We start from the raw sequence: 115343 nt of genomic DNA, 5'->3' as shown, positions 1-115343 counted from the left end.
CAACAAGATGCTTGAAGAATCGGGTCACAAGTTCAAAGATCCTGAAGTAATGCTCTTCCTCATCATAGAGCTTGTAGGCTCAACCGGCTACAGCGCCATCATGTACAACGATCCTGTTTCGCTGGAAGAGCTTAAGCCGCACCTTGAGCAGACTGTAAGAGGGATAATACGGAATTATATTGTGGAATAAAAGGAAATGATTATTTGACGATAATGAACCGTGATGGTAATATATGAATTGAAAAAGGTGCTACCGATAGACGGTTAGCCCTGAAATATAAAATGGTTAAGAAATAACCGCTCTATGTTTGCGAGGCAGAGGGCGGTTATTTTTGTGTCTTGGAATCATGCTTTCCATTTTTAAACTTCAACACCTCTTGCAATCACCATCTTCACATCAAGTGTCTCCTTATCAAGAAGCACCAGATCTGCGTACTTGCCAGGAGTGATAGAGCCTGTAACATCATAGCAGCCTGCTGCCTTGGCGGGAGTTACGGTTGCCGAATATACGGCATCTTCGAGAGAAATCGCTGCCTGCTTAACTGCATATTTAAGGCATCCCATGAGATTCGTCACAGAACCTGCAATTGCGCCGTCGCTAAGGCGCGCTTCATTTCCTCTTACAGATACAGGCTGTCTTCCGAGTTCGTACTCTCCATTGCCAAGACCAGTTTGCCATCATAGAGTCGCTTATAAGCGCTATCCGCTCTCGTCCAAAAAGTTTGAATGCACTCCTTATCATTGGAGTCGCCACATGAACGCCATCACAGATAAGTTCTGCGATCACGTTTTCATTTTCCGCAGCAGCCGCGATTGGGCCGGGATTCCTGTGACCTAGCGGTGCCATTGCATTAAACAGATGTGTAAGATGGCAGGCTCCACTTTCAAAAGCTTGTTTTGCGGTATCGTAGTCACAATCGGTATGCGCAAGCGAAACCGTACATTTCTTAGAAACTTCTTTTATAAAAATCCATTGAAGGAGTATCTTCTTCGGGTGCAATATCACAGAATCTGATACACTCTTCCGATGCCTCATAGAGCCTGTTAAACATATCTATGTCGGGCTTTTTTAGATACTTCGTATTCTGCGCACCACACTTTTGGGCTGATACGAACGGGCCTTCCATATTTATTCCATGAAAATAAGAGAGCCCCACTTTCGTAGCCTCTCTTCTATACTCTTCATTATATAGGTTGCCGTCATCTCTTCCCTGTTCTCTCCTATACTCAGCAGCAGCCTTCATTATTTTCATAAGGTCATCTTCCGCAAGCGTCATTGTCGCAGGCACAACCGTAGTTATGCCATTCTTTGCCTCATATGCAAGAATCTTCTCAATCGACTCTATTGTCCCCATCGCAGAAGTCAACGCCATCACAGCCGTGCAGATGGATATCCACAAGTCCCGGAATCGCATAGCAGGAGCTCGCATCAATTATCTTGGCATTCTGACAGCCGCCGTTTTGGCAACTGTCAGAAAAGTATTCTCCATCCACAAATATATCTTTTTTAATAAATCTACCGTCTTCCGTAAATGCAGATGCATTCTTAATAATCATCTGTACCACTCCAATCCTTCACACCACGGCAACAAACCTCTTAAATTCACTCTCCGCATCTTCCACATATTCCAGCATTCCGCCATGAAGTTCCATGATCTTTTTAGCCACCGAAAGCCCCAAGCCGCTTCCGCCGTTTTTACCTTTTATATATGGCTCAAAAAATATGCGCCTTGAGTTCTTCATCCAAAAAACGGGCCGTTATCAGCAACAACAACCTCAACTCCACCGCCCGTTTCTGTCATAGTGACCTTTATGGTCGTATTCTCAGGATTATGTCTGACAGCATTGTTTATAAGGTTGGAAAAAAACTCGGTGCATCTGCGAGTGATCATATTTACAGATCACGGTGTCAGGTATCTCCAAATTAAGGACAAGTTTTTTCTCTTCGAATTTATAAAACATATCCGCAAGAATTCCTCTAAGAAGCGCCGCAATATTGCCCTCTTCGGGAATAATCTTATAACTTGCACTTCCAAATTTGGAGTACTCCAGCATATCCTCAAGCTGCACATTCGCAGCTTCTATCTGCTGTTCTATTACAGTCAGGCAGCGTTTTAGCTCCTCGTCAGATATATCTTCTTTCTTAAGTAATTTGGCATATCCCATTACCATCGTCATTGGAGTCTTGAGATCATGAGCTATTCCTGCGTAGAGCTGTCTGTTATGCTCATCATTTTTTTCCCTGAGTGTCTGAGCTTCTTTTAAGCCCGCTACCATGTTGTTGAAAGCTTCTTCCATCTCGCCGAACTCAAAACTATCCTTTGTTTCCAGTCTGACATCAAGATTGCCGCCACTTACCTTATTCATGCTGTCTGCGATTCTTCGTGCAGGTTCTGAAATATATTTCTTTGCGATATGAGAAATCACGCCGAATATAATCAGGATGAAAACCACACTTACAACAGTAATCTGTATATTACCCCCATCTCCAAGTCCTTCTTTACCGGACCATCCTTCAATAAATCCCTTTATAAAATCACTTATTCCGTCGAAAAGAAGCATCAACAGAATAACAATCGCAATCAAAAATCTAAGAAATGCTTGAAGTTTCCTCTTATATTCTTTTTTCATTTTTCTTCCATCCTATATCCCAGCCCTCTGATAGTGTGGATATACTCCGCGCCGTCATCCGATATCTTACTTCTAAGCTTACTTATCGCGACCATGATACTGTTGTCATCGGGGAATTTATCGCTATCCCAGGCCGCCTCGTATATTCGGTCTTTGGTAAGCACATGTCCGATATTACTCATGAAGCACTCAACCATGCGATATTCCAACGCTGTCAGTTCTATAGCTTCACCCTTTTTATAAAGCCTCTTAAGATCAACATCCAATCTAAGGCTTCCGCATACAAGTTCCGCAGTCTTTCCCTGCCCATCATATCCGTAGCATCTTCGAAGTGTGGACAATACTCTTGCCGCAACTTCCATCGGGTCAAAAGGTTTAACTATATAATCATCCGCTCCGATATTAAGCCCCTTTATCCTGTCAAGAACATCACCCTTGGCAGTAAGGAAAAGAACAGGAACATGGCTCTTTTGTCTTATCTTTTCAACAAGCTCATAACCGTCCATAACGGGCATCATCACATCGGTTATTATCAGATCAAAGCTTCCTTCACTAAACATCTCATAGGCGCTGTTTCCGTCATATGCTTCACTCACTTCCATGCCCTGCATCTCGAGGCACACCTTGAGAAGTCCCGCTATCTGAGGCTCATCGTCAACTACAAGTACTTTGTATTTTTCTTTTTCCAATTTCCATTCTTCCTTTTATCAGTATTATTGTAACCAGCAGAACTGCCGTAAGAAGCACAGGCAACGTATATATAATATATCCGTTCAGATTATAGCTTAGCTGCACGCCATGCCTTTCAAAAGCATTCATGATACTCGCAGATGCGTTATGCATCATATGCGCACATATACTATACATAATATTACCACTATGCTCATATATCAGTGCATATAATATTCCGCTGAAAAAGACTGAAAGAAATCCCTGAAGGTGGTAACCATGAAGTTCGGCAAATATCAACGACGTTAAGATTACTGCAATAGGGATATTTATTTTTTCTCTGACATAACCGTATAAGCCCTTCCTAAAAAAAATATTCCTCCGCCACCGGTGCTATCAGGATTGCAACTATATGATCAAATGCTGTTTCATCAAGTGCTACATCTTCTGTTACAGGAAAAAATCCCGTTAAGTAAAAAAACCGACAAAAGAGTTAAAAAGTATCATACCAATACAAACAGAAAAAACTGCTACCACGATCATCTTGATAAAGCTTCTGTCTTTCCTTAACTCCAAATCCTTGGATATTCCCTTTACATGCGAAAACCAAACAACAAACAAAACTGTTACAACTGTCCCAAAAGAGCCGCTGTAGTGATCAAGCTGTTCCTCAGTCAGCAGGAGCCTCCCTTCCGCAAAAACCTGAAATCCCAGTATTCCAATAAAAAACACCAAAAAATACAAAAAAAATCACTCCAACTACCGAAAGCACTCTTTTCACCATTAGTTTCATCTCCTTTGTTTTGATAAAACCATGATAAATAAAATACATTTCCATAGATTGAAGTGAATCTTAACGTAGCCTTAATTTGATAAATTTTTACAAGGCGCACTCATTCCGAGACAAGCCTTGCCACTCACACCTGCCCAATCTTCTTCATCAGCGCACAGTACTTCTTATCATATCCGTACCTGTCGCCGTAAAGCAGCGCCTTCATAAGAGTCGAATGCGCCTCCTTATCTTTTTTGCAGACCGCGGAAGCACTGTAATAATTCTTAAGATACTCGTGGATCTCCTTGTTGTCGCGGTCAACGTTTACGATATACAAGCCAAGTAGCGTTTCAAAGCCCATAAAGCGCTTATCCTCCGTAAAGCCGCCTTTTTTCATAATTCCCAGATCATCACTGCTTCCGATCATGGCGTTTGAACTAAGAACCGCTTCGTACGCAAGAATATTTTCAAAAGAACCGTCATCCTCGTACCACCTCGGAACGGGAACTTTCTTGTTCGCATTTCTTATGAGATTGATGTAATGACACTGCTCCCTGATATAAAGACTGTTGTACTTCTCAGAGTTTGAATACTTCGTATTCGGGAACGTGCTGTAGTATTTAAGCACGCTGTCAGTTTCCGCATGGCCATCCCATATCTTCATCAGGTCAGAAGTCCTTCCCATCTGGAATGAATCGGGGATTGCGCCGACAAGCTTACCGTCCGTATTCCTGCCGTCATACATTCGCTCGTTTATAAAAAGAACTCTCTCATCAAAGATCTTGTACTCAGGATTATACGAATCCATGATCTTCTTCCAGTAATTATAAAAATCAAGAAGCGTCGAGTTCTTGAAAACATGGCAGGATTCCATCTTTACACAGTACTTTGTCTTGACCATCTTAAGCGCCGTACTGTTGAGGCTCTGAACCATATTTATATCGTTTATTTCATCATCGTCCGAATCGCCCAGATGAATGCTGACTCTCGGAGACTTTTTCTTTTCCACAAAACAGATCTTATCGCACAGCTTCTTGATATGCGAAGGAACCGTCTCATCATCCCAGGTTCCGAGAATGATCGAAGCTCCGGGGAAAAATCTCTTAATGGAATACAGACATGCGATTGTGTTAAGCTCACCTGAAACTTCGATTCCGCCCGTAACCAAAAATGTCAGCTCTTCTGCCCTGACATCGTCCAAAACATCCGCAAACTCTTCCGTCACCGTATTCTTATAATTTCTTACAACACTGCTCCACTTAAGGATATTGAAATAATCAGGATTTACCTTATATTTCAATTTGTAATTCATTCCAAGATACGCAAGCTCTCTTTTTACCACAACATTATCAAGCGTCCTGTATTTTCTGCAGAGTTTAAGCCAGTCGCCGTAACTTGCATTATATTTGTAGGCCGCCGAATTGTTGATGTAGAGCGCTTTTGGAAGCACAACCTTGCTTATCGGAAACTCGACGCAAACGAAATTATTAGCAAGAAACTTCTCATACTCCCTTCGAAGCTGCGAAGAATCATCCGTCACATTCATAAGTCCCACGAAATCAGAAAAAAATCGGTGTAAAACTGTTCACATAGAAGTTATACGCGATATACTGCTCCGGCGTCAGATTGCATCTGTATTCGCTCTTGTAATCTCTTTTCCCCACATCCTTATAAAGATCTGCCGAAAAAAGCTTTAGCAGGTCGTTCCTAAGTCCCATATACCACCAGTCGGAAATGCCAAAGTTAAGCACTCCGCTCTTGGAAGTCGAAAGCGCCTCGACCATTATCCTTCTTGAGACAACCGACTCCGTGGTGACGTACCTCGAAACCCTGTTATATATATCAAGAAAATCAGAACCCGTAAGGATCATATCGCTTCGCATCTTAATGCAATACTTTCTCGTGCATGCCTCAATTCCCGCGCGGCTCGAAACAATTTCCCTGTTTACGTTGTTCCTCTGCTCATGCGGATATTTCCTGATAAAGCCGCATGTACCGGGGTCCTTACTCATTACTACGATATCCGCATCAATGCCATTTGCGCTCTCGCCCTCGAAGATTGACAGAATAACCTGTGCATGCGGAAGGTGCTTTCTTATGCTCTTAACCGTCTCACCGGTCGTATCTCTCGCCATTCCCTGAACGACAACGCCTATATCCCTGCTGTCTATGATTTCGTTGTAATAGTCGACAGCGTACATCTTATCGAATTTTCTTTTCCCAATCCTGTTAAGAAAGCCCTTAAATCTGTTGTAAGCAGGGTGCAAAAAGGATTTAAAGCCCTTCGGCATGACCTTTTTAATTCCATTAAAGAGCAGATTCTTAAAAAAATATCCCGGCAAAAATGAAAGATTTTTTACAAAAATAAGCAATAAGTACTTGATGTACTCCTTGGCATCGTTGCAGCAATAGAAAGCATAGAGTTTCTCCCAGTCCTCGTGAGTATAGCAGTTCTGCGGCACAGCCTCTTTCCTGTAGATACTGTTAGAAAGCGTCTTAAGTCCGATATCGTCGTTACTTAGGATTATAAGGTTTGCCGCAAAAGTCGCTTCGCTCCTGTCTATATCTTCCCTTGTGTATTTCTCGAGATCATCGGGCGCTTTGAAACTTATGCCTTTATTTACAAGATTCATCCACAGATATGACTCCGCATCGTACCTGAATGTTGATATGGAATTATTCGGATAATACTTCCACATCATGTATTCTTCGTCTTCTTTGGAAAACAACGGAACATCAAAAAGCCTCACCAGATCTTTCGTATATCCAAAAAAGAAAATATCCGAAGGATGGTAAGCTCTTTTCATATCTGAAAAAATGTACCGCGGATTTCTCGAATAGAGCTCGCAGCATATCACCTTGTGCTCAAAAATCTTGTATTCGGTACATTCTCTGTTATATATATTAAAATAATCTTTGAATCCATCGTCGCACAGATAGAAGTCTGTTCGTAACTTCAGCGCATAGACAGTCTTTGCTTTCAAAAGACCGTGATAAGTCGACACAATCTGTCTGTTGATGTTGTTCTTAGGCGAAAACGGCACATTGAACTCATCAAATCCGCCAGGATCTTCGCTAAAAACAACTTCATCATATTCAAGACCTTCTACATCGGTTCCTTCCCATGTAGATAATATAATAAATGCTCCCGGGAGCGCACGCCTTATGCTCTGCAGGCATATCGGCGTTTTTTCCCCATCTACGTCTCCCTGTACAATAACTGTAATCTCTTTATTATCAACTAATCCCATGTCCCCTACCAATCATTGGTTAACTCAAAAGAAATCTGTACACAGATCAAGCTGCATGCAGGCACTCATGCCTTCATTCCCCCCGAATCCATGCATATCTGCCCCAACGTTGCAGAAACTGATCCTCTTTCCGTCATTTATCATTTCGTTATATACAGGAGCAACGCCAAATTCATTGTTCTCTCTCACATCATTGACTATCATCCTGTATGCATATTTCACAAAGTCAGAACCCTTCTTAAAATTAAAGATTCCAACGATTGCTTCGTTTGACATATCCTCTTTTTCCCTGACGAGTGTCACCTGTCCGTTTTCATCATATTTGACATAGCTCCACTTGGGCTGATTAGCCGGCGTTGTCATGATAAGTCCGTCATAATCTCTCATTTCATCGAGATATGCATCTATATTCGTATCAATAACCTGCGCACAGCCTGCAATCATAAGTTCATCATCATTATCTATAAATTCCTCCGCAAGGAGCACCGTGCAGGCATCTCCTTCGGTAGTTGCATCGGTAGATATAATCTCGCAGTCGGGTGTTATTTCTCTTAGAATCTTGTCAAGCTCGAATCGTTCGATGTGATCTTCCTGGCAAACATAAATAAATCTATGCTCACACTTAGGTCTGATATTCTGAGTCACATATTCGATCATCGGATGACCGAATATATCGGTAAGTGGCTTGGGAGTTTCGTAAAAAGACTCCGCATATCTGTTACTGCCACCGACCATGGGTATTACTATATTAAGCATTGGTTCTTCCTTTGTAAGTTAAAATCGTTAGTTTCACATCTCCGTTGCTGCGTCACGATATATCTTTTTCATGCGTCTGCTGCTGTCCTCCCATGAACTTTCGGGAATCTCAGCTTCGATCGGATCGTCGACAAGTCTGCAAATACCCTCATAGATGTCTTCTTCATCATAAGGGTCAAAATAAATTGCTCTGTTGCCGAGTTCTTCATGCGCATGAGGCATATCAGCCACAGCTATCGGTCTTCCGCAATTAAGCGCCTCAATAGGCGATACCCCCGCTCCTTCCACAAATGCCGGACAAATATAACCTTCCGACTCGTTTATAAGAGCCGCAAGATCAAGTCTGTCTCTGCATCCTGCGAAAATAATCTCGTCTTCATACTCCTCAAATTCTTCGTACAGATCGTCATAAAGATCATTCTTTCCTACGATCACAAGGCGGATATTCGTATCCCACCTGTCTTTATACATAATGTAAGCGTCTATGAGTCTTAAGATGTTTTTTTCTGACCGGGTATCACCGACACACAACAAAAACGGTGAATATCCTATGTCATACTTTCCCCTTACATCAAGCTCATCGAGTTCATCGTCGTCCATAATCCTGAATTCGGATGAAACCGCATTGCCTACAACTTCAATCTTTTTCTGCGAAACATCATATGTGTTTGCAATGTCCCGTCTGCTGATATTCGATACGGTTACCACTTTATCCGCATGCTTTGCGCAAAACGGGATCATAAGCTTGTTCTTCAGATACTCAACCTTATTAACATTATTCTTATTCTTTTCATGTTCAAAAGAAATGTCATTTATGGTACACACCACAGGACACGGACTGTTAAAAGGCACGTAGTGCAGAGTGTGAAGAACATCCAGATCGTATTTATAACAAAAACTTGTTAATTCAAAAAAATTTCTTGTAAAAGCGTTATTGCTTCTAAAAGGTACAACTTTAAACTTCTTCATGTACCTTGATATATCGGCATCTTTTTCGACAAAAAGATAATACACGTCCCCCTTGTCAGGCTTGAGAGCATCCAATATTCCCCTATAAAAGCTCTCATCCTCGCTCGCGCATCCGAGCATATGTGCATCTATTCCAACTTTCATCTATATATCACCTTTTCAGATTGTTTTATATTTATCATCTTTCATCACGAAAAATGTTAAGTAAAATTATGACTTGGCAAGATCCGCACCGTAAGCTGTACATGTGGTATTGAGCTTATACAATTAGTTAGTTCTCAAATGTTTTTTGCTTTCACAGGCTTCATTGTTTTAATAACCATAAGGTTAATGGATCGTCCAAATAATTTCTTACGGTGCGAAACACTTCTGCTTGCCCAGTCGTGTCCGTCGAGGTATAAAAAAACTCGTTCCCCCCAAGTTTTTTCACTCTATATTTGAAATACCACATTACAAGTGCAAAAAATTTTTCTCTCTTTCCTTCTGTGAAGCACTCTGATACTCTTTCTTTTATAAGCTGTTAATCTTAATGTTTGTGTAACTTTTTACAAAATTCGTACACCTGTGAGCAAATATATGCAATTATTCAGTTTTACTGGATTGTTGGCTTTTTCTATAATTAAATTATATACAATTTGCTTCACATTTGCAACATTTGTTTTAACGTTTACGAACATTTCTTTGAGATTTTTTCCAAAAAAATTCCGAGGCAGCACATGCTTCCCCGGAATTCTATAAAAAACTAATTGTTAACGAACCTCTTTGAATTCAGAACCACCCTTGCTATTTCCGCCTGAAACCTTGATAGTACCGATCTTATTTGCACGGATACCGTCATTGAAGCAATCAGGGTTAGCAAAGCGAATACCTGTCTTTGCGGAAGCCTCTTGTGTATTTCTGTTATTTCTGATCCTAATGTAAACATCCCAATTTCCGGAAGCGATGTCTGAAGGAACAGAGAATGTCCACTTATAGTTCTTGGTAGCAAGAGATGTAAGGTCGTTTGCGTTAAATGAATCAACGCTTGCCACATATGTCTTGTCACCGTTCTTAAGGATTACTTCCGTATACTTCTTTGTAAGGAAGTTACCAAAGCCAAGGTTCTTCATTGAACCGCTCATTGTAAATGTGCCGTCCTTGCTTACCTCTGAAGAAAGCTTTGACTCTTTTACAAGAATTCTGTATCCCATGTGATCACGCATGAATTTTCTGTATGAATGATCGATGTATGGTGCAACATCTGATGCATCAAGTCCCTTAACAAGATCCGACTTGGATACATCAACATGGTTAAGTTCACTTATAAGCACCTCATCCTCACTGTTGATATTGTGGAGGTATGAAAGGTGTGTTCTGTAAAGCTCTGACATAAACTTGGAACCGTCATAGATAGGTGAGCCATGTGACTTTAATGTATCGCGGTCAACATATGCGCACTCACCGCCGTAAGGAACCTCTGTGAGCTTTTCAAGCATATCTATGCCCTTATCACGAGTGATATAAGGCCATTCGTTCTCTTCACCGAATGTTCCGTAATCGGTAGATGTTCCGAGATATCCGTCGTTATACATTCCAAGCCTTTGATTGAGCTTAAGGCTTCCGTTTGCAACTGCTGCGTTAAAGCCTGCTGCGTCATTTGCATATCCGTAATATCCCATAAGATGCTTGGGCGCTCTTACAAGTACCTTGATACTGGGATCAAGCTTATTGAGCCATCTGTCTATAATCGCATTTGAGAACTGAGGATCATAGTTGTTACATTTATCAATATCATACATTGATGAATGCATCTCACCCCAAGGTCCGAACATTCCGCACTCAACAGCAAGCACTACATCTTTGTTCCTGTTGATGACTTCGCTGAGCTGCTTAATGTGCTGACGGATAAGCTCTGTGTTGTGGTACACCGTTGAGTCACCGTCTTTTGTCAAACCGGGCTCATTTCCTACCGTCTTGTCACTTGCATAAGAGAATCTAAGTACAAGTGATGTTCCGTTCTTTCTTGCATTTGAAAGTGTATTCTCAAATGCTTTAAGGAAATTCGGATGCTCAGTCAGATTCTTGTTTCCGCCGCATCCGTTTGAACTGTTATATCCATCCTTTGAGAAACTGTTTCCACTTGAAAAGTATCTGAGATCATACATGATACTGTACATTCCACCCTTAGGATTAAGTACAGGACATGAAGAACTGTCAACCTTAACCCATGTATATGGGCATCTGCCTCTTTCGATGTTATCGGCAAGTTCTGCCCCCGTATCCTCGAGGCGGATTGTTGATCCAAGTGATTCAGCTTTAACGTCTAACGATCCTGCACCGATAGTACCGATTACCATACCGAATGTCAGAATCAAACTCATTAGTCTAGTTTTATTCTTAATCATAATCATCCCCTTTTTTGTTCTTTTCGCACAGTCATTCATCTAAAGAACCACAATTAATGTCTGTGTAACTTTCTTAATAAACCATGTTTATCTAAACAACCATGTGTGTTTTCCCAACATAACATATGTTTTAATGCTTCATACCAATGAATTATATAAGACTGCGCTCCTAAATGCAACAATCACTTTAACAAATATTTTCATATTTTTTTGTGTATTATTAATGTATGCTTTCCGCGCAGTTATCGCATTTTATTCACACCTGTATCGTTTAAGAAAAAAAAATTTATATTGTTTTTACTCAAATATGGTGCATTTTTTTGTCGTATCTGTTATGATGTACATATAATGTTACACATTTGTTACATTTATACTTCGATATAATTAAGAGAAAAACGCCATAAAAGGAGGGGTTGCAATGAAATCAGTATGTGAAGTATATAATAATAATTTTGGAATCCGTCTTTCAAAATTAAGAATGCAAAAGGGAGTTTCGGCTCGAGACATGAGCCTTTCTATAGGACAGAACGCCGGTTACATCAATTGTATAGAAAATGGCAGATCGCTTCCTTCAATGAAAAATTTCTTCTTGATCTGCGATTATCTTGGTATCACACCAAATGATTATTTTAATTACCAAACTTCTTTTCCCAAAAAGTTAAGCAGTGCGGTAGATAACCTGTGTCATCTGGATGACGACAAACTATCTCACATCTCGTCAGTCATTGAATATATGGTAGCTAATTAAGTCACTCCAAAAGTAGCGCTTTTTGGAGGATTATGGGGATTAAAAAGGTCTGCGAACATCTCGCAGGCCTTTTTGAATGCACTCACTTCCCCGCCCCCTGTTGGGTGTGGGGAGGTTGGGCGCTTGGTGCATCAGCATTTCCAGATGTCTCTGTTATACTCTTCTATCGTTCTGTCAGATGAGAAGAATCCCGCTTTTGCAATATTTACAAGCATCATCTGTCTCCATCTGTCTCTGTCTTCATATGCCTCAAAAATCTCGTCCTTCTTCTTGATATAGCTTTCAAGGTCGAGAAGAGTCATGAACCAGTCTTTATTTAAGAGCTCATTGTAGAGTCTCTCAAGGTTCTCTTTATGCCCTACTTTCAAACATTTCCTGCTGACAATAAAATCAACCGCCTCTTTTATCACGGGACTTTTCTTGTAATAATCCTTTGATACATAATCGGCTTTCTTGTAATGTTTGATAACCTCGTCAGCGCTCGCGCCAAAGATAAATATGTTATCATCTCCGACAAGCTCGTGAATCTCGACATTTGCTCCGTCATCCGTTCCAAGTGTCACGGCTCCGTTTAGCATAAACTTCATATTGCCGGTTCCCGAAGCTTCTTTTGAAGCAAGCGATATCTGCTCAGAAACGTCACAGGCGGGAATAAGCTTCTCGGCATATGATACGTTGTAGTTCTGAGCCATAACGACTTTCATGTACTTATTTACATCTTTGTCGTTATTTATTATTTCCTGAAGCACAAGAATGAGATGAATAATATCTTTTGCAATAACATAAGCGGGAGCTGCCTTTGCACCGAATATAAATGTGATCGGTCTCTTAGGCTTTTTTCCGCCCTTTATCTCAAGATACTTGTGAATTATATAAAGAGCATTCATCTGCTGCCTCTTGTACTCATGCAGCCTCTTTACCTGAATGTCAAAGATTGATTCGGGATCTATCTCGATGTTTTCATGCTCTTTGATAAATGCCGCAAGTTCTTTTTTCTTGAGCATCTTTATCTCATCAAGCTTTTCGAGAGTTATCTGATCGTCCTTATATTCAAGGAGCTTCTCAAGTTTTGTCGCATCCTTTTTAAAGCCGTCTCCCACAACATCCGAAATAAAATCGGTCAGCTGACTGTTACATGAAAAGAGCCATCTTCTGAACGTTATTCCGTTTGTCTTGTTATTAAATTTATCGGGATAGATTTTATAAAAATCTTTAAGCTCGCTGTTTTTAAGTATCTCGGTATGTATAGCCGCAACACCGTTTACCGAAAATCCGTAGTGGATATCGATAAATGCCATATGGACTTTCTTTTCTTTATCAATGATCTGAACTTTAGAACTCTTGTACTTAGCCCTTATCCTCTTATCCAGTTCTTTGATATAAGGAACAAGCTGCGGAACTACCTTTTCAAGATACTCAAGAGGCCATGTTTCAAGCGCTTCCGCAAGAATGGTATGATTTGTATATGCACAGGTCTTGCTCACCACGCTTATCGCCTCATCAATATTAAACGCCTTCTCCTCAACAAGTATCCTGATAAGCTCAGGAATTATCATTGTTGGATGCGTATCGTTGATCTGAATCACAGCATGGTTATGAAGCTCGTGCAGATCGTACTGACGCTCCTTCTGTTCTCTGAGAATCAGATGTGCAGCGTTCGATACGAGGAAATACTCCTGATATATCCTAAGGAGATTTCCGGCCACATCCGAGTCATCGGGATACAGGAAAAGAGTGAGATTATTCTTGGTCTTTGTTTTATCGAAGTTAATTCCCTCTTTTACAAGTTTTTCATCTATCGACTCTATATCAAACAGCCTGAGCTTGTTGACACCGGATCTGTATCCGACGATATTCATGTTGTAAAGGCGCGACACTACTTTCTTTCTGCCAAAATAAATATCAAAAGTCGTATCTGTCTTCTCAAGCCAACTGTTTTTCTCTATCCAGTCATTCTTCTCTTCAACTTGGAGATTATCCTTAAACACCTGCTTAAAAAGTCCAAAATGATAGTTGAGTCCGATTCCCTCCCCGGCAAGTCCGAGAGTTGCTATAGAATCAAGGAAGCATGCGGCAAGCCTTCCGAGACCACCGTTTCCCAGAGACGGCTCAGGCTCGTACTCTTCGATCTTGGCAAGATCTTTGCCGTTTTTTGCCAATATATCTTTTATCCTGTCATAGACACGAAGATTAATAAGATTATTGGAAAGAAGTTTTCCGATCAAAAACTCCATAGAGATGTAGTATATTTTTTTCTCACCGTTATTAAGTTCCGTAACATCCATCAAACGGCTCGTCATTTCCAAAAGCACATAATAAGCTTCACGATCTGTGCAGTCTTTTAACGCCTTTCCAAACTGATCTTTTGCAATCCCTTCAAGCTGCTCTTCAAGATTAAGAATCAGTACATCTCGTTGCATATTGGTATGCTTTGACATATTATTATCTCCTTATTCATCCGTATTACGACACCACTTTTTTATAAAACCTTACTTTTATATCTTAACTCTATAAATCCAAAAAGGCTACCGGCGCTAAAAGTACCGATAGCCTTCATATAAGTTTATATATTCATATTAATATCAGCGATCAATAGCCTTTGTTCCTTTGTGTCTCTTGATCTTGATACCGCTTCCACCCTTGATGGTCTCTTTTACAAAAGAGTTCACGATGGCGATATAGCCCGTTCTGTTGTCCCTTGTATAATTATCTTCGAATGAAGCAAACTCTTCATCTTCATAAACAAGAGCAACCGCTTTGCCCTGGACAGTCTTCATGATGATTGTTTCTTTTGTTCCGGACCATACATATGTGTAGTCATAATCTTCGCCATCAAGGAAATTCTGCATATCCTTTGTTATTCCGTCAATAGCATCGTCAAAACTCATAATGGCGGATGAATCCTCTTCATCTTCAGAAGATGTCGTAAGAGCATCAACCTCTGCGCCAAGAATAGAATCAAGCTTCTCTTCGGGAGCTTTCGCAACAGGAGCCTTTGCTACGGGAGTCTTAGCTACTGGAGCAATTACAGGCTCGGCTACGGGCTCGCTCTTTATGCTCTTCTCCTCTTTAAATACAGGAACATCGTCAAATGCAAGTCTGTCTTCTTCAGCAGCTGCTGAGATCATTGCATCCATATCCAATGTATCTGTCTTCTCAGGTGAAGCCTTATATGTATCGCTAAACTTTCTAACCTTATCTGCATCTCTGTCTACAGGCTCGCTGCTTACAGAAAGAGACTCAAACGCATCGCTGCGGTTCTCAGACTTAAATACATCATCACGCATATCAGAACTAAACTTATCTTCACGTCTGTCTGATCCGAATCTGTCTGAACTTAACTTGTCTTCATATCTGTCAGAACTGAACTTATCATCACGCCTGTCTGATCCAAATCCGTCCGATCTAAACTTGTCTTCACGTCTACCGGAACCAAATCTGTCTGATTCAAACTTATCTTCACGTCTGCCGGAACCAAATCTGTCTGATTCAAACTTATCTTCGCGTCTGTCGGAACCAAATCTGTCTGATTCAAACTTATCTTCGCGTCTGTCCGATCTGAATGCATCTCTTCTGTCTGCGTCGCTGCTTACAGAAAGAGACTCAAATGAATCGCTGCTCATCTCTGAACCCAATGTATCCATGCCAAGTGAATCTGTATGAGCAGCAGAAACCTTGATCGGATAATCAGAATCAAATCCGAGGTCTTCTCCCTCAGATCTCATTGCATCCATATTTGCTCTTGCACGTGTTGTATAAGCTCTGGGCTCACGATTTGAATCATCTACCTTTATCTCATCACTGAATCTTCTGCCGGCACCTGAATCTGCAGGCTTAACATCAAATCCAAAATCATCGTTCTTGAGAGAATCGCTGAATTTCTCAGTCTTCTTCTCAGCAAAAGGCTTAACAGTATAATCAGACTCTTCAGCTTTTATAGCATCCTCATATACTCTGTCGGGTCTTGCCGGTGAAGGCTTAACCGTATAATCAAATTCTTCAACCTGTATCCGGTCGTCAAATCTTCTGTCAATTCTTGTTGCGGAAGGATCTGTTGTCTTTCCAAACTCTTCCATCTTGATCTGATCGTCAAATCTTCTGTCGATTCTTACTCCGGAAGACTTCTCGGAAGATGTTCTGTCGAACTCTTCGACTCTTATCTCATCATCAAATCTTCTTCCGACTCTGGGCTCAGAAGGCTTCGCTGCAGATCTGTCGAACTCTTCGATCTTGATCTCATCATCATAGCTTGGATTCTCATCAAAATCGAAATCATCTTCATCTATTATATCTTCATCAAGCGCAGGCTCTTCCATACGCTGAACTGAAGGCTTAACAGGAATGTCAGCCCTCTCGCTCTTAACATTATCCCTTGCGGAATTATTTATTTCATCAGAGAACTTAACCGTATCCTTGGGCTTTTCTTCCTTTTGTGCATTCTGAGCAGCCATTTCTTTTTCCTTGGCAAGAAACTCACCTATATAATCAGGAATTTCTTCAGTTTTATTCTCTTCCTCTACTTCTACATCTTTGCTATCGATAGGAATATCAAATACATTTTCGGGCATCTCTGCTTTTATTGCTGCCATCATGGCATCAATATCGGATAAGTTGACATCCTCTACGGGTGTATCAAATGTTGTGTTCGATTTTTTCAAAGACGAATCTCTCATATAATCACCACCTGACATATTTGGCATTGCTTTACTTATATTTACAATTTCTGCCCCCTCCGAGCGGTTCTCTGCTCTGTCTGATTTCATTTGAGTCCCTCCTTTGGAAGCTTCTTTATTATTCTTTATTTCTGAATCCCTCTGTGATGATGAGAACGTCTCCGGTTCAAAATCATCGTCATCCTCCATGTTATTTGCAAGAAGGCCGTCAACAAAAACTGTTGACATATCCTGTTCATTCAAATAGTCCTTATTTCTCATGCCGTCCATGTCTCGTCTCCTTTCGAGCGTCATATATCAAACGATATTTTACCCCGTTTAAATATATTATCATTTATTTCTGTTAGATTTTACAGTAAATTTTCTATAAATTCTTGCTTATCGCGTATTCATTATTAGAAACATTTTGTGTAAAATCTTCCCCATACCAGCATATTACACGGATATTAATAGTACAACAACAAAACATTAACATTCTAACATGAACTGCCATAGAAATCAATGTTAAAACGTTAATGTCTTGTTTTATGGGCTTTTTCGGCCCTCGGTATTCAATTATTCATGTTTATAAAGCTTCTTTTATAACAAGATGTCTCGGAAGTCCTCCTGCCATAATAGGAGTTACTTCGCCAAAGATAAGCGGACGGGCATATTTCTCAAACTGTTCTGTAAGGCCGCATCCGTCGGGCGTGATCCACTCATCGGGAACCATCTTCTCGTAATTTGCTATTGAATGAATGTCGTATGTTCCGTAAGAGCACATATAAGGGCATTCACTGCTCCAGTTGTTATCGGTTCCGCCTGTCTGATACATCATTCTCTTCATGATGATCATCTTGCCGGTCTCGCCTGCGTTTGCAGCGTTAACAGCTTCAAAGCCGCACTGATATGCTTCTCTTACATCTGTAAGTGACGCAATATGTGAAGCCGCTCTCTGAAGTGTGCTAAGCTCAACGGTTCTCGTTCTGAGTCCCAGTTCTGAGGAAAGTTTATCAGAAAGAACTTTGCACGCAGCACTCATCTGCTTATGTCCGAATGCATCAGTTGCTACGTCTCCGCCAAGCTCACATACATAGGTTCCGTCGGCAAGCTTGATTCCTTCTGAAATCGCAATAAGAATGGGTTTCTTCTTATCAGAAAGTTCTTTCATATGTTTCATGAAAGCATCCATATCAAAAGGCTTTTCCGGAAGATATATCGCATCCGGTCCCGTACAGTCATCTGCTTTTGAAAGAGCTGCCGAAGCAGCAAGCCATCCGGCATTCCTTCCCATTATCTCAACGATCACGGTAGCCGGATTTCTTGTATCTGCTGCCTGGTTATCGCGAATAAGCTCTTTTACACTTGTCGCGATATACTTAGCTGCCGATCCGAATCCCGGACAATGATCGGTAACGGGAAGATCGTTGTCTATTGTCTTTGGGATACCTATAAAGCGCTGGGTTTTGCCGTGATCTTTGGCATAATCAGACAGCTGCATTATAGTGTCCATTGAATCATTTCCACCAACATAGAACAATTTATCAATATTGTTCTTTTCAAGAACATCAAAGATCTTCTTGTAATCAGTATCGTCTTTTGAAGCATCTGATAACTTGTATCTGCATGTGCCAAGTACAGAAGCAGGTGTTCTCTTAAGAAGTTCAACATTGGTCGGATCCGACAGATACTTGTCCAGATCGATAATGTTGCCATTTACGAGTCCCTCAATACCGTGTAACATTCCAAAAACTTTTTGTGCTCCAAGTTCTTTTGCCCTGACGTAAGCCCCTGCAACAGAAGCGTTGATTGCTGCCGTAGGCCCGCCGGATTGTCCGATTATGACGTTATTCATGGTTCCCTCCCAACATTAATATAGTTATCATTAATGATAGCCTCAAAACCACAAAAAGAACAAGTCTTGACTTTTTATCGCCTTTCTTTAGCTACCATTGCAAGCAATATAAAGAACATAGGTGTTGCACACACCATTGAAAAATTCGCGAATGAATATGCCATGTATGAAACAGCAGCTATGAAAGCTATTTCTCTATCTTTTTTACCAAGTCCGGTCTCTAAAAAGCGCTCTACTACGCGGAAGATCAGATATAAATATGCCAAAAGCCCGTGGAATCCCGTACAAACGAGATAGTCGAGATACTCACTATGTGCGGAAGTAAGTGCAAGGCCGTTAAAGCGCGAAGCAAACTCAGCTGCGGCTTCAGGCTTGGCAGCAAGATAATCGTTAAGCGCATACATATATCTGTTGGGACCGACACCTATAATCTTCTTATCCAAAGGAAGACTTCCGTACAGGTCAAAAGAAAGCTTCCATATATATCCTCTTCCGTTTGCAAGATCACCGTTTCTGCTGATAAACAGGACACACACCAAATAAACCAGCATTACACCTGCCACAATCCAAGGTGCAAGCTTTGCGTCAACAATCTTGCGATCCGGTAAAAATTTTCTTTTAAATGCAAACAAAACGGCAATAAGAGCTGATACCAACATCATAGTGGTTCCGCATGAAATAATCGCCAAAACAACAAGTGCGACATATGCTCCGTAGAGCACTCTTTCAATCTTGTCTTTTGTCGTAAAGAGCATGTATACAGCTATCGGAATGATAATCGCCATATACTCGCTGTACCAGCCGTAGTTTCCAAATGTCGAAACATACAAGCTGTTCTGCGCATCTGCACTGCTTGAAAACATAGAAAGCGGATCGAATCCCGTTCTGTTCAAGATTGCCAGAATTGTCGGAAGCACAGATGAAGCTACGATAACATGCACCACCCATGTGTTATAAAAATAGTATCTGGAAATAAAGAAAAACGACAAGATCATGAGGATTATGGTAAGTGCCCCCATGCCAAATCCGGGAACACCGTAGACTGATTCTTTTATAGAATCCGACAACAATGTTGATATCAGGACCACTCCTCCAAAGATAGCCATTGCAACATCAACCTTAGAAAATGTCCTCTTTCGCAGACTTTCGTCATTTATCTTTTGCAAGTCATCTATTACAGATGTAATGACATAAAGAACAAGAGTGATCCCACACAAAAATAAATAAGCATCTGTCTTGTGTACACTTATATTTTCGTAGGTACCCTTGTTATAGATCGGTATTACAAAAAACACCGAGAGCACGTAAAAAAGCGCGACGTAGTTCTTATATTTTTTCATAATCAACCCCAATTACTCATATTTTTCCCCATCATAAAAACGAAATATGCCGCTTCAGCGACCAAAATCCGGTACAACAAACAGCATCAGGCAAGTTCTGATTCCGTTCGCTATATGTTCAACAGCCCCTTCCAGTTGAACGTAAATAGGTCCCGCTTCATGTTATGAGGCGAGACCTAACATTTTAGCTAGTATATAATATTACACAACTATCCGTGGTTTACAACCATTTATTAACGTTCAACAGTATATAAACTACGAAAAATGAAAATTTGCGCATCTGTTACCATCCACATATCGCAAAATCTTTTCCCATGTGATATTCAGGAAAAAGACATCCCTCAAAGCCTTAATTTATCTTGAAGACTCTGTTGATGCACTGTCAGAAGCCTTCTCTGATGTCTTGGAAGTCTTATCAGATGCTCCTGTTGATGCGCTGTCTGATGCTGTATCGGAAGTCTTGTTTGATGTCTTATCTGATGCACCGGTTGATGCACTCTCAGATGCTTTCTCAGTTGTCTTATCTGAAGCACCTGTTGATGAACCTGCAGAAGCGCTCTCAGATTTCTTCTTATCCTTATCTGCGCTGTTATTTGCGGTTCTGTCTGTTTTATTGTTTGTTGTACTGTCAGTAGCATTGTTAGCAGCCTGTACAGGTGATGTTCCTGCAGGGCTCTTTACAACCGCATACATTACGTTTGAAGATGCAGCCTGCTCAACATTGGCAGTAACCACACTTGCAATAGTGCTGGTATTATTAAATACCTTGTATGCTCCGCCTGCATAAACGGCAACTATAGAATAATCCATGCCTGCTGTCTGGAAATCTGCAGGAATTCCGATACTGATAGTACCTGCTGTTCCTTCTGTACTGCTTGTAAACTTGCCACCGGCCATCTTTCCGTAATAAACATTTATACAAGGGCCAACCGTTCCGCTAAATGAAGCCGCAACATTGTTTGCAACCGCAACTGCTGCTGAACTCTTTGTTGCATCAGTATCTGCAACCTTTACAAATGATCCTGTTCCGGGAGTAGAAGGTGTAAGTGCCACACCCTGAACTTTCTTTGCAAAATAATAGCCGTCAACCGCTGACTTAACGCCTGCAACAGTTTTATTTACGGGAGCCGTTGCCTCCTTAATCATATTCTCAACTTCTTCCTGAACTTTCTTCTGTCTTGCCTCCTCAGCACGTTCTTCTTCAGTCGGTCCATCATCTTTCTCTTCTCCTGATACTGCAGCAACCGCCTCAGTAACCGGTGTCATAAAGATGGCACCCATCAATCCTGCAACTACAACGTACTTCATAAGCTTTCTAAATTCCATTTTACATTCCTCCTTATTTACGAAAATCAAAATAGAAATGCCTGTATTTTAGATGCTACTCTCATTAAAACTTTTTGCAATTCTTTGGATAGATTCTTTAGATAGATTTAAGATGGATGATTGAAAGTTTATGATTTGTTCAGAGAATGTTTATTATTTTTGGAGGTTTTATCTTGCTTGTTCTGCTTATATTGGAATTTGTTCAATAATAGGCAGTGCATTTTTCATGTCATCGTATCACTATCTCCGCCGTCATCTGCTCACATATAGTATATTTTTATTATAGGCAGTGCGTTTTTCCGGTTCGAATCTGCTCAGATATGTCTTATCTTAATTATGAGCAGAGCCATTTTCCTAGTCACATCTGCTCAATTTTCTACATCTCATAATATAGTCAGTTGAAAAAGCCTCAGTAGCTTTTATTTTTTCTAATCGCAATCCAATATTGTCTGCTCATATGCCCCTTCCCTAAATTATAAGCAGTCCATTCTTTCTTTCAGCAACTGCTCATATTTCCACATCCCTCTATATAATCAGTTAAAACCTCTTAATTTTGCCTGCTCATTCCATTGATTTCACAATAATGAGCAGAAAATCACGCAGAATCCACTCTATTCCGAAATATCCCCCTTATAGTAACCATCTGCATAAAAGTTGATGAACATATGCATGCCTCAAAAGAAAGCATCTGATTTTATTCATATGAAGCACCGTCTTAGCAAATTGCAAGTTTCCTTAGTGAATGGAAATGCACGACATAGATGTGCTAATCTAATACTTGAACAAAAAAACAACATATTTCTAAGTTTAGTTAGCATTCAATCTTTTATTCACTTATTCGTAAATGAATCAAAAGACAGCCGTCCGCTCTACATGTCAAGTACATTAGCACCACAACTTATACATCATAAGGAGAACACATTTTGGAACAGATTCTGATAGTCGAAGACGATTCTACGCTTAACAACGGCCTTTGCCAGGCATTGAAGGATGCGGGCAGGCAGCTTGTTTCGTGTGAATGCATCAGCGAAGCAAAAGAGCAACTGGCTCTTGGCATGGTTACTCTTGCAATTCTTGATATAAATCTTCCGGACGGGAACGGACTTGATCTGTTAAAAGAGATCAAGGACAGCACTCCAGATATTCCTGTAATCATGCTTACCGCAAATGATACGGACAAAGACATTGTGTCAGGCCTCGAACAAGGCGCAGACGATTACATAACAAAGCCATTCTCTCTTGCCGTACTTCGTGCAAGGGTTAATACACAGCTTCGCAAGGCTCATACAGGAAAAGACACTGAAAAATATGCAGAAACACCTTATGTTTTTGATTATAAAAACATGATTTTTTCAAATAACGGACAAACCGTGGAGCTTTCCAAAACAGAGCAGCGACTCCTGCGAATCCTCACCGACAACGCAGGCATGACCGTTAAAAGAGATACTCTGATAGACAGGCTCTGGACAAGCGATGCAGAATACGTCGATGAGAACGCTCTTTCCGTCACGGTAAAAAGACTCAGAGACAAGCTCTCTGCTCAGGATAAGATCAAAACAATATACGGAATCGGCTACAGTTGGGTGAAACAGAATGGATAATATAATTCTTATAATCGGTATCTTCTTGATTCTCGCAGCCTGCATTATCGCAGTCACCGAAAGGCTTCGCTCCAGGAGAATACTTGATTCTATAGAAAAAATGCTTCATATGGCAATGAACGGTGAATTCCCCGCTGAAACCTTCGATGAAGGAAGGCTCTCCAAGCTTGAATCGGAGCTTGCAGCTTTTTTAAGTTCCTCTTCTATCTCCGCAAAAAAACATAGAAAATGAGCGTGACAAGATAAAGTCACTAATCTCAGATATCTCTCATCAGACCAAGACTCCTATCTCAAATCTCATATTATACAGTGAGCTCTTGGAAAACGGCGAGCTTTCCGGCGTTGACCGTTCAAATGCAGAAGCGATCCATGCTCAGGCTGAGAAACTAAGATTCCTCATAGACAGTCTCGTCAAACTATCAAGACTCGAAAACGGAATACTTGCACTGGAACCGCAAGAAACACCTTTAATGTCACTACTTGAAGATATAGTCCGTCAGTTCGAGGAAAAAGCAGAAAAGAAAGGCCTTAAACTTGAGCTCAATAAAACGGATGCAAAAGCAGTCATCGACGCAAAGTGGACACATGAAGCCCTCGCCAATATTGTCGACAATGCCATAAAATACACAGATAACGGCAGCATCAAAATAAGCGTCACTCCCTACGAGATGTTCGTCCGCGTAGATATCAAAGACACCGGCATCGGCATTTCCGAAGAAGAACATCCCAAAATATTCAAGCGCTTCTACCGTGGAACTGAAGTTAAGCAAAAAGAAGGCGTCGGAATCGGACTCCACCTCGCCCGCGAGATTATTTCCGGCGAAGGCGGCTACATTAAGCTGTCCTCCACTCCGGGCGAAGGATCGACATTCTCAGTATTCCTGCCTCGGTAATAATCTAAATAAACAATCATCCGCTGCCCTGTGTCGCCGAAATACCGTCTGTTACTTCATCTGAAAACACAATATTTACCGGAGGAATTGTATAAAAATATTCTTCACTTCATGATAATATCCCTATCGAAAAACGCAATCCGCGAAATATAGACAGGGTAAAGACTGCTATTTTCCCTGTCTAAAAGTCCCATCTGCCGAAAACAGACAGGGTAAAGACTGCTATTTTCCCTGTCCAAAAATCTCATCTGCTGAAAACAGACAGGGATAAACCCGCTATTTTCCCTGTCCAAAAATCTCATCTGCTGAAAACAGACAGGGATAAACCCGCTATTTTCCCTGTCCAAAAATCTCATCTGCTGAAAACAGACAGGGATAAACCCGCTATTTTCCCTGTCCAAAAATCTCATCTGCTGAAAACAGACAGGGATAAACCCGCTATTTTCCCTGTCCAAAAATCTCATCTGCTGAAAACAGACAGGAAAGTCTTTATTGATTATGTCAAAACTGTAAGAATCTCCCCTCCATCAGAAAGATTCCGGAAAGATTTTTATGTAATAATCATTTATTATAAGTTACTGCTGTCACCGGTTTATTACTTGATAACAGCAGCACTACATTATAAAGGGAGGTCACATACAATGGGGAGAAAAAGTCAGTTTTGCACAATTCTTTTTTACGAGATAAAAAAAATCCTGACCGCTCGCACCACACTTATCTTATTTATTTTCATTGCGGCATATTCCGTTATTCAAGGAAAAATCCAGGCAAATCAACTTGATAAATTTGATATAGAAACCCGTGATCTGCAGCGCTCAATCGACGGACGCCCCATCGACGATGCGCTTATAGCAGAGACCGCGGAAGCTGCATATAAACTTGGAATGCCATTTGAATGCTGGGATTATTCAAATTGTATTTACATGAATCTTTCGCACTGGCTAAAGCAAATTGCCGATGACAATTCCAAGCTCACAGACTACAATTCCGAATCCATTTATCAAACAAGAGACAGCTCCATCAGCGAATCAATGAACTCGATGAAGCTTACAGAAAATGAAAAAGAATACTGGCAAACACAGGAAGAAAATTTAAGCAAGCCAATCATCTGGCATTACACCGAAGAAATAAACGGCATTATTTCCACTTTAATCTCTCTCCCACTTATAATGCTCTTTGCGACTACTCTGCTACTTAGTCAAATTTTTTCAGGAGAGATAAAAGATAAAACGGATCCGCTAATCAAATGCACTGTCGGCGGCTGGGGTGACACATACCTTGCTAAAGTCACAGCCGCCTTTATCTGCACTCTTTTCCTAAATATCGTTATAGAGGCTGTCACAGTACTTACAAGCTTTTTTCTATGGGGAAAAGATACATGGAACATCCCTATACAGCTCTTTATGCCCCTTACTGCGTACTCCATGACGATAGGACAATTTATCCGCGCGCAGCTTATTATGATCACGGCAACCTGTCTGCTCATGACCGCAGTCACATGTTTTTTATCGGAAATCCTAAAAAGCCCCGTAGCAGTAATGAGCGGCGTATTCGGAAGCTTTCTTATAGTTTACATAAGCTCGAATCGCATCCCTTACAGCAGTCGAATGCTCTCACAGCTTTTTTGCCTGCTATCGCCCATGTACATGACCTCAGGATCGGCGCTGCGCGAATACAGGCTGATTGGAGGAAGCGGTCATTACCTTACGGCGCTGCAATTTGCTCCAGTCCTGTACATAGCGATATCAATCACTCTTATCACAAGCGGATATTTTATCTACACAAACAAAAAAATAACCCACAATGAGCATTAAAATATTTTGCTCCAAAATCACATATAAGGAGAAAAAAATGGAAATCCTACGCGTTACAGACTTAAAAAAGACCTACGGAACCGGCGATACGGCGGTTGAAGCCTTAAAGGGTGTAAACCTCTCCGTCGAGAAAGGAGAATTTATCGCAATCGTCGGAACATCGGGAAGCGGCAAATCTACTCTTTTGCACATGTTAGGAGGTCTGGACCGCCCGACTTCGGGAACGGTCTCGATTGACGGAAAAGATATTTTTACATTAAAAGACGAAGAACTCACAATTTTCAGAAGAAGAAAAATCGGCTTTGTCTTCCAGTCTTTTAACCTCGTCCCTGTTCTCTCAGTCTATGAGAACATCGTGCTCCCCATAGAACTTGACGGAAACACACCAGATAAAGAGTTTGTGGACACTATCATCGACACTCTCGGACTTTCGGACAAAAGAGATTCCTATCCAAATCAGCTTTCCGGCGGCCAGCAGCAACGTGTTGCAATCGCAAGGGCACTCTCATCCGCGCCGCAAGTGATCTTGGCAGATGAGCCCACAGGTAACCTCGACTCCAAGACAAGTCAGGACGTTATGGGGCTTCTAAAGGTTATGGGCGAGCGCTTTGCACAGACTATCATCGTCATCACACACAACGAAGAGATTGCTCAGACAGCGGACAGAATCATCAGGATTGAAGACGGACTTATCGCAAACAAAGAGGTGCTGACATGGCAAAAGAAAAACGCATAAACGGACCTATGGTCAATAACAAAAAAGTGATTCGCAGTATCGCCGCCAAAACCGTAATGGCAAATCCCGGAAAGAGCCTTGTGGTAGTTCTTTCCATCGCGCTGTGTACATTTATGTTTTCAGCTCTTTTCACCATAAGCGGAAGCCTTATCGCCAAATTCCAAGATGATACCAACAGACAGATTGGCACGTCATGTAACGCAGGCGTAAAGTATCTCAACGAAGAAGAATACAACCGCATCGCTTCCGACAAGAACCTCAAAAGCGTGACCAAATCTATATTTGTGGCAACCGCAGTAAATGACGAGCTTAGTAAAATATTTGCACAAGTGGATTACCACGACGAAGCAAGTGCGAAAAAAGACTTCTGCTACCCTGAGGTAGGAAGACTGCCTGAAAAGGAAACCGAAATATCCGTAAGCAGCCTGATCTTGCAGGCATTTGGCATGAAAGCCGATTCCAAAGAAGACTATGAGAGCCTCTTGGGAAAGAATCTTTCTCTCAAGCTCTCAGGCAAAGACAAAGAACAGACCATAGACTTCGTCATAGTCGGAATACACACGGGAGATCAAGTTTCCGCAGCACAAATGATCCTGGTATCAAAAGAGTTTCAGGAGAAGTTTTCTCCGACTCCCACATCATCCTACTATGATAACGCCGCATCCATGAGTTTTAATGATTGCTTCGGAAGAATCGATGCAGAAGTGGATTTCTTCATCCCTCTCTTTTTCAAATACCAGATTGAAAAAGCAATCAAAAGAAACGGGCTGCCCGAAGATACACAGTATGGTATTAACTGGGGAAGTGTCGGTTCATCTGCGGATTTCGGCACCATCGCATTTGTAGTACTGATGCTGTTTACCATATTCCTGTCCGGATACCTTATCATAAACAACATCTACCGCATCAATGTTTACACGGATATCCGCTCCTACGGACTACTAAAAACAGTCGGAACAAGCAGTAAGCAGCTTAAAAAAATCGTAAACCGGCAGGCATTATATCATTCAGTTCCCGGAATCATCATAGGGATCACAGGCGGAATAGTGGCCGGAAGTCTCCTGCTTCCGATGTTAATGGATGGAATGGCCATTTCCGAATCCATAGATTCCAAAGCCGTTATAAATATATGGATTCTTTTATTCTCCGCACTTTTTTCCTATGTGACCGTTCGTATCTCTGTCAGAAAAGCAACAAAGCTGGCTTCGGGAGTATCTCCCATAGAAGCGCTTCACTACACGGAAAATAACAGTTTCCGAGGGAGACATCGCAATCATTCGGCCACCTTCACAGCTACAAACTTTGCATTCAGAAATGTATTTAAAGAAAAGAAAAAATGCTTTTTCGTGGTGCTATCTCTGGCTCTTTCAATGACTGTGCTCAGCACTGTGTTCACCCTGCTGATAGGATTTGATGAGAATAAATATATCTCCAATTTTTTGATGACTGACTTTTCCGTTGCCGACGCCACCACTGATAACCTTGCTGTTTCAAATCACGTCTATGACGGAATTACACCATCTTTCCTTGATGAGGTAAAAAAGCTTGCAGGTATTTCGAAGCTCGGAAACGTTTATGCCGAACCTTCCATTCAGAACTTAAATAGCCGTGATTATTCACGTTTCAAAGAAAGACTGCTTGATAATAAAAAAGCATATGAAAATTCTGCACGGCATCTTTCCGCTATATATTATGATGAATCCGGAGAGCAAACAAACGATGATACTTATACTATAGCCAACATATATGGAATGGATGATTATGCATTAAGCACTCTTAAGATACTTCACGGAAATTTTGATGACGAGAAATTTAAGACAGGCAAATATATTTTGGTAAACGAATATGATTACGATGGTAATGAGAGTAATTTCGTAAGCTATTTTCTCCCGGGTGAAACAATTGCCGTAAACAATGCAAACGGCGGCATCAGAGAATATGAGGTAATGGCGACAATAGACATTCCTTTCGCCGTAAGAATTCAAGCTTATACCGATATGGACGTAAATTACGTTCTACCTACGGATGAATTCCATGATTTCTTTGGAGAAAGAGCTCCCATGAGAACTTTGATAGACGCAACAGACGAAGCAGAGCCTGCAATAGAGAGTTGGCTTGCGGATTATACCAAGAAAGTAGAGCCATCGCTCACCTATACCTCAAGATCGGTATTTAGAAAAGAGTTTTCATCCATGACAGAAATGTTCAAGATGGTCGGCGGACTTCTCACAACAATCCTTGCGCTTATAGGAATCCTTAACTTCATCAACACCATCGTCACTTCCGTGATCTCCAGAAGGCTTGAACTTGCCATGCTTGAAGCAGTCGGAATGACCAAGAACATCCAGAAAAAGAGTTTATGCATTGAAGGCGTAATCTACGGCACTCTATCACTACTCTTTGGCGCAATACTAAGCAGCATCATCTCAATACTGATGATAAAGCCCCTGGAGAGTGGCCTGTTTTTCTTTTCCTATAAGTTCACGCTCCTTCCGATTGTTGTTGTCCTTCCGTTCCTGATACTTGTCATGGTCCTCATTCCTTATATCGTGTACAAGCGTGCAATGAAGGAAACGATAATTGAAAGACTGCGACTGGCAGATGCGTAAAGTAATTGAGAAAAAATAAAAGGGCTAAAAAGGCCCTTTTATTTCCAACTCAGATTTAGTTTTTTCTTTTCATTCACACAGTCTACCAAATACAGATTAATTAAAGTCTGATAAGGTATACCCGTTTCAGAAGACTCATTTTTAAAATACTCTATAACAGTAGGTGCGATTTTTATAGTAATTTGCTTTTTTAGTTCTTTTGCATACGGATTAGGTCTGGGATTTAAATTATCAATATCATATTCCTCTAGCATATCTTTCACTCTCCTTTCTTGTTGCTTTTCTTGCAGAAATCAGTCGAATCACCGTATCTGATTCTCTATAGCAGTGACATACAATGCACACTCATCGAAAAATACTGTACTTGCTTCATCAAAACTTATCCCATGTTTTGTAATATTTATTTTGTTTTTGTTCTCGTCCCAATCAAAATAATACATTCTTTTAACCATCTATCATATTTTCACTATAATTATAATATATTTACTTTGTAATTTCAATTATATCAATACAAAAGCTCACCTGAAGAATGAATAAAAAGCGCTATAGAATCCTATAATTTTGAACTCCATAGCGATCTTATCATTTTTTTAATTTGCCATCCTTTTTAGAGCATCCCTAAATCTCGAACAAAACTCTGCATACAATATACATGTAATCAATCGCATATTCATTGCCCCTAAAGTAATCATCAATACCTCAACAAGAATCAGGCAAAGAATATCTTTTTTGCTCAAAAATTCTTTTTTCCACAAACGAAATATACCTATTCCAAAAAACGTAACACAGATCGATCCTGATATGATCAATTCCGCTATAGTCTCATGAAAAGACAATAAAAATGCTATTGTGAAGAAATCCCCGATAATAAACGGATAATGCGGTTCCATGTATGATGAATCTATCTTTTTCATTCCATTAATCGCATCAAGGACATTTATATTTAACGATCTTACTTCATTGCATATTTTCACTTTGCACAATATAGAAAAAGAGAGACAGATGACATTAATGATCACTGTAAGCAGAAAGAAATTGTATGCAAAATACAGCGTCTGCGCCCACATAATAAACTTAAGTATCATCTCAAAATCTATATATTTTACTGTACTTTTTATTATCCCTGCTTCCCTTAGTAAACTCGGAATAAAGGAAATACCAATTCCCACAACCAGTACTATAAATATCATAGTCACTCGGTAATCTGAAATATTTGCATGTGCAGCTATTTCCATCGCCAAAATGGACAGATCAAATAAAAACTCCCCCACAACAAGTAGTTCAAACATCGTTTTTCCTCAATATTTTTTGTAACTTCTAAGCATATATAGTAAAGTTTTCTTTCGAAGTCTTTTTTAATTGATTATAACTCTCCTTATCAACCTTAAGATATTCACTATAATCTTTTAGCTCATCTAAATCAGGATAACTAAGATGAATATATATAATCCTATTACTTTCCTCATCAAGCAGCGCATATTCATATCCACTGCAATATCCGTCACTTGCTATATACGCAGGATAATTATACATGGTATCATCATATTTAATATTTTGTACTTTGTGCTCCTCTTTGCCCCAATTAACGTTCTTCAGATCATAACTAATATCAGAAATACGCTTCACTTCTGACAAATAATCATTCTCTTCATAAAGAGCCTCAAGTATTATATATCCGTAAGAGCTGATCATATCCGATTTAACATCCGAATTAAAATTTCCTTCTTTTATTTTTGTCGTATCATCAGGAAAGATTAAGAATAGAGAATCCATATCATCCCAATTATTTTCAACAATCTTCGCTTTATCATAATTGGATATATCTGAAGCTTCTTCATGATTTCCCCCAAAAAAAACCAATAGCCAAAATCAGAAATGCAACCGTCATCCTTATAGCACAAATCACAACAAGTATCGCCACTACCAAAATCAAAGTTTTAGTTCTCTTATTACTCGTTTTATTCTCAGGCATACACAATCATCCTCCCTACATTAAAGTTCAGAATCAAATATGGCAAAAGAAATTTATTTTTTAAAGTGTTTTATTTTGCGCCATTTTACCGGCCATCCATGCAAGAAAACATATTATCCCAGGAAACAACAAACTAAATACAATTCCCTCCAATATTCTTATAGGAGTATCCATGAGTCCAAAATTATAAAAGATAAAAAGAATAATTAAACACTGTAACAAACAACAGACAAAAGCAATAATCTTTTTTGATTTTTTCACTATATTCCCCCTCCCTATTCCGCCAACTATAATATTTATGATAATTGCATATTTATCCAATCACAACACATTTTGAGTAAACGTAGGATATCTTGTGTGAAGAATAAAAAACCGCAATAGGATACAATTGTGAATCCCATGCGGTTTTTATTGATGATAGCCAATCTTTTTCCTCAATTTATATGAGCTTTACGATACTCATTATCCTCAGAAACATCCAATCCTTCTAAAAGATACTTCTTTGGAATATAATCTTCCACATTCAAATCAAGAAAATATGGCGCAAATATTATTTCAACATATGTAACCGTATTATCTTGATTTTCAGGAATCAAAGCATAAACAAATCCACCAAAAGAATCAGCTTCCAAAGCAAGTAAATCATAATTTTTCGGCTCATCCTCCGCACAATAAAATCCTTTATATTCATCAATTCCCTGTTCCTTAAGCCTTCTCTTCTCCAATCTGTACATATCATCAGAATATTGAACTGTCAAATATGATAGAAACTGCTCTTCCCAAGGATTGTAATACGTCATCTGATATTCAAGTGTCTTCATATCGGAAGTTATAGTTTTCGGAAAAATCACCTCATCTACACTATGCTTATTGATAAATCTATCTTTTGCATTTTGCCCGATATAGTCTTCATATTTCGTAATATTAGTATTAACTTCAGGCTTAGCAAATTTATACTGTACCCAAAAAATAAAAATAGGTATCAGAGGGAGAATCACAAAATATAATAGCACTCCGACAAATAAAGCAACCAAAGTAATTTTAAATGCTCTTTTCCTTGAAAAGTCTATTTTTCCGCATTGTACATCTTTTTTTACTTTATTCTCGGACATATTTATTCATCCCCCTCATTCCTATCACTATAACTATTCAGCTACAATATTATTTGGTTCCCAAAATTCCTAGATTTCCCAATGCCCAGCATGCCTCAAATGCCATAACCCTTGAAGCTGTATCTTTATGATCTTCTAAATCAATACCATTCATAGCATGTGCACTCAACGCATCAATTTCCGCACATACAGCCCCAGCATTAGCCCCTATCAATGCCGCGCTTGCTGCTACTGCCACTTTTGCTGCACCTGCATAATATGCTGCACAGGCATGCCCAAATATTTCCTTCGCAACATCTAATACATCCATATTATTACAGAAACCATATGTAAGTAGCCATTCTGCTTTTGAAATACAATAACTTCTACTAAGATACGCTGTACTAATTGGTAAATTAGTAGGTTTCCCACCTTCCAAATACTCCATTTCACTTTTAGAAATGCATAAATAATTTAGAGGCTTCTGGCATAAAGGTGGGTACTATGCCTAACCTCTGATGTACTTTTACAATTGAAAAACCATCTGTGTTTCTGTAATGTATTAGCGACTAAACTACAACATTCAGAGATACCGGAGGTACCCACAGATGGTTTCTGCTAATACACTATGTAAAAAACTGCTCAATGTCAACCATGCTGTCATAAAAGATGCAAATTTCTATGATGACCAGGATGGTGTATGCCACCTCAGGATACAGGCTAGGACTGATAAATGGCATCAGGATGATTGCCCGTTCTGCCATAGGCGGTGCTATCGTTATGATCAGAAGACCGAGCATCCTCGCACTTGGAGGAGTCTCGACTTCGGAGCCATCCTCGTAGAGATCGAGGGATGGACTCATCGCATTGAATGCCCTGAACATGGTGTTGTAACTGCTTATGTTCCATGGGCTTATCCGGGAAGCGGATTTACCCGTGACTTTGACCTGACGGTCGGTTGGCTTGCCGTATATCTTCCACGAAGTGTCGTGTCAGAGTACATGCGCATTGACTGGGAAACAGTCGGTCGTTGCGTAAACAGAACACTAAACGACATCGAGCCTGAGCGTTCCAAAAGGCTTGATAACCTCGTAAATATCGGCATTGACGAGACAAGTTACAAGAAAGGTCACAAGTACATTACGGTCATCGTCAACCACGACACCAACACTGTTGTTTGGGCGGCACAGGGACACGGCAAGAGTGTATTAACACAGTTTTATAAACAACTTACTACGGAGCAGCTCTCATCAATAAAAGTCGTTACCGGAGATGGAGCAAAGTGGATCACGGAATGCGTGAATGAGTTTACTCCGGATTGTGAGCGCTGCGTTGATCCGTTTCATGTAGTCCAGTGGGCTATGGAAGCCCTCGACGAGGTTCGTCGTGAAGTATGGCGTGAAGCCTATGCTGAGTTCACTCGCTTATCCAAGGAGCATCCTCGTAAGAAGGGGCGTCCAAAGGATGGAGACCCAGAATCAGCAATACTGAATGCCGCCAAAGCAAAGGCTGATGAGATTAAAAACTCTGCTTATGCTCTTGGCAAGGCTCCGGAAAACCTGACAGAGAATCAGCAAAATCGGGTAGCCATGATTGCTGAAAACAATAACCGCCTGTACCGTGCTTATCGGATGAAGGAAATGCTTCGCCTTCTCCTAAAGATCAAGGATACGGATGAGGCAGAGGACGCCCTCAATCGTTGGCTCTGGTGGGCCAGTCACAGCAGGATTGGTGCTTTCAAAGAACTTTACCTCAAGATCAAACGTCACAGGGAGCACATACTGAATGCAATAAGGCTAGGCATGAGTAACGCTCGAATTGAAGCTACTAATAACAAAATCAAGCTGATTATCCGCAAGGCATATGGTTTTCGCAACATCCAAAACATGCTCGATATGGTCTATCTGGTATGCTCGGATTTGAGGGTTCCACTTCCTAACAGAAAACCAAAATGCGCATGATCAGCATAAACACTGGGGTTGATGGCATTTTTTACCCACCATTACCCCTGAAGAGCCATAATTTATAGGCATTTCTAGTCTTTCGCTACAAATCATACATTCAATCCTCCTTATAATATTTTTGAAAAATCTATTCGCGACTAGATTTCTCTCCAACCTATAATCACCATATCGACAGCAATGATATGTGTGCGTTTCAGTATCTACCAAAACCAATATTGCTTCTTCACACCAACATAAATTCCCAATAAGACAAAAATGAAGCTTGTTCCGCCAAATCCCATGGCCAAATAATTATTCTTTGTTCGTTTCTTTCCATCCGAAAACATGTATTTACCGGCTTTTGTAATAGAAATACTATCTAAACTGTCAAAATAGATTTTCTCATATTTATTCTTTGCTTCATTATAAAGAAAAAGTTTCTTTCCATTTAAGCTATACTTATCAACCATTTCAGAATCAAATGAGATAACTATTTCTCCGCAAAGATTATTTCCATCGTTTACTGAAAACTCACAGTCACCGTATTTATTGGAATTCATTACAATGCTTGTCGACAGCTCATTTTCATAATTAAGAATCTTATCTCCATCGATTCTGATAGTATATCCGTTTCCCAATACACATATGTTTTTTTTCATTTTCATATATATATCTGAGAAGTTCACCGGTAATTTTAGAACACTCAGACTGTTTTATGATTTTACTGTATCTTATATCCGCAAACGCATTGCTCTCTGCGCAATCGGAATCAATTATGTTTTCCTCCGAAGCCTGTTTCCCTGATGTGTTGACAATTACAGTTGCAGAAATAGAGACATCTCCATTAGATACTATCACTGATGTATTTCCTATCTTTTTTGCCTTAATATCTCCATCATCAGAGACACTTACAATTGATGAATCCGAGGCCTTAAAAGTTAGTTCTTGCGCTGCATCAGCCGGAAAAACTGTAGCTTTTATTTTTCCACTCTGTCCCGGTTTTAATATATAATAATCGTTTTCCAGCTCAATCTTTTTTGTTGCAACAACAACGTCCAGCTTTACATTTTCAGTAACTCCGCATGCAGACACCTTTATAGTTACTTGTCCTTTAGAAATTCCTTTCACTTCTCCGGATGAATTAACAGTCGCAATCGCCTCATCAGAAGATTCATATTCAATCTCCGCTCCAACGGTATCAATCGGATAGACTTTTGCAGATATCCTCATCACATTGCCAACCTTTAGCTTTTCTTCATAATCCGAAATTTCAATAGTAACAGATTTTTTCTTCTTTACTGTCAATTGAAAAGAATTCTCTTTTTCTCCGCATTTTACTGTAATAGTTGCAATGCCTTCCGATAAAGCATGAATCCTACCAAATCCGTTTACTGAAGCAACCGCCTGGTCACTTGAACTGTAAGAAATTTTTCTTCCCATTGCACCTGCAGGCAAAATGCTAACCGATAATAATTGCTTTTCGCCTTCAGTCATTTCTGTTTTATATTCACCAAGATCAATTTCCCTTACCTCAGCTTCAGCAACCTCTTCTTTTTCAACATTCTTTACCATCAACCGGAATGAACTGCTTATATCTCCACAAGTCGCAGTAATTGTTGCTGTTCCCTCCGAGACAGCAGTTATCCTACCAAATCCATTTACAGAAGCTACTGACTGATTATCGGAGCAATACGTAACCGGTTGATTCGATGCACTTAAGGGCAATATTCCTACCATCAGAAGTTGTTTCTCTCCAACAGACATCTGTGTATTATAATTTCCCAAATCAATCTCTGTTACTTTTATCTGAGTTTGGAGCTCATCTTTCTTAGCTACTTTTTCCGGTCGCTCTTCCGCTTCCTTTTCCTCGTTCTGATTTTCTTTCACCTGTTCTATTACTGTTTCTTGCTTATTTTTCTCTGTAAGAACATCTTTTTGCTCAGGATATTGATTCGCTGGCTCTGTCACTTTTTCAACAGTATCTGTTGATTCTTCTATTTCATCCTCCACTCTATTTTCTTGTGAATTGTTCTCATCCTCTTTTATCAACTCCGTCTCTTCTACTGCATATACTAACGGTGTACAAACATTAAACATAATACTAAGAAAAATACCTGTAACTACAATAGTCATACAATGCTTACAAAGTTGTCTTTTCATCTTATTTTCTGATTTTCACCCCTAGTTTTTCTAATGCATAATTAAAATATGTCACCTTGTCGTAAGTCACTCTGCATATTCCTGTCATTCCGTTTACAACATCCACCTTATCACCGCTTCTGCTGACCACATAATCACAATCCATTTCAACAAGAATCTTAAACACCTGATTTACACTTCCTTCTTTCCCCTCCCTACTGGAAACGTTACTATCAATCTGTTTAACCACTCCGCTTATTGTTCCATATACATTCTGTGCAAGACCATCAATTACGATCTGTACCTCATCTCCCACATGCATTCTTGCCATATCTGATGTAGATACAAATGCTTCCAAAATACTGGCCGTATTTGCAGGAGTAATGCTTGCAACTGTTTGAGTTGTTTGTACTACCATTCCATCCTTATAATCTGCAAGAAGATGAATTCTTCCTGTAGCATTTGCCTTAACAGTGTACTCACTTTGTCCGGAACCTATTGCAGAAATCTGCGCATCTATTGCTTCTATCTGTTGTTTTGCTTCAGAAATTGTTTTCTCAGCAGATGAAATCGTATCATAATAAATCTGAGAGATCTTACCTTCATTCTTTTCAAGCTCAGCTTCTATCTGTTCATCTGAATAATCATATTTTTCATAAACACTTGTATCCATTGTGTTTTGCTTTACTTGTGACTTATACGACTCAAAAGCGCTGTAAAAAAGCACATCATCAGGATCACTGTCGCTAAAATAATTCGTATCATCCTTTATAGATTTTACGAGCAATTGATTTTTCTCTATCTTATCTTGATAAGATTCTTTACTTAGTTCCAGTTGCTGCGCCTGAATATTATAATCGGTGCTTTTTACCTTAAAAAGCTCATCGCCATCCTTTACAAGCATACCTTCCGATAAATTACAATCCGTTATCTCTCCGGTATATGTGCACATGACATAATTTGACTTTTCACTTGTCACCGTGCCTGAAGCCTGTATCACATATGTCTTTGGGGTTCGAATACTCCACACCAGCGCAGCTAAGCAGATAAAAGCAACTAAAATAACAATTGCATATCCAAAGGCCGGTGGCTCTTTATCATACATTATCCGCGAATCTCTGAGTTCATCTATTGATTTTATCTTCTTTTCCATATGCAATATCAAGCCTTATTCTTCTATTTTTATTGGCATAAAAATATCTGCACTGATCACTTCATCGTCTCTATTTACAAACACAGTGTAACTAGCGCCTTCCAGTTCAATTTCATTTTCAAAAGCATACACTCCGAGCTTATCATAGGCAAACTTAATCGTATTCTCTTTACCTGTATATCTGGCAAAAAGACAATTCTTTACTCGAAGCATTAAATCCATCCTATAAGGCGACTGTACATTATTTATAAAATTGTCACTCTGAAGCATAAACTGCAAGTTAATATCAGCCTCTCCATTCTGATTCATTTCTACATTTGAATACTGTATTAAAGGACCAATCTGCTTTGCACCATGTGTAGAGATAAAAACATTCATCTTGTTGATCTCATTATCAAAAGTTCCTGTATTTATCTTTGAAAGATCCATTTTACAAGAAAGGACATTTTGTAATCTTAGCGTTTTGTTTTCTTCTACTCTTATAGATCTCATACTTGCTTAATTCCTACTTTCTCCTACTATTTATACATCAACCTCTATAAACTAAACCATATTAGTGTTTACTCCTCAGTCCTGCAATTATATTACTGATAACAGATAAATATCATAACTATCATCTTTTTCTTTTCTTGAATTTATCCCAAATAAACTCAAATATACAACTCATTGGCGGAAGAATAGCAACCAATATTGCAAATATTCCATGTTTAGTATTAAATATTCCAAACATATAAAAAATGCATAATAATGGTACACTGCTAAAAAGCGTTGTCAATATAGTTTTAGTAACTGTCTTGTTGTTTTTCATATTTTAATCTCCGTTCCTATTATCACAAAGAAAATACATTATCATGTATTTTCTTTGTGATTTTTTTTACTAATCAAAGTGCATCATTACGTATTTACCGCCTTAACAGACATACCAGTACAAATCCAAAGAACACTATAGTCCAATGTCAATTGCACCAGTTGTCTTTTACCTTTGTCTCTAATTATTTTCTCGACATCTGAATAAATATCATTTGCGCCTTTTACGTAAGAAGTTGCTATAACCCCAACACCTACCATAATTGCTTGTTGAAGAGGAATAAAACCCAAAGCTTTGCCAAAAGTCGCAATAAGATCAGCAGTAGCTGCCAATCCAATCATTCCATCTAATCTGCCTCTAATAGCTTCTGCGGTGTCAGTAAATTGAGTGCTTCCGCCGCCTTCAACATAAGTCATCTCTTCTTCATCCATCAAAGAATAGCTAAGCGGCATATCAATTGCTGCACATAAACAGTTTCCCATTCTTTTTATCCTCCATTTTTCTCTCTTTTGTTTTGGCTCATTCATTCGCGACTGAATTCACCTGTCATATATCAAAACACACACTCAGCATAACTTAGGCCTATTTACTTCACTGTGAAGATGATACTAAATGCATGTTGATATCCCCCACTATTTAAAATCACGTATAAACAAGTTCATCCAAATTCTCATCCACATCTGCTTCGTCAATAACGTTTTCTTCGCTGTTTACACTAAAGTTGCCCTGTTGCATCTCCCAAAGCTTCCAGTATTTCCCCCTTAGTTTTAATAATTCTTCATGGCTTCCCTGTTCGATTATCTGCCCTTTATCCATAACAATTATCTTGTCGCAATTCTTAACTGTAGCCAGTCTATGGGCAATAATAAGCATCGTCTTTTTCCTAAACTTGTTGTAGATCATATCGAAAATAATGTTTTCTGTAGCGAAATCCAGATTACTTGTAGATTCATCCATGATATAGAACTTATTATCTTTAAGAAATGCCCTTGCTAATGCTATTCTCTGTTTTTCACCTCCGCTTAGTCCATTTCCGGCTTCCTCAAGATAGGTATGATATTGCATCGGAAGCCTTTTTATAAAGTCATGAGCATCAGCCTTTTTTGCAGCTTCTTTTACCTCATCAAGCGTTGCATTCATCCTGCTGACACGAATATTGTCATATATACTTTTCGAGAACAGCTCTATATTCTGCGGAACATACGATATTGCTCTTCTTAAAGATGAATGTGAAAACTCTTTGATATCAGCACCATCAACTGTTATTTCTCCGTTTTCAGGTTCATAATACCTTAGGAGCAACTTTGCTATCGTGGATTTCCCACTCCCGCTTGCTCCAACCAGCGCAACCTTCTGTCCTTTTGAAATAGTAAAGCTGATATTATCAAGCGCAGGCTTTCTGTTTCCATACCTGAATGTAAGATTTTTTATTTCTATATCTCCATCTATATTTGTTATTTCTTGCTGATCTTCCTCATTTTCTTCCCTCTCATAATCCAGAATTTCCGACAATCTCTTCATGGAAATATTTGCTTCTTGAATCTGTAACTGGAGCCCCACAAGATTGCTTATCGGATTCATAAAATACCCCGAAAGCGTCATAAATGCCATATAGCTTCCAAGTGTAAGTTCGTTATTGATTACCGAGCTAATTCCTACATACAACAGAACAATATTTCCCATTCCCGATATAATGCTTGAAATAGTTCCCTGTACATTTGAAAGCATGGATTCTTTGTAGCCAATCCTAAGTGACTTTATGTACTCTTTTTCTATGCTCTCAAGCTCGGTATCTTCATTTGCATTTCCCTTTATTGTCTCTACTGCACGAAGTCCTTCAATAATTTCTGAATTGAGAACCGATGCCTGCTGCATTTGCTCTTCATTAATCTTCTTGTACGGTTGCTTAAAAATAAAAACCAATATAATACTGACAACTGTCATAAATAAAATGATGGAAAAAAAGCTGTGAATTCATCCGGAACAGGATGACACCGGACATAAGTGCCATTGATATATCCATGATCAGCGATAATGCTATTCCGGTAAAAATATTTTTTATAGTAAACGCATCAGAAAATCGCGTCGTTATATCTCCCGTCTTTCTTGTAGAAAAGAATTTCATCGGAAGCTTATATATATGTTCGAAATATCCCAGCATAAGAGGGATATCTATCTTAATTGATAGATGTAGCAGGATCCACTGTCTTATAAAACCAAGAATAGTTGACGTAAACGATATTCCAAGAAAAACAACCAGCATGATCTTTAGCGCATCTTTCTGCTGATAGGTTAGAATCTCATCATATATAACATTATTAAACAATGATGATACTATACCTAAAAGTGTTGTAAGCGCCGATGCCAGGAAAGCATATATAAACAGTTTCTTTTGTGGAAGCATGAGCTTAACATATCGCTCAAATATATTGATTCCTTTTACTTTACCTGTTTCAAATTCGCTGTTAGGTTTTAGTAATAGTATTGCGCCGGTAAACTTCTCATAGAAAGTATTTATTTCAATTCGTTCCAAATCTCTAGCCGGATCACCAACAACTACATGCTTTTTATCTTTTTTAAAGATAACCACAAAATGTGATAGTCCTTCTTTGGTGACAATATTTGCAATACACGGGAGAGAAAAATCGCTAAAGAAACCTTCTTTGTCAACTTTTACAGCCTGTGTCATGAATCCCAGCCTTTCGGCACATTTTGACAAGCCTATGAGATTCGTCCCTTTTAGATCTGTCCCCATCATATCGCGAAGCCTTGTAATGGTTGTCTCTTTTTTGTAATGTAAGCAAACCATTGCCATGCAAGCTGCAGCACAATCAGTATAATCATGCTGATTTACAAATGTATATCTCATTCCACAATTTTATCCTTCAAATTTTTTATTTATAATTTGTTTTATAGTTTCTTTTTCATTTAGACTTCCACAACAATTAATGATAATTGTATAATTCCTCTCACTCAATACATCTTGAGTGAACGCAGGGTATCTTGAGTAAACAAAAAACTCCGGTAGATTTACTACCGAAGCTTTCACAAAATCATTCATAAAGCTATAAAAGCTATGAATTTTCCTTTTTCAATTTTGTTACTATAAAATCCATTGTACTTATTAACTACAGTTCTTACACTCTTAATGCCAAAGCCGTGATTCTTAATGTCTTTCTTTGTGGTAAGCACATCACCATCAATGACTTTATCTTTCATTATCGTATCATTTTCCACCTTAATCAGAAGTTGCTCTCCATTATTTACGACCTTGACATCTATACTTTTTTCATCACATCCTACCTTTTCGCAACCTTCTACAGCATTTTTGAGAAGATTGTAAAAAATTGTGCAGAGATCATAATCGCTTATTTCCTCTCTAATTTTTGGGCAGCCCTCGTATTGGAACTTTATGTTTTTGTCCTGCATTACTTTTGTTTGATCATTAATCACAGCATCAGCAGCCATATTGCACGTATACTTTTTAGTTTGGTCGATGTCAACTTGTTTTTGCATACAAGCTAGATACTCCTGCATTTTTTCAGTATTGCCTTCGTCAAGATATTTTTGTAGTGCTGTAATATGTGCACGAACATCATGCCTAAATCTTCGCACTTTTTCTTGATCATTCTTTAAACCGTCAAAATAATCTGATTGAGCTTTAAGCATATATTGATACTTGATTTCGTCTTGCTTCATCTTATTATTTCTATTTACAACAAAGCTTTGCCATACCATAACAGCAATAAATAGAAACAATAGTCCCAGCATAGCAAAAGATATAATAACGTAAGCCTTTGGATCATACTCATTTCTTCTCACCATTTTCCCCAATGCAGGAATTATAAAAAGCCCTCCAATAAAGCTCGAAAAAATCACTCCTAGTTGTGAAGTAGAAAGATAATAGTCTACCTTCCTTTTTATAATAATATTCATTAAAAAATGATATATCATAGGAGCAATTAAAACCAATACCTTATCCCAAAGAGGTCTTCCGACAAGTGCTCCGTATAAATAACAATCATCTTCAAACATGGCATAAAAGAGCATTTTAGATAATGTTGATAGTAAATCCATAATTATCCAAGATACTGCCATGTATATAAGCCCCTTAACCCTTTTTCCTTTCTCTATTAACACAACAAAAAGAATGGAGCAAAGATTCGGAATTCCACTAAGCCATCTATCTCCTCCACGGATTTCAAAATATAAAAGGCAACATAACATCGAAAAAACAAAATAAATTGGAACAGATATTTTCTTCTTGTAAATTGGAAAATTAAATGCAATAAGAAAAAAAGAAAAGTATTTCAATAAATCCAACAAACTATATTCTGCGGCCCATAAAAGATCCTTCATACACTCATCCCCTCATACAAATATTGTCTATAACTTCTTAAAGCAGTGTCTTTATAACTTTTCCCAATCGGTATACTTTCTTTTGTTATCAAGTTAATATAAGCGCCGGATAAATTAGATATTTTATTTACATTAATAAGATATGATCTATGCACGCGAAGAAACGGCATCCCTCCGAGAATATTTTCGCACTTTTTTAATGTATAAGAAGTAACTATTGTCTTTTGTATAGTATGTATATCACAATAATTCGAATCCGCTTTAAGATATATAATATCCGATTTGCGAATATGATAGTCGCCACAATTGTCCGAAAAAAACTACCAATGCATCAGATATCACTCTCTTATAAACCTTTTGAATCCTTGCATTAAAATCAGTTTCCTTTATCGGCTTTTGGATAAACCCTAATGTCTTATATCCATATGCATCTCCGGCAAATTCATGATGACTGGATACAAATACTATATTTAAAACATTAGGCATCTTTTCAAGTCTTTCCATTACAGACAATCCGTCGATTCCGCCCATCTCTATATCCAAAAAAACGAGATCAATATGCCTGTCAGTCTCCTTTATAATCTCTTCTCCCGAATAATATGAGTAAACCTTATAATTTACTTTTTTATCAATAAAAAATGAGTTGCATAACCCGATTATTTCGTTGTGCAACTCTCTATCATCATCACATATTGCAATATTGAATGTACCTATATCCATTACATATGCCCCCTATAATCAAGTAAATAGCTACATTTTTAAAAGATTATATCATAAAAATTCCTATATAACACTTTTGCTTTATTATGGTTTTAAAATCATTTATCTATAATCGCATTTCCATACACTCAAGATAGCCGCAGTTTACTCAATGATATACTCTCTGCTAATCGAATTGTAATATAATGCAATCTGTCATCTCAAAACAAAAGGAGGAATGTATTCATGTATCAATATGATATACTTGAACTTATTTTCGGAAGCGGCAATCCTTAATAGTCATTTCCCATCTATAAGTCGCCAAAAGCGGTCAAAATAATAAGACTTTGGCGATTTATACGCTTAAAAATGCTTATAAATCGCCAAAGTCTGTTTTTCAAGTGACATCCCTCAAACGAATGACCACTACATTGATTATTTATTCAATCTACTCAAACTGCATTCTGTAATACTTCTCGTACAATCCGCCTGTCCTTAAAAGTTCCTTGTGAGTTCCACGTTCTTCTATGCCGTTGCTTCCAAGGACGATGATTTCGTCTGCGCCAAGGATTGTAGAAAGTCTGTGTGCGATCGTGATGGTTGTTCTTCCAACCGAGAGTTTTTCAAGGCTGTCCTGAACATATCTCTCGCTCTCGTTATCGAGTGCACTCGTTGCCTCGTCGAGGATAAGTATCGGAGGATTCTTAAGAAACACTCTTGCGATGGCAATTCGCTGTTTCTGGCCACCTGACAGTCTTGCTCCTCTTTCACCGACAAGTGTGTCAAATCCATCTGACAGGGTGTTTATAAAGCCCGTCAGGTCTGCTTTTTCAGCTGCCTCTCGTATCTCATCCATCGTGGCATCAGGCTTTCCGTAGGCAATATTCTCGCGAACCGTACCGTTAAAGAGATACACGTCCTGTTGCACAATTCCGATAAATGATCTAAGAGATCTCTGAGTTACGTCACGAATGTCAACTCCGTCTATTTTAACACTTCCGCCCGTAACATCATAGAATCTTGGAAGAAGTGAACAAAGCGTTGTCTTTCCGCCGCCTGACGGACCTACAATAGCTATATTCTTGCCTTTTTCAACATGTAGACTGATGTGGTCAAGGACGCTTTCTTCCTCGCCGTAAGCAAAAGAAACGTCCTCATAATCGATAACACCCTCAACGTGTGTAAGCTCTTTTGCCCCATCCTTATCAACAATCTCCGGTTCCGTCTCCATGACCTCGCAGAATCTTCCAAAGCCCGCAAGACCTTTCTGAAGCTGTTCCGTAAATTCAACAAGTACATTGACCGGATTGATAAATATGTTGATGTAGAGCGCATAAATAGCCATATCTTCAACCGTCATCTGTCCTTTGGCAATAAACACACCTCCGGCCACAATAACAGTCACAAACAATAGTCCCTCGAAGAAGTTGTTTCCCGAATGAAAAAGCGCCATCTGCTTGTAATTGTCCTTCTTTGACTCAAGGAAAGCGAGGTTACTTTTATCAAATTTCTTTTCCTCAATCTCCTCTCCCGTAAAGGACTTCACGACCTTGATACCGCCGAGCGTATCCTGAAGGGATGAGTTAATTCCCGCAACCTTCTTCCTGTTATCGGAAAACGTCGCTCTCATCTTCCTGTTACGGCTTACAGAGAATACCGCCATGACAAGCACAACAGACACAAGGCACAGCGTCATTGGCACGTTTATACGCATCAGAAGTATGAAGGAACCGACTATTTTCACAAAAGAGATAAATATATTCTCGGGGCCGTGGTGCGCAAGCTCGGATATATCAAAGAGGTCCGATACCAGCTTACTCATCATCTCGCCCGTATTGTGTGTGTCATAATATGAAAAAGAGAATGCTTCAAACCTTTCAAAGAGCTCTTTTCGCATGCCGGACTCCATCTTGGCGCCCATCATATGTCCCCAGTAGGTCACGTACCACCTGCACAGGAATCTGATGAAATACAGAACAAGCAAAAAAAGTCCTATGATCCAAATTCTTTTCATTATGATCTCAGGTTCTTCAAGAAACAGTGTCTCTCTGAGTATCCTTATGAACTGCGGGAAAACGAGGTCTATCACAGACAGCACCGTTGCGCAGAGCAGGTCGAACAAGAACACTCCGATATAGGGTTTGTAATAAGGTATAAATTTCTTGATAAGATCCATTGTGTATATTTCCTTTTATGTAATTTACTCAGCATGACCTATTGCAAGGTTGTTGAGCCAGTTCTCTTTCTTTAACCAGAAATGGAAAATAGTGATTTTGATAAAATCAACAAGTTTTACGCATATAAAGAGCTCTATAGGGCCAATATCGGTGTATTTACCAAGGATAAGTATCATAGGAAGAAGTACGACCAAAGTTATTACCGCATCTCCGTACGCGCCCATCTTGGTATCGCCTCCGGATCTTGCAACCGCCTGCTGAGCATTGATATATACCCATATAGGCATAAATATCGACAGAACAATAACCATTCTTCTGCATATGTCTATAGCGCCGCCGCTCAATCTTCCGTATACAACCGGCACGATAAGTGTAGTCACGAAACCAACAATCGTCATTACACATCCAAAAGCGAATGCTCCCGACAAAAGCCAATTCTTTTGCTTGCGCGCTTCTTCAAGCTTACCTTCTCCAAGTGTCTTGCCCATAATGACACTTGTAGCAGAATAAATTCCGCCAAATGCCACAAAGAAGAGATTTGCGATAGCAAAGCCCGCTGCCATTCCGGATACTACTTCCGCTCCGCCTCTGCTGTTAAAAATAGCGGTATTTACAGTCTCAGAAAGCACCCATGTCATCTCACAGAAGAGCATAAGCGCTCCTTTTCTCAATATCTCGCCAAAGAGACGGAAATCAACTTTAATACCGCTCTTTAATGCGATAGCAAAATCAGGTTTCACCTTAATATATATGCCTGTGAAGATAACAAATTCCAGTGTTCTTGCTATAACGGTCGCAACAGCCGCTCCTCTTACGCCAAGTGCCGGGAAACCAAAGTTTCCGTAGATAAGAAGGTAGTTAAACGTAGTATTGGTCAGCGTAGCGATTATAGTTACAATAAGCGGTGCCTTTACTCTTCCCATGTCTCTCAAAGATGTCGCTATACAGACAGAAAAAGTCATCGGAAGTCCCATCCAGAACATGATATGGATGTACTTTACCGCCTCATCAAGAATAAAAGGCGCCTGCGTATTTCCTAAGAGCATGAGCGACAGGAACTGCCTGGGGAAGACTCTGCACACCAGAAAATAAGGTATAAACGCAGAAAGTCCCATAAACACTTTAAAGATGAATGCCTGCTGCATTCCTGCCTTGTCTTTTGCCCCGAAGAACTGTGTGAGGAATATTCCTCCCGACATGCAGATGGTATTAAGAAACACCATAAAAATAAACAGTATCTGGCCTGCGACGTTAACTCCGGACATGGACACGTCTCCAAGTCCCGATACCATGAAATTGTCGATAAGCGATACCATGTTCTGGATAAGCTGCTGGAGCATGATGGGTACCGCAATCTTTAATGCATTTCTATAAAAAGAAGCTTCTCCGAATAAGCTTCTTTTCTCCTGTATTATTCCATTCATAATAATTCAACCTCGTCCACTCAATAAGAACAAAAAACAAAACAAAGAGTTTTGGCAATTATAATACAAGTTTGTGTATAAATCGCCAAAACTCTCTAGATTCAAAAAACATGGTATATATCAATTACTCAACCGTAACAACCTTAGCAAGGTTCCTTGGCTTATCAACATCAAATCCCTTTGTATATGATGTGTAATAAGCTATGAGCTGCATAACAACGGCTGCAGGGAACGGCATGAACATATCATCCATCTCAGGAAGTATAAATGTATCATCCTCAGGGATATTCATGTCCTTATAAAGAGATTCTCTGGTAATAAGGATCATGCTGGCTCCACGAGACTGAACCTCTCTGATATTGGAGTATTCCTTGGATGCAATCGCACTCTGTGTAACAAGCGCAACTACAGGTATTCCGTCCGTAATAAGAGCAATTGTTCCGTGTTTAAGCTCACCGGATGCGTATGCTTCCGAATGAACATATGATATTTCTTTAAGTTTCAGCGAACCTTCAAGAAGAAGTGAGTAATCAAGTCCTCTTCCAATCATGAATGCGTTCTCTGAAAGGAGGAACTTACTTGTCATCTTCTTTACGAATTCTTTTTTCTCCAAAATCTGACCGATAACTTCAGGTACTCTCTGAAGTTCCTTCAAAAACTTGCTGCTCTCTTCCTCTGAAACAAGTCCGTTAAGTCTTGCCGCATGGATTGCAAGAAGATAGAAAACAGTAAGCTGGCTGGTGAAAGCCTTGGTACTTGCAACAGCGATCTCAGGGCCTGCATGTGTATAGATGCAGTAATCACTGATATCTGAAATCGTTGAACCTTTTACGTTTACAATTGACAGTACCTTTGCACCTTTCTTTCTTGCATACTTAATAGCCTCGATAGTATCAACCGTCTCACCTGACTGTGAAACCGCGATAACAAGAGTTCCGGGCTTGATAACGGGATTAGTGTATGTAAACTCAGAAGCCACCGCTACATCAGTGTGGATATTGGCAAGTGTATGGAAGAGCTGCTGGCCTATAAGTCCCGCATGCATAGCTGTTCCGCAGGCAATAACCACAATGTTCTGATTATCTCTGAAAAGAGAATTCGGAATGCCTTCTGCTTCAAATGAAGTGCTACCGTTTACAATATGAGGTGTGTAAGTATCTTTTACGGCGTCGGGCTGTTCATGGATCTCTTTTTCCATATAGAAAGCATAGCCGCCCTTACCGCCGCGACTTGTATCCCAGTCAATAGTCATGAGCTGAAGAGGAATCTCATGTCTCTTCTCGTCATGAACCACAATTCCCTTAGTTGAAAGGCACGCAACCTGATACTCGGGAAGGAATGCATATTCCTTTGCATGTACGCCAAGAGCCGCAACATCAGAAGCAAGCATTGCGCCATGCTCAGTCATTGCAACAACGATGGGACTTACGTTTCTGATCGCATATATTTTACCCGGCTGATCAGCAAAAATAACCGCAAAAGCAAATGTTCCCTTAAGCTGAGAAACAAGATCTCTTAAAGCTTTTTCAGGATCTCCGTCATACAGGCAATTCAAAACTGCGGCAGCAACCTCAGTATCTGTCTCTGAAATAAGCTTCCCCTTAAGATCGTACTCTTTTACAAGCTCCTTATAATTCTCAATAATTCCATTATGTACAAGTGTTACTCTGCCATTCTGATGGGGATGGGCATTCTCATCGCTGACGCCACCGTGTGTAGCCCAACGTGTATGTCCTATTCCTGCACACGCCTCATCTGTAAGGCCGACACATACTTCTCTTAATTTGGAAACTCGTCCGGCAACCTTATTTACAGTAGGTCCCTTCGCTCCATCAGGGAAAAGGGCTATTCCCGCACTGTCATATCCTCTATATTCCAAAAGTTCAAGTGAGTCCAATAAAATGTCTTTTGTGCTCTTTTTTCCGATATATCCAATAATTCCGCACATAACCTCTCCAATCAACTATATATATAAATTTTCCTATATAATATAGTATGTTTATATCATACCAAAAGCGCCTGTTTCAAGCGCAAAACCAACTAATGCTTTATTATAAAAGTTTGTTGCTTTTTAGTCAAATTTGACATCTTGTTAAACCTCATGTAAAATTTCATAGAATTATGAGTGGTGAAGATATGAAATTAAAAAATCTAAAAAAACAAAAACTTAATACTGGTATCCGGTGCACTTATGGTCGCATCATTAGCCGTATGCGGCGCAGCATTTGCAACGGACGAGATCAAGGTTTCGGCAACGGAAGCGATTATCGCTTCAACAGAAGGCGTTTCGGTTCAGCCTGAAATAGCTTCTATCGAAGGAAGCTCAGCTATAGCAGATGAAAGTTCGGCTGCAGCATCTTCCTCAGTAGAACCTATCGACCCTAACGTGGTTGTACACTATGAAGTTCCTGCGAACATGTTCGCATCAGCTACCGTTAATGTAAGAAACGGAGCGGGAATTCAGTGTGATAAGATCGGTAAACTCTCATGGGGCGCACAGATCACAGTAACAGGCGAAACAGGCAGCGGTTGGTATGAGATAGCATACAAAGACGGAATAGGATATGTCAGCAAGGATTATGTATCTACCGGAATCCCCGGCGTGCCTTTTCTTTTTGTAGGAGACTCAAGAACAGTTCAGCTTAAAACTGCCGTAGGTTCAACCGATAAGGCATATGTTGCCAAGGTCGGTGAAGGTTACAGCTGGTTCAAGAACACTGCTCTTCCCCAGATTCCCAATTACGCCGGAAACGGAACCGTAATGGTAATCAACTTTGGCGTAAACGATCTTGCAAACGCATCGAAGTACATCAGACTTGTAAACAGCAACATCGATTCATGGGAAGCTGCCGGAATCAAGGTTTACTACGCAGCAGTAACTCCCGTAAAGAACTGCAAGACAGTTTCTAACGAGCAGATAGAAAAATTCAACGCAAAGCTCAAGTCACAGCTTGATCCTAGAGTCACTTGGATAGACGGTTACTCTTACTTAAAGCAGAACGGTTTCTCAACCGGTGACGGGCTTCATTACAACAACTCAACATACAAGAGTCTTTACTCCTACTATATGTCAGTAATTGACGCTTAATTTTAAGGCTGTCGCACTTTTGTGTGGCAGCCCTTTTTGTCCCCAATTAACGCCAGCCCCAATGGCATCAGGTCTGAAATTGTAGCTGTTTGTTTTCACAGTAAGGGTATAAGGCGAATTTTCTTGTTGTTACATATGTTGATATTCAAGGCATAAAAAGACTTAAGCTTTCATTCTTCGCTCCAAAACTCGCCCATAAATGGGCTCAAACAATTGGAGCGAGAACAGAATGAAATCTTAAGTCTTTTTATTGCTCTTGAATATTGCAACATCTGTAAATACAGCAAAAATCCGCCTTATACCCTTACTGTGAAGCCAAAAGTTATCGACTTTCAGACCTAATTCCCTTGGGGGCCGGGCTGTCTATGAATGAATCTACTCAAACAAAAAAGCCGCCAAAAGCGACTTTCTCTAAGCTGCTGACGGGAATCGAACCCGTGACCTCCGCACTACCAATGCGACGCACTACCGACTGTGCTACAACAGCGCATGCCCTAAAGCACGATGTTTATTATAACAATCCTAAATAACGGTGTCAATCAGAATATAGTGAAAGAGCATATCTCCTGCTCATGCATGAAATATCTCGAAGATAGGCAGTACATTTATCTTGCACACATCTGCTCTTTTCTTTATTCCCGAAGATATGAGCAGAAAAAACAGCGATTCGCATTTTTCAATCGCAGCAACAATGGCCTGAGAATACTGCCTGTTTCACCATATGGTGCTACCTGCAGTATTCACATCATCAGTTCTTCGATGAGGTAGTGGTAGATCTCTTCGTTCTTTTTTTGCCACTTATCGCAGATTGACTGTGCAATCTCTTCGGTGGGAACGGGAATTGATATGTTAAGGATACACTTTCCGTTCTCCATAGCTACAAGCTGAGCAGTGTACTCCTTGTCGCCTGTTTTTCTGTAGTCACTAAGTATGGAGGCTTCATTTCTGAGTTTCAGGCTGTTCGCTGTGAGGAATTCATCAGCCTGCTGCCTGATGGACGGATTAATTCTGTTGCCAAAAAACTTGAGCGTCTCTTCGCCTTCGGCAGTTATCTCCAGAAATGTCCTGTTTGCCATAGTTTTTTCTACGATAAGCTCCGATGAAACAAGCTCCGCAAATACTTCCTGAAGCGTCAGGAACGTCGTATATTCTTTTTCCAATATAAAGTCATAGATCTGCGACTTGCTAAGAGGTACCTCGCAGCGCTTTAGCATGTACAGAACGATCATTTTGTATAAAGTAAGATACCGTGAGCTCACAGTGATGCCTCCATCTTAAGTACTATAGTAAACGAGCCGGCGTGCCTCTCCGGCAGTTGCCGGCAAAGCACTACACTACTCAAATGTGAGCTTTTACAGCTGCCGAAATAACATCTGCTACTCTCTCATCAAAAGCTGCAGGAAGGATATTCTCATCATTAAGCTCATCATCAGGGATAAGTCCTGCAAGTGCAGTTGCAGCCGCAAGTTTCATCTCCTCTGTGATCTGCTTTGCTCTTCCTTCAAGCGCACCGCGGAAGATTCCGGGGAAAACTAGAACGTTGTTTACCTGGTTGGGGAAATCACTTCTTCCCGTTCCGATAACCCTTACTCCTGCTTCCTTTGCAACATCGGGCATGATCTCGGGAACAGGATTTGCCATAGCGAACATGATCGCATCTTTGTTCATTCCCTGAGCCATCTCTTTTGTAACGATTCCGGGAGCCGAAACACCGACAAATACGTCTGCACCCTTAAGAGCATCGGCAAGTGTTCCGTTCTCCTGATCGGGGTTGGTCACATCCATCATCTTCTCCTGCATCCAGTTAAGATCGGGTGATGTCTTGCTGAGGATTCCGGACTTATCGCACATGATAACCTTCTTAAATCCATAACGGAGAAGAAGCTTTGTGATAGCTATTCCGGCACTTCCCGCACCGTTTACAACTACCTTGCAGTCTTCCTTTTTCTTTCCGACAACCTTAAGTCCGTTGATAACACCTGCAAGAACAACGATGGCTGTTCCGTGCTGATCGTCATGGAATACGGGGATATCAAGTGTCTCTTTTAATCTCTCTTCTATCTCAAAGCATCTGGGAGCAGAAATGTCCTCAAGGTTGATTCCGCCAAATCCCGGTGCAAGATATGTAACAGCTTTGATTATCTCTTCTGTATCCTGAGTATCAAGGCAGATAGGCACTGCGTTCACGCCTCCAAACTCCTTGAAAAGAACTGCTTTTCCCTCCATAACCGGCATTGCTGCGTAGGGTCCGATGTTTCCAAGTCCAAGAACCGCGCTACCGTCAGAAACTACGGCGATGGTATTGGACTTGATAGTATACTTATAAGCAAGCTCTTTATCTTCAGCTATAAGCTTACATGGTTCTGCAACTCCGGGTGTATATGCAATAGCAAGGTCCTCTTTTGATTTCACCTCAGCTTTTGAAAGTGTCTCAAGCTTTCCCTGCCATTCCTCGTGCATTTTAAGTGCCTTCTCAGCGTTAGTCATAATAGTACTACTCCTCTCTTGTCAAAACTCTTTTCCAACTATACTGTAAGCAAACGACACGACTTCGTTTCGTTTGTCCGTATCAATGTATTTGAAGACATCATATAGCTTCTTGTGTCCTCCGCCCGTGTTTTCAAGGCCGAGCGCAAGCCCCAGTGCCGATATCTCCTCCTGCGCATCAACCTGCCTGGACAGCATGAGCGCGTCGATATGGCCATTTTTTTCCATTTTGGTATAAGCATAGGCAAATGCCGCTGCCTGAACATCTTCTCCGGATGTAGATGAATATCCCAGCTCACTCAGAATTATTGAGCGAACATTTCCCGAAGTATCCCTCATGGAATCTTTTTGCATATAATTAGTAAGCACCTCGATGTTATCCATTGTTATCGTAGGTGTTGTTTCCGTGTGATTTACGTACCTGGATGCATTCCAGAACGCCGTATTTCCGTTGGGGAAAGAATACGGATGAGCCGCAAGTCCCCAGTCTATATTTCCGTAATTTGATATGGACGACGCAAATATATCTATAACGTCTTTTGCGTCATAATCACCTGTCTTTTCCGTATTATATGTCCAGCGCTGGTCAATGGGAATGTATACCTTAGCGCTTGAATTCTCGCTCATTATAGCATTGTAAAAGACTCTGAATGCTCTTGTAAATGCCGCTGTATAAGTATTTACATCGGTCTTTGCCATATAATTATATTCTTTTCTGGCGTTGACCTCATTGGCAATAATCCACATACTTACATTGCCATGGCCGGTTCCCGAATATCTTCCCGCCAAAAAGCTTCCGATAGCGGCAAGTGCTTTTACACCGCCTTCATCTGCAGCGTTAAACATGTAATACGGTGCAGTTGAGCCGCTTCGGGCATCCGGATGAGTAATCTCGGGATATGTTGAAGGGCTGGCATCATTTAATATGATAGCAGCTATGTCTATCCCCATTCCATTTAGCTTCTGGAACAGATTATCATAATCATTCATTATCTGCGAGTTAAAATGATAAACCTTACCGCCATAATCATACTCAATTCCGCCGGAAGTCGTAAGTATATGCGAAAGAGGAATATTGTAAGAACAATAATTCACTCCGAGATCCGGAAGTTCGGAAAGCTTCAGCGGATGCGGAAGAATTCCCTTTATCGACTTGTGCTCCATCCCGCCATAGCTGTGCCTTGCGCACGCTTCGGGATTTGTAATGTACTTGGGGTGGCTTATGCCGACAAAACCTCCGTCTTTTCTGACAGCAAGTGTAAACTTGGAAAAAAGCCTTGAATCCGCAGAATCTTTTTTCAGATTAAGCTTAAACTGTGCCTCTTCACCCTTATATATCCTGTCAAGAGGCTCTGCACCTTCTGCAAGACCGTCCTCATATGTTGCCTGTTCAAAAATATAATAGTATTTGTCATCACTTGCCGGTATTCCCGCAGAAGTCGCTTCTATCTGGATTTTGTCATCATCCACGATAGCGCAGTTGTTGATGCTGGCAAATTCGGCAGTGTTCTCGGGCGTAAGTTCAATTGTTTCCGGTCTCTGCATAAGGGCTTCCGTAACCGTCATCCCCGATCCCGTTATGAAATTTATAATATCCTGATTTAAATACTCATGCTTTCCGTTATTGGTAGTATCATGTGCTACTTCAATAGTCTCAAGAAAAGATTCCGGCTCAGAATCGTCTCCGTTATATACATTTTTTAGCAAAGTTACAACTAATACAGTAACAAAAACAAGCGCAAAGGCTGTAACTATTCCTGTTAAGGCAAGCAGTCTTCTGTTTCGCCGGATTCTTTGATTTCTTGTACTTCCTTTACCGGTTCGCATCCTGCGCTTTCTTTTTTTCATCAGTCTCCCTTTTTATTTCTGTTTTTTAGTTTCTTCATATGATCCTTTATCTTAAGTTCGTAGCCATTTCCCGTCGGGTTGTAAAATTCCTTTCCATTAAGCTCATACGGCAGATACTGCTGTTCAACATAATGGTCCGGATAATCGTGGGCATATTTGTATCCAAGGCCGTGCCCAAGCTTTGCGGCCGATTTGTAGTGTGCATCCTGAAGATGCGGCGGAATCGGAAGATTTCCCGTTTCCCTGATCGCATGCTGTGCATTCTCAATAGCAAGATATGCCGCATTGCTCTTAGGCGCCGTAGCGATGTAGCTTGCCGCCTGAGCCAGCGTTATACGCGCTTCCGGCATGCCGAGTCTCTCAACTGCAAGTGAAGCTGCAACCGCCACCTGTAAAGCTTGCGGATCGGCGTTTCCTACATCTTCGGAAGCACATACCATCATTCGCCTTACTATGAATTTAGGGTCTTCTCCGGCATCCAGCATTCTTGCAAGATAGTAGACCGCAGCGTCCGGATCCGAACCTCGCATACTCTTTATAAAAGCAGATATAGTGTCGTAGTGATTGTCGCCGTCCTTGTCATATCTGGCAACTTTACGCTGAATGCACTCCTCTGCCACTTCTTTGGTTATATGTATCAGGCCGTCGCTGCTGCGCTCTGTTGTCATAACGCCAAGTTCAATGGCATTTAACGCATGCCTTGCATCTCCATCAGAAAGATCTGCAAGAAAATCTGCAGCATCATCTTCAAGAACAGCGTTATAACCGCCCATTCCTCTCTCTTTATCGGTAACGGCGCGGTTTAGAAGCACTTTTATATCTTCTGCCGTAAGCGGTTTAAGTTCGAAAACAACCGATCTTGATATAAGAGCTCCGTTCACCTCAAAATAAGGATTTTCCGTCGTCGCTCCGATAAGTATCACCGTTCCGTCCTCAACAAACGGAAGAAGGTAGTCCTGCTGCCCCTTATTAAACCTGTGGATCTCATCTATAAAAAGAATGGTCTTCTTGCCGTACATTCCAAGGTTATCCTTAGCCTTGTTAACGACCTCTTCCATATCTTTTTTGCCCGCTATGGTAGCATTTATCTGAGTAAACTCAGCCTTCGTAGTACCCGCTATAACCTTAGCAAGCGTGGTCTTTCCTGTTCCGGGTGGTCCGTACAGTATTATGGAACTTAGCTTATCTGCCTGAATTGCACGATAAAGAAGCTTGTCTTTTGCAATGATATGCTGCTGTCCCACCACCTCATCCAAGGTTCTCGGGCGCATTCTTGCGGCAAGCGGAGATTCTTTATCCATATTGTTTTCACGCATATAGTCAAACAAATCCATAACATTTTAGATTTTACTATTTTTGATAAAAAAAATAAAGGTACGCTTTCGCTGCATTGTATAATAGATTTTATAAAAAATCACAAAAAGTATTGACCTTCCACCTTATGGAAGGTGTATTTTCCTTATATCAGCAGAGAATTCAATGCGATTGGAGAAACATCAATGAAGATTAGTCAGGTAGAAGAACTTGTTGGTATCACCAAAAAGAATATCCGTTTTTATGAAGACCAAGGTCTTCTTTCTCCGGAGAGGGATCCCGAAAACGGATACAGAGAATATTCTCTTAAGGATGTTGATGAGCTTATGAAGATCAAATTCCTAAGAAAGCTTTCCGTTCCTCTGGAGGACATTCGCAGAGTTCAGGAAAAAGAACTATCACTTAGCATGTGTCTTGAAAAACAGAGCAGTAACTTAAAAAGCGAGATTACATCCTTGGAAAGTGCGATTGAACTGTGTGATTCCGTAAAAGACAAGAATCCTGATTATTCTGATTTCAAAGCAGAAGAATATCTCGAAGAAATGCATAAGATCGAAGAAAGGGGTGGAAAGTTCATGAACGTTTCCAAAACAGATGTCAAGAAAAAGAAAATAGGAGCTTTATTGGCAGCTGCAGTATTCTTAGCTATGATGGTTGCTTACATAATATTCTTCCTTACAGTAAGCGTAAGTGACGGAACCCCGATGCCTCTGTTCATTGTGATCATGTTTGTAGGCATTGCTGTAATAGTTGGTTGTATTCTTGCTTTAAGGCAAAGACTTAAGGAAATCGAAGGAGGAGAAGAAGATGAAGCTAGTAAGTATTGATACCATTCCCGGAGCAGAGATTGAGGCTCTCGGCCTTGTAAAAGGAACTGTTGTGCAGTCCAAGAATTTGGGAAGAGATTTTATGGCCGGCATGAAGACACTTGTCGGAGGTGAGATCAAGGGATACACTGAGATGCTCACGGAAGCAAGGCAAATTGCCACAAAGCGTATGGTTGATGAGGCTATGAGTCTTGGCGCCGATGCAATCGTAGGTGTTCGCTACGGCTCATCCGCAGTCATGCAGGGTGCAGCAGAGATCGTTGCATACGGAACTGCCGTGAAAATAAAGTAAATCCGGGCCTTATATAGCGCTTGGGGCGTGCGGGCATAGGCTCTGTAATGTTTGTGTTCGGCTGCGCAGTGATTATCATGAATTTATAAAAACAGGAACCGTTTCCTTTCATGTTGTTCAGAAAAGTTAGCGGTTCCTGTTTTTATAAATAGTGATAATCATCTTGCTCGTCCGAGAACTACGCACTACAGAGCCTATGCCCGCACGCCCCAAGCGCTATATAAGGCCCTCACTTACTGCTCTGCTCTATCGTTACGCCGTTGGCGTTCATCTTAATGGTTATATCTCCGCCTCTGGTGATATAGGTTTCCACACCTTCAGCTTCCAAAACATTAATCGTCTCCGCATCCTCATGTTCCTTCTTACTTGCTGTGATGATTGCGTACTTAGGAGTGACGCGCTTTATAAATTCATCAAGATTCTTTTTAAAGCGACCGTGATGCGGCATTTTTAGAACATCACATTCAAGGCCGTCAATTGAGATGAGTTCGTTGATACGCTCCTCTTCCGCATCTCCGGTGAACAGCATAGTCTTATCGGCGCACTGCACCTTGATTGCAAGGGATGAATTATTGCTGACGCTGCTCTTATAATTCATTGATTCAGGCGGATAGATAGTGTACACAACTCCGTCTTCTTTAAAAGAAATAACATCTTTTACAATAAGATCTTTGTACCCTTTTTCCTTGAGTGCCTTGTAATATTCGGTTATATCATCGGAATCCTTTGAAAGATATGTTGTGTAAATTTTTCCTATATTCTTGGCTTTTATTATCTGATCGGCTCCGCCGACATGATCTTGATCAAAGTGAGTGATTATCATCTCATCTATGGTATCTATCCCCTGCTCATCGATAAGTTCAAGGAAATTGTCGCCCTTTTTATCTGTCGCCGTGTCTATTACAACAGTGTGATTCGCCGTTCTTAAAAGAAAAGCATCGGCCTTTCCGCACTTAAACGCAGTGATAGTGATCTCTGAATCGGGATCGGGTGTAAGATTTTTGCTCGCTTCGTCCGCATAAACTTCCTCAGCCGTATCATCACCGGGCTGAAAAACCTTGGAATTATTATTGCAGGAAGAAGTTGCAAAAATTGTTGCCATCAAAGTTAAAGCCGCTACCAGTCTCTTTTTCATATGTCCCCCTTTAACCTTTCACATTTATATTGTCCACAAAAAAAGCCATTTTAAAGTTTATATCCCGTACCTTAAATAAACCTAAATTTCATCATGCTTAAGAAATAATCTCATTACACTTTTTGTTCAGCATATTGAGAACTCTCTTTTTATCAAGGCTCCACAACGGTGCCTCAAGAAGGCGCCTCGGCCCGTCTCCCGTCATCCTGTGTACTACGGTTTCTTTGGGCAAAAGAGCTATACAATCACGCACAAGATCCGTATACTCCTCCATTGACATCACAGGAAACGGCTCGCGCATATAATCATCATACACCGAAGTCCCCTTCAATATCTGAAGATTCTGAATCTTGATGCCGTCAAGTACGGGGTCAAGCTCCGCAAGATACTTAACCGACGAAAGCATATCGTCTTTTGTTTCACCCGGAAGTCCCAGAATAACATGCACTATGACCGTTATGCCGGCTTCTTTAAGCCTATTGTACGCATCTTCAAAGACTTTAAGTTCATAACCCCTGTCAACCTTTCGGGCGGTCTCTTCATGTATCGTCTGAAGTCCAAGTTCCACCCACACAGGCTTCTTGCGGTTAAGAGCTGCAAGCATCTCCATTACGTCATCTCCCAGGCAGTCGGGTCTTGTTCCCAGGGAAAGAATCTTAATATCATCCCTGTCAACAGTCTCGTTATAGAGCTTGGAAAGACGCCCGACATCTCCGTAGGTATTCGTATAAGACTGAAAATACGCGATAAAGCTCTTTGCATCAGTCTTTTGCCTTATCCTTGCCTTTGCATCTTCTATCTGGACAGCGATCGGTGCGATCTTTGCCGCAAACTCACCAGAGCCCTGCTCAGAACAAAAAGTACATCCCTTTGTCAGCTTTTTTCCGTCCGGAGTGATTATTGAGCCATCCCTGTTAGGGCACGTACAACCTGATGAAAGAGAAAGTCTGTATATCTTTTCACCGTATGTTTCTTTTAAATATGTTGAAAGCTTTCGAGGCATGGCTCAGCACATCTGCTCCTTTGTTTCCTCTATGCACTCAACCGCGTGTCTTACACAATCATCGCAGTCGCACAGCACCTTTCCGGTCTCCACTCCCTTGAGTTCCTTGCAGATAGTGGCTCCGGACTTTTCCTTAAAGCTTGCAAGCATCTTTTTTGCCGTCATTACAGTCGGGGTAGTCGTATCGTTTTTTAGCCCCGCAACCATTGTTGCCGCACAAAGAGCACCGCATGTGGCTTCAAGGCATCCCATTCCCGTTCCGAATCCCGAGCCCATCTTCATAAGAAGTTCCTCCGGAACCTTAAGCTCATCCTTATACGCTTTCAGAACAGCCTGACAACAATTGCATCCACTGTGTTTGTACTGAACTGCCAATTCTCTTTTATCCATTTTTTCTCCTACCACTACGAGCAGGTGCCTTATCAAAAAACACCTGCTCGCCTGATTTTTTACCGTTTCAAATTATGCAAGGAAACCTATATCGGAAACTATCGGAAGTTCTATAGCTTTTCCTTTGAGCGCTCTCACAAATGCTACGATCCTTACTATAAAAAGTACGATCAGCATGATGGGTGATGCAATCCATCCGATAAACGGAACGATGAAGACAACTGCTGCAATAATATTTGCAACTTCGATCATAGCTGCGTTTCTTGCATGGAATCTTGCAAACGGTGAATTATTTACCAAAAGAGCTATGATCATGCCCATAAATCCTATATATGCAAGGGTTGCAAATATCTTATTATCTGCAATATCCCTTTTATCATAGTCAGAAGTGTGATCCTTTGGATCAAATGCTGTATACTGAGGAGCAAACTGGTTAAAGCTCTGCCCGTTCGGATTAAATCCGGGCTGCATCTGTGGTGCAACACCATCCTGAAAAGCATTCGGATCGACTCCCTGATTCTGGTTATATGGCTCTAAAGAGCAGCCACATTTCTCGCAGAATTTTACGTCATCTGCTAACTCTTTCCCACAATTTGGACAAATTTTCATTGCAATTACCTCCTACCCCAAAACTGCTATTTACTTTCAAATTATTGTACATTCTGTGAAAAACATTTGCAAGTTGCACACAATTTAATAATGTAATCCATTGCTTATTTTGAACAAAAAATAGTAACATTACTATATGAAACAATTAAGGATGTGATATATGAAAAGAAATGTGACCCTTGGCATACTTGCCCATGTTGACGCGGGTAAGACTACCCTTTCTGAGAGTCTCTTGTATCTTGCCGGCCGTATTAAAAAGCCGGGAAGAGTCGATCATAAAGATACTTTTCTTGATACATACGAACTCGAAAGATCACGCGGAATTACAATCTTTTCCAAACAAGCCATTTTTGATTACAACGACATACGCTTTAATCTGCTTGACACTCCGGGACACGCAGATTTTTCTCCGGAAATGGAAAGAACTCTTCAGGTTCTTGACATTGCTACGCTCATAATAAGCGCACCGGACGGCGTAACTTCACAGGCCAGGATGCTTTTTAAGCTCCTTGAGCATTACCGTGTCCCGACTGTGATCTTCGTAAACAAAATGGACCAACCCGGAACCGATGTAGGTGCGGTGACATCTGAGATCAGGGAAACACTTTCATCCTCATGCATCTCTTTTGATGAGAGTGTGCCTGAAGATGAATTCTTTGAAGAACTCGCCATGTGTGACGAAGAGCTTTTATCAAGTTTCCTTGATGGTAAAAAGATAACTCAGGAAAACATTAGCAATCTCATTCATAAAAGGAAGTGCTTCCCGATTCTCTTTGGCTCAGCCCTTAAAGCGGACGGCGTACAACAGCTCCTTGACCTTATCTGCAAGGCAGCTCCGAGTATGACCTGCGAAGCTGAAAACCCTGACGGTACGCCAAAAGAATTCGGAGCCAGGATATATAAGATAAGCAGAGATAATTCAGGAAACCGTTTGACTCACATCAAGATCACAAGCGGCGTCCTGAACGTCAGAGACAGTATTCGCGGCGAAAAAGTCGATCAGATACGACTTTATTCGGGCGAAAAGTTCGAGCCTGCAAGAAGTGCCTATGCCGGAATGATATGCGTCGTAACAGGCCTTACAGGGACAAGAGCCGGCGAAGGACTCGGCATTTTGGAAGGCAGTAATGTCTCAGAAATCCTGCAACCCATTTTATCCTGCACTCTCCTTCTTCCCGAAGATGTGAATCCCGTTCCCGTCTTTAAGCAGCTTAAAGTTCTCGAAGAGGAAGAACCTATGCTTCAGGTGACTTCTCTTGAAGAAACCGGCCAGATTGAGATTCAGATAATGGGTGAAGTGCAAAAAGAGATCCTTCGTCACATGCTAAAGACCCGATTTAACATCGACGCGGAGTTTGGCCCCGGACACACCGTATATAAGGAAACGATAGCAAATACCGTTGAAGGCGTCGGTCATTTTGAACCGCTCCGCCACTACGCCGAAGTGCATCTTCTCCTTGAACCCGGAGAACCGGGAAGCGGTCTTGTCTTTTCGTCAGACTGTCCGACCGATGACCTTGCACTTAACTGGCAGAGGCTGGTCCTTACGCACCTTGGTGAAAAGAAGCATCGCGGAGTCCTTACAGGCTCTGAGATAACCGACATGAAAATCACGCTCATAGCAGGAAAGGCTCACGAAAAGCACACAGAGGGCGGTGATTTCAGGCAGGCCACCTATCGCGCAATAAGGCAGGGACTGATGCAGGCAGATTCAGTTCTTTTAGAACCGATACTCGATTACAGAATGGAACTTCCGCAAGAAACTGTAGGAAGGGCTCTCACGGACATACAAATGATGAACGGAACCGTGGGACTGCCCGATATTGAAGGCGGCAAATCAATTCTTACGGGAACTGTCCCCGCAGCATGTCTCGGTAATTACGCGCAGGAACTATCCGCATATACCAAAGGCGAAGGCCATATCTACACCACGCTCAGCGGCTACGGCCCTTGCCACAACGCAGAAGAAGTTATTGCTTCATCAGGTTACGATCCCGACCTTGATCCGGACAATCCCTCTTCTTCCGTATTTTGTATGCACGGTGCGGCAACCTTGATCTCATGGGATGAAGTTCCGGATCATATGCATCTGGACGCAAGAAAGCCCGATTTAGCAAAAAGCGATGCAGTAACAGATCTTACAAACGGCCTCGACCTCGAAGCCCTAAAGAAGATAAATACGCGCAGAAGCGCTGAAGATACACGCTCTTTTGCAGAAAAACAAAAAGACTATTTCGCCGCCGAAGACGAACTAAAGTCCATATTTGAAAGAACCTACGGAACCATAAAGCCTCGCTACACTGAGGACCGATCCGTACTTGCTTCAGCAGACAGCATTGCGGCCGAAAAAAACAGAGACCTTGATATCGAACAAGAAAAACGCGATAAGCACAGAAACGCCACCGCAGCAGAAAAAGCAGCAATCGAAGCATCAAAGCACTATCTTCTGGTCGATGGCTACAACGTGATCCACGCATCAAAGGAATTAAAAGATCTTGCCAAACACGATCTCAAGGCCGCGAGAGACTCACTCATAGATACGCTGTCCAACTTCCAAGGATACAGGCGTGAAGAAGTCCTGCTTATATTTGACGCCTATAAGGTACCCGGCGGAAAAGAGCACATTGAAAAACTAAATAACCTTACAGTGATATACACAAAAGAAGCTGAGACAGCCGATCAGTACATTGAAAAGGCTGCTCACGAATTCAGTAAGAAATACAGGGTGACTGTTGCCACTTCAGACGCAATCGAGCAAGTCATAGTATTCAGTGCCGGTGCGATAAGGATGTCTGCATCGGAATTCTGGGAAGAAATTGAGGTGACACGGCGATCTATACTGGATAAGATTTTGGAAAAAAAAGCATAAAGATTAGGAAAAAAGTATAAACTTTTTTAACGAAATTGCCGATATATTTGTATAATAGACTGACACGGAGGTAATTGTTTCTATGAAGGAAAAACGAACACCTAAGTTCCACGCCAGCATGGCTGCTGTGCTGTTAATGGTCACTATCCCGCTTATAATAGCGTTGATCGGTAGCATCATTTTCAGTAATGTGCAGATGAAGAACATTGAGAAGACCGACGAGAAGATTTATTATGACATGCTATATACAATAAATTTTGAGCTTGTAAATGCAGACAAAGACTTGAACGAGGCAATGCTTTCAATCAGTCGCTACCTTTCAGAATTTAAGTATGCAAATATGAGTGTCCTTACAGGATATATGGAAAACACTCAGAATTGCATCGACCAGACATCAAGCAGAGTTGAAAACGCAAACGGGCTCGCCCAGACCAATTCATATTTGTATAACACTATAACTTCAGATTCCGGAGCAACTTTTACAGCAACTCATGATTCATTTGTTGCCGCTCTCGCAGAATGGCAGGAAGATTACAAACAGACAATCGGATCCGGCTCAGATGAGTACAATGCAGGATCCGGCGAGATCAAGAAGCTCACGGATGACTACGCGATTGCCAGAGGTTATCTCTCAGAGATGACTCAGATTGCCGAGAAATGGGCCAATGATGAGAAAGAGATGAACAACGCTTCAATAAACAGAAGTATCATCGTAAGCTCAACAATATTCGGCGCGATCGCAGCTGCACTCTTTATCTTTACTATCATCATGCTCCTTAACATCGTACACAACCTTAAGAGTATCTCTCTTGCGGTTAAGAACGTTGCTACGGGAGACTTTGTTACCAAGATAAGACCCAACAGCATTATAAAAGACTTTAATAATATCGCTGCTTCTCTTGAGGGAATGAGACACGAACTCAGACACGCACTCCTTAAAGTCATTACTCATGCCGATAGCGTAAACAGCAAAGCTGAGATTGCAAAAGATTCAATCACAAGCTCGCAGAAAACCACAACCGATATCAGCTCCGCAGTAAACGATCTTGCATCGGGAGCAACAGCTATGGCTGAAGATGTTCAGAGCACTTCTACCATCACGATCAACATCGGCTCTTCTGTTGACAGCGTGCTTGATTCAGCAAACTCCAACCTTGAAAAAGGCCGCCTTGTTTACAATGAATCTGTCAAAGTAAAAGAACAGCTTGAGCAGATCAAGATTCAGGACCAGAAGACAGACGAAATGGCCGGACGTGTTGCAGAGTCAGTTAACGAGACCGCAAATGTAGTTGAACAGATCTCGACAGCCGCAGAATCCATCATTTCAATCGCAAGCCAGACAAACCTCCTTGCGCTCAATGCTTCAATTGAGGCCGCAAGAGCCGGCGAAGCAGGAAAAGGATTTGCAGTCGTTGCCGATAACATCAAGAACCTTGCAGGCGATACAAACGCTCTTGCAGGCGAGATCACCAACATGCTCTCAACAATCACCGACTACTCAAACACTAACAAAGAACTTACAGAGAGCATCAAGGCCGCTACAACAAATGAAGCTACAGCCCTTGAAGAGATGAGTATTTCCTTCGATGAAATGCTAAGACTCCTTCAGGAAACCGAGGAAGGAAACAAGCAGATTGCTACTCTCGTAGAGACAATGAACTCCGATAAGGAGAACATCCTTAACTCCATCGAGTCCCTTTCAAGTATCTCCGAAGAGAACGCCGCTTCCACTCAGGAAACAAGCGCATCTCTCATGGAACTTGATACCAATATGGAATCTGTTGTAAATCAGGCAAAAGACCTCCAGCAGATTGCCGAAGAGCTTACAGCCAATGTTAAGTACTTCAAGATTCAGGTTCCTGCCAAAAAAGAAAACTAAGAAAAATAAAAGGATAAAAACTTATCGGTGATACGCCGAAAGTTTTTATCCTTATTTTTTTACATATTCTGCTCACACGGACGTTACGCTGATATCTTATGCGTTATGCTCAATAAGATAGTCGTTAAGCGCATCTACAATCTCTTCACCGTCAATACCATGTACTGCACAAGCCTCAGCAAGTGTCTCCATCTGTGAAGCGGGACAATAGATACATCCCATTCCGCACTCCATCAAAAACTGTGACGCGAGCGGATGCTTAACCAAAAGGTCTCCGACAAGCATATCTGCTGTAACAAGTGCCTCTGCACCTGACTCGTTCTTTACTTCTTCGTTTGCCAATTTAATCTCCTCACTTTCACTATTGCTACGTTCTTCATCGCTACCAAAGAACAGATCTTTTAACTTACTCATATATTCTCCGTTCCAAACACAATATCTCGTTAAACGCTCTACTCAATAAAGCTGATTATAATTCAATAAATTGTGCAAAATCATTTTAGCGCACACATTCATTTATAGCAAGTATCATTTTGAACTCTTTATACTTATATAAGAATTCCGGCCATTATAACGTCTATCGATGTTTCCATGATCTCGCTGAAGCTAAGTCCCACCTTAAGCATCTCCCTGGATGCAATAAGCTGTTTAATAGATCCTATAAATATAAGTCTGACGAAAGTAAGGGGCATATCCTTGATCAATTTCTTTTCCATAGCCTTGATAAGAAGCCTGTCGACGTTATCCCAGCTATTCTCTATCCTATAGATCAAATACTCGTAAACGTCAGGATATTTGGTCTTAAGCTGATAAACTTTTCTGAAATCGATATCTTTGTACTTATCAGGAAGACATACTATAGCAAGCTTTATCTTTTGCACAAGATCGATGGAATCATCATCGATTATCTCAATCTCTTTTTCCCTGATTCCTTCAAACACGTAATCGATAACAGCCTTTAAAAGATCGGCCTTTTTGCCAAACTGCTTATAAACCGTCTTCTTGCTTATATGCATTCCGTCTACAAGTTCATCCAGCGTAAACTTAAGTCCTTCTCTGCTAAAGCGCATTATAGTCTCGTCAATGATTCTTTCCTTTATATCATCCATGCGACAGTCCCCCGAGTTTTTCACATTATATGGCAAACATGCGATAGCTCTGCATCTTACTTGATCATGCGAGTACAGCCTTTAAGTACTCCCATACATTCTTTGCAGACTTAACAGACAGTTTTTCCTTTGTGGAATGAATATCTGCCATATCGGGTCCGATTGATATGCAATCAAGATCTTTTATCTTATTGCTGATGATACCACACTCAAGTCCTGCGTGAATTGCATGAAGAACAGGCTCTTTTCCATACAGTTTCTTATAAACGTCAACCATATGGTCTCTGAGCTGAGAATCACATCTGTACTTCCATCCGGGATAGATGCCTTCCATAGTTGTCTTGCCGCCAAAAGACTCCGCTACAACTTCAAGTTTCTTTACAAGAACTGCCTTGGATGATTCAACACTGCTTCTAAGTGACTGAACAGTCTTTGCCTTGTCACTGCTTGTTTCCACAATACCAAGGTTAACAGAAGTCTCAACAAGTCCTTCTACAGCGGCACTCATCGCAAGAGGGCCGTTTGGCATTGCAATGATCATCTTAAGAAATCTCTCAGCATCCTTTTTATCAATACATTCTGCTGTTGTCTTACCAATCTCGTTAAATGTTATCTCAACGTTTGGATCCTTAAGATCAAGCTCGCCTTTGACATCTGTAAGCGTCTTTTCAACACTTTCTTTTATCTTGGCAACATCACCTTCAGGAACAACAATATTTGCAGCTGACGCAAATGGAATCGCATTATCGGCCATTCCGCCGCCAAAGTTCTTTACATGAAGCTCCGCAACATCCATTGCCTCAAGCATAGTCCTAGCACATATGATATTGGCATTTCCTCTCTCATACTTGATCATCTCTCCCGAGTGTCCGCCCTTAAGACCAAGTACTTCTATCTTACATTCAACACCGGAAATGCTCTCTCTCTTTACCGTAAGTTCAGAAATAAATGTTGCCCCCCCTGCGCAACTTGTAATAAATTCGCCTTCAATCTCGTTGTCTATATTGATCATCTTCTTGCCTTTGAGTGAAGACAGATCAAGCGCCGATGCACCGATCATTCCAATCTCCTCGTTGGTAGTGATGATAACTTCAAGCGGAGGATGCGGTATATCCTTAGAATCAAGGAGTGCAAGAATATACGCAACCGCTATTCCGTCGTCTCCTCCAAGGCTTGTACCGTCTGCCCAGATATATTCTCCGTCAGTCTTCACCCTAAGGCTGTCTTTTGCCATATCTATATCACAGTCATCTTCTTTTACTGCAACCATATCCATGTGGCCCTGAAGAATAATAGGTTCCCTATCTTCATATCCCTTAGAAGCAGGTGCCTTGATGATGACATTAAGCTCATCGTCAGATATTACTTCCAGATTCCTCTCCTTTGCAAAATTAACAAGAAAAGCACTTATCTGCTCCAAATTTCTGGAGCCGTGCGGAATCTTACATATCTCCTCAAAAAAATGAAAAACCTCTTTGGGTTCTAAGTTCTCTAATACTGACATTTGTGTTACCTCCAAAAAAATAAAGAAGCCTCTTTCGAGACTTCTTTATTCTATCGCAACAATATCGTTTTATCAACGCATGTTTTAATTTATGCAATCTTTGTCTTTGCAAGCTCTGCAAGTGTCTTGAATCCTTCAGGATCGTTAACTGCGAGGTCTGCAAGCATCTTTCTGTTGATGTCAACGCCTGCAAGCTTAAGACCGTGCATCATGTTGCTGTATGAAAGACCGTTGATTCTAGCTGCAGCATTGATACGTGTAATCCAAAGAGATCTCATATCTCTCTTCTTCTGCTTACGTCCGGCGAATGCAGAAGTAAGTGCTCTCATAACTGACTGCTTTGCAACTCTATACTGCTTTGATCTTGCTCCTCTGTATCCTTTTGCAAGTTTTAATACTCTATTGTGCTTTTTCTTGGCATTCAATGCGCCTTTAACTCTTGCCATTTAAAATATCCTCCTAAAATTTTTCAAAAACATTTTAAAACTGTTAGTGCTCTTACACTAAACCCGATAAAACCTTGCTAAGTGCTCTGCTTATGGGATATATACTAAATTCGACAAAACCTCATGTAAGTATATCCCCATAGCTCGCACTAAGCTCGATAAAACCTCGCTAAGTGCTCTGCTTAAGCGTAAGGAAGAATGCTCTTCATTGCCTTTACATTTGTAGCATCAACAAGTCCTGCATGTCTCAAGTTTCTCTTTCTCTTTGTGGACTTCTTTGTCAAGATGTGGCGCTTATACGCTTTGTTTCTCATAAGCTTGCCTGTGCCAGTTACCTTAAATCTCTTGGCAGCAGCTCTCTTTGTTTTCATCTTTTGCTGCATAACTAAATCCTCCTGTGAATCTTAAGTTTATTCTATAGTGTTCAACCAAAAATAATGGTAAAAACCTTAGTTTTTCTTCTCTGTAAGGAACATTGCCATGCTACGTCCCTCAACCTTAGGCTGCTTCTCGATAACAGCAATATCGCTGAGCGCCTCGGCAAAATCTGTAAGAATGTGTACGCTTGCGCCCATATGAGCCATCTCACGACCACGGAAACGAAGTGTTACCTTTACACGATTTCCTTTTTCAAGGAATTTCTTAGCCGCATTGACCTTTGTGTTAAGATCGTTCTTGTCGATATTGGGAGAAAGTCTGATCTCCTTGATCTCAACTGTCTTCTGCTTCTTTCTTGCCTCTTTTTCTTTGCGAAGCTGTTCATACTTAAACTTACCATAATCAACAACTCTGCAAACAGGTGGTTTGGCGTTTGGAGCGATCATAACAAGATCAACACCTGCATCATCGGCTGTCTTTCTGGCATCCTGGATTGACATAACACCGAGCTGTTCGCCCTCAACTCCGATTACACGAACTTCCTTAGCTCTAATCTGTTCATTGATAAATAACTCGCTAATGGCTTTATCCTCCGCAAAATAAAAAAAGTGAATACGCAACGTATCCACTTTTCTATTCATAATAAAAAACCTGACGGTATTATTCTTGAAAAGATATTAACGCCTGCTGGCTGTGCCGCAGGGTGAGAGTGGATACTCTGCTTTGTTATCAAATACTGAAATAATATATCACAGTAAAAAGTCTCTGTCAACTTTTTTTGTTTTAAATTATTATTTAGTCTTTACAGGGATAAGCAACAGATCGTTTGTTCCAAAGAACAAGCTGTTTCTTATCATACCAATCCTATAAAGATTTAATATGTAGAACATCGCACAAAATACCGTTATCAGACCAAAAGTAGCTATAAGGTCTTCAACTGTAGGCGGATAACCACGACGCCTCGTGTAATTTCCGACATATTCTGCGATCTCTGCTTCAAATCCACGCATGATTCCTATACCTCCCCTCTGTATTTTTTAGTAGATATATTTAATGTTACAGAAGGAATGTTTCTAATTTGTGGAATAAAAATAAAAACAATATAAACAATTATTGTCGCTGCTCACAAATAGTATAATGTATTTATGAAAAAGGGAACTGTAAGGACAACTGTTACTTTATTCCTAATAGCGATATTCATGCTGCTTTTATATGTATTCGTCGGCAGACCCATGATTGGTTTTGTCAAAGATCCCGAGGCTCTGGATGCTTTTGTGCAAAGCAAAGGAACCGCAGGTCTGTTAGTTTTTGGCTTTTTTGTCCTGATACAGACAATGTCAAGTTGCATTCCCGGACTGCCTTTTTATCTGGCTTCAGGCTATCTTCTCGGCGGCTTTAAAGGAGCTCTTCTGTGCGATACGTTTGCAACGCTCGGAAACACAGCCGCTTTTCTTATCGGTAAGAAATTCGGAAGAAATTTTTTACTATATCTTTTCCCTGAAGATAAGCTTGTGCATGTTGAAAACATAATAAAAAAAGGAAAGCCAAAGATCATTCATATTTTATTCATGCTGCTGCCCCTTCCCAAGGATACATATGCCTGGCTTGGCTATTACTCGGAAGAACCGCTTATTATGTGGATTCCGCTCACATTTATTGCAAGATTCCCGCATATTTTCCTGTATACTTACGGCGGCGAGCAGCTTATGTCCAATAAGTATATGGTGCTTATCTTGGGTGGAGCCTTCGCAACACTTGTATACGCCGTTGTTTTGATGTTACTTAAGAAAAAGAATTAGTTTCATATATCATGGAATTCCCTAATCAATAAAAAAGCATTTCGCTCGCGAAATGCTAGCGCGAGAGCGGATTGCGTAAGCAATATATTCCTTACCGCGAGCTGCGCATCCCTGCGGAGCTTTTTTGTTGAATAGGGAATTTCAGAGAAATTTCCTATTCAACAAAAAAAACGCTTAACTCAATGAGTTAAGCGCTTTTAGCAACAGGGGAAGAGGGATTCGAACCCCCATGAGCGGTTTTGGAGACCGGCATACTAGCCATTGTATGATTCCCCTATTTATACGGTTTGTCGGCACATGTCGCACCAACGAATGAAATTATATCATAGCAATTTAGGCTTGTAAAGAATAAAAATAAAAGAGTTTATCTCCGTTTTTTGCCGCGATCTTCATCTTTATGATTGGACAATGGTTTGAAAATAGTCATTCTTCCCGTCCATCCTACAATTCTTGTAAGTATTATTCCCGTAATCGCTCCGCTGGAGTCTATCATTACATCTTTTGGCGAAGGCCCTCTACCGTGGACAAAAGACTGATGGAATTCATCAAGACTTGCGTATCCGACACAGAATAGTCCTGCAAAAAAGATCAACTTCATTCCTCTTACGCCATATACATACAGCGGAAAAGCTACAGATACTCCCAAAAGGAAGTATTCCGTAAAGTGTGCTGTCTTTCTTACATAATACTGATATTTTGTGGAAAGCTGATCGATACGTTCTTCGCTCCAGCCTTTATCGAGCACCTTGTTTGTAACAGTAAAGATCTTTACCCCCACTTTGTAACTTAACTGGCTGCTGGTCGTACCTTCCTGCGATGAAAGCATAAAGATAATGCACATCATCATTATTGCAGGCAGAAAGGACATTGGTTTTAATACGAATCTAAGTGTTTCTTTTATGTATAATAAAAAATATTTCATTTTTTCCTTTTCGATGTCTTCTTTTTCACTACGCTGTATCCGAATTTTCCGATCTTTTCACCAAGAGTAAAATACTCTCCGTGTGAATAAGAGATCAGATCTGCGGCGCGCAGGTCAAATTTTCCTTTGTTGTCTAATAGTTTCTCATCAACGGTAACGCCCATCACTTCAGCCACAAACATATCATGGCTTCCAAGTTCCAGAACGTTTCTTACCTTACATTCAATATTTACGGGGCTCTCTGCGATTCCGGGAGCTGACACGAATCTTGATTCTAACGGCGTCAGATGCATTTCTTTGAACTTGTCATAGTTTTTTCCCGATCTTACTCCGCACCAATCGGTTGCGTAAGCAAGCTTTCTGTTCGTGAGATTAACCACAAACTCGCCCGTCTCCTTCAAGATATCATAGGAGTAGCGCTCCTTACGAACAGATATGGATAACATCGCAGGTGAACTGCAAACATTCCCTGCCCAGGCTACGGTAATGATATTTGGCTTCTCGCCTTCTCTTTGGCAACTTACCATAACTGCAGGTATGGGATACAGCATGTTCCCCGGTTTCCATAATTCTTTTCCGTTTTTATTTTCCAATGAATCTACCTCATTATCTTAAATATATTTTAAAAGTATACCACATCAGCGGCATTAAGTGACAAATGTATGAGGAATCATGCCAATATATCTGAAAAAGGTGAAAGAAGACAGAAAAATATCTTTTGTTAACAATATATTTAGCAACTATTGCCATTGAAACGCCAATACATGCTGGTATAATGAAAAGGGCATTTGGAATGCTAAATAAAAATAAACAAATAACAGGGTGAAAATGAATGGAAGGAGAAAGAATATGAAAAGATTTCATACAATCATGGCTGCATCTATTATGGCAGCTTCAATTATGGCATGCGGACAGGAGGCTGAACAGCCGGAGCAGCCTGAGACAGAAACGGTAGAGGAAGTGGAAAGTGCCGAAAATACCGATCCGGTAGATGATACGGATACAGCTGCCGATACAGCGGAAGAGTCAACAAAGGATGAGGCAAAAGATTCAGCTCTTGCCGCACCTACAGTAAAAGATGGTGTAAAGAAGCAGGGACCTGAAGGACAGGATGTATACTTTGAGTGGAATTCCGTTGACGGAGCCGATGGATATGAAATCTCTGTAAAGTCAAAGTACTGTGAAGAACAGGAATATACTGAGGATGCTTCAACCTATGAGACCACAGATAACTTCTATACTGTGGGAGCACAGGATGATTTCGATTTCCTTATTAAGGTAAGAGCTTATAAGGGCGAAGGAGCAAACAGAACTTTCAGTGAGTGGAGCAACGAAGCTAAAGGCGCTACTTACTGATAAAAAACGGATTGCAAATAAATCTTTGAATAGTTAAAATGGCAATAAAGCAGTTATCAATGATGACAATGTCATTAAGTTAACATTGGGATAATGCTTTGGATGAGAGAAACGGGAATGAAGATGATAACCTTCATTCCCGTTTCTTCCTTTTTAGGCATAACAAACAGGCGGATCTAAAATCCACCTACTAATCATGTTTTATTTTGATTATTTATGCTACTCTATATAAGAAACTATGAAATACTTTTCCTGTCAGTATTCGTTTACGATGCCTATTAGGTCTAACTGGAATTATATTTCTAGCTATTATAGTTTCTAAATTAGGTGATGTCGTTTTTTCACGCAAGAATAGTCTGCAGACATGAGCAGCAACGGTAAAGTTCGCTTTGTATGTATATTTTCTTTGCTTTTTTTCAATGACTACGTGCGAGGTAATCATTTCCGCAAAGTTATACATTATCAGATGTGCGTATATTTCTTGCTGAATACACATCACCTTTTTTGAATGAAAATCTAGCATTCCAATAGTATATTTTAAATCTCTAAATGAAGTTTCTATCCCCCATCTGGCTGCATATAACTTTTTTAAATTTGTTGGCGTATATTCCTTAGCGTCCAAGTTAGTAATTACGGTTTCATATGTGTCTTCAGTAATCTTGAATCGTACGATTCTAAATTTAAGCTCATAAAAGGCTACTGAATCCTTTTTCCTTAGCTTTGTTGGGAGATAATCAAACGGATGTGAATGTGCAATCAATTTGTAGTGATTCTTGTCCTTCAAAAATAATTCCTTCATTTCCTTTGTTTGTTTACGCGTAAGTTTTAAATCAATATTTACATCAAATTCTTCTTCATCAGGTAGGTCTAATCCATTCTTAATTCCTCGTGTACCATCCTTAATCCTTATGAGATAATACCAACCTTTTTCTTGGATATGTGCCATACTGTGATAAGATTCGTATCCTCTATCAGCAATTACTAATGCTTTGGGAATAGGCGATCTATCTACCATCTCTTGCAATGCAGAGTGCTCATTTGCATCATGCTTTCCTTGAAGTACTACATCAGTATATAAATGATTTTCTAGATTATAGAGTGCATTTAAATGCAACAAATTGTAGGGCTTTTGTCCATTAACACTGGGATAATAAGATTTTTTATCTTCAGAATTAGTTGGAATTTGAATATCAGAACCATCAACTGCAAGAATAGTTAAATCAGAATGCGAATGATTTTGTAGTTTATTTGTAAACCCTTTAAAGATGTCTCTAAAAAATTCGGGCTTAATCTTTTGTCTTTGCTGAACAAAAGCCGAGGCAGATGGCAATGAACTGACATCATGGAAGATATCAATCATCTCATTGGTTATACTCTTGCTTTCCATCTCGATGATAGCTCTGACTATTTTTTCGAATGGAAGCTTACGATTCCTAGTGAAATCTACTTTGGGATTAACAACATAATCCAACATGTTTTGAGTAGTGGTAGTGATTTCAGATAATAAAAGCTTTTTAATGTGTTTTGGTTTCATATGTGACCTCCTTGCAATCAAGTTTTCCTTAATTACAAGGGCCGCTTTCGCTACCTTTAAAACATCAGTAGCGAAAGCGGCCACACATTTACGATAATCTGTCAATACCTTTTAAGAAAAAAAGACCCCTATGTCATTTCTGACATAGAGATCTTTTGGGCTGTCATCTTAACTTAATGACATTGTCAATGATGATAGCTGCTTTTCTTATTGAAAATCTGAAACGGATAAAATTTTTACAGAAAGAAGGGATTATTACGAAGAAGTACATCAAATGGTTTGGCTTAAGTTTATTAGTTTTCTTGGTAAGTATTTTCCTGCATGAATGCGGTCATGGAATTGCTAACAGTATAGCAGGAATACCTTGTAGTACAGGTTTCAATAAGGTGGGCGATATATACAAATATCCGTCGGATAGTGATTTCAGAGCATACTATTCCACTACACAGGCAGTCTTGTTAGATTTCGGTGTTCCGTGTACGTTGCTTTTATGTGTTCTTGGTACATTGCTTTTTAAAAAGAATAAGAACAAGCTCATTCAATACATAGGAGCAGCACTTGCGACAGTAAACAGCCTATTACGATTTGTCCCTTGCACATGTGTATTACTCACACCTGTCTTTACAGGCAAAACTCATGTAGAAGATGAATATGAAACAGGACAGTTTCTTTGCCAAATGACCGGTAATAACTTTTTATTATATATTCCGGCGTTGGTATCTGAGGCAATCACACTACTCTGCATGATCGTCATACTTAGGGATGCGAAGAAAAAGAATGTCCAGCATGTTGCATTATACACATTTGTTTCACTCTCGGTTTTTTGCATTGGAATGGTAATAGCATTTATCATGGATGAACATTTTAGAATCAACTGGAACGCTATGTAAGTATATATATTGACTTAATCAATATGCTATTATAAGATGTTATTGCGGAAACGCATTAAAAAGCAATTATATATTCAACGGCAAAAACAACCCCCTAGGTGCTGCAACACCTAGGGGGTTTTGCTCGTCAAAGTGAGCTATTCTTAGGTTAGTACCGTGTTATTACTCTCTGTCTAACCATTTGCAAATATAGTAGGCAACTACACTCGCCAACACAGAGATGCTAAAAGCAATTATATATTCCAACGGCGCCTCACCTCCTTTCTGCTGGAGGGACACGGCTTATTTACATTATCACAATTCGAATCACAATACAAACACTTGTACTAAAATCTAAGTATTCATTTCTTCGTTATTTTACATATGATAAATAGATATACAAACAAACGGTTATATCCTTTATTAACCGTTTATTTCATTACAAAAAACAACGTACGGAGGTCCACAATGGCAAAAGTCATCATAATTATCGTTTTGTTACTCTTAATCACTTACGCTCCTATAGTATTCCCTATAGCAGCTTATCATGCCACTAAAAATCCGATTAACTCATTGAGTTAATCGGGTTTTATTTTTCTAACTTCAGAAATTGCTTCACTAATATCGCTTTCCGTCATTCCGACTTTTTCAGCCCATTCCTGAGTTTTCTCCATAAGATTATTATATTCATCCATATCTGGTTTATTTATAGTTTCAAACAATATACTTCCTCCTTTCACACCGGAATAATAATTTCCACCGTAGTTCCTCTTCCCGGATACGACTTAACATGCATCTCTGCGTTTTCCATTATACGAAGTCGCTCCTCAACGTTCTTTAAGCCATGCATTTCTGCTTCATAATCGGGATTATCTGTGATCTCATCTGTATCAAAACCTATTCCGTTGTCTTTTACCTCAATCTTGATATATCCGTTTCCGCGATGAGTGCTTATCTTTATGATGCCCTTGGTTCCCGGCGCAAGTTTTCTTATGCCGTGCCTTACTGCATTTTCAACGACAGGCTGCAGGGTAAGTGCAGGAAGCTCAAAGTCTTTTTCCCGTATGTCATACTCTACTTCAAAAGCATCCTCAAGCACAGCCTTTTCAATCTCAAGAAAAGTCATTGTATGATCGAGCTCGTCCGAAAACAAGATCATCTCATCTTTTTCAGAAAAACCCTTATTACCTTTAATATATTCAGACAGCCATGAGACAAGATCTTTTGCCCTCTTGGGATCACGCTCACACAGCTCCTTTGCGTAATCAAGTGTTGTATAAATGAACTGCGGCCTGATCTGAGACAGCGCTATCTTATTTCTCAAATTGGACAGTTCACTTTCTTTTGTACTTATCATCACCCGCTGATTCAATAAATTCTTGGAATTATCTTCTATTGCCTGAGCAAGCATAAGTAGCGCGCTCATAAGGCAGGCGAGATTATAAAGAGAATAGCCGTAAACAAATACCTGCAGCCCCGCCGCAAGAATCGGAACAAAGATAAAGCAGAACACCGCAATAAACCTGCGTTTTGTCACTTTCTTGCGCATATACGTAAGATACGAGATGCAGATTATAGCTTCAGACATATTGACCAGAGTCCACAAAGGAAATCCGGGACCTCTCTCATATAGATTCGTATCGGGATTAATTCTATAGATATATCCGCTCCCCTGCGAAAACATAAGTATGATCTCAGCACATATCGCGATAGCGGCTACTGCGTAGAAAATCGTGAAATCACTTTTTTCTTCATAAACAGAAAAGATCACATAGATTGAAACAAAAACAGGGATCACGGGATTTATCAAGAACGTCACAAAATTAGACGCAGTGACCATTCCATACGCAAATTCCCCCGGAACGCCTCTGTAGCACCAGGCCAGACCGTCAAACACCAGAACCAGTCCTACAGTCAGTTCCAGTATTGCAAGCGCCCTATACTCTTTCTTTATGATCGTGCGGCCCAAAAACAAATATACAGATGCCAGTATACAGAACAATGCGCCCCACAATTCCGCATCGGTAATCAAATATTTAAGTTCCACTCACTCATCTCCTTTTGACGGATTATAATATAATTATAGACATAAATTCACTAAATTTCATCTGTATTCTCTATGCATTTTCACTTTTCTTCCCTTTATGTTATACTTGCAGAAGTGTTTAATTCTAACACAATAACATTTTTCAGGAGGAAAAAAATGGCACAGAATCCTATTGTTACAATCACAATGGAAAACGGTGATGTCATAAAGGCTGAGCTCTATCCGGAGATTGCCCCCAACACAGTAAATAACTTTATTTCACTTATCAAAAAGAATTTCTACGACGGACTTATTTTCCACCGCGTAATAAAAGGCTTCATGCTTCAGGGCGGAGACCCGGAAGGAAGCGGAATGGGCGGCCCCGGATACGGAATCAAGGGTGAGTTTTCATCAAACGGATTTAAAAATGACTTAAAGCATACAGAGGGTGTTTTATCAATGGCAAGATCTATGATGCCCAACTCAGCAGGCTCACAGTTCTTTATCATGCACAAGACATCTCCTCACCTTGACGGAGACTACGCTGCATTCGGTAAGGTTACGGAAGGCCTCGAGGTTGTAAACAAGATTGCCGAGACTGAGACAGACTGGAACGACCGTCCCACAACACCTCAGGTTATGAAGACAGTTACAGTAGAGACTTTCGGAGTAGATTATCCCGAACCAGAAAAAGCATAACATCTTAAATGAAAAAGCCTTGACTATGTGAAGAATCTTCCATAATCAAGGCTTTTATTATTCCATTTTTTTAAATATCTGTATTTCTGATATCTTACCACTCAGGTGATATGGACACCGCGTGGTTATATCCGTCAGAACCGGTTGCAAGGGTAACAACTATTCTCTTATCTTCCATAAGGAACAGACAGTTGTTATATACCGTGTTTGCGTCAAGTCTTATCTCCATTGTTCCGTCTTTTGTCTGAAGGAAAAGAGTGCTCTCATTGGTCTTACTCTTGATCTTACCGTTTACGGTAGCTTTTGATCTTTCATCAACAGAAACTGTAGGTGATGACGTATCGCTCTCATTTACAATCTTTGAAGCATGGTTCCAGGAATCATTACCTCTGTAGAAATATACCGTATACTTCTGTCCGGGGAAAACAACTCTTCCTTCCGAAGCATCTGTATTACTGTCGATCACAAACTCCATCCTGCCTTCGGAAGTCTTGAGTACAAGCTTACTTGAAGTAGTCTGCCCCGATATTGTTCCTCTGACTCCTGTTCCATACTTTTCAACATTTGCAGTGGATAAAGCGCTTGTCTGCTTATCCTTTACAGACAAAGCATGCATATATGCATCAGATCCTCTTGCGCAGTTTACCTCGATTTCTCTACCGACCAAAATGCACTTAACTCCGCTTAAATCGGTTTCGTTATCAAGCTTGATCTCCATTGTTCCGTCACCGGTCTTAAGTAATATCTTCTCTCTTGTTGTTCCCTTTGCTATCTTACCCTTTACAGTAGTGGATTTGGCAGAATCTACTTCAGCTTTTCCGGGCTTTACCTCGCTTTTGATCGAAGTTGCGTGCCAGTACCCGTCGCTTCCCGTAGAACAAGTAACCGTAACCTTTGTTCCGGGGAAGAAAAACTTTGCCTCACTGTTATCTGTCGAATCATCGATCTTAATCTCTACTGTTCCGCCGGAGGTAGAAAGATACATCTTCTCAGCCGTCGTTCTGTCGTCAATCTTACCTGTAAAAGTCATCTCAGATGCCTTTGAATCCACAGGAAAAACAAGCGCTCCGGCCACTATGACAACAATCGTCAACGCAACACCCAAGATAGCCGATATGCTTTTTTTCATATTTTCTTATCCCCTTTCGCAATACTTTTTCACACAAAATATACCAAATTACAGATACATTATACATCATCTTGTACACATATGTGTGTTTCTTTTATTAAAAAAAATGTTTTTTCAACTAAAATATGCAAGATTTTCTAATTAATTAAACTAAGGAAACGCTTTAATCCGCGTTTCCCTACAAAAAGTCCATATAAATTCAGAATCACCACTGTTTTACGGGCTGCGGTGCTCCTTCTCCGCCCTGACCGCCTGTTGCACCTTCCTGTCCTTCTTTCTCTTGGGCTTTCTTCTCACCGTCGGCGCTTTGCTGGGCTTCCTGTCGCTCTTTCATAGCACCTTCTTTACTCTTTTGGAGCTCATCCTGCTGCCGCTTCTCTTTTGAACTGCTCTTGTTATCGTCGTTTGAAGAATCTTCATTTTCCTGTTCGGAAGACTCTTCGTTATCCTGCTGATCGTCGTCTGAATTCTCAGGATCCTTGAGCTTCTCAAGCATTTTATCAATGTCCTCTTTGAGTTGCTGGGCATCGGCATCCCTAAAGTTATCGCCTTCTTCAACCGCCCATCCGTTCTCAAGAAGAACATCCCTTGCCTTATAAAGAACGTAAATAGCCGTATCAATCTTATCCTGGCTTGAAAGGTCCGAAAAATCTATCGTATAGCAAAGCGAAAGAGCAAGATTTATCCTTATAGAACACTCTTTTTCTTCGGGAGGATACATTTTGAGCGCTTCAGTAAAGTAGCTTGCAGCCTCCGAGTAGCATTCCTGCTTGTAATATGCATCTCCGAGATTGTAGAAAGGAGTGTAACTCTCAGGGAAATTCAGAAGCAAAAGTTTTTCCTCAAACTTAGTATCATAGTTCCCTGCGTTAAATCTTTTTACAAAAACCTTGTTAACCAAAACCCTTGTAACTATCGAAGCACCTGCGATGCAGATAATAAGTGAAAATACCAACAAAAAGATATATCTAAGAGGTGTTTTTTTCATACTCATAACCTCCCTTTTATGCTAAATATGCACAGTTCCGCAATAAGTGCCAAAACGAGCGGTATGGCAAACCAGAAGTAAAGATCGACATACTTCTCCATTCCGTCCTCTTTCTCGGTTATGGTCTTTGAGGTCTCTTTTATCACATTTATCGTATTGTTGAGCCCTTTGCTTCCGCTGTTCATATTGTGATATTCAACCCCGAGATTGCCCGCAATGCTCTTAAGATTTTCCTCGTTGAGGTAAGATACGGCTTCTTTCCCCTCGGCATCGTCGTAGATGTACGTATTGTCAATCTTCATCTTTCCACCGTTTACAGAGCCGTATCCGAGAACCGCACCAGAATCCACATATTGCTTCAAAGCCTCATAAGACGTAAGCTCATTGCCGTTTGTGATCTCACCGTCGCTCATGAACAGAACTATGCTTTTCCTGTTTTCCTTTCTTGAAGAAGAAAGAAGCAGCGACTCAAGATCCTTGTAGGGTAAAGACATATCGCTTCCGCCCGCGTATTCATATCCGGGAGGAGCAAGCGTATCCAAAAGAGTCTTGACATGCTCCATATCCTGTGTGCACGGTGAAATAACGTGAGACTGATCGTCAAACGTCACAAGTGCAAAGTTACTACCCGCAAGTTCATCTATGATCTGCTTTGCATCCTTCTTTACACCGTCTATCCTGTTGCCGGCGTAATAATCTTCCGCCCACATACTTATCGTTGTATCCACAACAAAGATAACATCGAGATTCCTTGTAGAAAACTCGTATTCCTCATCCGCAGTCATGGGTCTCAACCCGATAATAAGCACCAGGATGTATATAATTCCGAGCCTAAGCACGGTAAATATTTTGTCTTTTCTTTCGACACTCGTTCTAACAACTCCCCAGACCGTAATTGCGATCAATACCGCAAAGATTATGAGGAGGAACGCTATCGGTAAAATAGGTCTTATAATCATTTTTGCAACACCCATCCTGCTCCGCAGAACACGACAATTCCCAAAAGAAGCATTATAAACGCAGCTTCCGGTATATCAACATTTTCTCTTGATGAAACGACTTTTACCATCATTGCTTCCTGCTTCTGGATATCCTGAACAATCTCTGAAACAGGATGCTCGTCCGTTCTTACATAGAACTTTCCGCCGGTATTCTCAACGGCGCTCTGAAATTCCGAAGAGCATGTCCTGTAGCTGTATTCCTCAGGCAGATAGAACTTATCCTCCGAAGGGAAAATTCCAAATACTGTAGTCTTATTATTCTTACACGCCTCTGATGCGTCCTTAAGATTCATTATCTCAGGATAGTACGAATTAAGCTCGTTATCGGTACACATGATGATAACGCGGGTTCTGTCCGATTCTCCTAAATAAGGAAAAGAATAAAGTGCAGAGCCAAGTCCTTCTCCTATGAGCGACGATCCCTTTGTGTCTGAGCGGTACAAAGTTCCCGCCTCGTAATAAGAAAGCTTCTCATCCAGCTCATAGAACCTCTCTTTTTCCTCTTCTGTCATATCCGTAAGATACTGGTACTTGTTGTAAAAATTGTCGTACATATCCTTCTGAAGTTTGAAATACTCATCAAGCTCATCGAGCTTTTGCACAACATAATCATAATCATCCGTAAGAGGAACATATGTAACAGATGAAGTATTAAAAATGCTCACTCCTATCCTGTCGCCTTCAAGTCCCTTTACCACGCCTTTTATATATTCAGTAATTTCTGAGTTGAGGTCATAGAGCGAATATGATACGTCAAGGCAGATTATGATATCTCTTTTCTTCACACCGTTGACAACTTCTTTTGACTTAAACGGTCTTGAAATAAGAATAAAAGACGAAAGCAAACATATTATAAGTCCCACTATCAGAACTGTCCTGATTATGCGGTACTGTTTAAACAACTCAATATATAACTCGCTGGATCTGATTCTCTGGGTATTGGCGGCTCGTAGCCCACCGTTAAATTCATTCGTTATCTTCTTGCTGTATTTATAAAGCCAAAAACATATTCCGGCGATTACCAAGACTCCCAAAACGATGACCCATTTATGCATTATGTCCATGTTCTGATCACTCCCATTGCCGTTTCACAGGATTCCGAAAGTTCCTTGGATATCGGTCTTCCGTCCTCCGCAAATTCCGGAACGTAATATTCTTCCATAAGCTTATCCAAATGCTTGATACCAAGTTTTTTTACATCACGGATAGTCGCTGTTTCAACATTGATTCCCGTAACATCGTGTATAAACCCTCTGATCAAAAGACTGAGCCTCTGAAATCCTTCTCTCTGGCTCACCTTGCCGTTTTTGTAATCATTCTTAAGCATCTGGATCTGCGCGATATACTTTTGTTTCATTATGTACTGATAACCGCTACTGATGCTGAAACGATTTTCTTTTTTAGCAGAAGGATCGCTCTGGTTTCTCTCGATTCCAAGTATTCTTAAAAGCACCCAAACAAACATAAAAAGAAAGGCCGCAAAAATAACGATTCCGACCAGCAAAACCCAAATACTATATTCAAATGGTGGTCTTAATGTAACCGTAGTTTCCATGTCTGTGCCTTTCAAATAAAACTATTGTCTTATCGATTATCTCATCCGAACCCGAAAGCGAGATAACCGATGTTCTGCTCTGCTTACTGCTGCTTGCTATGCTGTTTGCCGCAGCCTCCCTGTACTCAAGCTCCTGCTTTCTGAGTTTTTCATTATGAGAAAGAAACCATTTCTCATAGTGCCCAAGTTCATTGTCAAACACGTTATCCCCTGTCAGCATGGCGTCTTCAATGCACATAGCCATAAGGTCGTTGTTGCAGGCAACCGCCTTGAGCGTACTCTCACTGACTGATGTGAGCCCCTCAATATCGGTAATAAGAATAACGATCATCCTCTTGTGTACGCAGTTAAGGACGTTTTTTATGCACTGTTCAAAAGAAATATCGCTGTCCTTATCAATATACTTCTCATACTCGTAAATGAGTCTCTCGATATGCTCGGTTCCCGCCTTGAACATACTGATCTCCGACGTATCTCCTTTTGGAAATGCCACCGAAAAATCAGCTCCATTCTTATCTGTAAGATATGCGACCGTTCCGAAAGTAAGAAGCGCAACTTCTTTCTTGGACTCACCTCGCGGAGTATCGCCCGTCATTTTTTTTGCCGCAGTCGCACACAAACATTACATTGTGCCTTCTGTCGGTCATATACCTTCTTACCAGCGTCTTTCCCATTCTTGAGGAAGACTTCCAGTCGATATCGTGAACCTCATCGCCAAGTGCATACTCTTTAAGATCTTCAAACTCCATACTTCTTCCCTTATGAATGGAGTGAAAATCACCGTCCAGAATATTTGAAGTTTTTTTGTTTGTATAAAGAGCTACCGCTCTCCTTATCTTAGATAAATATTCGTAATCAATATTCATAGCCGCACTCTATCACGGAGTCTTAACAGAATTTACGATTCCGTCAATTACCGTCTCAACAGAAATATTGTCTGCAACAGCCGAATAGTTAAGACCGATCCTGTGTCTTAATACCTGATGTCTTACTACCTTTACATCCTCAGGTGTTACGTAAGTTCTTCCCATCATAAGAGCCGCAGCCTTAGCCATCTTAAGGAACGCAATAGATGCACGCGGGCTTACACCGATTCTCACGTATTTGCCAAGTTCAAATCCAGGTATCTGGTTTGCTCTTCTGCTGGCAACAACAATACTTGAAATGTACCACTTCACTGCTTCGTCAACATATACCTGATCAGCAATGTCCTGAACTTTATTTATATCCTGAATTGTAAGTACCGGATCTGTTTTCTCCGATATTACTCCGGATTCTATTCTCTTCAAAATCTCTACTTCCTCAGCGGCTGTAGGATATGTAATAACCTCTTTTATCAAAAATCTGTCCGTCTGCGCCTCAGAAAGAGGATATGTTCCCTCCTGCTCAATAGGGTTCTGAGTTGCAATGACAATAAAAATGTCCTCCGGCATGTTGTAAGTCTTTCCGCCGATAGTAACATGTTTCTCCTGCATGGCTTCGAGCATTGCAGACTGAGTCTTTGCACTTGAACGGTTGACCTCATCAAGGAGGACAAAATTGGCAAATACAGGTCCAAGCATAGTCTCGAACTTGCAAGTTGCCTGATTATAGATTTGTGTTCCGATGATATCTGCCGGAAGAAGATCCGGAGTACACTGAATTCTCGCAAACTTTCCGTCTACGGCATCAGAAATAGCCTTAGCCGCAGTAGTCTTCGCAAGACCGGGAACGGACTCTATAAGAATATGTCCGTCCGCCAGAATAGATGCGATAAGAGAAAATTTAAGCTGTTTCTGTCCGACTACTTTCTCATCAAAGTAATCGGACATTTTTCTGATAACTTCCTGTGAATAAGCAAAGTCAATTTCATTTATATTATTCTTTGAAGGAGTCTTTCTTGAAAGCTCCTCAGTAGTGTTGTTATGTACATTTTCGTCCATCACTATACTCCCCTTTTATTATTTTATGATTGTCGCAAGATTACGCATTATACCTGCCGCAATATCAGGCTTGTTCATTGAATAAACATGTATGTGGCTAACCCCGTTAGAAATGAGATCTATTATCTGATCGCAAGCATAGATTATACCTGCCTCTTTCATCTTCTCAGGGTCATCAGCGAACCTATCAACCATTATCTTCATCTTCTGCGGAATGGTTGAACCTGAAAGAGCTACACTTCTTGCCACCTGTCTTGCATTGGTTATCGGCATGATGCCCGGAAGGACCGGAACTTCAATGCCTTTTTCCCTGATCCTGTAAAGGAACTGGTACAACGTAGAGTTGTCAAAAAACATCTGGGTTGTAAGGAAATCACATCCCGCATCCACTTTTTCTTTCAGATGGATGATATCCTCAGATTGTCTTGCACACTCTACATGTCCTTCGGGATAGCACGCTCCGCCGATACATATATTTTCATCAAGCGACTTAATATCACTTATAAGCTGTGTCGCATGATCGTAATCATAGCAAACTCGTCCTTCTTTCGGAATGTCCCCCCTAAGTGCCATGATATTCTCGATTCCTTTTTCCTTGTAAACGGAAATCATGGACTTAACATCCTCTTTTGTAGACGATACACATGTAAGATGTGACAGCACGGTAACTCCGTACTTGTCCTGAAGATCGGCCGAAATATTGGCCGTATTCTTACTTGTTCCGCCGCCTGCTCCGTAAGTAACGCTCATAAAGTCAGGCTTAAGTGCAGCAATCTCTGCCGAAGCCTTCTCGACATCAGCGTACTTATCATCTGTCTTTGGCGGAAAAACTTCAAAAGACAAAGTCACATCTTTACTGTTTAATATGTCTTTTATTTTCATATTGTCTCCGATCGGTATCAAACATTGATCTCAGCTGTAAGTCCGAGGTCTTCCTTGTTTGCTTCCAATATAGGTTTAACAACTTCAGCAAGGAACTTATCTACCTGATGCGCACTGCATCCAACGTACTTTGTAGGATCCATTGATGCTTTGAGTTCCTCGATTGTAAGAGGGAATGCGGGATCTTCAGCAATAAGTTCAAGAAGATTGTTGTCTTTTCCCTCAACCTTGACAGTCTTACCTGCTTCCATAGAGAGCTCACGGATCTTCTCATGAAGTTCCTGTCTGTCTCCGCCTGCCTTAACAGCATCCATCATGATGTTCTCTGTAGCCATGAAAGGAAGCTCAGACATAAGGCGCTTCTCAATAACCTTAGGGTAAACAACAAGACCGTCAACTACATTTATACATAAATCAAGTATACCATCTGTTGCAAGGAATCCCTCAGGAATTGAAATTCTTTTATTTGCAGAATCGTCGAGAGTTCTCTCAAACCACTGTGAAACCTCAGTGATAGCGGGATTGAGAGTATCGATGATCACGTATCTTGCAAGTGAGCAGATTCTTTCGCTTCTCATAGGATTTCTCTTGTATGCCATTGCAGATGAACCGATCTGGCTCTTCTCAAAAGGCTCTTCAACTTCCTTAAGGTGCTGAAGAAGTCTGATATCCTGTGCCATCTTTGTTGCAGAAGAAGCGATTCCTGCAAGAACATTGAGTACCTTCATGTCAATCTTACGGCTGTATGTCTGACCTGAAACTGCCATGCAGCCCTTGAATCCAAGCTTTTCTGCAAGCATGGGATCAAGCTTATCAACCTTTGAAAGGTCTCCGTCAAAGAGTTCAAGGAAAGAAGCCTGTGTTCCTGTTGTTCCCTTTGAACCTAAAAGTTTCATATTATCAAGAACATAATCGAGGTCCTCAAGATCGATCGTGAAATCCTGAAGCCAGAGTGTTGCTCTTTTTCCTACTGTTGTAGGCTGTGCAGGCTGGAAATGAGTAAAGCCGAGTGTAGGCTGTGCCTTATATTCCTCCGCAAACTTTGAAAGCTCTGCGATAACGTTAACGAGCTTCTTTCTTACAAGCTTAAGTCCCTCAGTCATTACGATGATATCTGTGTTATCACCAACGTAGCAGCTTGTTGCGCCAAGGTGAATAATTCCCTTAGCCTTAGGGCACTGCTGGCCGTATGCGTAAACATGGCTCATTACATCGTGACGAACTTCTTTTTCTCTTGCCTTTGCAACATCATAGTTTATGTCATCCTTGTGAGCCTTAAGCTCATCGATCTGCTCCTGAGTGATGTTAAGACCAAGGTCTTTCTCAATCTCAGCAAGTGCGATCCAAAGCTTTCTCCATGTCTTGAACTTCATATCCTGTGAAAAGATATATTGCATTTCTTTACTTGCATAACGCTCCGATAAGGGGCTTGTATAACGATCTGTACTCATTTCATTCCTCCTGAAACTATATCTGTATTACTGACACTATAATATGTCGAGTTTTTTACTTTTCAAATTCTCCTCTTATATCCTCAGTAGGTGGTGTAACGGGATAATTACCTGTAAAGCATCCCTTACAGATGCCGAGGTTTCCGCCAACCATCTCTTCAAGTCTCTCTATTCCGAGATAAGCAAGTGAATCGGCACCGATTATCTTACAGATATCGTCGACATTTCTATTATAAGCTATAAGCTGATCTCTTGCAGGAACATCGGTTCCAAAATAGCATGGCCACAGGAACGGAGGTGAACTAACTCTCATATGCACTTCTTTTGCACCCGCATCGCGAAGCATTCTTACAATTCGGTCTGAGGTTGTTCCTCTTACGATCGAGTCGTCGATCATAATGATTCTTTTGCCCTCAACCGCGCTTCCAAGTGCATTTAACTTAACCTGAACGCTTGATTCTCTGTTCTTTTGCTTGGGTTTAATGAAAGTTCTTCCTATATAAGAGTTTTTTACAAAAGCCTGACCATAAGGTATTCCCGACTGCATTGCATATCCAAGTGCCGCAACGTTTCCGGACTCTGGAACGCCTACTACAAGATCCGCATCTATGGGTGAATCCATAGCAAGGAATCTTCCCGCAGCTATTCTGGCATCATATACGCTGATGTTGTCGATAGTACTGTCAGGACGCGCAAAATAAATATATTCAAAAATACATCTCGCATGCTTTTCCTTAGGGATACACATGCTCTTGTCGGACTGAATTCCGAATTCCGGAGAAATAGTAACTATCTCACCGGGTTCAACATCACGGATAAAAGTAGCTCCAACCGTATCAAGCGCACATGTCTCGGAAGCAAGTATGTAGCAGTTCTCTCTTCTTCCTATAACAAGTGGCTTAAATCCGTAAGGATCTCTTGCACCGATAAGTTTTCTCGGTGACATAATAACAAGGCTATACGCTCCCTTTATCTTGAGCATAGCCTTTCCAACTGCCTCTTCTACAGACTTTGTCGCAAGTCTCTCTCTGGCGATATGATATGCAATTACTTCCGAATCGATTGTCGTCTGAAAGATTGCACCGGTATATTCAAGCTCATGACGAAGCTCAGGTGCATTGACAAGGTTACCGTTATGTGCAAGTGCCAAGGTTCCTTTTACGTAGTTTAGAACAAGCGGCTGCGCATTCTCACGCGTACTGCTGCCTGCTGTTGAGTATCTTACGTGGCCTACTCCGATGTCTCCCTTTAAAGTGTCCAATATCTCCGGGGTAAAAGCTTCATTTACAAGTCCCATATCCTTATGGCTTGTCACTTTTCCCTTCGGTCCGTTCGTGTCGCTAACGGCAATACCGCAGCTTTCCTGTCCTCTGTGCTGAAGTGAAACGAGTCCGTAGTATATAGATCCGGCTACATCACCACCGTCAAAATCATACATACCAAAGACACCGCATTCTTCACCAAGACGCTTGTAATTCTCAGTCCTACCTTCGTAATTCATTTGTTCTCCTTGTTTTTAAAGAAAAAAAATAACCTCAAACACCGAACATTTTAACATTATATCAAGCCCGATTCAATCAGAACTTATTGGCTTTATATTGGTGCGATAGCAACAGAAGAATATTGGCTGATTATCGGCTCGATGGCATCAGGGAATATTTGCTAAATTTGTGCTATGATTTGTGTCTTCAACATCGTGGCTATATACAAATATATATCGGATTACTTCCTCAATCTCTGCACAGTGCGTAAATTGTAAAATGCACCGTACATTTCACTCGCTTCTCATCTGTACGGTGCCTAAATTGAAATACGCACCGTACACTTCACTCGCTTCTCATCTGTACGGTGCCTAAATTGAAATACGCACCGTACACTTTACTCACTTCTCATCTGTACGGTGCCTAAATTGAAATACGCACCGTACACTTTACTCGCTTCTCATCTGTACGGTGCCTAAATTGAAATACGCACCGTACACTCTACTCGCTTCTCATCTGTACGGTGCCTAAATTGAAATACGCACCGTACACTTTACTCGCTTCTCATCTGTACGGTGCACTATAATACTCGGCCTCATTGCCAACGTTTTTCCCCATATTCACATGACTTTTTTCAGATTTCCCACTAAAAAGTCATCTTCACTTTACTACTGGCCTTGCTTTTCGAAATGGTTGTAGAGTGCGCTGATTGCAAAGCACAGTATTCCACTGATGAGGAAACTTATTGCACGTCCTATAGTGTTTTCGTAAGTAATATCAATCATGATAAACTTAACAACGCATATCATAGACAGAACAAGCCCATATATTCGGAGTTCTTTTGCCCCAAAAATCTTGTTGAATCCAATAAATATGCACAGTATCGCAAAGGCCAGAGTTGCAACGCTGATGATATAACCTGCCGCATCATAGGTGATAAGCGAAACCAGCAGAATGATTCCAAACTTGATTCCCGCGTAAAGTTTTTCGCCACTGCTTCCTGCAAAATGTCTGCGAATATTAATGCAGGCCAATGCTGTCGTAAAGGCAATATTTATTCCCTGTGGAAGAGCCCCGTCAATCTCAATAATGTTATAAAGTCCTACCAGTATTCCTATCGCATTTATAACATCGAGCCCCAGCAGAACCGACTTATTGCTTATTCCTTTGTCATCCCTGTCAAACTTAAGCACTCGCATAAGCGCGTTAAACATTCCCATTGGAATTATTGTAAACATAAGCCTGAATTCACTGTCATAATGCGTGTATTTGTCTGAAACAGCGCAAAAGAGAAACGCGATACATACCTGAACATAGATAAAATAAATGATTTTGTAATAAACAGACTTATTGACAATAAATCCTTCCATTACCACAACAATGATCGCATAAACCAGTGCTACCGAGCAGAAAACAATATTCAGTTTATCCGCAACTTCCAACGCCGTCATCAGCGCTGCCAATATAAGCGCCTGATTTCTGAACAGATTATGCTCCTTCTTTGCGCCGTAAACAGCCATCGGAAGAAGTGCAACAAAAAGAGCTCCGGTGTTGAAAAAATCATTATATAAAATAAAAGTAGCAAACTCGGCAACGGCGAACCAAGCGATTATCCAAATGTTTTTCAAAAGTAAGACCGTATCGTCCTCGGCTTTGCTCTGCTGCATAAAAGCTACAACTTCCGCAATAACCGCAACCGCAAAGAACACCGTAAGGCTGATCCATTTTGGCAAATCTAAGCAATCCGCAAGTAGAAGGTATGAAACATAGAATACAACCGCACTTACAGGAGCAAAAATGAATCTATTCTTATCTTTTATCAGCTTTTCTCCATAAATTGAACATGCAAAATATACAGCACTTATAACCACAATAAGAATTGCAGAAACAGTAAGCGGAACACATTTTTCAACATTATTTCCGATCCTTGTTGCAAAATAAAGTATAATTCCCATATTTATGCAACTTTGCACTATTCGCTGTCCGTAACTCTTCCTGAAATTATACTGGAAAGCAGCCCCCATAACGATAAGGTAAATCAAAATAGGTAGAACCATGGCCTTATCTTCCATATTCCATGCAAGAAGCGCAGAAATAATGTAGCCCGAATTGCCAATAGCCTGAAAGAGTCTGCTCTCTTTTTTGCCCATGTAGAGAATAACTCCTCCCCAGACAAGCAAGAGAACGTACATGATAACGTCACTGATAGCTTTGAAGTAAATTCTGGTCACAAGTATCGACAGATAGCTGCAACCAAGTCCACATGCGAGCAAGGCCGTAAAAAAGGTATTATCCGGCCGCTTTTTGTGCTCATAAAATGCAAAGCTAGTAAGCGCAATACTAACCGTGAACATCATTCCAATTTTGACAGTATCGTTAAGATAAGGAATTATGAGGCTTGCAAACAAAATAAGTGCTATGAAAACCAATACACTTGCAAGAACTCCCATCAAATGCTTACCAATCCATGACTCTGTAGAATTTCTCTTTCCGGCCGTATAATTCTGAAATGGATGTTGAGGCTGCATAGATTGATTCGAGAATTGTGCCTGCGGATGATTCTGCATAGCTTGATTCGCAAATTGTGCCTGTGGCTGATTCTGCATAGCTTGATTTACGAATTGCGCCTGCGGATGATTCTGCATAGGTTGATTTGCGAATTGCGCCTGCTGATTCTGCATTGGCTGAGGTGTAATCTGACTCTGCACCCGCTGATATTGATACTGCACTCCCTGTGACTGCATATTCGTTTGCGCCTGTTGCAGTTGCATATTCACTTGCATCTGCGGTTGTGGCTGCACATTTCCTTGCACCTGCTGCTGTGGCTGCACATTTGCTTGCACCTGCTGCTGATGTTGCATAGACCCTATTTGCATATTCGCCTGCTGCAACTGCTGATGCAATCCGTTCTGTTCCGCTTTTACATCAGCAACAACATGCGATACCCGGGATAAAGCAAGTTGAATCTGCCCAACCTGATACTTGATCGACTCAAGTTCTCTCTCCAATTCTTCTATTTGTCCCATAAAATAATCTCCTTTTATTCTGCAAAGCATATCCGAAAAAAGCTGATTAAAGTTGGCAGTGGGCTATCGCACCAATTAGTGCGGCAGCCTTTCCTTACGCTTTCAATCAATGTTTTCTTAAATAAAACACCGCCTGAAACGATTCTTCGATCCGGACGGTGCAATAGTACTTCTGTCATTTATGTTTCTTGTTTTTCTTGATATAGGCAGATGCCCCTCGATAATCCTATCTGCTTATTTCCACATTTCCTCGATATAAGCAGTTGCCTCTCGCTAATTCTCTCTGCCTTTTTCCACATTTCCTCGATGTAGGCAGTCGTTTCTCACCGACTCTCTCTGCTCATTTTCTTATTTTATCAATACAAGCAGTTGTCTACAATAATTCCTATCTGCTCATTTCCACATTTCCTCGATATAGGCAATCGTTTCCCACCGACTCTCTCTGCTCATTTTTCATATTTTCTCAATATAAGCAGTTGCCCCTCGATAATCTTCTCTGCCTTTTTCCACATTTCCTCGATGTAGGCAGTCGTTTCTCACCGACTCTCTCTGCTCATTTTTCATATTTCCTCGATATAAGCAGTTGCCTCTCGATAATCCTATCTGCTTATTTCCATATTTCCTCGACATAGGCAATATTCTCCGCAATATCACCTCTGCTCCCTGTACATTTTTATCAATATAAGCAGTCTATAAGCAATTAAATCTCTCACAACCTCGTACATTCCTATTATTGTGGTCTAATCATATTTATATATGAAGCCACCTCAGATGCGCTTGAATTCACAGTCTTCCTAGACCAAGCCACCGCTCCGCACTTGGCACAGCCGTAGTGCCGATAGTTTCTTGTAAACTTGCTGTCACGCTTGCGGTAGATTGTGGCGCCACAGCCGCCACAGGTAAATACGTACTTTACAGCCATTTCGGAGACCTTGTGATTCTCGATACCTTTTTCACAACCTTCGGTCACTCGTTTGATATTGTAGCCGTAAGCACGATTCATCAGCTCGGCGTACTGCTTCCACTTGCCCGTATGTCTCATGCAGCCTTTACACGTATGCAGAAGCTCATGGATAATAGTCTCCTTACAGGCTTTTTCAGAAATTCTGTCATCTGCAAGAAGGCTCTCAGCAATCTCAATCTCATAACTTCCGTCACGTTTTAATCTGCACAAGCCCCAACGAGTCTTGGCTCTTCTGTTCAAAGACCACGAGGCAATCTTGCCAAGCTCTATTCCAAGACAAGTAATCTCACTAATACACTGCTCTCTCAAAAAAATAAAATCCTTCATACCAAACCATAAAACTCCAAATAACCTATATAAAAAAACAGCTATATGACTTTTTCGTGCATTTTACTCCAAATAAGTCATGGCATTTCCTTTCACAACGAGGTTTCTTACTGCATTCGTATGACTTTTTATTGCACTTTCTTTAAAAAAGGTCATGCCATCTCCCTTCTAAGCGATGGTTTTCACTGCTTTCTCATGACTTTTTTTGCACTTTCTTTAAAAAAAGGTCATACCATCTTCCTTCTAAGCGATGGTCAACGAGGATTTTCGCCACATTCGCATGACTTTATCAGCATATAATCATCAAAAAAGTCATATCCCCGCAAAAAACAGACCTCCGTCACATACAAAAGACGCCACCAAAGCCCCGCTTCAAAAGCCTTTCAAAAAGCCCCCGCCAAAAGCCACGTCAGAAGCCCATTCAGGCCCCAGCTCCCAGGCTTCACTCCCTTTCCTCGTACTTCGAAACCATATCGAGGATTTCCTGGGCGTACTCGGGGTACTGCCTTGCCATATCTTCGACTTCGTTCTTGGCGTTGCCGGCGACGATGTCCCTGTTGTACTCCATGCGCTTTCTTAGTGACTGGCGGCGCACGTTGAGGCTGTGCCTTATCTCGACCTCTTCATTATGGCTAAGAAGCGCCTCGGCCTGATGAATCCAGATTTCGGGGTCACGCACCCTGAAGTGCCTCAGCATGTAGATAAGGTCCTTCTGATTGGAATCAAGAAGCCTTCTCGCATCATCAATCTTCTCGCGTTCCTTGCGCTCCCTAAGGTACTTGTTGTAGAGCTCCGTAAGTTCCGTTGAACTCATAACCCTGTATTTCATGCGCAGATAATCAAGAAGATTTGTGTTGTTCACGTATCTGACTTTAACCTGATTCTGCAGCATGATAAGCCTTGATATAGACTTCTTCACATTCTTTAGCTCAACCTGTGCATTGGTACTCTGCACATAGAGCACAGTTATCGCTATCGCCGCAAGAAGAATAAGCATCATATAGCCGTAGATAACATTAAGCTTTAACGCAAATTGGAGTATCAAAAGAAAAACTATCATGACCACGAGAACAACTCCCACAGTCACAGTCAGTTTCTTAGAATTTTCAATTGTTTCATTCAGATCGTCTTCTCTGAAAACATATGCTTCATGCTCGGAATCAAGACGCTTAAGATCGTTCTTTATCTTCTTCTGGAAAGTCTCGGCTTCGAGAAGTTTCTCGGATGCTTCCTTTGCATTGTCTTTGAGTCTGTCCATACGTTCAAACTCTTCATCAGTCATCCTGCTCTTTCTCTTGTCAAACTTCTCCTGAAATTCTCTTGCTTCAACAATCTTTCTGGCGCAGTCGTCAATCTCTTTTCTCTGCTCGGGCGGAAGCGCATTGATTTCCTCCATATCACGCAGATGACTCGTGACATCGTTGTACTCAAATTCAAGAGCATCGAGCTCTCTCGCCGCTTCCTCCATCTGCTGAAGGCAGCTTCCTATATATTCTCTTCTCTGAACCGGATCGTTCATATCGAGATCTTTTCTCGTATAAACTATATCACTCCAGTTCTCAAGCTCAGCCTGCTGTTTTTTCCACTCATCGGCTGCGGACTTATGAAAAATCTTGTCCCAAAACCCCATATCCTATCTCCTCGAGCCTACGGTCTTCTCCTTAACCGTCTCTCTGTACTTCGCCTTTATGCTCTCAGTGAGCTCGCCTATCTTCTCATAATACTCGTGCATCTTCCCCTCTGCCTTATATACGCCGAGCGTTCCGATCACGTGGTTGTCATCACTTGCGGCATAAAGATCCGAATATTCATCCATCTTCTTCTCAAGTTCCAAAGAAGTTTCGTAAGCCTGCTTATCCTCAGCAACAAACTTCACGTACTCTTCATCCGACATTTTCATGCGAAGCGCCGCAAGGTACTGCATATAAGACTCTTCATTCTTACCGTCTTCATACGCCTTCATAAACAGCTCCGCTGCTCTGTCAAAAAGAAAAAGTCTCGCATACATCACTCCTTCGTTGTGCTCGATCCTCGCTCTGATGCTAAGATCGATATCCGGCGTATTCTCAAGCAAAAACTCATATTCCTTAAACGCCATGCTGTATTTCTCGCTCCGCATAAGGAAATCCGCTCTCGCAAGCTTCTTGCTGTAAATATCCATCCCCGCGTTTTCGCGAAGTATGCTCTCCGTCCGCTCAATCTCCTTGCGCGTGTTATATCCGACATAATCAAGGATTGTTCCCGCAAGAGCCGCAACAGAACACTTTTTTGAAGCCATACCTTTGAGCTCATCAGCAAGTTTCACCAGCGAGCACTCTTTTTCAATCCATTCAAAAAGATCGTCTCCAAAGCTCTCTTCATCGAGCAAAAAGGCGTTCTGAACGATGCAATAGCACAGCTCTTCTATACAGAAGACATTTCTGCCTATCTTTTCCATATGAAACGGCGTTTGCGCGTATGTTCCTATACACAATATCGGTTTATTCATATCTGCTGCCCACTTTCATTAAAGTTCTATGATCTGTTCCCATGATTTACCGGATGAAGGGAAAAGCTCTCCAAATCCCATATCAAGCACTCTCACGTTCACTTCGCTGACAGAATTCATATTCATAAGAATCTTCAGCCTCGTGGTTCCGGGCGGTCTCTTCTCAAGCCCGTCAAGATACAACTGCACCATCTTGGGCTTTTTGCCCGTAAGCGGCGTCACCTGGATATTTAGAATTCCGCTCTGATCCATGATAATATCCATTCCCGTCTCAGCTTCGTACCAGTTTATTCCCGCATCAAGAAGTGCGCAATACACTTCTGTTCCGCACTTTAAAAGATTTATTCCAAGATTCGACTTAAGCTTATCTTCGCCAAGAAACACGAACTTTAAGGGCTTTGTGGGTTTGATCCTCTCTCTTGCCGCTATGCTCGCTCCCTTGCTGAACATGTTGTTTCCCTGAAAGACCCTTCTGGTCCTGCACAAAAACTCCAAAGATCTCTTTTGCCACTTCTCCCTGAATCCGTCACCCAAAAGAAATACCGTAGAAATGATCTTCTCACTGCAAACCTTCTGCATAACAGTCAGGAACTCATCGTCAAGCCTCTCGCACATCTTGTGATAAGCCGCGCCCTCCTTAGGGAAGCCCTCCGCAGAAAACTTAAGGTCGTCATACGTACTCTCATCAATCGTCGCTACAACAGGTGTCGTATTATGATTGAGATTCATCTCATACACACGCAAAGTCTCCATATCAAAATCACAGGCAACAACCGTATGATTCATGAGCTCTTCGGGCTGATACAACATATAATTGTAGAAACTTTCCTCGTGGCTCTGGTAAAAAATATTCTCAGTCTTAAACTCAAGTGCCGACGTCACCGCATTGAGAACCTGAATCATCCTGTTATCAAGCGATCTCGTGGTAAACATTATTGCCTCGACATTATCAAGAGAAAGTTCCATTGATAAAAGCGATAAACTTCTTTTTATGAACAGGGTCAAAAGAGCTATCGGATCGTATTCTCCGTCTCCGACAGCCACAGGCTTTCCTTCTCTTGCGGCACTAACAAGGCCGTAAACAGGAATGCCGTCCTGTTCCTCTATGTGACGAACAGCCTCTTTTCCATAGAACCACTGGTTGACGTCATTTTTTTTGCAAAGAACGGTAGGAATGTTATAAAGTTCGGATCCTGCAAGCACCGATAAGGTTTCCGGCATATCCGCATCGGATGCAAGAAAGCTTATCTGTGAGACCTTCTCTCCCAGATCATATCCAAGTACAAAACGTCTTTCCTCAGAATTTCCAAAAAGCATTTTATATCTTCCTCTTACTCTTTACTGTAACTGTTTTCCTGTATCGGTCTAAAAATACCGTTGCAGACAAAGTTCTTGTTCTGATATTCCGCAAGGAGCTTGTCCACCGTATCATAATCCTGCAGTGTCTCTCCTATCATGATATCGTTAATGAGACTGTATCTGCTGTTACTGTCACGCTGATTCTTTGTAATATCACTCTTTTGAATGGTTCCGCTCTCTGTAAGAGCATCCTCATCAGCTTCTTTATCCTCGGTGATATAGTACTGAAGCTGTTCCCCGAAAAAGAGAACAAAGGCGCAGACATATATACCCTCGTACATCTCCTGAAGTTCGATGCTGTGGTACTCATTGTCCTCTTCGCCCGCAAGCCTGTAATGAATATAACAGTGCGTTCCGGGTTCCGTCCTGTACTCAAGCATCGTCTTGTCCGCAAAGTGCGAAAGCTCGGGAACTATCTCCGAATACTCAAGATAGAACGGGAAATATATATTGTTTGCCATAAGACTCTTTATGAAAGTCTTGGCTACATCTTTGTTTACCGATTCTTCGGAGCTCTTTTCCGTAGCATAATATCTAAGATACGCCAGTTTGCACACATCCTGGATTGGAAGCTCCTGAAGTGCCAAAGCCTCTATCCTCTCGAATACATACCTGTCGGTAACGCTTCCGTGTACAAAATAGTCATATGCTCCGAGTGACAAAAACGCCATCTCGATGTCCGCGTTTGCTCCGCTTCGTACATAAGACTTGAAAATATCAATCTTTTCACCGATGTACGATCCGCTGAAAAGCATCTGAACAAGCATCCTCTCGGAAAGAGAATAAGTATCTATTCCGAAAGCCTCCGAAGCCTTCCAGATATCCCTCATCTCTTTGACCGTTCCGGTAAAGTTCTTCTCAAGATACTTAAGAAGCTGCTCGTCATACTTGCCGTTTACAAAAGCGTAGTACGCAATCTCGATTTCTTTTGCCGAGACTCCGAGATCATCCATATCGATAAGCCTGTTGCACATCCTAAGGATTACTTTGGCGTCTATCCCGTACGTTCCGTAAGTACCCATCCACTCAAGCGCGTTATTGCACAAACCTCCGAGGACCATAAGCTCTATGATCTCGTTTCGCTCATGCCCCGTCATGTCTATGGGATTAATCCCCACAAGATACTCCGTAAGCTGTCTCGTAAAATCATTGTCATAATAGAATCTCACAAGACTGCTCTGTATCTCGTTTCTGTATTCCTTCTTTACAAATTCGGATTCCGCAAGGTCTCTGTACCTTCCGACATTCTCCATATCTATGGTATACGCGTTTTTACCGAGGTCGCACAGGAACAGATCAAGATTCTCCCTGCCCTTCTGGATATAAGGAATCGCATAGCCCGAAAGCTTGCCCGGAATCATCATCTTGATGTTTGAATAAGGCACGCTCACCGCATATCTGTTTTCGTCATGATCGACCAAAAGGACCGTATAATCGCTTCCGTAAAGAGGCACAAACGCACGTCCGCCGCTCATCGGATAGCGCATCTCTTTGGCACACTTATCGTAAATGACACAAACTCCGCACATCTGCTGATTGTCGGTCTTGATCTCAGATGTATAAAGAACCGAAAGCACCTTGGACGCATTCGATGCATCAACCATCTGCTTGGTCAAAAGATTCTTATACAGATAGCCAAGGTCTTTGCCCACACGTCCTTTATCAAGCTGAGCCATCAGATATTTCTCGATCTGAGGCACATATGTATCGTAAAGTTCAGGATATTCCTGCCTTCTTTCATGAATATATCTGTATAGGATCGCATTTTTGTCATACTCAAGAGTGCTCTGATATGAGAAATACATGAGAACCATCTTGCTGATCTCGCAAGGAAGCTTTCCATCCTCTTTTACATAAATGGACATCATGTAGTACTCGTAGAGCCTTGTAATCCTAAGTTCTCTCTCAACGCCCTTTTCATACCACTCAAATGCAAACCTTCCGGTTTCACCGCCCTTTATCAAAAGAGATACGATAGCTTCAAGCACATCGTCGCTCTCCTTGATCTTGTAACAGGCCTTAAGTATTCTAAAGAGTCTCTTGTCGAAGTTCCTTACTCTTGCCGACAAATACACAATCTGATCTATAAGATTGAGGCTTAAGATTTCTTTTTTTGCCCCATATTCAAGAACGCTCAGTTCCTGACTGTCAAGTCTTGCAAGGATGGAAGGCGCCTCATTCAAGATATTCATTCCTTCGAGGTACAGTATCGGACTCATGCAACCGTGTGAAAGCTGCTCTCCGATCATCATCCACTTTCTCTGACCGCTCATCACATGCTCTTCGCTCACATACTGAAGAAGCCACGCTATACGCCAGTTGTCGGGATTTCTCCTAAATATTCCCTCAAGCCTCTCGGAGACGTCATTTATTATCCTGTCCTCTTTGCTGCAAAGAGAAGTCAGATACAGATGATAGCTGTACAGCACATCACCCGGTGCATTCTCAACATCCATGGCAACCTGATCGAGTATCCACTTTCCTTCATTGACTCTGCCCGCAGTAATGTAGTACTGAGCCGTATAAAGTCTGAACTCAATATCTTTGTCATCAAGAGCGTTCATCTTGGAAATAATCTTGCCCGTTTCCGAAACCCACACTCTTGAAGTTATTTTTTTGCATCTGAAGCTCTCGTATGTCTTAACGAGCTGAACTACCAGTTTCTTCTTCTCCTGATAAGCGGCGGAAGGATGCTTTCCGGTAAGATTTACCGACACCGTCACAGGAAGCTCCGCCTTGAAGAAGGCATTGTAAAAAAACAATCTTTCCGAAATTATTGCCGTTGTGAAGCTTCTCGGTACGAAGACGAAGCTTAAGATGGCAGCTGCTTCCGGTAAAATCATCCTCAGTGATCTCGTATTTATCAAGCATGATGAAGTCGCCTTCAATCTGTGCTTTTAGTTTGCTGTATCCCCAGCCGTTTCTTGTTATTAAAATGCCGTTGTCATGCGGAAGCCCCGTATAATCAATGACAAGTTCTTTTTGATCAAGCAAAAAATTCATCGGGCGTTTCTTACTGATCGCAATAAGAAATTCCTCGACGTTCTGCTCATTGCCGGGCACGTAGGAAAGTCCTCTGTAAAGACTCTCGTACTGCTCATCATTTCCCTTGAATATGGAAATAAAGTCACTTGAATAAAAGAGGTCAATCGCCTCTTCCCAGTCAGTCTTTGCAAGGTTTGCAAAATGAAACAGATTCTTGATGTCACCGAGACTTGACGCTATCTGCTCATGTCTCACAGTGACTACGAAAGGAAGAACATACTCTCCCTGATTTGATACTATTCTAAAATTCCCCTGGAGCACATCACCCTGCGATAGTCCAACGGAATTAAATCTATAAGATACTTCATAAGGAGAACCGGAAAAATTCTCTGTGAGCACCTCCATCCTTATCTCGGTGGAGCTAACTTTGCCGGTCACTAATCTTTCTTCAGGTCCAAATATGGTAAAAGAACCTTCGGAAGTCTCACCGGGACTAACCAAAAGTTCAATACGCGGAGTTGAAAAATCTAATTTCTTCTCCGCATACTCATATTTTCCCTGTAAAATTCTCTCAACTATCTCTCTCACGCCGCACCCCATAATACTTTCATCCATTTTAGTATACCACGATAATGCGACGCATTCATTAAAAGATTATCCTGTTTTTATAGTGTTCAATGAAACACCCCTATCAATTACTCACTCCTGAGTGCATCGATAGGATTGAGCTTGGCGGCACGCCTTGCGGGGTAGATACCAAAAAACAGGCCTATTCCGGTTGAGATTGCAACGACACCTGCTATAAGAAAAGGATTGACTACAAAGCCGAATCCGGCCACCATGCAGGCAAGTTTGGCAAATAAAAGACCTAAGATTATGCCGATGATTCCACCGATGGATGTAAGGATTGATGCCTCGGCAAGGAACTGCGTGAGGATTGAAGATGTCCTTGCACCAAGGGATTTCCTTATTCCGATCTCTCTCGTTCTCTCGGTAACAGATACCGTCATGATATTCATAACACCGATACCTCCGACCAAAAGAGAGATACTCGCTATAAGACTTACTACTGATGTTATTACATCAAGGATAGTCTCCGATACGGTGTCCATTCCTTCCGTCGATTTAACTTTAATCGCACTTTCGCCTCTAAGCCCCATGACATTCTCTACAACACTCTTTATCTTGGCTTGGGCTTCATCTTTATTGTCTTTGTGCACATATGCAGATGCCGAAGTAAACATGTTATTTACGTCCTTGTCGCACATATCAGGGACAACAGTATATGGTATATCAGGCATAAATATCGGATCGTTTCCATACTGACCTGCATACGCCTTATCCATCGAAGTATCCTCTCTGATACCGACTACGGTGAATTCCTTCGTTTTTTCACCGACAGTGGCTTCAAACGTTTCTCCGACAGCCTCTTCATACCCAAACAATGCAACTGCAGCCCCTTGGCTTATAACGCACACATAATTACATTCATCAACATCATCGCGGGTAAAATAGCGCCCGTGCACAATCTTATTTCCAGTGGTAAAACGCTTCACATCACTTACTCCGGTAAAATACAGACTGTAAGAATCTTTTTTCCCGTCAGACGTTCCAAACATATTTACACTCGGTCCAAATCCGTATATATTACCCATACTGCGCTCTACGGCAGCCATATTTTCAGGCGTAAAGCACTTATCGGTCTTGCTCTCATCAATAGATACATCTATCGTCAAAACATCCATGTCTTCAAACTGCCCGTTGGCGGTAGCCTTAAGACCGTCTCCGATAACGAGGATCGTAAGTACCGACGCTATACCTATTATGATTCCAAGCATCGTAAGAAGCGATCTTCCCTTATTATTTCGTATGCTTGCAATCGCACTTTTTAAATATTCTCCTGCTTTTCCCATATTTTCACACTCTCAATGCATCAATCGGTTTCATTTTTGCAGCCTTTCTTGCAGGATAAAGACCGAAGACAAGGCCTACCATTATTGAAAATAATGCTGCTCCCACTATCGCTGTAGGTGGAATGAAAAGCGGCATATTGATCATCTTGCACATCACTCTTGCAAGAACTATTCCAAGTATAATTCCAAGTACTCCGCCCGAAAGCGTAAGGATTGCCGCCTCAGACAAAAACTGCATGGTTATCGCTCCCGTTCTTGCACCGATGGATTTTCTTATTCCTATTTCCCTTGTTCTCTCCGTTACAGACACGAGCATGATATTCATAATGCCAATTCCACCAACGAGAAGCGATATAAATGCAACAAGGATAAGGAATGTACTTGCTTTGCTCATAATCGTATCAATTGAATCCGACATGTCCGCCATGCTGTAAGAAGAAATTGCATTTGCTCCTCTAAGCCCATGCGCATTTGTAAGTATGACCTGTGCCTCATCGCATCTTTGCTGTAAGACATCCTGATCTGTGAAAAGATACAGCTGAGACCATTTACCTATATCGTACCCGTAATCTGAAGCAAACGATGTATACGGAACCTCAATCGTAGCTGAATAGTCCATATCCTGTGTAAAGAAATCATACATCTCATTTGTATTATCTCTGATGCCAACAACGGTATAATTAGCTGATTTTCCGTCTATTAATAGTTCTATCTCTTTTCCCAGACATTCATCGGTTCCAAAGAGCTTTTTTGCATCATTTTGCAGCATAACGCATACTCTCTGAGCTGATTCCACCTGCTGCTGAGTGAAATAACTTCCCTTGATAATTTTATTTGAATATTGATATTCAATCACTTCCGTTCCGCTCTCTACAGAAGCAAGGAACGTTCCTCTGGGTCCCTTAACCTTTCCTCCAACGTAATAATCCGGCGATGCACCTTTTATATCAGGTAACTCTTCCTTTAGCAGAGAAATATCATCCTGGGTAAAAAAGTCGGTAGTCTTCGACGTATCGATGCTGATCACACCGTAATTACCGTATATTCCGTTGATCTGGTCTTTAACGTACTGCTTCATTCCGTTACCGAGAGCAACCACCGCAATAACAGCCGCTATACCTATGACAATACCAAGCATTGTCATAAGCGTCCTGTAGCCGTTATGCTTCATCTGCTTTATAGCACTTTTTATATACTCACCTAATTTACTCATTCTTCGCTTCCATAACCGCTACCGGCATTCCGTCAGTAAGCGTATCAAGATTAGTAGTTATCACTTTGTCATTTTCTGAAAGACCTTCTACGATCTGAGCATCTGTACTTGTTGAGATACCGATCTTAACTGCTTTTCTTACAGCTGTGCCGTTCTCAAGTACGAATACATAGTCACCTTCTGCATCTGTAAGTACATATTCATAAGGAAGAACAATAGTATTATCAGCCTTCTCAGCATGAATCTTGTTGTTAGCCTCTACTCCGAGGATTATCTCTTTATCAGGGTTTGTAACCTTGATCTTAGTATCTACAACAGCTACACCGTTGGCATTCTTTGTTGCAGATCCGGAAATCTGAGCGATCTCACCTGTATAAGACTTACCGTTGATAGTTATATCAACCTTCTGACCAACTGCGATCTTGGGAAGGTCTGTCTTTGATACCTGCACGCTTACCTGAACATCATCAAGGTTTGCAAGTGTTACCATCTTTGTTCCTGCTGCCACTGTAGCGCCTTCTACTACTTCTACTTCGGTAACTACACCGTTAAAGTCAGCCTTTACGCCTTCCTTTGCAGCCTGGATCTTTGAGATTGTATCTCCGTTTGTAAGCTGAGCTGTATCAAGCGAAGCTTTGCTCGCCTGGATCTGTCCGCCATTAAGCTGCGCAGCCTTTGCTGATGCAAGGTGAGACTGCTCTTCTTTAAGAGATGTTATCTGATCGTTCCATCCCTTTATCTCAGCGTCATGAGCGATAGCATAATTTACATCCGCGATTGCTTCGTTCAAAGCAAGTGCCACCTGCTCATCATTTTCTCTTCTCTCATTGTAATCGAGATCGTCTTCTGTTCCGTCCAACACGCCGTCCTGGTCAAGATCAAGTTTTGTCTTGTTAAGATCTGAAAGTGTCTTCTCCATACGATTTGTCTTCTCTGTGATCTTATCGTTAAGAGCATTGATCTCAGCTGTGATAGCATCAACTCTGTCGTTGATCTGCTGTGCGTTCATTCCCTCAGCATACTTTCTGTCAGCTGCTCCGGTCTCTGAGAAGGATGAATTGTATGTGCCCTTAGCCTGCTTGATTGCAAGCTGTGCCTGTTTCTCTGCAAGAGTAAGTTCCTTCTCGTTGAAAGTATAGAGCACATCGCCGTTTGAAACCTTATCACCAACCTTGACATTAAGCTTTTCAACGGGTGCTGCAACATCTGCGAAATAACTCTTTGTCTCTGCACTTTCAACAGTTCCGGATACAGAAAGAATGTTTTCAATGCTTCCCTTTGCAACATCAACGGTTTCAACCATTGTTACGGCATTCTTTGATGCTGTCACTCCTCTTACGACAAGGAAGATAACAAGAAGTGCCACTATGCCGAGTACTATCCATTTTTTCTTAATCTTTTTCTTGGGCTTCTTTGTTACTTCCAATTCTTCTTCATCATACTCATCGTAAATTTCAACGCTGCTTCCCGTTGTTTCTTTAATCTCGTTATTGCTCTCTGCAGCGGAAACCTTTTTTTCCTCTTTTGTTTCCACTTCTTTGTTTAACGCTTTATTGTCTGCCATTTTTCCAGCTCCTTAATCTTCTTTATAATCAGGATTTATAATATCACTCTGAATCTTTCCGTCAGAGATTGTTATGATTCGCTTTGCCTGAGCGGCAATACCGGGATCGTGGGTAATTATGATTACCGTTCTTCCCTCAGAATATAGTCTCTTTATTATTTTCATGATTTCCTTGCTCGAAGCCGAATCCAGGTTACCTGTAGGCTCATCGGCAAGAAGTATCGGCGGAGCCTGCGCTATCGCTCTTGCAATCGCAACTCTCTGCTGCTGTCCACCCGACATCTCATTAGGTCTGTGTGTCTTTCTCTTTTCAAGTCCAACGCTGTTAAGAGCGGCATCCGCAAGACGTTCTCTTTCTCTTTTTCCCACTCCTCTGTAGATAAGCGGCAGCTCAACATTCTCCATAGCCGTAAGCGACTGGATAAGGTTAAACCCCTGGAAGATGAATCCTATCTCCCTGTTTCTGATGTCCGACTGCTCATCATCCGTCATATGTGATACATCATGTCCGTGAAGGAAGTATTTGCCGCTTGTGGGAGTATCTAGGCAACCAAGCATATTCATAAGCGTTGATTTACCCGATCCCGACTGTCCGATTATTGCAACAAGCTCGCCTTCACCGATGGTCAGATTTATGTGATTCAGCGCTCTGACCTCATTTTCTCCGGGATTGTATATCTTGCACACATCCTTGATCTCAACAAGTTTTTTCATAAAAGATCTATCCTTTTTTATTGTTATATAATTACTACGTCCGTCATACTTTGTCTGTCGTAGTACAAAATACTACGTCTGCTAAAGTATGTCAAGTGCCTTTACGAAAAAAAGAATTTTCGCAACTTATTTTATATTATAGGAAAATGTCTTTTTATGATATAGAAAAATGCTTATCTTACTAAATTGTAAGATAAGCATCCCAACATCTATTTGCGTTACAACTCATCCTTTAACCGCACCTGACGTCATTCCCGAGATAAAGTACCTGTTAAACATTATATATATTGTTATCATGGGTATCAACGATATTGCAGTTCCCGCAAGCATGAAATTCCATGAAGACGCCGCGTCACCGGATGATTTTAAGTGCATAATTCCGACAACAAGCGGCATGCGCCGCGGATCTGTCATCGTAAACACCATAGGAAGCATGTAATCATTCCATGCACTTCGAAACGATAGTATTCCAACCGTCGCTATAAGCGGCTTACAAAGCGGAAAGATGATCCTGTAATATATCCCTGCAAACGAACAGCCGTCTAGCTTCGCGGCTTCATCAATCTCTTTTGGTACAGAATTTATGAATCCCCTTGCAATAAACAGGTTCGTGACATTCATCCCAAAGACACGTATGATGACAACTCCCCACAGCGACTTATTCAGATGAAATACCTTCATGATCATCAAAAGCGGATAAAGTGTCAGTGTTCCAAGCGATACAAACATCGACGAGATCATGAAATAAAAGACAATCTCTTTTCCCTTAAAAGCCGCCCTTGAAAAAACATAGCCGCATACCGTGCTTGAAAAAACAGTTCCCACAACGCAGAAAAACGCAAGAAATATGCTGTTCCCGGTGTATGTCTTAAAATCAGCCAGTTGCCATGCCTTTACATAGTTATCTAATACAAACTCCTTGGGAATAAGGAGATTACCCGTTGTCAGTATGTCCATGTTGCTCTTAAACGATGACATGAACGTGTAGAACACGGGAAAAAAAACTTATTACAAAAAATAAACACAAAACGAGATATACAGGGAGCACTCCCCAATATTTCTTAATATGCGCCATGCTGCTCTCTCCTTTTTTGTCTACACTATCTCTTTAAGCTTTTTGGTAGCTCTCAGATAAACAACGGTAACCATACCGAGAAAAACAGCGGTAACAAGTGACATTGCAGACGCATAGCCGACTTCGATATTTCTGCCCGATTTGCCGAAAAAGGACTTGTATATGTAGGTCATTACTACTTCCGTAGTCCCGCCCGGCTGGCCGTTTGTGCAAGCTATTACAAGGTCGCATATCTTAAGGCTTCCGACAATCGCAACCAGAAGTATCGACTGGAATATCGGCGCGATCACAGGAAATATCACGTAAAAGAATCCCTTAATCCCTTTAGCTCCGTCGATACTTGCGCAGTCATACAGCTCCTGTGGAATACTCTGAAGCGCCATAAGAAAAAATATCATGTTTATCCCGTAGTTCTGCCAGACAGAGGCAAGCCCCAGGATAAACATCGCTTTCCACTTGGTATTAAACCAGTTTATCGGCTTTGCGATCAGCCCTGCATGCATAAGAATGGCATTTACCATTCCGTTATGCGACGCAAACAGAAGTGAAAATATAAGTCCTATTATTACCGCAGATATTATCGACGGCAGAAAAAGTGTCACTCTGAAAAAATTCATTCCGCGTATCTTGCGGTTTAGAAGCACCGCAAGCCCAAGCGCCAGCGGAATCTCAACCGCAAGTTTACCCGCAGCAAGCAAAAAAGCATTAAGAAGAGACTGCCAGAAATCCGGATCTCTTTTTATTATCCTGACAAAGTTCGCAATTCCCGTGAACTTACATTCACCAAAACCGCCAAAATCCGTAAATGCATATCTCAAAATGTAAATGATGGGAACATAGCCGAATAATATAAACCCGATAAAGAACGGAGCTATCATCAGCATTGCCTGAACATTGTCACTTTTCATGCGCTTATTAGCAGCTTTATCCCCTTGTGTCATCATATTTTAATCTCTTTCAACTTTATAGTTCGGAGGTGCAACATACTCATTTATGGTCTCATCGTCAAGCTGAGCCAGCCCACTGTTTAGTCTCATATCCAGCTCTTGCAGCACTGTCGCCGCATCTTCCGAATATCCTCCGGAAAAGAGCTTTGTAAGCGTCTCCCTCGCCGAAAGTCCCTCATAGGATATAACACCCTTAGGGTCTGCCATTCGGATGATAAACTGATTTCCCCGGAACGTAACAAATTCTTTCCAGCCTTTTACCTCAGAATCCGCTGCCATATCAAGCACTTCTTTTCTGTAAGGAAGGTACATTCCCTTCTCATACATTTCAACAAGATTTTCATCCGCATAGAACCACTCAAGAACACGGGCAATCTTTGAAGTATCTTTTGCGTCGAGCGATTTCTTTGCAACAGCCAAAAGATCTACCGGCGTTACCATCTCTTTATACCCATATCCCGAACTGTCAATTGCCGGCGGATCGCAGACAACCCAATTACATTCTGCGGGGAACTGCTCTGTATATACCGCAACGTCAAAGCTCGCCGCCATAGCGATGCCGACCTTGCCTGCAGCGAACTGCGCTCTTGCGGTATCCGCATCCATATTTTCATATCCGGGGAAAACACTTCCGTCCTCGATCATTCCGAGTATATTCTCGATAATGGGAAGGCCGTCGGAATACCTGTATGTTCCGCTTACGGCATCATATCCAAAGTGTCCCAAAGAAGCGGAAGAAACACTGTAAATATAATGATCGAGCGTCCATCCGCTCTGAAGTGCGAGAAAATATCCATATGCATCGCCGTTTGAAACATCCGTGATCAGCTTTGCATCTTTTCTTACATCATCCCATGTTTTGGGATACACGTTTATTCCGGCTTTATCAAAAAGATCTTTATTTATGATCATCTTATATGACTGAAGGCTGTAAGGAAGCGTATATACTTTGCCTCCAAATATCTGATCGCCTATAAGAAGATCGTCCTCATCATACTTGGAAAGAAGCGTATTGCTGCCGTCAAGTTCAGATATCGGAACGGCATATCCCGCAGCAACATATTTAGCGAAGGTATTGGATGAAGGTCTGAACAGATCCGGTCCGTCATTTGCCATAAGCGCCACATTGATAACATCGGAATAATCCGAGCCGTACACCGTATAATCAATCCTGATGCCTTCCTGCTTACCTATCGTATTGTTGAATTCCTCGATCTGAGCATCTCTCACAGACTGTTCATGAGCATTGTCACTCCACACAGTGACTACCTGAACATCCTCTGCTGCGGTGTTTTCCCCTTCGGGACTTTTTGTAAGCATGGTATCAGCCACATTTCCGTTACATCCGGCAATAAGACCTGCTGTCATCGCCAATGTAAGTATTAACCCCATCGCATTTCTTTTCATAAGCCTGTCCTCCGTATGAATATAAAAAAGATGTGAAAAAAAACCATTGAACAATGATAAAAAGAACGAAAAACAAAATCTTATTAGTATTATATTCCGTTTTTTCTTTTATGAACAGTCGAAATGTTGCTTTAGACAAGGAAAAGCCGAGCTTTTACGCCCGGCTTTTCGCTATATGAATATATGATTGTTTCAAAATCCTTTTAATCTCAGATCCTCTACGAGGTTTACATAGAATTCCCTAACATCGAAATCCTTAATGTTTTCGCGGTTAAGGTCAATCATATCGCCATGAGATATTCCTCTTTTTCCTTTAGGTTCAAGCATCTTGAAATCACTGCCCCAAGGAAAAGAACTCTCTCCCACAAGTCCGTCGTTTTTTCCGTCAAAATACTTAACCAGAAGATATGACATATTAAGCGGAAATCTGCCTGCCGTCGGTCTTGTTTGAATCGATCCCACAGACTGATAGTAAACTTCTTCTCTGTCGGGAAGTTCCTCATTTCGCTTCTCGCAAGCCTTATGAGTAAGGTCCGTAACAGCACCGATAAAATCGGGATTCACATCGCCGAATGTGGCAGCACCTGCATTGTAGGCTCTTGCAACGGTAAGCTTTTGTGCTTCGGGGATCTTCTCAAGAAGGTAATCCGCAAATTCGCATCCTCTGTGAGGAGTATTGATAGTTGTAAGAGATGCCACATCCTCATACGCTCCGCACTTCGTGATAGCATATCTCATATCAAGTCCGCCCTTTGAATGAGCTATGACATTGACCTTCTCACATCCTGTCTGCGCTTTTATCTCCTTGATCCTCTTTGCAAGTTCTTCGCCGCTCTTTTCGACAGTAGACGCACTGTTGTGCTCTCCGTAGAAAATGGTCGCACCGTTATCAATAAGCTCCTGCGGTACTCTTCCCCAGTAATTAAGATGCTCAAAATCTCTGAAGAAAACCCCGTGAACCAACAGGATGGGATACTTTGTCTTGCATATCTTATCAGCTTTTCTTTCAGCATCTATCTTCATCTTCGCAGATTCAAATCTAACTTCATCATCTGCAGTCTTAATGATCTTACCAAGCATAATAAGGTTGAGTATCGGCACCATTCCAAAAAAGATACCAAGTGCTCTCCATTTAACTCCAAGCTGTCTACAATTTATGTAAACCAGAATTATTCCGGTCCAGAAAAGGATCGATTCTACAGTAATTATCAGAAGTATTTTTACGACAAAAATCGATGGATTGTCCCTGAATCCGCTGAACCCAAACGGACTTTGAAAAAGATCTCTCAAATAATAGCAGGCAAAAGCCAGCGTACTTATCAAGAAAATCTTCAAAATAATGTTACCTATCCTACAGTTGCGAATTCTTTTCATATGCAATCCCCATTATAATTCATGCACTGTCTATGACTTAGCATAAACAGTGCATCAAACCTTAAACCATCAACATTATTATTTAGCAAGAATCAACATAATCTCATTGCTTCTCTCAACAAACTTAGTCATTGACTCAGCGTCAAGAGGCGCATTCTGGATCCTTGCAAGATCATAGAGCTGTTCACAGATCATCTCTGTATTCTTCTCATCCTTATTGTCCATCACATACTGAACAAGAGGATGATTTGCATTAAGAATAAGTGTCTGACCTTCCGATGCGCCAAAATCTCCCATGGACATTCCGTTCATTGCATACATCTTCATCATATCGGCAAGACGTCTTGATTCCTCTGAAACAGTAAGCATTGAAGACATTTTCTTATCCTTAAGCTTTTCAAGCTTAACAACAAGCTTATCATTCTTAAGAGCTTTCTTGAGCTTTTCAGAAATCTCTTTTTCCTTCTCTTCAAGCTCTTTTGCAGCTTTCTTGGATGTCTTACTCTTAAATGTATCTGTAAGATCAGCATCGATTCTCTTAAAGCTGATTCCCTCATTCTTGCTCTCAAGCTGCTGCATGAAAGGAGTATCGATGTTGTGCTTCATTACGAAAGCTTCCATCTTCTGAGCCTTGAACATCTTGATGTACTGGCTCTGCTGCTGCTCATCTGTTACGTAGTAGATGATACGAGGCTCTTTTTCCTCTTTCTCATCCTTCTTGTCTTCGGACTTATCGTCAACAACTTCTGCTTCAACCTTATTTCCGTTTTCATCCACAGCTTCCTCTTTCTTAGCCTCTTCTTCAGCCTCTTTGTTGATCTGAAGAGCTTCGGGAAGTGTGAGATACTTACCGTCAAGGTTCTTAAAGAGGATGTAATCGTTCATCTTCTCGCAGAACTTGTCGTCCTTAAGACAACCGTATTTGATGAAAGGACTGATGTCATCCCAGTATTTGTCATAGTTTTCTTTATCTGTCTTGCAAAGTCCGGCAAGCTTCTCAGCTACCTTCTTGCTGATGTACTCAGAAATCTTTTTAACAAATCCGTCGTTCTGAAGCGCACTTCTTGAAACGTTAAGCGGAAGGTCGGGACAATCGATCACACCCTTTAAGAGCATGAGATACTCAGGAATAACTTCCTTGATGTTGTCCGCGATAAATACCTGGTTATTGTAAAGCTTGATTGTTCCCTCGATTGACTCAAACTCCATGTTGATCTTAGGGAAATAAAGGATACCCTTTAAGTTAAACGGATAATCCATGTTAAGGTGGATCCAGAAAAGAGGCTCCTTATAATCGCGGAACACCTTTCTGTAGAACTCAAGATACTCCTCATTTGTACAATCCTTGGGAGTCTTAGCCCAAAGGGGATGTGTATCGTTAAGAAGCTGAGGTCTTCTCTTAATCTTGTACTCGAGCTCAGGCTCTTTGTCCTCGCCCTCTTTCTTCTCGGGATGTACTTCTTCTATCACAACATCCGAATCAAGCTTCTCGCTTGCCTTGATTGTCTCTGTTCCCTCTTCATTCTCTCTTGAAAGATAAATGTCATAAGGCATGAATGAGCAGTATTTTTCTATAACTTCTCTTGCCTTGTACTCATTGCAGAACTCAAGGCAGTCATCCGACAGATGTAAGGTAATTGTAGTTCCTACCTCTTTCTTTTCTCCGTCAGACATCTCAAAATCAGAGCCGCCGTCGCATGTCCAGTGAACAGACGCTGCATCTGACTTATATGAAAGTGTATCGATATCAACAGAATCAGACACCATAAATGTTGAGTAGAAACCAAGTCCGAAATGTCCTATGATCTGATCTGCATTAGCTTTATCTTTATACTTGTTAAGGAAATCGGTCGCTCCCGAAAAAGCCACCTGATTGATATACTCTTCAACTTCCTCGGCTGTCATACCGATTCCGTTATCCGTAATCTTAATAGTCTTATCTTTATCATTGAGCACCACATCAACACGGGGCTTAAAACCTTCAGGAAGTTCATACTCGCCCATCATATCCATCTTGCGGATCTTCGTAACCGCATCGCAGGCATTTGAAATTACTTCCCTGTAAAAAATGTCATGATCCGAATAAAGCCATTTCTTTATTATCGGAAACATATTCTCGCTATTGATTGAAAGATTACCTTTTTTTGAAGCCATAACTCTCACTCCTTTGCATCATTTCAGTATATGCACAGTCTCAGTCTCCCTCCACCGTACAAATAAAAGTTTAATTCCCCCACTCGCAAAAGTCAATAAAAAATTAGCACTCACCAAACATGAGTGCTAACAAGCCTGCATCGATTCAATCCTCGCCATTTACAGCCTGCCACACAGGCACCGCCGCACAGATGCATGTGTGGTAGTCTGTAAATGGCGATGCTGTGAACGATGCACTTAGTTTATTCGTATTTGGAGGAGACGTACTCGGAGTAGCTCATTCCGGCGTATTTTTTGAAGCAGCGGCTGAAGTAGTTGGGATCGGGAATGCCGACTTCGGCGGCAGCCTGATACATCTTAACGTTGGCTCTGGCTATCTGCATGGCTTTTTTCATGCGGAGGTCTGTGAGGTATTCGATGAAGTTGCTGCCGGTCTCCTGCTTGAATTTTCGTGAGAGATAACTTGCACTAAATCCAAAGTACTGTGCTATGTATGCGAGATTTAGCTTTGAATCAGCAAAGTTGTCCTCAACGTATTTTTTTATCAGTTCGGTCGTATTGTTCTCTTCTGCAGACAATACAACAGGTTCGCTCTTTGGTTCTTCCCATGTATCGTTTGATGCATCAAGCATCTTTTTTGCCCTCTCAAGGACCTTTGTAATCTCTGTTCTGACCATAGGCTTAAGCATATAGTCAAATACCGGAAGGCTTACGCATCTCCTTGCATACTCGAACTGGTTTATCGCTGTCATTATTATTATTACAAGATTCGGATATCGCCCCGTCGCAGTCTGGGTAAATTCTATTCCGTCCATGAAAGGCATTGAAATATCAACAAATGCTATATCCGGCTTAAGGTCGTCAATAACATTTATTGCTTCTATGCCGCTTGCCGCTTCTCCGACAACTTCCATGCCCAGCTCTCCCCAATTTATCGCTGCACGCATAAGCTTCCGAGCCGACTCCTCATCATCTATTATCATAACCCTATATTTTCTGTCCATCACTTACGCCCCTTATTGCCATTTCTTCCGAGATAATAAACTCTATCTCAGTGTATTCCCCTACTTCGCTGTCAATCCTGACAACATCGTTACTTCCGCAATAAATCCTGATTCTTTCAATGGTTCCCCACAGCCCGAAACTCTCGCCCTCAATCTCTCCTTTAAAATTTCTGTCTGAGTGCAAGATCTTGTCAATCTGATCCTGTGTCATTCCAACACCTGTGTCACGAACTTTCAAATGAAGAAAACCATCTTCAAGCTTAGAACTTATTTTAATACTTCCCTTCTCACCTTTCATCCTGATGCCATGATATATACTGTTTTCCACAAGCGGCTGAAGTATCAGCTTTGGCAGAATAAACTTATTTGTCTTTTCATCTATATCATACTCATCTTCAAAAATATCTCCGTAGCGCAACTTCTGAAGCGCCAGGTAATCCTTAACTATCTGCACTTCCCTTGAAAGAGGTATAACCCTGTCTCCCTTGCTCAGGAAATTTCTGTAAAAACTTCCGAGTACCTCAAGTGAATCGTGCACCTTGACCGCTCCCGCATCAAGTGCAAGAAAACCTATTGTTTCAAGAGAATTGTACAAAAAATGTGGCTTGATCTGTTCCTGCAAGACTCTCATCTCAGCTCGCTGAAGAGTCTTCTCCTTTTCGATCAAAGTACCGATAAGCTCGTTGACGTGATCGATAAGATTATTGTAATCGTCCTTAAGCATTTCAAGCTCGCTTGAAGGCATATCAATATCAATAGTCTTAAGGTCACCCGTCCTCTTATTTTTTTCCATTGATTCGGAAAGCTTGTATATGGGATCCGTTATATCGGTCTTGATAAAGAATCCCATGTGAATCGCCAAAACAACAAACACGAGCAAAAGAACCATCAGAACATACAGGATTCCATACGGTATGCCCTCTGTTCCATACTTTGATACTCTCATTATAACGATCGGATAATTATCAACACAGCATGCCGATAAAAGCATGCGCTTGTTATCTACTTTGATATTCTTATTCCTTATCCCGCCAACCGCAAAACCGGGACTGTAATAATTCAAATATTCCTCGTTTCCTGCGATAAAACATCCATCTGCGCCAAGGATACAAATATTATCATAGCGTAGCTGATTGAGCATATCCTGAAAAACATTTGACGATATGTTCATCATCATTATTCCGATACGCTTCTGTGAATTGATGTCATTTATCGCCCTCTCAATCGTAACCAGCGGCTTATCGTCGATTCTCCTCGCAACACCGCCACAATTCAGAGTAACGGTTGCTCTTCCTTCGTTGGAATATATGGTATCTCTCCACTCCCTCGAATTCATAAGCGTATCATCATACTCATAGGAAATTCTGTTGGTTGAGACCATTTTCTCGTCTTCTCTAAATGCCATAACAGAATCCACGCCTTCTGCCGCGTTCAATATATCCATCATTCCGTATCTGGCATCATTTGTCATATTTTCATCGACAGCACTTAAATCCGCTTTAAGAAAGGTGACAAGTCTTCTGTCCGTTATAACAAGCCTCGAAACATCCATATAGTTCTTAAGATCGGAACTTATATTATTGGAAAGAGCTTTAAGCACACTTTCTGATTCTCTTATTACATATGCTTTGCGTTCTTTTTCCGTAATGATATATGTCGAGATCAAAAAAGACACAAAAACTATCATTACAATGCCAATCATGGTGCTTCTAAAGCTTGACGAAAGCGTAGTTTTTTTTAACTTATCCCCAACCTGATCGATCATATTTTTTCCCATACCAATATTAATAATTTCATATTGAAAAATATAAATATCAATAAACGCTCTATAAAAAGATACCATTTTTTCGTTCTATTAGCAAAAAGACTCGCCATCATAAGATGCCGAGTCTCGAAATTCAATATTAAATTATAAGCTCACATCAACCCTTAACCGCGCCGGCAATGAAGCTGTCCTGAATCCTTCTGCTTAAGAATACATAAGCAATAAGTGTCGGGAATGTTGCGATTACAAGAGCCGCACCGATCGGGCCCCAATCAGTTGTGTACGCACCTGACAAAGCCTTAATACCTACAGGCAATGTTCTGTGCTTCTGATCTGAAATGAATACGTTCGCAAACATGAACTCGTTCCAGCACTGAAGGTATGCATAGATACCTACTGTTGAAAGAGCAGGCTTCATAAGCGGCATGATGATCTTAAAGAATGTTCCGAAAAGACCACATCCGTCGATAATCGCAGCCTCATCAAGGTCATACGGAATATCTACCATGAATCCCGTACAAATAAGAATCGACATTGAAAGTGTGAAAGCTGAGTAAGGAACAATAAGTGTTGAATACTTATTGAGCCAGTGAAGCTTTGAAAGCACTACGTATACAGGAACGATTGAAGCCTGAAGCGGAATTGTAAGTCCAAGCATAAAGAATGCATTTGTGATCTTACTGAGTTTCCACTTAATACGTGTAAGCGCATATGTTGCCATCATTGCGGCAATAATCGAAATACCTATTGAAATCGCTGTAACAAGTAAACTGTTTACAAAGTACAACGCCATATTTCCGGTGCTCAAAGCTGAGCTATAGTTGGACCACAACCAATGCTTGGGAAGTCCTATGATATTTTCTCCGAAAATCTCATCATTTCCCTTAAGAGAGAATGTAAACATGAAATATATCGGGAATAAATTGATTATCGACCAGATAACCAAAAGTATATATACAAATGTTTTTTTCTTACCTACCATCATTACTTATCCTTTTCCTTAAATGCAGCACTAATTAGTAACGCAAACGCGAAGCACAGAGCAATAAGCATTACAGAGATCGTACTTCCCATTCCGTATCTGTTTCTCAAGAACAACATATATTCGAGCAATGTACTCGGAACTTCGGTTGTCTGATAAGGACCTCCGTCTGTCAGGATACGAACAAGGTCGTATGTCTTAAGTGAACCTGTAACAGCGAAGATAACACTTACTCTGATAATAGGCTTAATGATCGGGATAACAATGAATCTGTCTGTCTGCCACTTTGTAGCGCCGTCAATCATTGCTGCTTCTCTAAGGTCGGGTGAAACACCTTTAACTCCCGCATACATAAGAAGCATGTGATAACCTACATACTGCCAGATTGTGGGAACAACGATACTTCCAAGAGCAGTCTTGGGATCACCGACCCAAATATGCTGCAAACTCTCCAAATGGATTGCTCCAAGAAATCTGTTCAAAATACCGTAATCAGGGTTGTAAATCTTAAGCCAGAGC

General features: G+C 41.0%; 105 protein-coding genes, 2 tRNA genes and 1 pseudogene (2 of these 108 only partly in view). 18 read left to right on the top strand and 90 right to left on the bottom strand.

From position 1 onward, the window contains the following. Positions 1-190 carry the 3' end of a TetR/AcrR family transcriptional regulator gene (locus tag CD00_RS18905; RefSeq protein WP_242839000.1) on the top strand. Its footprint begins 290 nt before the window's first position, so 190 of the gene's 480 nt are visible here — the last part of the coding sequence; its start codon lies beyond the left edge, outside the window; the stop codon is at positions 188-190. Positions 191-360: 170 nt separating this feature from the next. Here CD00_RS18905 and nagA read toward each other — a convergent pair. The 12 genes and pseudogenes from nagA to CD00_RS0116520 form a co-directional block, all read right to left on the bottom strand. Beyond that, positions 361-1557 (bottom strand): annotated as a pseudogene (nagA, locus tag CD00_RS21445) (N-acetylglucosamine-6-phosphate deacetylase). A gap of 18 nt (positions 1558-1575) precedes the next feature. Continuing rightward, positions 1576-1743 carry an ATP-binding protein gene (locus tag CD00_RS20465; RefSeq protein WP_207640520.1) on the bottom strand — a complete coding sequence of 56 codons (168 nt, stop codon included), beginning with the start codon at positions 1741-1743 and terminating at the stop codon, positions 1576-1578. Continuing rightward, positions 1740-1892: an ATP-binding protein gene (locus tag CD00_RS21545; RefSeq protein WP_081811956.1), complete on the bottom strand. Its 153-nt coding sequence runs from the start codon at positions 1890-1892 to the stop codon at positions 1740-1742. Before CD00_RS21545 ends, CD00_RS20465 begins: the two co-directional genes overlap by 4 nt. Beyond that, positions 1831-2631 (bottom strand): HAMP domain-containing sensor histidine kinase, encoded by an 801-nt coding sequence (locus CD00_RS0116555; RefSeq protein WP_026656982.1) that lies wholly within the window; start codon positions 2629-2631, stop codon positions 1831-1833. The genes CD00_RS21545 and CD00_RS0116555 overlap by 62 nt, the downstream gene beginning before the upstream one ends. Continuing rightward, positions 2628-3320: a response regulator transcription factor gene (locus tag CD00_RS0116550; RefSeq protein WP_026656981.1), complete on the bottom strand. Its 693-nt coding sequence runs from the start codon at positions 3318-3320 to the stop codon at positions 2628-2630. Before CD00_RS0116550 ends, CD00_RS0116555 begins: the two co-directional genes overlap by 4 nt. Next, positions 3286-3675: a CPBP family intramembrane glutamic endopeptidase gene (locus CD00_RS21540; protein ID WP_081811955.1), complete on the bottom strand. Its 390-nt coding sequence runs from the start codon at positions 3673-3675 to the stop codon at positions 3286-3288. The genes CD00_RS0116550 and CD00_RS21540 overlap by 35 nt, the downstream gene beginning before the upstream one ends. Before the next feature lie 93 nt (positions 3676-3768). Beyond that, a complete protein-coding gene (locus CD00_RS0116545; RefSeq protein WP_026656980.1) occupies positions 3769-4044 on the bottom strand; it encodes a hypothetical protein in 276 nt (91 codons plus the stop codon). Positions 4045-4217: 173 nt separating this feature from the next. Beyond that, positions 4218-5618 carry a WavE lipopolysaccharide synthesis family protein gene (locus tag CD00_RS0116540; protein ID WP_026656979.1) on the bottom strand — a complete coding sequence of 467 codons (1401 nt, stop codon included), beginning with the start codon at positions 5616-5618 and terminating at the stop codon, positions 4218-4220. Positions 5619-5631: 13 nt separating this feature from the next. Next, entirely contained in the window at positions 5632-7323 is a 1692-nt protein-coding gene (locus tag CD00_RS0116535) for a WavE lipopolysaccharide synthesis family protein (RefSeq protein WP_026656978.1), read from the bottom strand. A gap of 24 nt (positions 7324-7347) precedes the next feature. Further along, on the bottom strand, positions 7348-8079 hold the full coding sequence (locus tag CD00_RS0116530; RefSeq protein ID WP_026656976.1) for a glycosyltransferase family 2 protein: 732 nt from the start codon (positions 8077-8079) through the stop codon (positions 7348-7350). Between the two features lie 33 nt (positions 8080-8112). Continuing rightward, complete coding sequence (locus CD00_RS0116525) at positions 8113-9192, bottom strand: glycosyltransferase family 4 protein (protein ID WP_026656975.1); 1080 nt, start codon at positions 9190-9192, stop codon at positions 8113-8115. 605 nt (positions 9193-9797) lie between these two features. Next, positions 9798-11408, bottom strand: coding sequence for a DUF4832 domain-containing protein (locus CD00_RS0116520; protein WP_207640519.1), 1611 nt, complete (start codon positions 11406-11408; stop codon positions 9798-9800). 442 nt (positions 11409-11850) lie between these two features. Here CD00_RS0116520 and CD00_RS0116515 point away from each other — a divergent pair, with 442 nt between their 5' ends. Continuing rightward, positions 11851-12180, top strand: a complete 330-nt coding sequence (locus tag CD00_RS0116515) for a helix-turn-helix domain-containing protein (RefSeq protein WP_034462185.1) — start codon at positions 11851-11853, stop codon at positions 12178-12180. A 131-nt stretch (positions 12181-12311) separates the two neighbouring features. On the opposite strand, the gene CD00_RS0116510 is transcribed toward CD00_RS0116515, so the two are convergent. From CD00_RS0116510 to CD00_RS0116490, 5 genes are all read right to left on the bottom strand, one after another. After that, on the bottom strand, positions 12312-14618 hold the full coding sequence (locus tag CD00_RS0116510; RefSeq protein WP_081811954.1) for a glycogen/starch/alpha-glucan phosphorylase: 2307 nt from the start codon (positions 14616-14618) through the stop codon (positions 12312-12314). Between the two features lie 144 nt (positions 14619-14762). Further along, the gene (locus tag CD00_RS0116505) at positions 14763-17123 is read right to left on the bottom strand and encodes a hypothetical protein (RefSeq protein ID WP_026656972.1); all 2361 of its coding nucleotides are present in this window, start codon (positions 17121-17123) and stop codon (positions 14763-14765) included. Between the two features lie 295 nt (positions 17124-17418). Further along, complete coding sequence (locus CD00_RS0116500; protein WP_026656971.1) at positions 17419-18687, bottom strand: 6-phosphofructokinase; 1269 nt, start codon at positions 18685-18687, stop codon at positions 17419-17421. Positions 18688-18761: 74 nt separating this feature from the next. Next, on the bottom strand, positions 18762-20027 hold the full coding sequence (locus CD00_RS0116495) for an O-antigen ligase family protein (protein WP_026656969.1): 1266 nt from the start codon (positions 20025-20027) through the stop codon (positions 18762-18764). A 354-nt stretch (positions 20028-20381) separates the two neighbouring features. After that, positions 20382-21353 carry a hypothetical protein gene (locus CD00_RS0116490; protein ID WP_026656968.1) on the bottom strand — a complete coding sequence of 324 codons (972 nt, stop codon included), beginning with the start codon at positions 21351-21353 and terminating at the stop codon, positions 20382-20384. A 923-nt stretch (positions 21354-22276) separates the two neighbouring features. Here CD00_RS0116490 and CD00_RS0116485 point away from each other — a divergent pair. The 6 genes from CD00_RS0116485 to CD00_RS0116460 all read left to right on the top strand — a co-directional run bounded on the left by CD00_RS0116485 (position 22277) and on the right by CD00_RS0116460 (position 29006). Beyond that, entirely contained in the window at positions 22277-22954 is a 678-nt protein-coding gene (locus CD00_RS0116485) for a response regulator transcription factor (RefSeq protein WP_026656967.1), read from the top strand. After that, on the top strand, positions 22947-23186 hold the full coding sequence (locus tag CD00_RS20820; protein ID WP_242838999.1) for a hypothetical protein: 240 nt from the start codon (positions 22947-22949) through the stop codon (positions 23184-23186). Before CD00_RS0116485 ends, CD00_RS20820 begins: the two co-directional genes overlap by 8 nt. After that, positions 23176-23847 (top strand): sensor histidine kinase, encoded by a 672-nt coding sequence (locus CD00_RS18895; protein WP_330370492.1) that lies wholly within the window; start codon positions 23176-23178, stop codon positions 23845-23847. The genes CD00_RS20820 and CD00_RS18895 overlap by 11 nt, the downstream gene beginning before the upstream one ends. Positions 23848-24488: 641 nt before the next feature. Then, complete coding sequence (locus CD00_RS0116470; protein ID WP_026656965.1) at positions 24489-25661, top strand: ABC transporter permease; 1173 nt, start codon at positions 24489-24491, stop codon at positions 25659-25661. 37 nt (positions 25662-25698) lie between these two features. Beyond that, positions 25699-26397: an ABC transporter ATP-binding protein gene (locus tag CD00_RS0116465; protein ID WP_026656964.1), complete on the top strand. Its 699-nt coding sequence runs from the start codon at positions 25699-25701 to the stop codon at positions 26395-26397. Beyond that, on the top strand, positions 26376-29006 hold the full coding sequence (locus tag CD00_RS0116460) for an ABC transporter permease (RefSeq protein WP_026656962.1): 2631 nt from the start codon (positions 26376-26378) through the stop codon (positions 29004-29006). The genes CD00_RS0116465 and CD00_RS0116460 overlap by 22 nt, the downstream gene beginning before the upstream one ends. 38 nt (positions 29007-29044) lie before the next feature. On the opposite strand, the gene CD00_RS0116455 is transcribed toward CD00_RS0116460, so the two are convergent. From CD00_RS0116455 to CD00_RS0116420, 6 genes are all read right to left on the bottom strand, one after another. After that, entirely contained in the window at positions 29045-29260 is a 216-nt protein-coding gene (locus CD00_RS0116455; protein WP_026515078.1) for a BrnA antitoxin family protein, read from the bottom strand. 48 nt (positions 29261-29308) lie between these two features. Beyond that, entirely contained in the window at positions 29309-29446 is a 138-nt protein-coding gene (locus CD00_RS21440) for a BrnT family toxin (protein WP_334291144.1), read from the bottom strand. 150 nt (positions 29447-29596) lie between these two features. After that, positions 29597-30295: a hypothetical protein gene (locus tag CD00_RS0116445; RefSeq protein WP_026656961.1), complete on the bottom strand. Its 699-nt coding sequence runs from the start codon at positions 30293-30295 to the stop codon at positions 29597-29599. 28 nt (positions 30296-30323) lie between these two features. Further along, a complete protein-coding gene (locus CD00_RS0116440) occupies positions 30324-30866 on the bottom strand; it encodes a hypothetical protein (RefSeq protein ID WP_026656960.1) in 543 nt (180 codons plus the stop codon). A gap of 546 nt (positions 30867-31412) precedes the next feature. After that, positions 31413-32012: a hypothetical protein gene (locus CD00_RS0116425; protein WP_185750491.1), complete on the bottom strand. Its 600-nt coding sequence runs from the start codon at positions 32010-32012 to the stop codon at positions 31413-31415. Between the two features lie 127 nt (positions 32013-32139). Continuing rightward, on the bottom strand, positions 32140-32517 hold the full coding sequence (locus tag CD00_RS0116420) for a hypothetical protein (protein ID WP_026656957.1): 378 nt from the start codon (positions 32515-32517) through the stop codon (positions 32140-32142). A gap of 160 nt (positions 32518-32677) precedes the next feature. On the opposite strand from CD00_RS0116420, the gene CD00_RS0116415 reads away from it, so the two are divergent. Continuing rightward, entirely contained in the window at positions 32678-34030 is a 1353-nt protein-coding gene (locus tag CD00_RS0116415; RefSeq protein WP_034462184.1) for an ISL3 family transposase, read from the top strand. Between the two features lie 203 nt (positions 34031-34233). On the opposite strand, the gene CD00_RS0116410 is transcribed toward CD00_RS0116415, so the two are convergent. The 14 genes from CD00_RS0116410 to glmS all read right to left on the bottom strand — a co-directional run bounded on the left by CD00_RS0116410 (position 34234) and on the right by glmS (position 48719). Continuing rightward, positions 34234-34650, bottom strand: coding sequence for a hypothetical protein (locus CD00_RS0116410; RefSeq protein WP_207640518.1), 417 nt, complete (start codon positions 34648-34650; stop codon positions 34234-34236). Beyond that, positions 34613-36145 (bottom strand): Ig-like domain-containing protein, encoded by a 1533-nt coding sequence (locus tag CD00_RS18885; RefSeq protein WP_207640517.1) that lies wholly within the window; start codon positions 36143-36145, stop codon positions 34613-34615. Before CD00_RS18885 ends, CD00_RS0116410 begins: the two co-directional genes overlap by 38 nt. Before the next feature lie 28 nt (positions 36146-36173). After that, positions 36174-37304 carry an HlyD family secretion protein gene (locus CD00_RS0116400; RefSeq protein ID WP_026656953.1) on the bottom strand — a complete coding sequence of 377 codons (1131 nt, stop codon included), beginning with the start codon at positions 37302-37304 and terminating at the stop codon, positions 36174-36176. A gap of 15 nt (positions 37305-37319) precedes the next feature. Then, entirely contained in the window at positions 37320-37733 is a 414-nt protein-coding gene (locus CD00_RS0116395; protein ID WP_242838998.1) for a hypothetical protein, read from the bottom strand. Between the two features lie 184 nt (positions 37734-37917). Then, complete coding sequence (locus CD00_RS0116390; RefSeq protein ID WP_026656951.1) at positions 37918-38112, bottom strand: hypothetical protein; 195 nt, start codon at positions 38110-38112, stop codon at positions 37918-37920. Between the two features lie 86 nt (positions 38113-38198). Continuing rightward, positions 38199-38594 (bottom strand): hypothetical protein, encoded by a 396-nt coding sequence (locus tag CD00_RS0116385; protein WP_026656950.1) that lies wholly within the window; start codon positions 38592-38594, stop codon positions 38199-38201. A 160-nt stretch (positions 38595-38754) separates the two neighbouring features. After that, positions 38755-40056, bottom strand: coding sequence for a peptidase domain-containing ABC transporter (locus tag CD00_RS20815; protein WP_255346809.1), 1302 nt, complete (start codon positions 40054-40056; stop codon positions 38755-38757). Beyond that, positions 40019-40981 (bottom strand): cysteine peptidase family C39 domain-containing protein, encoded by a 963-nt coding sequence (locus CD00_RS20810; protein ID WP_255346808.1) that lies wholly within the window; start codon positions 40979-40981, stop codon positions 40019-40021. The genes CD00_RS20815 and CD00_RS20810 overlap by 38 nt, the downstream gene beginning before the upstream one ends. 188 nt (positions 40982-41169) lie before the next feature. Beyond that, a complete protein-coding gene (locus CD00_RS0116370) occupies positions 41170-42471 on the bottom strand; it encodes a sensor histidine kinase (protein ID WP_026656947.1) in 1302 nt (433 codons plus the stop codon). After that, positions 42468-42710: a LytR/AlgR family response regulator transcription factor gene (locus CD00_RS21535; RefSeq protein WP_442856194.1), complete on the bottom strand. Its 243-nt coding sequence runs from the start codon at positions 42708-42710 to the stop codon at positions 42468-42470. Before CD00_RS21535 ends, CD00_RS0116370 begins: the two co-directional genes overlap by 4 nt. A 22-nt stretch (positions 42711-42732) precedes the next feature. Beyond that, positions 42733-43191, bottom strand: a complete 459-nt coding sequence (locus CD00_RS0116365; RefSeq protein WP_026656946.1) for a LytR/AlgR family response regulator transcription factor — start codon at positions 43189-43191, stop codon at positions 42733-42735. A 427-nt stretch (positions 43192-43618) separates the two neighbouring features. Next, positions 43619-45346, bottom strand: a complete 1728-nt coding sequence (locus CD00_RS0116360; RefSeq protein ID WP_026656945.1) for an ABC transporter ATP-binding protein — start codon at positions 45344-45346, stop codon at positions 43619-43621. A 24-nt stretch (positions 45347-45370) separates the two neighbouring features. Further along, positions 45371-46771 carry an MATE family efflux transporter gene (locus CD00_RS0116355; protein ID WP_026656944.1) on the bottom strand — a complete coding sequence of 467 codons (1401 nt, stop codon included), beginning with the start codon at positions 46769-46771 and terminating at the stop codon, positions 45371-45373. Between the two features lie 124 nt (positions 46772-46895). Then, on the bottom strand, positions 46896-48719 hold the full coding sequence (glmS, locus tag CD00_RS0116350) for a glutamine--fructose-6-phosphate transaminase (isomerizing) (protein ID WP_026656943.1): 1824 nt from the start codon (positions 48717-48719) through the stop codon (positions 46896-46898). 243 nt (positions 48720-48962) lie between these two features. On the opposite strand from glmS, the gene CD00_RS0116345 reads away from it, so the two are divergent. Beyond that, positions 48963-49859 carry an SH3 domain-containing protein gene (locus tag CD00_RS0116345; RefSeq protein WP_026656942.1) on the top strand — a complete coding sequence of 299 codons (897 nt, stop codon included), beginning with the start codon at positions 48963-48965 and terminating at the stop codon, positions 49857-49859. Positions 49860-50273: 414 nt separating this feature from the next. On the opposite strand, the gene CD00_RS0116340 is transcribed toward CD00_RS0116345, so the two are convergent. The 5 genes from CD00_RS0116340 to CD00_RS0116320 all read right to left on the bottom strand — a co-directional run bounded on the left by CD00_RS0116340 (position 50274) and on the right by CD00_RS0116320 (position 55528). Further along, positions 50274-50346, bottom strand: a tRNA-Thr gene (locus CD00_RS0116340). 253 nt (positions 50347-50599) lie between these two features. After that, on the bottom strand, positions 50600-51118 hold the full coding sequence (locus tag CD00_RS0116335) for a DUF4364 family protein (RefSeq protein ID WP_026656941.1): 519 nt from the start codon (positions 51116-51118) through the stop codon (positions 50600-50602). Positions 51119-51197: 79 nt separating this feature from the next. Beyond that, the gene (locus CD00_RS0116330; protein WP_026656939.1) at positions 51198-52346 is read right to left on the bottom strand and encodes an NAD(P)-dependent malic enzyme; all 1149 of its coding nucleotides are present in this window, start codon (positions 52344-52346) and stop codon (positions 51198-51200) included. Positions 52347-52367: 21 nt separating this feature from the next. Continuing rightward, positions 52368-54194, bottom strand: coding sequence for a DUF5722 domain-containing protein (locus CD00_RS0116325; protein WP_026656938.1), 1827 nt, complete (start codon positions 54192-54194; stop codon positions 52368-52370). Further along, a complete protein-coding gene (locus CD00_RS0116320; protein ID WP_026656937.1) occupies positions 54194-55528 on the bottom strand; it encodes a replication-associated recombination protein A in 1335 nt (444 codons plus the stop codon). Before CD00_RS0116320 ends, CD00_RS0116325 begins: the two co-directional genes overlap by 1 nt. A 165-nt stretch (positions 55529-55693) precedes the next feature. Here CD00_RS0116320 and CD00_RS0116315 point away from each other — a divergent pair, with 165 nt between their 5' ends. Both CD00_RS0116315 and CD00_RS0116310 read left to right on the top strand, forming a co-directional pair. After that, complete coding sequence (locus CD00_RS0116315) at positions 55694-56335, top strand: MerR family transcriptional regulator (RefSeq protein WP_026656936.1); 642 nt, start codon at positions 55694-55696, stop codon at positions 56333-56335. Then, on the top strand, positions 56316-56627 hold the full coding sequence (locus CD00_RS0116310) for a YbjQ family protein (protein ID WP_026656935.1): 312 nt from the start codon (positions 56316-56318) through the stop codon (positions 56625-56627). Before CD00_RS0116315 ends, CD00_RS0116310 begins: the two co-directional genes overlap by 20 nt. 229 nt (positions 56628-56856) lie before the next feature. On the opposite strand, the gene CD00_RS0116305 is transcribed toward CD00_RS0116310, so the two are convergent. From CD00_RS0116305 to CD00_RS0116290, 4 genes are all read right to left on the bottom strand, one after another. Then, positions 56857-57762 (bottom strand): ComEC/Rec2 family competence protein, encoded by a 906-nt coding sequence (locus CD00_RS0116305; protein ID WP_026656934.1) that lies wholly within the window; start codon positions 57760-57762, stop codon positions 56857-56859. Between the two features lie 97 nt (positions 57763-57859). Continuing rightward, positions 57860-58765: a TIGR01212 family radical SAM protein gene (locus tag CD00_RS0116300; protein ID WP_026656933.1), complete on the bottom strand. Its 906-nt coding sequence runs from the start codon at positions 58763-58765 to the stop codon at positions 57860-57862. A 3-nt stretch (positions 58766-58768) separates the two neighbouring features. Beyond that, the gene (locus CD00_RS0116295) at positions 58769-59155 is read right to left on the bottom strand and encodes a C-GCAxxG-C-C family protein (RefSeq protein WP_026656931.1); all 387 of its coding nucleotides are present in this window, start codon (positions 59153-59155) and stop codon (positions 58769-58771) included. A gap of 72 nt (positions 59156-59227) precedes the next feature. Then, positions 59228-59764, bottom strand: a complete 537-nt coding sequence (locus CD00_RS0116290; RefSeq protein WP_026656930.1) for a DUF4870 domain-containing protein — start codon at positions 59762-59764, stop codon at positions 59228-59230. A gap of 160 nt (positions 59765-59924) precedes the next feature. Here CD00_RS0116290 and CD00_RS18875 point away from each other — a divergent pair, with 160 nt between their 5' ends. Both CD00_RS18875 and CD00_RS0116280 read left to right on the top strand, forming a co-directional pair. Beyond that, the gene (locus CD00_RS18875; protein WP_051594264.1) at positions 59925-62633 is read left to right on the top strand and encodes a translation factor GTPase family protein; all 2709 of its coding nucleotides are present in this window, start codon (positions 59925-59927) and stop codon (positions 62631-62633) included. Positions 62634-62715: 82 nt separating this feature from the next. After that, positions 62716-64512, top strand: coding sequence for a methyl-accepting chemotaxis protein (locus CD00_RS0116280; RefSeq protein WP_026656929.1), 1797 nt, complete (start codon positions 62716-62718; stop codon positions 64510-64512). A gap of 96 nt (positions 64513-64608) precedes the next feature. Here CD00_RS0116280 and CD00_RS19950 read toward each other — a convergent pair whose 3' ends face one another. From CD00_RS19950 to CD00_RS0116245, 7 genes are all read right to left on the bottom strand, one after another. Next, positions 64609-64926 carry a DUF1858 domain-containing protein gene (locus CD00_RS19950; RefSeq protein ID WP_026656928.1) on the bottom strand — a complete coding sequence of 106 codons (318 nt, stop codon included), beginning with the start codon at positions 64924-64926 and terminating at the stop codon, positions 64609-64611. Positions 64927-65060: 134 nt separating this feature from the next. Next, the gene (locus CD00_RS0116270) at positions 65061-65621 is read right to left on the bottom strand and encodes a TetR/AcrR family transcriptional regulator (protein ID WP_026656927.1); all 561 of its coding nucleotides are present in this window, start codon (positions 65619-65621) and stop codon (positions 65061-65063) included. A gap of 64 nt (positions 65622-65685) precedes the next feature. Then, complete coding sequence (locus CD00_RS0116265) at positions 65686-67125, bottom strand: aminoacyl-histidine dipeptidase (RefSeq protein WP_026656926.1); 1440 nt, start codon at positions 67123-67125, stop codon at positions 65686-65688. 89 nt (positions 67126-67214) lie between these two features. Further along, positions 67215-67571 (bottom strand): 50S ribosomal protein L20, encoded by a 357-nt coding sequence (rplT, locus tag CD00_RS0116260; protein ID WP_026656925.1) that lies wholly within the window; start codon positions 67569-67571, stop codon positions 67215-67217. A gap of 182 nt (positions 67572-67753) precedes the next feature. Beyond that, the gene (gene rpmI / locus CD00_RS0116255; protein ID WP_013280183.1) at positions 67754-67954 is read right to left on the bottom strand and encodes a 50S ribosomal protein L35; all 201 of its coding nucleotides are present in this window, start codon (positions 67952-67954) and stop codon (positions 67754-67756) included. Between the two features lie 66 nt (positions 67955-68020). Then, positions 68021-68590 (bottom strand): translation initiation factor IF-3, encoded by a 570-nt coding sequence (infC, locus tag CD00_RS0116250; RefSeq protein WP_242838997.1) that lies wholly within the window; start codon positions 68588-68590, stop codon positions 68021-68023. A gap of 150 nt (positions 68591-68740) precedes the next feature. Then, a complete protein-coding gene (locus CD00_RS0116245) occupies positions 68741-68959 on the bottom strand; it encodes a hypothetical protein (RefSeq protein ID WP_026656922.1) in 219 nt (72 codons plus the stop codon). A gap of 135 nt (positions 68960-69094) precedes the next feature. On the opposite strand from CD00_RS0116245, the gene CD00_RS0116240 reads away from it, so the two are divergent. After that, entirely contained in the window at positions 69095-69748 is a 654-nt protein-coding gene (locus CD00_RS0116240) for a TVP38/TMEM64 family protein (protein WP_155833795.1), read from the top strand. 204 nt (positions 69749-69952) lie between these two features. On the opposite strand, the gene CD00_RS0116235 is transcribed toward CD00_RS0116240, so the two are convergent. The 3 genes from CD00_RS0116235 to CD00_RS0116225 all read right to left on the bottom strand — a co-directional run bounded on the left by CD00_RS0116235 (position 69953) and on the right by CD00_RS0116225 (position 71221). Further along, a tRNA-Trp gene (locus tag CD00_RS0116235) sits at positions 69953-70024 on the bottom strand. A gap of 88 nt (positions 70025-70112) precedes the next feature. Continuing rightward, a complete protein-coding gene (locus tag CD00_RS18865) occupies positions 70113-70574 on the bottom strand; it encodes a VanZ family protein (RefSeq protein ID WP_420354240.1) in 462 nt (153 codons plus the stop codon). 92 nt (positions 70575-70666) lie between these two features. Then, entirely contained in the window at positions 70667-71221 is a 555-nt protein-coding gene (locus tag CD00_RS0116225; protein WP_034462612.1) for a flavin reductase family protein, read from the bottom strand. A gap of 298 nt (positions 71222-71519) precedes the next feature. On the opposite strand from CD00_RS0116225, the gene CD00_RS0116220 reads away from it, so the two are divergent. Then, positions 71520-72026, top strand: a complete 507-nt coding sequence (locus tag CD00_RS0116220; RefSeq protein WP_026656919.1) for a hypothetical protein — start codon at positions 71520-71522, stop codon at positions 72024-72026. 214 nt (positions 72027-72240) lie between these two features. Here CD00_RS0116220 and CD00_RS0116215 read toward each other — a convergent pair whose 3' ends face one another. Further along, a complete protein-coding gene (locus CD00_RS0116215) occupies positions 72241-73560 on the bottom strand; it encodes an IS4 family transposase (RefSeq protein WP_026655762.1) in 1320 nt (439 codons plus the stop codon). Between the two features lie 386 nt (positions 73561-73946). Between CD00_RS0116215 and CD00_RS0116210 the strand changes: the two genes are divergently transcribed. Then, the gene (locus CD00_RS0116210; protein WP_185750488.1) at positions 73947-74450 is read left to right on the top strand and encodes a hypothetical protein; all 504 of its coding nucleotides are present in this window, start codon (positions 73947-73949) and stop codon (positions 74448-74450) included. Between the two features lie 557 nt (positions 74451-75007). Here the strand turns inward: CD00_RS0116210 and CD00_RS20260 are convergent. Continuing rightward, on the bottom strand, positions 75008-75151 hold the full coding sequence (locus CD00_RS20260; RefSeq protein ID WP_185750487.1) for a hypothetical protein: 144 nt from the start codon (positions 75149-75151) through the stop codon (positions 75008-75010). Positions 75152-75165: 14 nt separating this feature from the next. Continuing rightward, complete coding sequence (locus tag CD00_RS19650; RefSeq protein ID WP_051594263.1) at positions 75166-76476, bottom strand: sensor histidine kinase; 1311 nt, start codon at positions 76474-76476, stop codon at positions 75166-75168. 156 nt (positions 76477-76632) lie between these two features. On the opposite strand from CD00_RS19650, the gene CD00_RS0116190 reads away from it, so the two are divergent. After that, on the top strand, positions 76633-77154 hold the full coding sequence (locus CD00_RS0116190) for a peptidylprolyl isomerase (RefSeq protein ID WP_026656916.1): 522 nt from the start codon (positions 76633-76635) through the stop codon (positions 77152-77154). Positions 77155-77248: 94 nt separating this feature from the next. Here the strand turns inward: CD00_RS0116190 and CD00_RS0116185 are convergent, their stop codons facing one another. From CD00_RS0116185 to CD00_RS0116030, 31 genes are all read right to left on the bottom strand, one after another. Next, a complete protein-coding gene (locus tag CD00_RS0116185) occupies positions 77249-78283 on the bottom strand; it encodes a hypothetical protein (RefSeq protein WP_026656915.1) in 1035 nt (344 codons plus the stop codon). Positions 78284-78488: 205 nt separating this feature from the next. Continuing rightward, the gene (locus CD00_RS0116180; protein ID WP_026656914.1) at positions 78489-79271 is read right to left on the bottom strand and encodes a tetratricopeptide repeat protein; all 783 of its coding nucleotides are present in this window, start codon (positions 79269-79271) and stop codon (positions 78489-78491) included. A gap of 2 nt (positions 79272-79273) precedes the next feature. Further along, on the bottom strand, positions 79274-80230 hold the full coding sequence (locus CD00_RS0116175; RefSeq protein WP_196803771.1) for a vWA domain-containing protein: 957 nt from the start codon (positions 80228-80230) through the stop codon (positions 79274-79276). Further along, the gene (locus CD00_RS0116170; protein ID WP_026656912.1) at positions 80227-81336 is read right to left on the bottom strand and encodes a VWA domain-containing protein; all 1110 of its coding nucleotides are present in this window, start codon (positions 81334-81336) and stop codon (positions 80227-80229) included. Before CD00_RS0116170 ends, CD00_RS0116175 begins: the two co-directional genes overlap by 4 nt. Then, positions 81327-81827, bottom strand: a complete 501-nt coding sequence (locus CD00_RS0116165) for a hypothetical protein (RefSeq protein WP_026656911.1) — start codon at positions 81825-81827, stop codon at positions 81327-81329. Before CD00_RS0116165 ends, CD00_RS0116170 begins: the two co-directional genes overlap by 10 nt. Further along, positions 81793-82422 (bottom strand): DUF58 domain-containing protein, encoded by a 630-nt coding sequence (locus CD00_RS0116160; RefSeq protein ID WP_026656910.1) that lies wholly within the window; start codon positions 82420-82422, stop codon positions 81793-81795. Before CD00_RS0116160 ends, CD00_RS0116165 begins: the two co-directional genes overlap by 35 nt. Continuing rightward, positions 82397-82693, bottom strand: coding sequence for a DUF58 domain-containing protein (locus CD00_RS0116155; RefSeq protein ID WP_026656908.1), 297 nt, complete (start codon positions 82691-82693; stop codon positions 82397-82399). The genes CD00_RS0116160 and CD00_RS0116155 overlap by 26 nt, the downstream gene beginning before the upstream one ends. A 12-nt stretch (positions 82694-82705) precedes the next feature. Further along, entirely contained in the window at positions 82706-83749 is a 1044-nt protein-coding gene (locus CD00_RS0116150) for an AAA family ATPase (protein WP_081811951.1), read from the bottom strand. Between the two features lie 18 nt (positions 83750-83767). Then, a complete protein-coding gene (gene metF / locus CD00_RS0116145) occupies positions 83768-84631 on the bottom strand; it encodes a methylenetetrahydrofolate reductase [NAD(P)H] (protein ID WP_026656906.1) in 864 nt (287 codons plus the stop codon). Positions 84632-84648: 17 nt separating this feature from the next. Beyond that, the gene (gene purB / locus CD00_RS0116140; protein WP_026656905.1) at positions 84649-86082 is read right to left on the bottom strand and encodes an adenylosuccinate lyase; all 1434 of its coding nucleotides are present in this window, start codon (positions 86080-86082) and stop codon (positions 84649-84651) included. Between the two features lie 55 nt (positions 86083-86137). Continuing rightward, on the bottom strand, positions 86138-87583 hold the full coding sequence (gene purF, locus CD00_RS0116135) for an amidophosphoribosyltransferase (RefSeq protein WP_026656904.1): 1446 nt from the start codon (positions 87581-87583) through the stop codon (positions 86138-86140). A 648-nt stretch (positions 87584-88231) separates the two neighbouring features. Then, complete coding sequence (locus tag CD00_RS0116130) at positions 88232-90589, bottom strand: DUF2339 domain-containing protein (protein ID WP_026656903.1); 2358 nt, start codon at positions 90587-90589, stop codon at positions 88232-88234. A 730-nt stretch (positions 90590-91319) separates the two neighbouring features. Further along, the gene (locus CD00_RS19645) at positions 91320-91880 is read right to left on the bottom strand and encodes a SprT-like domain-containing protein (RefSeq protein ID WP_051594262.1); all 561 of its coding nucleotides are present in this window, start codon (positions 91878-91880) and stop codon (positions 91320-91322) included. A 442-nt stretch (positions 91881-92322) separates the two neighbouring features. Continuing rightward, complete coding sequence (locus CD00_RS0116115; RefSeq protein WP_026656902.1) at positions 92323-93510, bottom strand: hypothetical protein; 1188 nt, start codon at positions 93508-93510, stop codon at positions 92323-92325. A 3-nt stretch (positions 93511-93513) separates the two neighbouring features. Then, positions 93514-94368, bottom strand: coding sequence for a hypothetical protein (locus CD00_RS0116110; RefSeq protein ID WP_027209388.1), 855 nt, complete (start codon positions 94366-94368; stop codon positions 93514-93516). Between the two features lie 18 nt (positions 94369-94386). After that, positions 94387-95685 (bottom strand): DUF5716 family protein, encoded by a 1299-nt coding sequence (locus CD00_RS0116105; protein ID WP_026656899.1) that lies wholly within the window; start codon positions 95683-95685, stop codon positions 94387-94389. Between the two features lie 14 nt (positions 95686-95699). Next, on the bottom strand, positions 95700-98450 hold the full coding sequence (locus CD00_RS20945) for a DUF5717 family protein (RefSeq protein ID WP_185750486.1): 2751 nt from the start codon (positions 98448-98450) through the stop codon (positions 95700-95702). Then, entirely contained in the window at positions 98368-99327 is a 960-nt protein-coding gene (locus CD00_RS20940) for a DUF5717 family protein (RefSeq protein ID WP_185750485.1), read from the bottom strand. The genes CD00_RS20945 and CD00_RS20940 overlap by 83 nt, the downstream gene beginning before the upstream one ends. A gap of 80 nt (positions 99328-99407) precedes the next feature. After that, positions 99408-100625, bottom strand: coding sequence for an ABC transporter permease (locus tag CD00_RS0116090; RefSeq protein WP_026656896.1), 1218 nt, complete (start codon positions 100623-100625; stop codon positions 99408-99410). Between the two features lie 4 nt (positions 100626-100629). Then, positions 100630-101838, bottom strand: a complete 1209-nt coding sequence (locus CD00_RS0116085) for an ABC transporter permease (protein WP_026656895.1) — start codon at positions 101836-101838, stop codon at positions 100630-100632. Next, positions 101831-103402 (bottom strand): efflux RND transporter periplasmic adaptor subunit, encoded by a 1572-nt coding sequence (locus tag CD00_RS0116080; RefSeq protein WP_026656894.1) that lies wholly within the window; start codon positions 103400-103402, stop codon positions 101831-101833. The genes CD00_RS0116085 and CD00_RS0116080 overlap by 8 nt, the downstream gene beginning before the upstream one ends. 12 nt (positions 103403-103414) lie before the next feature. Continuing rightward, positions 103415-104116: an ABC transporter ATP-binding protein gene (locus CD00_RS0116075; RefSeq protein ID WP_026656892.1), complete on the bottom strand. Its 702-nt coding sequence runs from the start codon at positions 104114-104116 to the stop codon at positions 103415-103417. Between the two features lie 225 nt (positions 104117-104341). After that, positions 104342-105094, bottom strand: coding sequence for a carbohydrate ABC transporter permease (locus CD00_RS18850; RefSeq protein WP_081811950.1), 753 nt, complete (start codon positions 105092-105094; stop codon positions 104342-104344). 117 nt (positions 105095-105211) lie between these two features. Continuing rightward, complete coding sequence (locus CD00_RS0116065; RefSeq protein ID WP_026656891.1) at positions 105212-106135, bottom strand: carbohydrate ABC transporter permease; 924 nt, start codon at positions 106133-106135, stop codon at positions 105212-105214. Positions 106136-106138: 3 nt separating this feature from the next. Then, positions 106139-107545: an ABC transporter substrate-binding protein gene (locus CD00_RS0116060; protein WP_026656890.1), complete on the bottom strand. Its 1407-nt coding sequence runs from the start codon at positions 107543-107545 to the stop codon at positions 106139-106141. Positions 107546-107737: 192 nt separating this feature from the next. Then, on the bottom strand, positions 107738-108919 hold the full coding sequence (locus CD00_RS0116055) for an esterase/lipase family protein (RefSeq protein ID WP_026656889.1): 1182 nt from the start codon (positions 108917-108919) through the stop codon (positions 107738-107740). A 78-nt stretch (positions 108920-108997) separates the two neighbouring features. Next, positions 108998-111073, bottom strand: a complete 2076-nt coding sequence (gene htpG, locus CD00_RS0116050; protein WP_026656888.1) for a molecular chaperone HtpG — start codon at positions 111071-111073, stop codon at positions 108998-109000. A 242-nt stretch (positions 111074-111315) separates the two neighbouring features. Then, positions 111316-112077 carry a response regulator transcription factor gene (locus CD00_RS0116045; protein ID WP_026656887.1) on the bottom strand — a complete coding sequence of 254 codons (762 nt, stop codon included), beginning with the start codon at positions 112075-112077 and terminating at the stop codon, positions 111316-111318. Further along, positions 112061-113854 (bottom strand): cache domain-containing sensor histidine kinase, encoded by a 1794-nt coding sequence (locus CD00_RS19640; RefSeq protein ID WP_207640516.1) that lies wholly within the window; start codon positions 113852-113854, stop codon positions 112061-112063. The genes CD00_RS0116045 and CD00_RS19640 overlap by 17 nt, the downstream gene beginning before the upstream one ends. Positions 113855-113999: 145 nt before the next feature. Beyond that, on the bottom strand, positions 114000-114827 hold the full coding sequence (locus tag CD00_RS0116035; protein WP_026656886.1) for a carbohydrate ABC transporter permease: 828 nt from the start codon (positions 114825-114827) through the stop codon (positions 114000-114002). Continuing rightward, positions 114827-115343, bottom strand: the 3' portion of a protein-coding gene (locus CD00_RS0116030; RefSeq protein WP_051199223.1) for a carbohydrate ABC transporter permease. 398 nt of this gene lie beyond the right edge of the window; only the last 517 of its 915 coding nucleotides appear in the window; the start codon falls outside the window, past its right edge; its stop codon occupies positions 114827-114829. The genes CD00_RS0116035 and CD00_RS0116030 overlap by 1 nt, the downstream gene beginning before the upstream one ends.

Source organism: Butyrivibrio sp. AE3003 (genome assembly GCF_000686065.1).
Classification (GTDB): Bacteria; Bacillota; Clostridia; order Lachnospirales; family Lachnospiraceae; genus Butyrivibrio; species Butyrivibrio hungatei_A.
Note: the sequence above shows the minus strand (reverse complement) of the source record. Positions and strands in the feature narration are given on the sequence as shown.

What these genes read in the sequence shown, in the direction of transcription:
- CD00_RS21440 (WP_334291144.1), bottom strand. Translation starts at nt 29,446, where the DNA reads ATGTATTATTTTGATTGGGACGAGAACAAAAACAAAATAAATATTACA.
- CD00_RS18865 (WP_420354240.1), bottom strand. Translation starts at nt 70,574, where the DNA reads ATGCTTTCATCGCAGGAAGGTACGACCAGCAGCCAGTTAAGTTACAAA.
- CD00_RS0116165 (WP_026656911.1), bottom strand. Translation starts at nt 81,827, where the DNA reads ATGGAAACTACGGTTACATTAAGACCACCATTTGAATATAGTATTTGG.
- CD00_RS0116185 (WP_026656915.1), bottom strand. Translation starts at nt 78,283, where the DNA reads ATGAAAAAAAGCATATCGGCTATCTTGGGTGTTGCGTTGACGATTGTT.
- CD00_RS0116190 (WP_026656916.1), top strand. Translation starts at nt 76,633, where the DNA reads ATGGCACAGAATCCTATTGTTACAATCACAATGGAAAACGGTGATGTC.
- CD00_RS0116355 (WP_026656944.1), bottom strand. Translation starts at nt 46,771, where the DNA reads ATGAATGGAATAATACAGGAGAAAAGAAGCTTATTCGGAGAAGCTTCT.
- CD00_RS0116110 (WP_027209388.1), bottom strand. Translation starts at nt 94,368, where the DNA reads ATGAATAAACCGATATTGTGTATAGGAACATACGCGCAAACGCCGTTT.
- CD00_RS19640 (WP_207640516.1), bottom strand. Translation starts at nt 113,854, where the DNA reads ATGGGAAAAAATATGATCGATCAGGTTGGGGATAAGTTAAAAAAAACT.
- CD00_RS0116080 (WP_026656894.1), bottom strand. Translation starts at nt 103,402, where the DNA reads ATGGCAGACAATAAAGCGTTAAACAAAGAAGTGGAAACAAAAGAGGAA.
- CD00_RS0116090 (WP_026656896.1), bottom strand. Translation starts at nt 100,625, where the DNA reads ATGGGAAAAGCAGGAGAATATTTAAAAAGTGCGATTGCAAGCATACGA.
- CD00_RS20815 (WP_255346809.1), bottom strand. Translation starts at nt 40,056, where the DNA reads ATGACAGTTGTCAGTATTATATTGGTTTTTATTTTTAAGCAACCGTAC.
- CD00_RS0116325 (WP_026656938.1), bottom strand. Translation starts at nt 54,194, where the DNA reads ATGAAAAAAAGAAAGCGCAGGATGCGAACCGGTAAAGGAAGTACAAGA.
- CD00_RS0116515 (WP_034462185.1), top strand. Translation starts at nt 11,851, where the DNA reads ATGAAATCAGTATGTGAAGTATATAATAATAATTTTGGAATCCGTCTT.
- CD00_RS19950 (WP_026656928.1), bottom strand. Translation starts at nt 64,926, where the DNA reads ATGAGTAAGTTAAAAGATCTGTTCTTTGGTAGCGATGAAGAACGTAGC.
- glmS (WP_026656943.1), bottom strand. Translation starts at nt 48,719, where the DNA reads ATGTGCGGAATTATTGGATATATCGGAAAAAAGAGCACAAAAGACATT.
- metF (WP_026656906.1), bottom strand. Translation starts at nt 84,631, where the DNA reads ATGAAAATAAAAGACATATTAAACAGTAAAGATGTGACTTTGTCTTTT.
- CD00_RS0116490 (WP_026656968.1), bottom strand. Translation starts at nt 21,353, where the DNA reads ATGGAATTTAGAAAGCTTATGAAGTACGTTGTAGTTGCAGGATTGATG.
- CD00_RS0116445 (WP_026656961.1), bottom strand. Translation starts at nt 30,295, where the DNA reads ATGTTTGAACTACTTGTTGTGGGGGAGTTTTTATTTGATCTGTCCATT.
- CD00_RS0116290 (WP_026656930.1), bottom strand. Translation starts at nt 59,764, where the DNA reads ATGAAAATTTGTCCAAATTGTGGGAAAGAGTTAGCAGATGACGTAAAA.
- CD00_RS0116520 (WP_207640519.1), bottom strand. Translation starts at nt 11,408, where the DNA reads ATGAGTTTGATTCTGACATTCGGTATGGTAATCGGTACTATCGGTGCA.
- CD00_RS0116495 (WP_026656969.1), bottom strand. Translation starts at nt 20,027, where the DNA reads ATGAAAAAATATAAGAACTACGTCGCGCTTTTTTACGTGCTCTCGGTG.
- CD00_RS18885 (WP_207640517.1), bottom strand. Translation starts at nt 36,145, where the DNA reads ATGACTATTGTAGTTACAGGTATTTTTCTTAGTATTATGTTTAATGTT.
- CD00_RS0116505 (WP_026656972.1), bottom strand. Translation starts at nt 17,123, where the DNA reads ATGGACGGCATGAGAAATAAGGACTATTTGAATGAACAGGATATGTCA.
- CD00_RS0116330 (WP_026656939.1), bottom strand. Translation starts at nt 52,346, where the DNA reads ATGACTAACGCTGAGAAGGCACTTAAAATGCACGAGGAATGGCAGGGA.
- CD00_RS0116270 (WP_026656927.1), bottom strand. Translation starts at nt 65,621, where the DNA reads ATGGATGATATAAAGGAAAGAATCATTGACGAGACTATAATGCGCTTT.
- CD00_RS0116465 (WP_026656964.1), top strand. Translation starts at nt 25,699, where the DNA reads ATGGAAATCCTACGCGTTACAGACTTAAAAAAGACCTACGGAACCGGC.
- CD00_RS0116035 (WP_026656886.1), bottom strand. Translation starts at nt 114,827, where the DNA reads ATGATGGTAGGTAAGAAAAAAACATTTGTATATATACTTTTGGTTATC.
- CD00_RS21545 (WP_081811956.1), bottom strand. Translation starts at nt 1,892, where the DNA reads ATGATCACTCGCAGATGCACCGAGTTTTTTTCCAACCTTATAAACAAT.
- CD00_RS0116370 (WP_026656947.1), bottom strand. Translation starts at nt 42,471, where the DNA reads ATGAAGGATCTTTTATGGGCCGCAGAATATAGTTTGTTGGATTTATTG.
- CD00_RS0116295 (WP_026656931.1), bottom strand. Translation starts at nt 59,155, where the DNA reads ATGGATAAAAGAGAATTGGCAGTTCAGTACAAACACAGTGGATGCAAT.
- CD00_RS20810 (WP_255346808.1), bottom strand. Translation starts at nt 40,981, where the DNA reads ATGAGATATACATTTGTAAATCAGCATGATTATACTGATTGTGCTGCA.
- CD00_RS0116415 (WP_034462184.1), top strand. Translation starts at nt 32,678, where the DNA reads ATGGTTTCTGCTAATACACTATGTAAAAAACTGCTCAATGTCAACCAT.
- CD00_RS0116365 (WP_026656946.1), bottom strand. Translation starts at nt 43,191, where the DNA reads ATGGATATAGGTACATTCAATATTGCAATATGTGATGATGATAGAGAG.
- CD00_RS0116525 (WP_026656975.1), bottom strand. Translation starts at nt 9,192, where the DNA reads ATGAAAGTTGGAATAGATGCACATATGCTCGGATGCGCGAGCGAGGAT.
- CD00_RS0116220 (WP_026656919.1), top strand. Translation starts at nt 71,520, where the DNA reads ATGAAAAGATTTCATACAATCATGGCTGCATCTATTATGGCAGCTTCA.
- CD00_RS0116530 (WP_026656976.1), bottom strand. Translation starts at nt 8,079, where the DNA reads ATGCTTAATATAGTAATACCCATGGTCGGTGGCAGTAACAGATATGCG.
- CD00_RS0116310 (WP_026656935.1), top strand. Translation starts at nt 56,316, where the DNA reads ATGAAGCTAGTAAGTATTGATACCATTCCCGGAGCAGAGATTGAGGCT.
- CD00_RS0116215 (WP_026655762.1), bottom strand. Translation starts at nt 73,560, where the DNA reads ATGAAACCAAAACACATTAAAAAGCTTTTATTATCTGAAATCACTACC.
- CD00_RS0116555 (WP_026656982.1), bottom strand. Translation starts at nt 2,631, where the DNA reads ATGAAAAAAGAATATAAGAGGAAACTTCAAGCATTTCTTAGATTTTTG.
- CD00_RS0116315 (WP_026656936.1), top strand. Translation starts at nt 55,694, where the DNA reads ATGAAGATTAGTCAGGTAGAAGAACTTGTTGGTATCACCAAAAAGAAT.
- CD00_RS0116150 (WP_081811951.1), bottom strand. Translation starts at nt 83,749, where the DNA reads ATGGACGAAAATGTACATAACAACACTACTGAGGAGCTTTCAAGAAAG.
- htpG (WP_026656888.1), bottom strand. Translation starts at nt 111,073, where the DNA reads ATGGCTTCAAAAAAAGGTAATCTTTCAATCAATAGCGAGAATATGTTT.
- CD00_RS0116390 (WP_026656951.1), bottom strand. Translation starts at nt 38,112, where the DNA reads ATGAAAAACAACAAGACAGTTACTAAAACTATATTGACAACGCTTTTT.
- CD00_RS0116045 (WP_026656887.1), bottom strand. Translation starts at nt 112,077, where the DNA reads ATGGACAGAAAATATAGGGTTATGATAATAGATGATGAGGAGTCGGCT.
- CD00_RS0116065 (WP_026656891.1), bottom strand. Translation starts at nt 106,135, where the DNA reads ATGATGACACAAGGGGATAAAGCTGCTAATAAGCGCATGAAAAGTGAC.
- CD00_RS0116075 (WP_026656892.1), bottom strand. Translation starts at nt 104,116, where the DNA reads ATGAAAAAACTTGTTGAGATCAAGGATGTGTGCAAGATATACAATCCC.
- CD00_RS0116455 (WP_026515078.1), bottom strand. Translation starts at nt 29,260, where the DNA reads ATGCTAGAGGAATATGATATTGATAATTTAAATCCCAGACCTAATCCG.
- CD00_RS0116060 (WP_026656890.1), bottom strand. Translation starts at nt 107,545, where the DNA reads ATGAAAAGAAATGCGATGGGGTTAATACTTACATTGGCGATGACAGCA.
- CD00_RS0116470 (WP_026656965.1), top strand. Translation starts at nt 24,489, where the DNA reads ATGGGGAGAAAAAGTCAGTTTTGCACAATTCTTTTTTACGAGATAAAA.
- CD00_RS0116300 (WP_026656933.1), bottom strand. Translation starts at nt 58,765, where the DNA reads ATGCCTCGAAAGCTTTCAACATATTTAAAAGAAACATACGGTGAAAAG.
- CD00_RS0116395 (WP_242838998.1), bottom strand. Translation starts at nt 37,733, where the DNA reads ATGGATCTTTCAAAGATAAATACAGGAACTTTTGATAATGAGATCAAC.
- CD00_RS0116085 (WP_026656895.1), bottom strand. Translation starts at nt 101,838, where the DNA reads ATGAGTAAATTAGGTGAGTATATAAAAAGTGCTATAAAGCAGATGAAG.
- CD00_RS0116055 (WP_026656889.1), bottom strand. Translation starts at nt 108,919, where the DNA reads ATGAAAAGAATTCGCAACTGTAGGATAGGTAACATTATTTTGAAGATT.
- CD00_RS0116105 (WP_026656899.1), bottom strand. Translation starts at nt 95,685, where the DNA reads ATGCTTTTTGGAAATTCTGAGGAAAGACGTTTTGTACTTGGATATGAT.
- CD00_RS18850 (WP_081811950.1), bottom strand. Translation starts at nt 105,094, where the DNA reads ATGTCATCGTTTAAGAGCAACATGGACATACTGACAACGGGTAATCTC.
- rpmI (WP_013280183.1), bottom strand. Translation starts at nt 67,954, where the DNA reads ATGCAGCAAAAGATGAAAACAAAGAGAGCTGCTGCCAAGAGATTTAAG.
- CD00_RS0116540 (WP_026656979.1), bottom strand. Translation starts at nt 5,618, where the DNA reads ATGAATGTGACGGATGATTCTTCGCAGCTTCGAAGGGAGTATGAGAAG.
- CD00_RS0116115 (WP_026656902.1), bottom strand. Translation starts at nt 93,510, where the DNA reads ATGGGGTTTTGGGACAAGATTTTTCATAAGTCCGCAGCCGATGAGTGG.
- CD00_RS0116170 (WP_026656912.1), bottom strand. Translation starts at nt 81,336, where the DNA reads ATGGACATAATGCATAAATGGGTCATCGTTTTGGGAGTCTTGGTAATC.
- CD00_RS18875 (WP_051594264.1), top strand. Translation starts at nt 59,925, where the DNA reads ATGAAAAGAAATGTGACCCTTGGCATACTTGCCCATGTTGACGCGGGT.
- CD00_RS0116320 (WP_026656937.1), bottom strand. Translation starts at nt 55,528, where the DNA reads ATGGATTTGTTTGACTATATGCGTGAAAACAATATGGATAAAGAATCT.
- CD00_RS20940 (WP_185750485.1), bottom strand. Translation starts at nt 99,327, where the DNA reads ATGGATGAAAGTATTATGGGGTGCGGCGTGAGAGAGATAGTTGAGAGA.
- CD00_RS0116360 (WP_026656945.1), bottom strand. Translation starts at nt 45,346, where the DNA reads ATGGATCTTATCAAGAAATTTATACCTTATTACAAACCCTATATCGGA.
- CD00_RS0116305 (WP_026656934.1), bottom strand. Translation starts at nt 57,762, where the DNA reads ATGAAAAAGAGACTGGTAGCGGCTTTAACTTTGATGGCAACAATTTTT.
- CD00_RS0116180 (WP_026656914.1), bottom strand. Translation starts at nt 79,271, where the DNA reads ATGAAAAAAACACCTCTTAGATATATCTTTTTGTTGGTATTTTCACTT.
- CD00_RS0116535 (WP_026656978.1), bottom strand. Translation starts at nt 7,323, where the DNA reads ATGGGATTAGTTGATAATAAAGAGATTACAGTTATTGTACAGGGAGAC.
- CD00_RS0116460 (WP_026656962.1), top strand. Translation starts at nt 26,376, where the DNA reads ATGGCAAAAGAAAAACGCATAAACGGACCTATGGTCAATAACAAAAAA.
- rplT (WP_026656925.1), bottom strand. Translation starts at nt 67,571, where the DNA reads ATGGCAAGAGTTAAAGGCGCATTGAATGCCAAGAAAAAGCACAATAGA.
- CD00_RS0116130 (WP_026656903.1), bottom strand. Translation starts at nt 90,589, where the DNA reads ATGGGACAAATAGAAGAATTGGAGAGAGAACTTGAGTCGATCAAGTAT.
- CD00_RS20820 (WP_242838999.1), top strand. Translation starts at nt 22,947, where the DNA reads ATGGATAATATAATTCTTATAATCGGTATCTTCTTGATTCTCGCAGCC.
- CD00_RS0116500 (WP_026656971.1), bottom strand. Translation starts at nt 18,687, where the DNA reads ATGAATAACGTCATAATCGGACAATCCGGCGGGCCTACGGCAGCAATC.
- CD00_RS0116240 (WP_155833795.1), top strand. Translation starts at nt 69,095, where the DNA reads ATGAAAAAGGGAACTGTAAGGACAACTGTTACTTTATTCCTAATAGCG.
- CD00_RS0116385 (WP_026656950.1), bottom strand. Translation starts at nt 38,594, where the DNA reads ATGGGAAACTGTTTATGTGCAGCAATTGATATGCCGCTTAGCTATTCT.
- infC (WP_242838997.1), bottom strand. Translation starts at nt 68,590, where the DNA reads ATGAATAGAAAAGTGGATACGTTGCGTATTCACTTTTTTTATTTTGCG.
- CD00_RS0116155 (WP_026656908.1), bottom strand. Translation starts at nt 82,693, where the DNA reads ATGAATATTGATTACGAATATTTATCTAAGATAAGGAGAGCGGTAGCT.
- CD00_RS0116510 (WP_081811954.1), bottom strand. Translation starts at nt 14,618, where the DNA reads ATGTCAAAGCATACCAATATGCAACGAGATGTACTGATTCTTAATCTT.
- purF (WP_026656904.1), bottom strand. Translation starts at nt 87,583, where the DNA reads ATGAATTACGAAGGTAGGACTGAGAATTACAAGCGTCTTGGTGAAGAA.
- CD00_RS0116280 (WP_026656929.1), top strand. Translation starts at nt 62,716, where the DNA reads ATGAAGGAAAAACGAACACCTAAGTTCCACGCCAGCATGGCTGCTGTG.
- CD00_RS0116420 (WP_026656957.1), bottom strand. Translation starts at nt 32,517, where the DNA reads ATGGAGTATTTGGAAGGTGGGAAACCTACTAATTTACCAATTAGTACA.
- CD00_RS0116400 (WP_026656953.1), bottom strand. Translation starts at nt 37,304, where the DNA reads ATGGAAAAGAAGATAAAATCAATAGATGAACTCAGAGATTCGCGGATA.
- CD00_RS0116265 (WP_026656926.1), bottom strand. Translation starts at nt 67,125, where the DNA reads ATGTCAGTATTAGAGAACTTAGAACCCAAAGAGGTTTTTCATTTTTTT.
- CD00_RS0116345 (WP_026656942.1), top strand. Translation starts at nt 48,963, where the DNA reads ATGGTCGCATCATTAGCCGTATGCGGCGCAGCATTTGCAACGGACGAG.
- CD00_RS0116160 (WP_026656910.1), bottom strand. Translation starts at nt 82,422, where the DNA reads ATGACGGGCGATACTCCGCGAGGTGAGTCCAAGAAAGAAGTTGCGCTT.
- CD00_RS0116225 (WP_034462612.1), bottom strand. Translation starts at nt 71,221, where the DNA reads ATGCTGTATCCCATACCTGCAGTTATGGTAAGTTGCCAAAGAGAAGGC.
- CD00_RS0116175 (WP_196803771.1), bottom strand. Translation starts at nt 80,230, where the DNA reads ATGATTATAAGACCTATTTTACCGATAGCGTTCCTCCTCATAATCTTT.
- CD00_RS20465 (WP_207640520.1), bottom strand. Translation starts at nt 1,743, where the DNA reads ATGAAGAACTCAAGGCGCATATTTTTTGAGCCATATATAAAAGGTAAA.
- CD00_RS19645 (WP_051594262.1), bottom strand. Translation starts at nt 91,880, where the DNA reads ATGAAGGATTTTATTTTTTTGAGAGAGCAGTGTATTAGTGAGATTACT.
- purB (WP_026656905.1), bottom strand. Translation starts at nt 86,082, where the DNA reads ATGAGTACAGATCGTTATACAAGCCCCTTATCGGAGCGTTATGCAAGT.
- CD00_RS0116245 (WP_026656922.1), bottom strand. Translation starts at nt 68,959, where the DNA reads ATGCGTGGATTTGAAGCAGAGATCGCAGAATATGTCGGAAATTACACG.